This is a genomic window from Meiothermus luteus (genome assembly GCF_003574085.1).
Lineage (GTDB): Bacteria > Deinococcota > Deinococci > Deinococcales > Thermaceae > Meiothermus > Meiothermus luteus.
On sequence record NZ_QWKZ01000001.1, the window covers coordinates 1 to 94983 of the forward strand.

At 63.2% G+C, this 94983-nt stretch carries 114 protein-coding genes and 1 pseudogene; 95 read left to right on the forward strand and 20 right to left on the reverse strand.

What is annotated here, in order from left to right; translation table 11 throughout:
- The 4 genes from Mlute_RS15800 to Mlute_RS00020 all read right to left on the reverse strand — a co-directional run.
- Positions 1 to 308 (reverse strand): hypothetical protein (locus Mlute_RS15800; RefSeq protein ID WP_220452043.1); only part of this gene is annotated, 308 nt, incomplete at its 3' end.
- A 10-nt stretch (positions 309 to 318) separates the two neighbouring features.
- Positions 319 to 777, reverse strand: coding sequence for an RES family NAD+ phosphorylase (locus tag Mlute_RS00010; RefSeq protein ID WP_119358747.1), 459 nt, complete (start codon positions 775 to 777; stop codon positions 319 to 321).
- Positions 774 to 1172 carry a type II RES/Xre toxin-antitoxin system antitoxin gene (gene parS / locus Mlute_RS00015; RefSeq protein ID WP_182482433.1) on the reverse strand — a complete coding sequence of 133 codons (399 nt, stop codon included), beginning with the start codon at positions 1170 to 1172 and terminating at the stop codon, positions 774 to 776. Before parS ends, Mlute_RS00010 begins: the two co-directional genes overlap by 4 nt.
- Before the next feature lie 32 nt (positions 1173 to 1204).
- On the reverse strand, positions 1205 to 1387 hold the full coding sequence (locus Mlute_RS00020; RefSeq protein WP_015586364.1) for a hypothetical protein: 183 nt from the start codon (positions 1385 to 1387) through the stop codon (positions 1205 to 1207).
- Positions 1388 to 1721: 334 nt separating this feature from the next.
- On the opposite strand from Mlute_RS00020, the gene Mlute_RS16575 reads away from it, so the two are divergent.
- From Mlute_RS16575 to Mlute_RS00090, 15 genes are all read left to right on the forward strand, one after another.
- Complete coding sequence (locus Mlute_RS16575; RefSeq protein ID WP_081439936.1) at positions 1722 to 1958, forward strand: RRXRR domain-containing protein; 237 nt, start codon at positions 1722 to 1724, stop codon at positions 1956 to 1958.
- Positions 1862 to 3262, forward strand: a complete 1401-nt coding sequence (locus Mlute_RS00030; RefSeq protein WP_013012841.1) for an FAD-dependent oxidoreductase — start codon at positions 1862 to 1864, stop codon at positions 3260 to 3262. Before Mlute_RS16575 ends, Mlute_RS00030 begins: the two co-directional genes overlap by 97 nt.
- Positions 3259 to 3720: a hypothetical protein gene (locus Mlute_RS00035; RefSeq protein ID WP_013157068.1), complete on the forward strand. Its 462-nt coding sequence runs from the start codon at positions 3259 to 3261 to the stop codon at positions 3718 to 3720. The genes Mlute_RS00030 and Mlute_RS00035 overlap by 4 nt, the downstream gene beginning before the upstream one ends.
- A 46-nt stretch (positions 3721 to 3766) precedes the next feature.
- Positions 3767 to 4423, forward strand: a complete 657-nt coding sequence (locus Mlute_RS00040) for a DUF6423 family protein (protein ID WP_013012843.1) — start codon at positions 3767 to 3769, stop codon at positions 4421 to 4423.
- Between the two features lie 63 nt (positions 4424 to 4486).
- Positions 4487 to 5473, forward strand: a complete 987-nt coding sequence (locus Mlute_RS00045) for an ABC transporter ATP-binding protein (RefSeq protein ID WP_013012844.1) — start codon at positions 4487 to 4489, stop codon at positions 5471 to 5473.
- A 2-nt stretch (positions 5474 to 5475) separates the two neighbouring features.
- Positions 5476 to 6267, forward strand: coding sequence for an ABC transporter permease (locus Mlute_RS00050; protein WP_013012845.1), 792 nt, complete (start codon positions 5476 to 5478; stop codon positions 6265 to 6267).
- Positions 6268 to 7065 carry an ABC transporter permease gene (locus tag Mlute_RS00055; protein ID WP_013012846.1) on the forward strand — a complete coding sequence of 266 codons (798 nt, stop codon included), beginning with the start codon at positions 6268 to 6270 and terminating at the stop codon, positions 7063 to 7065.
- Between the two features lie 35 nt (positions 7066 to 7100).
- A complete protein-coding gene (locus tag Mlute_RS00060) occupies positions 7101 to 8075 on the forward strand; it encodes an aldo/keto reductase (protein WP_013012847.1) in 975 nt (324 codons plus the stop codon).
- Between the two features lie 147 nt (positions 8076 to 8222).
- Positions 8223 to 8936 (forward strand): kanamycin nucleotidyltransferase C-terminal domain-containing protein, encoded by a 714-nt coding sequence (locus Mlute_RS00065; RefSeq protein ID WP_245533680.1) that lies wholly within the window; start codon positions 8223 to 8225, stop codon positions 8934 to 8936.
- An 18-nt stretch (positions 8937 to 8954) separates the two neighbouring features.
- Positions 8955 to 9449, forward strand: a complete 495-nt coding sequence (locus Mlute_RS00070) for a hypothetical protein (protein WP_013012849.1) — start codon at positions 8955 to 8957, stop codon at positions 9447 to 9449.
- Between the two features lie 453 nt (positions 9450 to 9902).
- A complete protein-coding gene (locus tag Mlute_RS15510) occupies positions 9903 to 10700 on the forward strand; it encodes a cytochrome P450 (RefSeq protein ID WP_157413565.1) in 798 nt (265 codons plus the stop codon).
- Positions 10701 to 10825: 125 nt separating this feature from the next.
- Positions 10826 to 11251 (forward strand): IS5 family transposase, encoded by a 426-nt coding sequence (locus tag Mlute_RS00080; protein ID WP_015586368.1) that lies wholly within the window; start codon positions 10826 to 10828, stop codon positions 11249 to 11251.
- 217 nt (positions 11252 to 11468) lie between these two features.
- Positions 11469 to 11879 carry an IS5/IS1182 family transposase gene (locus Mlute_RS00085; RefSeq protein ID WP_018465403.1) on the forward strand — a complete coding sequence of 137 codons (411 nt, stop codon included), beginning with the start codon at positions 11469 to 11471 and terminating at the stop codon, positions 11877 to 11879.
- A gap of 52 nt (positions 11880 to 11931) precedes the next feature.
- A complete protein-coding gene (locus tag Mlute_RS15515) occupies positions 11932 to 12069 on the forward strand; it encodes a hypothetical protein (protein ID WP_156941926.1) in 138 nt (45 codons plus the stop codon).
- Positions 12070 to 12217: 148 nt separating this feature from the next.
- Complete coding sequence (locus tag Mlute_RS00090) at positions 12218 to 13033, forward strand: transposase (RefSeq protein WP_015586370.1); 816 nt, start codon at positions 12218 to 12220, stop codon at positions 13031 to 13033.
- Here Mlute_RS00090 and Mlute_RS16675 read toward each other — a convergent pair.
- A pseudogene (locus Mlute_RS16675) lies at positions 13001 to 13343 on the reverse strand (hypothetical protein); the annotation flags it as partial. The gene Mlute_RS00090 and the pseudogene Mlute_RS16675 sit on opposite strands and share 33 nt — an antisense overlap.
- An 8-nt stretch (positions 13344 to 13351) precedes the next feature.
- Between Mlute_RS16675 and Mlute_RS00100 the strand changes: the two are divergent.
- The 9 genes from Mlute_RS00100 (at position 13352) to Mlute_RS00140 (ending at position 18678) form a co-directional block, all read left to right on the forward strand.
- Entirely contained in the window at positions 13352 to 13879 is a 528-nt protein-coding gene (locus Mlute_RS00100) for an LOG family protein (protein ID WP_013012852.1), read from the forward strand.
- 37 nt (positions 13880 to 13916) lie between these two features.
- On the forward strand, positions 13917 to 14132 hold the full coding sequence (locus Mlute_RS00105; protein WP_119358749.1) for a hypothetical protein: 216 nt from the start codon (positions 13917 to 13919) through the stop codon (positions 14130 to 14132).
- A gap of 96 nt (positions 14133 to 14228) precedes the next feature.
- The gene (locus Mlute_RS00110; protein ID WP_119358750.1) at positions 14229 to 15401 is read left to right on the forward strand and encodes a hypothetical protein; all 1173 of its coding nucleotides are present in this window, start codon (positions 14229 to 14231) and stop codon (positions 15399 to 15401) included.
- 66 nt (positions 15402 to 15467) lie between these two features.
- Entirely contained in the window at positions 15468 to 15902 is a 435-nt protein-coding gene (locus Mlute_RS00115; protein WP_119358751.1) for a hypothetical protein, read from the forward strand.
- Between the two features lie 76 nt (positions 15903 to 15978).
- Positions 15979 to 16779 (forward strand): ArdC family protein, encoded by an 801-nt coding sequence (locus Mlute_RS00120; RefSeq protein ID WP_119358752.1) that lies wholly within the window; start codon positions 15979 to 15981, stop codon positions 16777 to 16779.
- 69 nt (positions 16780 to 16848) lie between these two features.
- Complete coding sequence (locus Mlute_RS00125; protein ID WP_119358753.1) at positions 16849 to 17067, forward strand: hypothetical protein; 219 nt, start codon at positions 16849 to 16851, stop codon at positions 17065 to 17067.
- Between the two features lie 313 nt (positions 17068 to 17380).
- Entirely contained in the window at positions 17381 to 17785 is a 405-nt protein-coding gene (locus Mlute_RS00130) for a hypothetical protein (protein ID WP_119358754.1), read from the forward strand.
- Positions 17786 to 18057: 272 nt separating this feature from the next.
- Positions 18058 to 18237, forward strand: a complete 180-nt coding sequence (locus tag Mlute_RS00135; RefSeq protein ID WP_119358755.1) for a peptidylprolyl isomerase — start codon at positions 18058 to 18060, stop codon at positions 18235 to 18237.
- A gap of 45 nt (positions 18238 to 18282) precedes the next feature.
- Entirely contained in the window at positions 18283 to 18678 is a 396-nt protein-coding gene (locus tag Mlute_RS00140; protein WP_119358756.1) for a DUF6788 family protein, read from the forward strand.
- Between the two features lie 177 nt (positions 18679 to 18855).
- Here the strand turns inward: Mlute_RS00140 and Mlute_RS00145 are convergent, their stop codons facing one another.
- Positions 18856 to 19248, reverse strand: a complete 393-nt coding sequence (locus Mlute_RS00145; protein ID WP_119358757.1) for a hypothetical protein — start codon at positions 19246 to 19248, stop codon at positions 18856 to 18858.
- A gap of 239 nt (positions 19249 to 19487) precedes the next feature.
- Here Mlute_RS00145 and Mlute_RS00150 point away from each other — a divergent pair, with 239 nt between their 5' ends.
- The 19 genes from Mlute_RS00150 (at position 19488) to Mlute_RS00245 (ending at position 36190) form a co-directional block, all read left to right on the forward strand.
- On the forward strand, positions 19488 to 19850 hold the full coding sequence (locus Mlute_RS00150) for a hypothetical protein (protein ID WP_119358758.1): 363 nt from the start codon (positions 19488 to 19490) through the stop codon (positions 19848 to 19850).
- Positions 19851 to 19963: 113 nt separating this feature from the next.
- Positions 19964 to 20233, forward strand: coding sequence for a hypothetical protein (locus Mlute_RS00155; protein WP_119358833.1), 270 nt, complete (start codon positions 19964 to 19966; stop codon positions 20231 to 20233).
- A gap of 76 nt (positions 20234 to 20309) precedes the next feature.
- Positions 20310 to 20489: a molecular chaperone DnaJ gene (locus Mlute_RS00160; protein ID WP_119358759.1), complete on the forward strand. Its 180-nt coding sequence runs from the start codon at positions 20310 to 20312 to the stop codon at positions 20487 to 20489.
- A 13-nt stretch (positions 20490 to 20502) separates the two neighbouring features.
- Positions 20503 to 21510 (forward strand): DNA polymerase III subunit beta, encoded by a 1008-nt coding sequence (locus Mlute_RS00165; protein ID WP_119358760.1) that lies wholly within the window; start codon positions 20503 to 20505, stop codon positions 21508 to 21510.
- A gap of 45 nt (positions 21511 to 21555) precedes the next feature.
- Complete coding sequence (locus Mlute_RS00170) at positions 21556 to 21783, forward strand: hypothetical protein (RefSeq protein ID WP_119358761.1); 228 nt, start codon at positions 21556 to 21558, stop codon at positions 21781 to 21783.
- Between the two features lie 250 nt (positions 21784 to 22033).
- Positions 22034 to 22438 (forward strand): hypothetical protein, encoded by a 405-nt coding sequence (locus tag Mlute_RS15880; RefSeq protein ID WP_245958775.1) that lies wholly within the window; start codon positions 22034 to 22036, stop codon positions 22436 to 22438.
- Entirely contained in the window at positions 22411 to 23202 is a 792-nt protein-coding gene (locus Mlute_RS00180) for an ATP-binding protein (protein WP_119358763.1), read from the forward strand. The genes Mlute_RS15880 and Mlute_RS00180 overlap by 28 nt, the downstream gene beginning before the upstream one ends.
- 97 nt (positions 23203 to 23299) lie before the next feature.
- Entirely contained in the window at positions 23300 to 23824 is a 525-nt protein-coding gene (locus tag Mlute_RS15885) for a hypothetical protein (RefSeq protein WP_245958776.1), read from the forward strand.
- Between the two features lie 35 nt (positions 23825 to 23859).
- Positions 23860 to 24468, forward strand: a complete 609-nt coding sequence (locus Mlute_RS00195) for an IS607 family transposase (protein WP_119358764.1) — start codon at positions 23860 to 23862, stop codon at positions 24466 to 24468.
- Entirely contained in the window at positions 24446 to 25999 is a 1554-nt protein-coding gene (locus tag Mlute_RS00200; protein ID WP_245958777.1) for an IS200/IS605 family accessory protein TnpB-related protein, read from the forward strand. Before Mlute_RS00195 ends, Mlute_RS00200 begins: the two co-directional genes overlap by 23 nt.
- Positions 25983 to 26189, forward strand: a complete 207-nt coding sequence (locus Mlute_RS15890) for an SWIM zinc finger family protein (protein ID WP_342770197.1) — start codon at positions 25983 to 25985, stop codon at positions 26187 to 26189. The genes Mlute_RS00200 and Mlute_RS15890 overlap by 17 nt, the downstream gene beginning before the upstream one ends.
- A gap of 13 nt (positions 26190 to 26202) precedes the next feature.
- Positions 26203 to 26514, forward strand: coding sequence for a DUF433 domain-containing protein (locus Mlute_RS00210; RefSeq protein ID WP_119358767.1), 312 nt, complete (start codon positions 26203 to 26205; stop codon positions 26512 to 26514).
- Positions 26511 to 26858: a DUF5615 family PIN-like protein gene (locus tag Mlute_RS00215; RefSeq protein WP_119358768.1), complete on the forward strand. Its 348-nt coding sequence runs from the start codon at positions 26511 to 26513 to the stop codon at positions 26856 to 26858. The genes Mlute_RS00210 and Mlute_RS00215 overlap by 4 nt, the downstream gene beginning before the upstream one ends.
- Positions 26859 to 26923: 65 nt before the next feature.
- The gene (locus tag Mlute_RS00220; RefSeq protein WP_119358769.1) at positions 26924 to 27457 is read left to right on the forward strand and encodes a Rad52/Rad22 family DNA repair protein; all 534 of its coding nucleotides are present in this window, start codon (positions 26924 to 26926) and stop codon (positions 27455 to 27457) included.
- 104 nt (positions 27458 to 27561) lie between these two features.
- Positions 27562 to 27795 (forward strand): hypothetical protein, encoded by a 234-nt coding sequence (locus Mlute_RS15810; protein WP_119358770.1) that lies wholly within the window; start codon positions 27562 to 27564, stop codon positions 27793 to 27795.
- A 79-nt stretch (positions 27796 to 27874) separates the two neighbouring features.
- Positions 27875 to 28990, forward strand: a complete 1116-nt coding sequence (locus Mlute_RS00230) for a helix-turn-helix domain-containing protein (RefSeq protein WP_220452044.1) — start codon at positions 27875 to 27877, stop codon at positions 28988 to 28990.
- An 8-nt stretch (positions 28991 to 28998) separates the two neighbouring features.
- Positions 28999 to 29487, forward strand: coding sequence for a hypothetical protein (locus Mlute_RS00235; protein WP_119358771.1), 489 nt, complete (start codon positions 28999 to 29001; stop codon positions 29485 to 29487).
- Positions 29488 to 29681: 194 nt separating this feature from the next.
- Positions 29682 to 33107 (forward strand): DNA methyltransferase, encoded by a 3426-nt coding sequence (locus Mlute_RS00240; RefSeq protein WP_119358772.1) that lies wholly within the window; start codon positions 29682 to 29684, stop codon positions 33105 to 33107.
- Positions 33104 to 36190: a DEAD/DEAH box helicase family protein gene (locus tag Mlute_RS00245; RefSeq protein ID WP_119358773.1), complete on the forward strand. Its 3087-nt coding sequence runs from the start codon at positions 33104 to 33106 to the stop codon at positions 36188 to 36190. The genes Mlute_RS00240 and Mlute_RS00245 overlap by 4 nt, the downstream gene beginning before the upstream one ends.
- Here the strand turns inward: Mlute_RS00245 and Mlute_RS00250 are convergent.
- Positions 36187 to 36936 carry a tyrosine-type recombinase/integrase gene (locus Mlute_RS00250; RefSeq protein ID WP_119358774.1) on the reverse strand — a complete coding sequence of 250 codons (750 nt, stop codon included), beginning with the start codon at positions 36934 to 36936 and terminating at the stop codon, positions 36187 to 36189. The genes Mlute_RS00245 and Mlute_RS00250 overlap by 4 nt on opposite strands.
- Before the next feature lie 231 nt (positions 36937 to 37167).
- On the opposite strand from Mlute_RS00250, the gene Mlute_RS00255 reads away from it, so the two are divergent.
- The 10 genes from Mlute_RS00255 (at position 37168) to Mlute_RS00305 (ending at position 46752) form a co-directional block, all read left to right on the forward strand.
- Positions 37168 to 37809, forward strand: a complete 642-nt coding sequence (locus Mlute_RS00255) for a LexA family protein (RefSeq protein WP_119358775.1) — start codon at positions 37168 to 37170, stop codon at positions 37807 to 37809.
- A 128-nt stretch (positions 37810 to 37937) separates the two neighbouring features.
- Positions 37938 to 39122: a DNA polymerase Y subunit UmuC family protein gene (locus Mlute_RS00260; protein ID WP_119358776.1), complete on the forward strand. Its 1185-nt coding sequence runs from the start codon at positions 37938 to 37940 to the stop codon at positions 39120 to 39122.
- Positions 39122 to 39364: a hypothetical protein gene (locus Mlute_RS00265; protein ID WP_119358777.1), complete on the forward strand. Its 243-nt coding sequence runs from the start codon at positions 39122 to 39124 to the stop codon at positions 39362 to 39364. Before Mlute_RS00260 ends, Mlute_RS00265 begins: the two co-directional genes overlap by 1 nt.
- Positions 39337 to 42507: a DNA polymerase III subunit alpha gene (gene dnaE, locus Mlute_RS00270; RefSeq protein ID WP_119358778.1), complete on the forward strand. Its 3171-nt coding sequence runs from the start codon at positions 39337 to 39339 to the stop codon at positions 42505 to 42507. The genes Mlute_RS00265 and dnaE overlap by 28 nt, the downstream gene beginning before the upstream one ends.
- 766 nt (positions 42508 to 43273) lie before the next feature.
- The gene (locus tag Mlute_RS00280) at positions 43274 to 43858 is read left to right on the forward strand and encodes an SOS response-associated peptidase (protein ID WP_119358780.1); all 585 of its coding nucleotides are present in this window, start codon (positions 43274 to 43276) and stop codon (positions 43856 to 43858) included.
- Between the two features lie 121 nt (positions 43859 to 43979).
- On the forward strand, positions 43980 to 44657 hold the full coding sequence (locus tag Mlute_RS00285) for a DUF1385 domain-containing protein (protein ID WP_119358781.1): 678 nt from the start codon (positions 43980 to 43982) through the stop codon (positions 44655 to 44657).
- A gap of 56 nt (positions 44658 to 44713) precedes the next feature.
- Positions 44714 to 44980 carry a hypothetical protein gene (locus Mlute_RS00290; RefSeq protein WP_119358782.1) on the forward strand — a complete coding sequence of 89 codons (267 nt, stop codon included), beginning with the start codon at positions 44714 to 44716 and terminating at the stop codon, positions 44978 to 44980.
- A gap of 22 nt (positions 44981 to 45002) precedes the next feature.
- Positions 45003 to 45374 (forward strand): hypothetical protein, encoded by a 372-nt coding sequence (locus Mlute_RS00295; RefSeq protein WP_119358783.1) that lies wholly within the window; start codon positions 45003 to 45005, stop codon positions 45372 to 45374.
- 218 nt (positions 45375 to 45592) lie between these two features.
- On the forward strand, positions 45593 to 45877 hold the full coding sequence (locus Mlute_RS00300; protein ID WP_147371011.1) for a hypothetical protein: 285 nt from the start codon (positions 45593 to 45595) through the stop codon (positions 45875 to 45877).
- Between the two features lie 71 nt (positions 45878 to 45948).
- Complete coding sequence (locus Mlute_RS00305; protein ID WP_119358785.1) at positions 45949 to 46752, forward strand: transposase; 804 nt, start codon at positions 45949 to 45951, stop codon at positions 46750 to 46752.
- A 131-nt stretch (positions 46753 to 46883) separates the two neighbouring features.
- On the opposite strand, the gene Mlute_RS00310 is transcribed toward Mlute_RS00305, so the two are convergent.
- Entirely contained in the window at positions 46884 to 47054 is a 171-nt protein-coding gene (locus Mlute_RS00310; RefSeq protein WP_281270810.1) for an NlpC/P60 family protein, read from the reverse strand.
- A 54-nt stretch (positions 47055 to 47108) separates the two neighbouring features.
- Positions 47109 to 47657 (reverse strand): hypothetical protein, encoded by a 549-nt coding sequence (locus Mlute_RS00315; RefSeq protein WP_147371012.1) that lies wholly within the window; start codon positions 47655 to 47657, stop codon positions 47109 to 47111.
- A 31-nt stretch (positions 47658 to 47688) separates the two neighbouring features.
- Between Mlute_RS00315 and Mlute_RS00320 the strand changes: the two genes are divergently transcribed.
- The 3 genes from Mlute_RS00320 (at position 47689) to Mlute_RS00330 (ending at position 50831) form a co-directional block, all read left to right on the forward strand.
- Complete coding sequence (locus Mlute_RS00320; protein WP_119358787.1) at positions 47689 to 47949, forward strand: hypothetical protein; 261 nt, start codon at positions 47689 to 47691, stop codon at positions 47947 to 47949.
- Between the two features lie 224 nt (positions 47950 to 48173).
- Positions 48174 to 50276 (forward strand): AAA family ATPase, encoded by a 2103-nt coding sequence (locus Mlute_RS00325; protein WP_119358788.1) that lies wholly within the window; start codon positions 48174 to 48176, stop codon positions 50274 to 50276.
- Positions 50277 to 50561: 285 nt separating this feature from the next.
- On the forward strand, positions 50562 to 50831 hold the full coding sequence (locus Mlute_RS00330; protein WP_119358789.1) for a hypothetical protein: 270 nt from the start codon (positions 50562 to 50564) through the stop codon (positions 50829 to 50831).
- Here the strand turns inward: Mlute_RS00330 and Mlute_RS00335 are convergent.
- Together Mlute_RS00335 and Mlute_RS00340 are read right to left on the reverse strand one after the other, a co-directional pair.
- Positions 50828 to 51247, reverse strand: a complete 420-nt coding sequence (locus Mlute_RS00335) for a hypothetical protein (RefSeq protein ID WP_119358790.1) — start codon at positions 51245 to 51247, stop codon at positions 50828 to 50830. The two genes, Mlute_RS00330 and Mlute_RS00335, sit on opposite strands and share 4 nt — an antisense overlap.
- Before the next feature lie 311 nt (positions 51248 to 51558).
- Positions 51559 to 52347 (reverse strand): CRISPR-associated protein Csx16, encoded by a 789-nt coding sequence (locus tag Mlute_RS00340; protein WP_119358791.1) that lies wholly within the window; start codon positions 52345 to 52347, stop codon positions 51559 to 51561.
- 693 nt (positions 52348 to 53040) lie between these two features.
- Here Mlute_RS00340 and Mlute_RS00345 point away from each other — a divergent pair.
- On the forward strand, positions 53041 to 53859 hold the full coding sequence (locus tag Mlute_RS00345; RefSeq protein WP_119358792.1) for a helix-turn-helix domain-containing protein: 819 nt from the start codon (positions 53041 to 53043) through the stop codon (positions 53857 to 53859).
- On the opposite strand, the gene Mlute_RS00350 is transcribed toward Mlute_RS00345, so the two are convergent.
- The gene (locus Mlute_RS00350; RefSeq protein WP_119358793.1) at positions 53845 to 55428 is read right to left on the reverse strand and encodes a UvrD-helicase domain-containing protein; all 1584 of its coding nucleotides are present in this window, start codon (positions 55426 to 55428) and stop codon (positions 53845 to 53847) included. The two genes, Mlute_RS00345 and Mlute_RS00350, sit on opposite strands and share 15 nt — an antisense overlap.
- Positions 55429 to 55446: 18 nt before the next feature.
- On the opposite strand from Mlute_RS00350, the gene Mlute_RS00355 reads away from it, so the two are divergent.
- Positions 55447 to 56085 carry an excalibur calcium-binding domain-containing protein gene (locus tag Mlute_RS00355; protein WP_119358794.1) on the forward strand — a complete coding sequence of 213 codons (639 nt, stop codon included), beginning with the start codon at positions 55447 to 55449 and terminating at the stop codon, positions 56083 to 56085.
- 16 nt (positions 56086 to 56101) lie between these two features.
- Here Mlute_RS00355 and Mlute_RS00360 read toward each other — a convergent pair whose 3' ends face one another.
- Genes Mlute_RS00360 through Mlute_RS00370 form a run of 3 tightly spaced genes read right to left on the reverse strand, consistent with a single transcriptional unit; the run spans position 56102 to position 59585 of the window.
- On the reverse strand, positions 56102 to 56854 hold the full coding sequence (locus tag Mlute_RS00360) for a hypothetical protein (RefSeq protein ID WP_119358795.1): 753 nt from the start codon (positions 56852 to 56854) through the stop codon (positions 56102 to 56104).
- A 26-nt stretch (positions 56855 to 56880) separates the two neighbouring features.
- The gene (locus Mlute_RS00365) at positions 56881 to 58884 is read right to left on the reverse strand and encodes a recombinase family protein (RefSeq protein WP_119358796.1); all 2004 of its coding nucleotides are present in this window, start codon (positions 58882 to 58884) and stop codon (positions 56881 to 56883) included.
- Complete coding sequence (locus Mlute_RS00370) at positions 58881 to 59585, reverse strand: helix-turn-helix domain-containing protein (protein ID WP_119358797.1); 705 nt, start codon at positions 59583 to 59585, stop codon at positions 58881 to 58883. The genes Mlute_RS00365 and Mlute_RS00370 overlap by 4 nt, the downstream gene beginning before the upstream one ends.
- A gap of 62 nt (positions 59586 to 59647) precedes the next feature.
- Between Mlute_RS00370 and Mlute_RS00375 the strand changes: the two genes are divergently transcribed.
- The 10 genes from Mlute_RS00375 (at position 59648) to Mlute_RS00420 (ending at position 67422) form a co-directional block, all read left to right on the forward strand.
- A complete protein-coding gene (locus Mlute_RS00375; protein WP_119358798.1) occupies positions 59648 to 59902 on the forward strand; it encodes a helix-turn-helix domain-containing protein in 255 nt (84 codons plus the stop codon).
- A 75-nt stretch (positions 59903 to 59977) separates the two neighbouring features.
- A complete protein-coding gene (locus Mlute_RS00380; protein WP_245958780.1) occupies positions 59978 to 60424 on the forward strand; it encodes a hypothetical protein in 447 nt (148 codons plus the stop codon).
- The gene (locus Mlute_RS00385) at positions 60387 to 61328 is read left to right on the forward strand and encodes a toprim domain-containing protein (protein WP_119358799.1); all 942 of its coding nucleotides are present in this window, start codon (positions 60387 to 60389) and stop codon (positions 61326 to 61328) included. The genes Mlute_RS00380 and Mlute_RS00385 overlap by 38 nt, the downstream gene beginning before the upstream one ends.
- Positions 61329 to 61376: 48 nt before the next feature.
- A complete protein-coding gene (locus tag Mlute_RS00390) occupies positions 61377 to 63305 on the forward strand; it encodes a DUF927 domain-containing protein (RefSeq protein WP_245958781.1) in 1929 nt (642 codons plus the stop codon).
- Positions 63306 to 63627: 322 nt separating this feature from the next.
- A complete protein-coding gene (locus tag Mlute_RS00395; RefSeq protein ID WP_245958782.1) occupies positions 63628 to 63942 on the forward strand; it encodes a hypothetical protein in 315 nt (104 codons plus the stop codon).
- A 20-nt stretch (positions 63943 to 63962) separates the two neighbouring features.
- The gene (locus Mlute_RS00400; RefSeq protein WP_245958783.1) at positions 63963 to 64280 is read left to right on the forward strand and encodes a hypothetical protein; all 318 of its coding nucleotides are present in this window, start codon (positions 63963 to 63965) and stop codon (positions 64278 to 64280) included.
- Positions 64264 to 64494, forward strand: coding sequence for a hypothetical protein (locus tag Mlute_RS00405; RefSeq protein WP_245958784.1), 231 nt, complete (start codon positions 64264 to 64266; stop codon positions 64492 to 64494). Before Mlute_RS00400 ends, Mlute_RS00405 begins: the two co-directional genes overlap by 17 nt.
- Positions 64495 to 64524: 30 nt before the next feature.
- A complete protein-coding gene (locus tag Mlute_RS00410; protein WP_119358803.1) occupies positions 64525 to 66003 on the forward strand; it encodes a hypothetical protein in 1479 nt (492 codons plus the stop codon).
- Between the two features lie 25 nt (positions 66004 to 66028).
- Positions 66029 to 66859: a RodZ family helix-turn-helix domain-containing protein gene (locus Mlute_RS00415; RefSeq protein WP_119358804.1), complete on the forward strand. Its 831-nt coding sequence runs from the start codon at positions 66029 to 66031 to the stop codon at positions 66857 to 66859.
- Positions 66856 to 67422: a hypothetical protein gene (locus Mlute_RS00420; RefSeq protein ID WP_245958785.1), complete on the forward strand. Its 567-nt coding sequence runs from the start codon at positions 66856 to 66858 to the stop codon at positions 67420 to 67422. The genes Mlute_RS00415 and Mlute_RS00420 overlap by 4 nt, the downstream gene beginning before the upstream one ends.
- Positions 67423 to 67508: 86 nt before the next feature.
- Here the strand turns inward: Mlute_RS00420 and Mlute_RS00425 are convergent, their stop codons facing one another.
- The gene (locus tag Mlute_RS00425) at positions 67509 to 67754 is read right to left on the reverse strand and encodes a hypothetical protein (RefSeq protein ID WP_119358806.1); all 246 of its coding nucleotides are present in this window, start codon (positions 67752 to 67754) and stop codon (positions 67509 to 67511) included.
- A gap of 137 nt (positions 67755 to 67891) precedes the next feature.
- Between Mlute_RS00425 and Mlute_RS00430 the strand changes: the two genes are divergently transcribed.
- Complete coding sequence (locus tag Mlute_RS00430) at positions 67892 to 68530, forward strand: hypothetical protein (RefSeq protein WP_119358807.1); 639 nt, start codon at positions 67892 to 67894, stop codon at positions 68528 to 68530.
- Between the two features lie 53 nt (positions 68531 to 68583).
- Here the strand turns inward: Mlute_RS00430 and Mlute_RS00435 are convergent, their stop codons facing one another.
- Positions 68584 to 69165 carry a hypothetical protein gene (locus tag Mlute_RS00435; RefSeq protein WP_119358808.1) on the reverse strand — a complete coding sequence of 194 codons (582 nt, stop codon included), beginning with the start codon at positions 69163 to 69165 and terminating at the stop codon, positions 68584 to 68586.
- Positions 69134 to 69673 carry a hypothetical protein gene (locus tag Mlute_RS15895; RefSeq protein ID WP_245958786.1) on the reverse strand — a complete coding sequence of 180 codons (540 nt, stop codon included), beginning with the start codon at positions 69671 to 69673 and terminating at the stop codon, positions 69134 to 69136. The genes Mlute_RS00435 and Mlute_RS15895 overlap by 32 nt, the downstream gene beginning before the upstream one ends.
- A gap of 1242 nt (positions 69674 to 70915) precedes the next feature.
- On the opposite strand from Mlute_RS15895, the gene Mlute_RS00445 reads away from it, so the two are divergent.
- The 24 genes from Mlute_RS00445 (at position 70916) to Mlute_RS15445 (ending at position 91230) form a co-directional block, all read left to right on the forward strand.
- Entirely contained in the window at positions 70916 to 71251 is a 336-nt protein-coding gene (locus Mlute_RS00445) for a TrbC/VirB2 family protein (protein ID WP_119358810.1), read from the forward strand.
- A gap of 7 nt (positions 71252 to 71258) precedes the next feature.
- The gene (locus Mlute_RS00450) at positions 71259 to 71570 is read left to right on the forward strand and encodes a hypothetical protein (RefSeq protein ID WP_119358811.1); all 312 of its coding nucleotides are present in this window, start codon (positions 71259 to 71261) and stop codon (positions 71568 to 71570) included.
- Entirely contained in the window at positions 71557 to 74094 is a 2538-nt protein-coding gene (locus Mlute_RS00455) for a TraG/VirB4 family ATPase (RefSeq protein WP_119358812.1), read from the forward strand. Before Mlute_RS00450 ends, Mlute_RS00455 begins: the two co-directional genes overlap by 14 nt.
- On the forward strand, positions 74091 to 75458 hold the full coding sequence (locus tag Mlute_RS00460) for a hypothetical protein (RefSeq protein WP_119358813.1): 1368 nt from the start codon (positions 74091 to 74093) through the stop codon (positions 75456 to 75458). The genes Mlute_RS00455 and Mlute_RS00460 overlap by 4 nt, the downstream gene beginning before the upstream one ends.
- Before the next feature lie 9 nt (positions 75459 to 75467).
- A complete protein-coding gene (locus Mlute_RS00465) occupies positions 75468 to 76859 on the forward strand; it encodes a hypothetical protein (protein WP_119358814.1) in 1392 nt (463 codons plus the stop codon).
- Between the two features lie 8 nt (positions 76860 to 76867).
- On the forward strand, positions 76868 to 77089 hold the full coding sequence (locus Mlute_RS00470; protein ID WP_119358815.1) for a hypothetical protein: 222 nt from the start codon (positions 76868 to 76870) through the stop codon (positions 77087 to 77089).
- A gap of 74 nt (positions 77090 to 77163) precedes the next feature.
- Positions 77164 to 79416 (forward strand): type IV secretory system conjugative DNA transfer family protein, encoded by a 2253-nt coding sequence (locus Mlute_RS00475; protein WP_245958787.1) that lies wholly within the window; start codon positions 77164 to 77166, stop codon positions 79414 to 79416.
- Positions 79406 to 79615: a hypothetical protein gene (locus tag Mlute_RS00480; protein ID WP_119358817.1), complete on the forward strand. Its 210-nt coding sequence runs from the start codon at positions 79406 to 79408 to the stop codon at positions 79613 to 79615. The genes Mlute_RS00475 and Mlute_RS00480 overlap by 11 nt, the downstream gene beginning before the upstream one ends.
- Entirely contained in the window at positions 79602 to 80093 is a 492-nt protein-coding gene (locus Mlute_RS00485; protein WP_245958788.1) for a phospholipase D-like domain-containing protein, read from the forward strand. The genes Mlute_RS00480 and Mlute_RS00485 overlap by 14 nt, the downstream gene beginning before the upstream one ends.
- A 1-nt stretch (position 80094) precedes the next feature.
- Positions 80095 to 80331 carry a hypothetical protein gene (locus Mlute_RS00490; RefSeq protein ID WP_119358818.1) on the forward strand — a complete coding sequence of 79 codons (237 nt, stop codon included), beginning with the start codon at positions 80095 to 80097 and terminating at the stop codon, positions 80329 to 80331.
- Positions 80328 to 80876: an HD-GYP domain-containing protein gene (locus Mlute_RS00495; protein WP_119358819.1), complete on the forward strand. Its 549-nt coding sequence runs from the start codon at positions 80328 to 80330 to the stop codon at positions 80874 to 80876. The genes Mlute_RS00490 and Mlute_RS00495 overlap by 4 nt, the downstream gene beginning before the upstream one ends.
- The gene (locus Mlute_RS00500; RefSeq protein WP_119358820.1) at positions 80864 to 81322 is read left to right on the forward strand and encodes a lytic transglycosylase domain-containing protein; all 459 of its coding nucleotides are present in this window, start codon (positions 80864 to 80866) and stop codon (positions 81320 to 81322) included. Before Mlute_RS00495 ends, Mlute_RS00500 begins: the two co-directional genes overlap by 13 nt.
- A complete protein-coding gene (locus tag Mlute_RS00505) occupies positions 81286 to 82263 on the forward strand; it encodes an AAA family ATPase (protein WP_119358821.1) in 978 nt (325 codons plus the stop codon). Before Mlute_RS00500 ends, Mlute_RS00505 begins: the two co-directional genes overlap by 37 nt.
- A complete protein-coding gene (locus Mlute_RS00510; protein WP_119358822.1) occupies positions 82263 to 83882 on the forward strand; it encodes a hypothetical protein in 1620 nt (539 codons plus the stop codon). The genes Mlute_RS00505 and Mlute_RS00510 overlap by 1 nt, the downstream gene beginning before the upstream one ends.
- A gap of 3 nt (positions 83883 to 83885) precedes the next feature.
- Positions 83886 to 84476 carry a hypothetical protein gene (locus tag Mlute_RS00515; RefSeq protein ID WP_119358823.1) on the forward strand — a complete coding sequence of 197 codons (591 nt, stop codon included), beginning with the start codon at positions 83886 to 83888 and terminating at the stop codon, positions 84474 to 84476.
- Positions 84473 to 84886 carry a hypothetical protein gene (locus Mlute_RS00520; RefSeq protein ID WP_119358824.1) on the forward strand — a complete coding sequence of 138 codons (414 nt, stop codon included), beginning with the start codon at positions 84473 to 84475 and terminating at the stop codon, positions 84884 to 84886. Before Mlute_RS00515 ends, Mlute_RS00520 begins: the two co-directional genes overlap by 4 nt.
- On the forward strand, positions 84883 to 85749 hold the full coding sequence (locus tag Mlute_RS00525) for a hypothetical protein (RefSeq protein ID WP_119358825.1): 867 nt from the start codon (positions 84883 to 84885) through the stop codon (positions 85747 to 85749). The genes Mlute_RS00520 and Mlute_RS00525 overlap by 4 nt, the downstream gene beginning before the upstream one ends.
- Positions 85746 to 86966: a hypothetical protein gene (locus tag Mlute_RS00530; RefSeq protein WP_119358826.1), complete on the forward strand. Its 1221-nt coding sequence runs from the start codon at positions 85746 to 85748 to the stop codon at positions 86964 to 86966. Before Mlute_RS00525 ends, Mlute_RS00530 begins: the two co-directional genes overlap by 4 nt.
- A gap of 114 nt (positions 86967 to 87080) precedes the next feature.
- Entirely contained in the window at positions 87081 to 88379 is a 1299-nt protein-coding gene (locus Mlute_RS00535; RefSeq protein WP_245958789.1) for an S-layer homology domain-containing protein, read from the forward strand.
- A gap of 9 nt (positions 88380 to 88388) precedes the next feature.
- Positions 88389 to 89015, forward strand: a complete 627-nt coding sequence (locus Mlute_RS00540; protein WP_119358828.1) for a hypothetical protein — start codon at positions 88389 to 88391, stop codon at positions 89013 to 89015.
- The gene (locus Mlute_RS00545) at positions 89012 to 89446 is read left to right on the forward strand and encodes a hypothetical protein (RefSeq protein WP_119358829.1); all 435 of its coding nucleotides are present in this window, start codon (positions 89012 to 89014) and stop codon (positions 89444 to 89446) included. Before Mlute_RS00540 ends, Mlute_RS00545 begins: the two co-directional genes overlap by 4 nt.
- Before the next feature lie 109 nt (positions 89447 to 89555).
- Complete coding sequence (locus Mlute_RS00550) at positions 89556 to 90926, forward strand: coiled-coil domain-containing protein (protein WP_119358830.1); 1371 nt, start codon at positions 89556 to 89558, stop codon at positions 90924 to 90926.
- The gene (locus Mlute_RS15520) at positions 90923 to 91075 is read left to right on the forward strand and encodes a hypothetical protein (protein ID WP_013012832.1); all 153 of its coding nucleotides are present in this window, start codon (positions 90923 to 90925) and stop codon (positions 91073 to 91075) included. Before Mlute_RS00550 ends, Mlute_RS15520 begins: the two co-directional genes overlap by 4 nt.
- Positions 91042 to 91230 (forward strand): hypothetical protein, encoded by a 189-nt coding sequence (locus Mlute_RS15445; protein WP_147371013.1) that lies wholly within the window; start codon positions 91042 to 91044, stop codon positions 91228 to 91230. Before Mlute_RS15520 ends, Mlute_RS15445 begins: the two co-directional genes overlap by 34 nt.
- A 46-nt stretch (positions 91231 to 91276) precedes the next feature.
- Here the strand turns inward: Mlute_RS15445 and Mlute_RS00555 are convergent, their stop codons facing one another.
- Positions 91277 to 91747: a hypothetical protein gene (locus tag Mlute_RS00555; protein ID WP_110528495.1), complete on the reverse strand. Its 471-nt coding sequence runs from the start codon at positions 91745 to 91747 to the stop codon at positions 91277 to 91279.
- Between the two features lie 494 nt (positions 91748 to 92241).
- On the opposite strand from Mlute_RS00555, the gene Mlute_RS00560 reads away from it, so the two are divergent.
- Positions 92242 to 93339 (forward strand): vWA domain-containing protein, encoded by a 1098-nt coding sequence (locus Mlute_RS00560; protein WP_244403987.1) that lies wholly within the window; start codon positions 92242 to 92244, stop codon positions 93337 to 93339.
- A gap of 351 nt (positions 93340 to 93690) precedes the next feature.
- Positions 93691 to 94410, forward strand: coding sequence for a sigma-70 domain-containing protein (locus tag Mlute_RS00570; RefSeq protein WP_119358832.1), 720 nt, complete (start codon positions 93691 to 93693; stop codon positions 94408 to 94410).
- 66 nt (positions 94411 to 94476) lie between these two features.
- Here Mlute_RS00570 and Mlute_RS00575 read toward each other — a convergent pair whose 3' ends face one another.
- Positions 94477 to 94737: a hypothetical protein gene (locus Mlute_RS00575; RefSeq protein ID WP_013012836.1), complete on the reverse strand. Its 261-nt coding sequence runs from the start codon at positions 94735 to 94737 to the stop codon at positions 94477 to 94479.
- Positions 94738 to 94983: the final 246 nt, after the last annotated feature.

The following is a 94983-nucleotide window of genomic DNA, read 5'->3' on the forward strand; positions in this document are numbered from 1 at the left end:
CAATACAATATTGTCGTCAGGAGGTAAAAATGGAAAAGGTTTTTGTCTGTCCAGATCTGCGCACCGGCGAGAAGCTTGCGGAGTTGCTCTACCTGGGCTTCAAAGCAGGTGGACTCGTCGAATGGGAAGGAGACCAGGGTTGGCTCAAGCCCGCCTATAGGATCACTTTCCGCAGTGAAGCCCTTCAACGGGGTTTTGTGGAGTTTGTGAGGGCTCTCTTCCCTTCGGTCGTCATCCTCGACTAACCCTTCCGTCCTTCTTTGCCTTCCGAGGATAATCCTTTTCCTTGGGAGGTTCTTTTTTTGCACAGAGTGTACCCTAGCGCAGCAGGCGCGGATCGAGGAAGAGCGGCTGGGGTTCGCCGGTGCGCACCTCCCTCATCGCGGGGTGGCGGGGGTTGAGCAGCAGGTTGAACTCCACCGGCACCACCGCCGAGGGAACCCGCAGGGCCAGCGAGCGCAGGCTCAGGGCCCACTCGAGACCCAGAGCCTGGGTGGACTCGGGGTAGGGCTCGGGCAACTGCCGCCAGTCGGGGGGCAGTTCGCTCAGCTCCTCGACGTGGGGATCGGGGATCTCCACCTCGATGGCTGCGAACGCGGTCAGGTGAGCCCGGTCGTCCACGTGAACCAGCACCTCCAGGATGCCGGTGGAGAGGTGTTCGGCCAGGTACACCACCGGGACCCCGAGGCGGTTCCAGCGTCCGGGGCTCTTGGCTGCCCCTTCCCCGGTGAAGGCGGTGTGGGCGTAGCTGCGCGAGGCGATGCGCCAGGCCCTCACGTCACCAGGCCGTCCTCCAGGCGGCCCAGGAGGTGCTCCACCGCCTGGGAGCCAGGTTCAGTGTCCAGGTACGCGAGGGGGCTCGAGCCGTGCAGGAACACCTTGGGGCTGTTCATCCAGGAGGCCGCCAGCTGGGGCGAGCCGAAGAGCTCCTCGGCACGGCGCAGCAGGTAGATCACCCGGTACAGGCGGTTGGACTGCTCCCGGTTCAGGCGTCCCAGGCCCTTGTAGCGGTGGAGGCTGCTCCTGGGGATGCCCGCTGCCTCCAGCACCTCCTGCTGATCCAGACCGTAGCGCCGGGCCACCTCGGGGATGAGTTCCACCGGCAGCCCCTCCCGGACGCTCGCCACGTCAGTGGGTGAGCCGTCGAAGCGGAGGGGGAGCACTGTTCCCATATGGGACATTATGGCGTTCCACCTTGAACAAGTCAACGCTCCAGCCCCAGCCTCCTCGCCGCCCGCAGGGTGCGGGGGGCCTGGGAGAGATCGGCCTCGAGGTAGTCCCGCCCCCGGCGGAAGCGGGCGTCTTCCCCGTAGCGCTTCGCCAGCACCCGGAAGTAGTCCGCGCTGAAGTGCAGGAAGGCGGTGGCCGCCTCCCCATCGAAAGACAACCAACCCGTAAGTCCTGACTGCGCGGCGCACAGGCAGGTCGTAGACCCCATGGCTGAAGCCAGGGGCTTGGAGCCCGTCTATGACGAGGCCAAGCGATGGAGCCCATGGACAAGGCGCTGATGTCGCTACGTTGCGAACAGGTTCAAGACCCACTCCGGGGTGCTTCCCCAGCCCCGGACCCTGGCAGTCCCGGTTGCAGACAAGCTTTGGGGTGTGCGCGAAACGGATCGGGACGTGCACCGGTTCGCAACATGGCCGAGGGGAGCGGTACGGGAGCGTCCGCCCATATCCGTCACCAGCCCCGTAAGGGGTCCCGAAAGGGAAGGAGAAAACATGGTTTTCGTGCTGGACAAAAGAAAAAAGCCGCTCATGCCTTGCAGCGAGAAGCGTGCTCGGTTCCTGCTCACCCGAGGCCGGGCGTTTGTAGTTCTACCTATATTGTTAAGAGTCCCGAGTCATCTAAATTCGAGGCTATGCTGGAAGTTAACCGCCGATGCAACAGCATCGAAGAGCTCAGGCATGACCCTGAGCTTCTTGATAGTCCAGTCGGTCGTGTTTTTCCGGGCGTGAATCATTCACTCCGGGCGGTTCGCCCCGACCTACCCCCAACTTCAGCAGATATCGTGATTATTGGAGGCGGGATTATTGGCAGCGGCATAGCCTGCCACCTCTGGCACGTACCCAGCCTGCGGCGCCGGATGATCCTGCTGGAGAAACACTCCTTCCTCGCTGGGCAGTTCTTCCAGGCCATGAACGCCACCGGGCAAAGGGTCATGCGCAGCCCCTACGAGCACCACATCGCCCCGGACGGCGACATGCAGATGCTAGACTTCGCTCGTCTTCACCTCGACCAGTTGACGTCGCTCGAGCGCGAGCAGGTCTGGCTGGGCCTCTCGGGCCAGCGCGCCGTAGTCCCGCTCGACGTGTTCATCGGCCACTCGACCCACATGATCGGGGTACATCAGCTCCGCAAGATCGCCTACCGCGCGCGGGTAATCTCGGTTAGACCTGACCCGGGGCGGGACGGATATCTGATCGCTACCGCCGAGGGGCCGGTCATCCGGGCCAAGACAGTCATCCTGGCAGCGGGCAACCGCGAGGCTGTGTGGCCGCAGGTTTTCTCGGAGGCTGCCCGCCGCTATCCCGCGCAGGTGTGTTCGGTATACGCGAAGCCAGCGCTCAACCCGGGCCAGACGATCGCCGTCGTCGGTAGTGGGCTCAGCGCGGCCCACACCATCCTCCGGGCGCTCGAGGCCGGAGCACGGCCCGTGTGGATCCTACGCCGCGAGGAGCGTTACCGGTGTGCCGATTTCGACACGGCTTATTTCCGAACGGAGGGTATTGCGCGGTTCCGGCGGCTGCCTAGCCTGGCCCGGAAGGTCGGTACGTTGCTGGAGGAATCCCGTGGCAGCATCATGCTGGAGTTCCTGCCGCGGCTGGGCAGCCTAGAAGAAGCGGGCGTCTTACGGGTTCACCGTCATGCCACGGTGTTGGCTGTCCGAGCATCAGCCAGCGGCCGCCTCGAACTCAACCTGTCATCGGGCGCCGATGAGCATGTGGACTTGGTGATTTTGGCGACCGGCCTATCCCCTGACACGCAGCTTCTGCCGGATGAGGTCGAGCTCCTCGCCGATCGTTACCCGGTCCTGGAGGACGGCACGCTTGAGGTCAGCGGCCACCCAGGCCTCTTCGCAGCCGGGCCACTGGCCTCTTTGACGCTTGGTCCCGCCGCCAAGAACGTGGATGGGGCTAGGCTGGCCGCACAAGTGATCATCCCGGCACTCATTGAAAAATTCAGTGGCAGCCGTCCAGCTTCCTTCACGGTTCGGGGGAATTTCGCCGTCAGTTTCCCGCTGAAGGCAGGTGTGCGATGACCCAGCACCGGTCAGGCGCTTACTACCTCCCCGAGGAAGAGTTGGAGCGCGCCATGGTACTCATGCGCTACGGAACGTCCGAGCTCCACGCGGTCTTCGGGCTCTGCCACGTCGCCCAGGATCTGACCGCACAGCTGTGCTGGATCGAACGCGCAAGCCATAGCGAGCGGGCTGCTGAGCTGTTGGAGGATCTGGAGGCAGAGGGGCAGCGCGAGGCCGACAGCCTGATCCAGCTCTTGAAGTCCGCAATCTGTGAGGAATGGGGCTACTGCAGGCGCCGTGTGACGGATGGGCTCGGCGATCCCCGCCGCCTGGTTCAAGAGCTTTCCCGCCTCATTTACAACTACTTATGCTTAGACGAAAAGGGGGTGAGAGCCGTAGATCGATCTTGGGTACTCCTGGCAGCGGTAGTGCTTGCGAGATCAGACTTGGGAAAACTCTGCCGCTGTGCGGGTTGAGAGGAGTTAGGGTCTAGGTTTCCTTGCAGACACGACGGAGGGAAAGATGCTGAGGTCGAAGGACTTGCACATGGCGGCTACCATCGACATGGAGAGCCGCACCATCATGGTCTCAGGGGCGATTGATGTCAACCGGGTCACTATCGTCATGCGGGTGCCGATCCCGGAGCCCGGGGAATACACGCTGGTCAAGGCGGAGACCAACCTGACCGATGAGCCCTGGCTGTGCTGGCAGATCACCCTCGGAGAAGGGGTTTCGCTCCCGCTGCAAAACCCTACGAATCTGCTGCTTTCGCGCCAATTCCGCAAGGCCAAGTACCTGGCGGACCGGGGCGCGATCCTTTTCTGGGATGGCGAGGTCCGTCCGGGCGACGCCATCTTCAAGATGGCGCGGCTGAACATCTCCGGCAACTACATGATCCTGTCGCATAACCGCGGGGGGTTAACCGACGGCATCTTTGACGAAGACGAGGACGAGTCCGACGATACCGGGCTTGAGCAGGACACCCCGCGGATCGACCTGCCCGGGGCCTTGGACCGCTACTACGAGCACATCACGAGGCACGGCTTCGGTGACGATCTGCCCAAGATTGAGGTCGAAACACCGGTAAGGATCGTGCAGCCTGGGGAAATCGACATCCTCTCCTTCACGAACCTCCCCCAAGCCCATTCGGGCGGCATCCGGCCGCGGGAGCGAGCCTGAAGGAGTGCTGGTGCCGTTCAGAGGAGGCCTTATGGCCTCCGCTTTTGTAGGATCAGCCGGCTTATGATTGTCCTGGAGGGGGTTTCCAAACGCTACCGGGTGCTCGAGCCCGGGCGTGGCCTCGGGGGCTTCGTGCGGAGCCTGGTGAAGCCGCGTTACCGGGAAATTACCGCCCTGGACAACATCAGCCTCACCGTCCCGCAGGGGCAGGTGGTCGGCTACATCGGACCCAACGGGGCAGGCAAGTCCACAACCATCAAGATCATCGCGGGGATCGTCCGCCCCTCGGCGGGTCGGGTTGTTGTGGCGGGCCGAGACCCGTTCCGCCAGCGCACCGCCCACCAGCTGGAACTCGGGGTGGTGATGGGCCACCGCACCCGGCTTTTCTGGGACCTGCCGGTGCTGGAGTCGCTCCGCTACCACGCCAAGGTGTATCGCCTCAGCCAGAGTGGATTGGATCAGCGCATCGGTGCCATGGCCCGGCAATTCGGCATCGAGGGGTTGCTCTCGCAGCCGGTACGCCAGCTGAGCCTTGGACAGCGCGTCCGGTGCGACTTGGCCCTCGCCTTCCTCCACCACCCCAGGGTGCTCCTGCTCGATGAGCCTACCATCGGCCTGGACTTCGACAGCAAGGCGTTGCTGCGGTCCGCTATCCGTCAGGTGGCCTCTGATCTACAGACGACCGTCATCCTGACGTCGCACGACTTGGACGATGTTGAAGCCTTGAGCGATCGTATCGTCCTGCTCGACGAGGGCCGAGTCCTCTACGACGGAACCCTCCGACAACTCCGAGCCCAGCACGGCGTACTCCCCGAGCTCCGGCTAAGGCTCGAAGCCGGGGCGGATCAGGTGCGCGCTTGGCTTGAGGGGCTGGGCGGAGTACGGGAGGTCTACACCCACGACGGCTGGGTGTGCGTCGCCCATGAGGGGGGAGGAGCCCCTGCGGCTGTGCTTGCGCGCCTTCTTCCACAAACCCCGGTCAGGGAGATGACCACCCACGAACCCTCGATCGAGGAGGTACTCCGGCGGGTCTACCGGGGAGCAAGGTAGAGATGATCCCTTATACCGCCAACCTCCGTGTCGGATTTCAGCTGGCCCTCGCATACCGTAGAGCGGCCGCGGTCTGGGTCGTCGGAGAGCTGGCGCTCCTGGTGGCATTTTACTTTTTGTGGCGCGCGGTTTTCCTTTCCGTACCCGCAGGGTCATTTGCGGATCGGGACTTCGCTGCTTTCTACTTGTACTTATTGACCGCGCGACTCGCAGCGCGATTCACCGGCGGGCCTGCCTGGGGGTTCTTTGCCCAGCGCGTCCGTGTGGGAACCGTTGTGTACGACTTGGTACAGCCGGTCGAACTGGAGTATGCCCTCCTAGCCCGGTGGTTAGGGCAGAAGGCCGGACAGTTGGTCATGGCGCTGCCGGCCTACGCCACCGCAGCGTTCGTCTCCGGGGCCTGGAGCGCTGGCGAGTGGCGGTTGGGGTGGTTCTTCCTGAGCCTGGTGGTGGGTTTTGCCTGTGCCTACTTTTTCGAGTTCTTGATGAGCCTCTCGGCTTTCTACACTAGCGCGCAGCAGGGGATCAACGAAGCCAAGGCCCTGGTCGTGGCGCTCCTGAGCGGGGCATTTTTCCCCATTGACCTGCTGCCGGATCGCTACGCCCTTCTAGCCAGTCTGCTGCCTTTCCAGGCCTTTATCTACCTTCCTGCGCGCATGCTGCAGCCGTCCATGCCGGAGAGCGAGATCTTCCGCGGACTGGCGGTGCAGCTGTTCTGGCTCCTGGTGCTTGCTGCAAGCTCCCGCTTCCTCCTCGGACGAGTACGCCAGCGGTTCAACGTGCAAGGAGGATAAATGACCCACTACCTCGCCCTCGCGCTGGCCGCCCTGAGGCTGCAATTCGCGACCTGGAAGCAGTACCGGGTGGACTATACCGCTGGCGTGCTCACCGTGCTCCTGGAGCAGGCCCTGACCCTGGTGCTTTTCTCCGTCATCTTCACACACGTGCCGCAAGTCCGCGGCTGGACCTTCCCCGAGATGCTCGTGCTTTACGGGTTGAACCGAATGGCGCTCGGCCTTGCCGACACTCTGGGGGAGAGCCTATGGTGGGTCGGCAGCTACGCCCAGGACGGCAGCCTGCTGCTCTACAAGCTCCGTCCGCTCGGGGTACTCTTCCAGCTCCTCACTGAGCGGATCCACTTCGAGCGGATTTCAGGATGCCTGACCGGGCTGATCCTGGTCCTCCATGGAGCGTCCGCGGCCGGGGTGGAATGGACTGCCGGTAAGGTTGCCACGGTCCTCTTATTTGTTCTCCTGGGCGCGTTCATCTATCTCGGGCTCATGATCCTGGGGGCTGCCGTAGCCATGCGGGTCATCGGCAGTTTGGACGCCATCACGACCTTGTGGAGCTTAACCGAGTTCGCCAAGTACCCGCTTCCCATCTTCGGTCGAACCGGGGCCTTTCTCCTGACGTTCGTCGTCCCGCTGGCGCTGACCGGCTATGTTCCTGCCGCTCTCCTGCTCGACGAGCACACACGCACAGCAGGCACCATCGCCCTTGCCGAGGCTTTGGTCGCTGCCGGCGCGTTCTTCGGCTTGTGCCTGCTGGCGTGGTCGTGGGCCCTCCGCGCTTATGAGGGGACTGGGAACTGAGAGCCAACCTGCGGCGATAGCGGTGGGGGTGCTTAATGGGCATGAGGTATCGCAAGGTCGGTAAGTGGGGCCTTCAGGTCTCCGAGATCGCCCTGGGTGCCTGGGCCAGCTTCGGAGATTGCGTGAAGGATGTGGGCGAGGTCAAGAAGATCGTGTGTCTGGCCTACGAGTCCGGCGTCAACTTCTTCGATAACGCGGACACCTATGCGAACGGATGCGCTGAAGAACTCATGGGCAGCGTGCTCGCCGAGTACCCACGCAGCACCCTCGTCCTCGCCTCGAAGGCGGGATGGCCTGTGTCCGGGTGTCCCAATAGCCAGGGCCTCTCCCGCAAGCACCTGCGCGCCTCTCTGCAGGCCAGCCTTCAAAGGCTACGAACGGATTATCTGGATATCTACTTTGCTCACCGCCACGACCCGGATGTACCCCTCGAGGAGATTGTCACGACCATGAGCGCGTTCGTTGATCAGGGGCTTATCCTCTACTGGGGAACCAGCGAGTGGCCTGTCGCACGGCTGGCGGGTGCATGCGAGTTTGCCAGGGCGAATGGGCTGCATCCACCTATCTGCGAGCAGGTTGACTACTCGATCCTTTACAGGAAGCGGTGGGAAAACACCCTGGCGCCGGAGGCGGAGCCGCTCGGATTGGGCTTGATGGCCACGAGCCCGTTGGCGATGGGGGTGCTCACCGGGAAGTACGACGACGGGATCCCCCCCGGTAGCCGGTTGGCCCGGCATAAGGTGCTGAAGGAAGCTCTGCTGACGCCTCACAACCTCGCTCGTGTGCGGGAATTGGCGGCGGTCGCTGCCGAGCACGGAATGACCCGGGCTCAGCTCGCGCTAGCTTGGGTTTTGCGACGCAAGGAGCTTTCATGCGCCATCGTGGGAGCCACCGGGATAGGGCAGCTTCAGGAAAACCTTGGTGCGGCCGGGGTAGTGCTCGCACCCGAGGCCGTGGCACAGATCGAGCGGATTATAGGTGGCAAAAGCTCAACCGCGAGCACCACTTGACCACCTACTGTCCTTATCGGAGTTGGCGACGGTATGCACGCACGGGACAAACCTCTCCCGATCCTCCGAGCAACTACCCGCCGGGAACGCCTCGAGAGGGCCCGGCACATCGCAGATTGGATCCTGGGCCATTACTCGGACGCGGTTGTGGCCATCGGAATCTATGGGTCCACCGCACGGGGCTCCGACGAGCCCTACTCCGACCTGGAGATGTCGGTCCTCATGCGAAGCTCACCCACCCCCGGCAGGGACGAGCGCTACGTGCAAGGGCTCAAAATCAGCGTCGAATTCCACACCGTGGGGTCGGTCTACCGGCGCCTGCAGCGGGTAGACCTGACCTGGCCCTTGTGCGTAGACCAGTTTGTCTCGGTCTTATCCCTGTACGACCCGGAGGGGCACTGGCCCAAGCTAAAGCTGCTCGTTGATCAGCTGCCGTCCGGATCGTTCGTGCAAGCCATTCGCGAGGGGATCGTGGGGGAATTGTTGGAGAACTTCGCCAAGCTGGAGAATGCCCGAAAACGCGACGACGCCCCTGCAATGCGATGGATCGCCTGGAACCTCGCGTGGGATGTGGCCATGATCTCCGCCCTCATGAACCGGGCATACTTCACCTCTTGGTCGCGCACACCCGACGAGATCCTCCGACTGCCGTCGCTGCTGCCCGCGGTTAAGAGCCTCGTGGAGAAGTTCCGCAACGGCGATCTGCGCAGCGCCAAGGGGCTCCATCGTTGTTGCGAAGCCGCAGTGAGGGGGGTTGTGCAACATGTGGCAACCCTTGGCGTCCACGTCCAAGTCGAACCGTCCCTGGCAGGACCTCCCCGGGAGCAGATCGGGGGAGGTGGGCCCGGATCGAAACGATAAGCGTTGTGGAGGAGGAGGATGGCTAATAAGGACACCCGAACACTCGAGGAAAGGATAGAGGAACTACAGGCGGTGGTGACGAAGCTCTTCGTCCAAATGGATGCCCAGCGTATTGGAGGTCCGGGGAATGCCGGTGCTGCTGATGGCGGCGAGTTGCCGGACTTTGGCCCTTGGATGGACACGACATGTTGCTACGCCAGGGTCATCGCCCTTCGGACCGACCTCCAGGGTCGCTTCCAGTTTGCCACACTTAAACTGCTGCACGACTGCTCTGATGAGCGCCGACCTGCCTGGAGAGAGGGCGCCATCTTCGACCTGCGCAACCCGGCCTGGGAGGCTGAACTGAAGCGAGCCCAGAACTATGACCTGCTGGTTGGTGTAAGGGTTCTTCCGGACGGACGAGTCGTCGGGATCGAACTGGCACGCCCTAACAAGAAACCCCGGGCCTCGACGCCCGGCGTTTCCCAGTTGCGAGCGGAAAGGGCACCAAAAGTGGACAAGGAGGCTCCGTAACTTTAGAAGGTGGTGAAGTCCAGAGCTATGCCCCCAACGGCCCCAGTCCCACCCTTTGACCCCCTGTCGCCGGAGGTCCTTGCCGACCCCTATCCAGCGTACGCGCGCCTGCGTATGTCGGACCCTGTGCACTGGGGGATTCCCCACACGCGCGCCGGAGCGTGGTATGTATTCCGCCACGCCGACATCGCGAGCCTCCTCAGGGATCCGCGGTTGTCGCGACGACGACCGGCTACTGGGAGGGGAGTCCCCTCTGGAAGACCCATTTCCGAGCCATACCGTGGCTTTTTGCGGATGATGGCTCAACAGGTGGGATTTCAGAATACTGTTGGTCACGCTCGTCTGCGGGCGGTGATGGGGCCGCTTTTGTCTCCGCGTGCAGTCGCTGGTGTAGTCCCGCGAGTCGAGTGGGTCGCCCGCAAGCTGCTACAGGACATCGAGGACCAGCATTCCATGGATGTACTCAACGAGTATGCTCTTCCGCTGGTACTCAGGGTGTTGGCGGAATTGCAGGGCGTTCCGGAGAGTTCGTTCGAGGAGTTGCGCGCCTGGATCGGGGTGATCTCCAGTGTGAGCTCTTCCTCTCCCAAGGAAGAGCTTCTAAGAGCCAACCGGGCGGTGGCCGAGTATGGCCAGCTGGTAGAAGGACTCGCGGGGGAGGCTGGGGGGAGCCCCCAGGGAACCGTGCTGGCTGGCATGTTAGCTGCGCGGGAATTAGGACAGGTCAGCCAAACAGAATTCGTCGCGAACCTGCTGGCCTTGCTCGACGCTGGTACCCAGACCACCGCTGACTTCATTACGAACAGCGTGTTGGTACTCTTGAGCCACCAGGACCAGCTCAAGCTTCTCAGGGAGGACCCGCAGTTGCTGGGCTACGCAGTCCAGGAACTCTTGCGCTTCGAAAGCCCAGTGCAGATCGTTGGCCGCTGGGCAACTGAGAGCTTCGTTTTTCAGGGTAAAGGGATCGAGCGGGGCCAAGTCGTGTACCTAGTCCTGGGCTCGGCTAACCGTGATCCCAGCTGGGTGAGCGATCCGGACCGGCTTGACTTAAAAAGGAAGCTGGACCGTACAGCAGCCTTTGGCGGAGGAACCCACTATTGCCTAGGTGCCCCGCTAGCCCGCCTGATAGGGGGAAAAGCTCTAGAGATTCTTCTACAGTGGAAAGGCAGCTTGTCTTTGCAGACCAGCAGGCTTATATGGCGGCCCGCGTTCGGGTTTCGTGGGCTTACTGAGCTGAGGGTATCATGGTAATGGCAGCATGCGTATTTCAGAAGATTCGAGCCACACTTTTCGTCGGAAGCCGAGCCGGTGATTCAGTAACTCACCTTACGCGGCAAAGCTGAGAGACTGTCGTAAAAGTCCGCTATACTTGAAGGGTGGCTTCTACACGGAGATCTTACCCCAGCGACCTGTCGGACGCGGAGTGGGCCATCCTGGAGCCGTTGATCCCCGCCCCCAAGCCCGGTGGCCGACCCGCAAAGGTGCCGAGGAGGGAGATCGTCAGCGCCATACTTTACGTCCTGGAAAACGGCATCAAGTGGCGGGCCATGCCCCATGACTTACCCCACTGGTCTACGGTCTACCACTACTTCCGCAAGTGGCAGAAGGAGGGGGTCTGGGAGCGGGTGGCCCAGGCCCTGGTCCGGTGGGATCGGGAGCGAGAAGGAAGGCAGGCTTGCCCCAGCGCTCTTGTCATGGATAGTCAGTCCGTCAAGACCACGGAAAAAGGGGGCCCCGGGGACACGACGGGGCGAAGAAGGTCAAAGGGAGAAAGCGGCAGAACACGGGGGGCCGTCTCTTGAACGGAAGGGGTGTGGGGCGGCAGTCCCCGACCAGACCGCAGTTCGGTTGGTCGGGGAAGGATAGCCCCGCCAGGACAAAGTCCTGTATACTGTTTTTGTAGGTCGTCCCCGGAACGGGGATGCGCGTAAAGGGAGCCGCAGGCGAGTGTCCTACACACGTTTGAGCCTGTGAGGATGGTCGCGCGAAACTCCAACCAAAGTTGGTTGCGAGTAGTTCATGGCCTTTGTCCACCCGGCCAATGAGCACGACAAGTGGGGTGGGCAGGCGTTGCTTTTGGGGATGGACCTCTCCTTGTGGCCCCGGGTGCGCAAGCTCTTTGTGGACTGGGGCTACCGGGGTTTGCGGGAGGTGGCTAGGGGGCTGGGACTGGAGCTGGAGGTGGTGGCCCGTCCTTACGCGGGGGTGCGGGGGGTCTGGGTGCGGGAGGGGGAGGAGGTGCCGGAGATCCCGCGGGAGGGTGGGTTCAAGCCCCTGCCCAAGCGGTGGGTGGTGGAGCGGACCTTTGCCTGGATGGGGCGAAACCGACGGCTGGGGAAAGATTACGAGTACCCCCCTGAGGTAACGGAAGCCTGGATGTATTTAGGCATGATACGCTTGCTGGTGAAGCGGCTGGCCAGGGCCGCTTAAGCTGGAGGAGGGGACTTTTACAACAGTTTCTGAAATGGCATAGATTGAAAAGGTGAATCCCCAGCCCCTGGATTTGTACACCGATTACTTGTTGAGCAGCTTTGGAGCGGCGACGGCCACAGGATTGTCGCGGATGGTGGATGGAGCCATAAGCCACGACCAGATCACCCGCATGCTGGGGGGAGATTGACAAGGCTCGGTGCAGTTGTGGCGCAAGGTCAAAGCCACGGTGCGAAAGATACAGCGTGAGGAAGGGGTGCTGATTCTGGATGATAGCATTTTGGAGAAACCCTACACGGACGAGAACGATATAGTGGCCTGGCAATAGCAAAGAGCGGATGGTCAAGGGGATCAACTTTGTGAGCCTGTTGTATCACAGCCAGGGGCTGACCTTGCCGGTAGGCTACGTGCTGGTGGAGAAGACGGAAGTCTATGTAGATCAGAAAAGTGGCCAGCGCAAACGCCGCAGCCAGGTGAGCAAGAATGAACACGCCCGCTACCTGCTGCAAACCGCAGTGCATAACCAGATTCCCTTCCAGCACGTGCTCAACGACGTCTGGCTTGCCTCGGCGGCGAACATGCGATTTATCGTGCTGGACATGAAGAAGCACTTTGTGATGCCGCTCAAAAGCAATCGCAAGGTAGCGCCAGGTTATCGGCACCGCCGGTATGCGCTGTGCGCACCCCCTATGAGCCAAGAACAACAGCAAAGGGGTCAATGGACAGGAGTGGAGGGTCTGGACTACCAAGACCCCACCCCCCGGCAGGTATATCTGGAAGGGGTTCCCTTCCCCCTGCTGCGGGTTCGGCAAGTCTTCACCCACGAAGATGGGAGCCAGGGGGTGTTGTATTTGTGTAGCAGCGATACCACCCTGGACTTTGAACGGATGATCGAGCTCTATCAAAAACGATGGGAGATCGAGCGCTTTCATCAATCCATCCGACAAAACGCTGCCCTGGCCAAGTCGCCTACCAAGACCCTGACCACCCAGGCCAACCATTTCTTTGCGGCTATGTGGGCCTTTGTCAAGCTGGAACTCCTCTCCCACCAGACCCAAATCAACTACTTCGCCCTCAAGGCCAAGCTCTATCTGGTTGCCAGTCGGGCTGCTTTTCAGGAACTACAGCAGATCAAAGCTCAACTGACCGCGTAAGGTATACCTTCGTTTGCTACCGCATAGCCCCACCCCAGCCATTCTGAGGAGGACATGACTGCGAACCAGATTGTGGGCTAGGATGAGGAGGTTTATCCGGGCTACGAGGCCCCCGAAGCTCTTGCTCTCTACTTGGCGAAGCCGGAAAGACCTGACCAGGACGCCAAAGCGCACCTCTATCCAGTTTCTCCCCATCCACTCCCTCCACCTAGCGGAACCCCCGGTCCCCCAGGACCGGGCCCAAGCCCGAATCTTCCACCCGGCCCCGGGCCCAGATCTCCCCGGTGTTGCCCGGCAGGACGCCCCAGCGCACGGGGTATGAAAACCTATGCTGGGGTAGGAAGCAGGCGTGCGCCCGAGGATGTGCTAAAGCTGATGGGGAAGATTGCCCGGCGGCTGGCGGAGCGGGGCTGGGCGCTGCGAACGGGTGGGGCAGAAGGGGCTGACCGGGCGTTTGAGCGGGGGGCCCGTGCGGGCGGTGGAGCAGTTGAGGTGTTTCTGCCGTGGCCGGGATACAACGGCTACCGGGAAGGGGCGCTGAAAGCCCCGAGCCCGGAGGCGGTGCGGCTGGCGGCAGCATTGCATCCGGCCTGGGGGCGTCTGTCACCGGCGGTACAGCGGTTGATGGCCCGGAACTCCCACCAGATCTTGGGGCTCGACCTGAACGACCCGGTGGCCTTCGTCCTCTGCTGGACACCGGACGGGGCCGAGTCGGAGCAAGAATGCGGGCCGGAAACTGGTGGCACGGGGCAGGCGATCCGGCTGGCCTCGAGGTGGGGCGTGCCCGTGGTCAACCTCAAAAGAGAGGACGCGTTGGAGAAGATAGCTCGGCTGGTCAAGGGTTGAACCAGGGGGCGGCAGGAGCCGCCCCCCTCCGGTGGGCATGAAAACGCTAGCGATCACCATCGGGGTCTTCAGGAATCAGGTCTATGCCTACCGGCTGCGCCAGGCCGAGGAGCGGGTGCGCCTCGAGCTCGGTCTCAAGGGGAGTGGGGGGTGGGACTGGCGGCCCTGGAAGGAAGGGGCGCTGGAAGAGATGCGGATGCTCTACCAGACGCTTCAAAGCTACGACCGGGGGCGGTGGCTGAAGACGGAGTAGGGTTCTTGCCCCCCTTGTTGCTTTTGAGTGGGTAGCGAGGGGGCAAGAACCACACTGTATTGCTCTGCCGTGGTATCCTGTTACCAGGAGGTAACTATGATCAGCACGGCAGTTTGGGCAAACCGTATACAGGCAGCTCTGGGGCGTGAGCCTCGGAGCGTTCAGGAGGCCCTCGAGGGTTTGAGGGTGGTTCTCAAGGAGGACGGGGTGAAGCGGGAGTTCTACCAGGCTGCGCGGGAAAATCAGCGCTTCGAGCGTTTCTCCCGTGACGACAGGGTTGCCCTCATTGTCTGGGCAGCCTTGAAGGAGGCTTTGGAGAAGACCCGACGCCTCGGCCAGAAGACCCCCTCCACGCTGGTCGTTCGTAAGGACGACTCGGTAAAGGAGGAGGTCAAAGGGGTCGTCAAGGCCATCGGCACCTGGAAAGGCCCGGACAAGGTGTACGAGGTGTTCCCGTGGGACACTAAAGTAACCTTGCGGAAGGGGGCGGAGATCAACCACCCCCAGTACGGTAAGGGCTATGTCCAGGAGGTGAGCGACCGCCACGCCCTGGTGCGCTTCAAAGCGGGCCCCAAGAAGCTCGCGTTGAAGGCCGCCAAAGGGATGCTGGTGGACAGGTACGCCCAGGCCCCCGACCGCCGGGTAGCCGACGCGAAGGGCTGGCTCGAGCGGTTCCTCTCTTCCGGGGAGGAGATTCGCAGCTTGAGCCGCCTGGAGCGGGAGGAGGAACTCGGGGGAAACCCCCACTTCTCCGAAGGCCTCATCTCGCAAGAGGTGGTGGAGCGGCTGGAACGCGCAGGCTACCGCATAGACCCCTACAGCCTTGAGGGAGTAGATTCCCTGGTGGACTCCCTCCCCGCCAGGGAAGAGAAGTTCAAGGAGGGTGTCCTGGGGATCACTATCCTCAGAACCCGTGACGGCAAGGCTATCGGCTTCCGCAAGCCCGGCTTGTGGGAGACGAAAGTCGCTCCTGACGCAGGGCAGGAGAGCTTTGCAGCGCTCGTCGAAGCGCAGATGGCCTACACGGCTCTGACGGAGATGCTCCAGGGAGAAGAGGGCTGGTCGGTGAGCGAGGTGCGTCCGCACCTGAGCAAGCTGGCTAAAGCCCTTCAAAAGGCAGATGCCCGGCGGCTCTTTGATCTCTTGCAAGAGGTCGCCGCCCTCCGCTTGCTCAAGGCGGAACTGCATCGCGCCGGATTTGCCCCCGTTAGAGCCGTCGCTTACCGCGACTCGAGCGGGGAAGTTGTGTACACCGCTCCGGTGTACTAAGGTAAGCGTCCTTTTTGCCTCTCAGGGAAAGTCCTTTTCTCTGAGGGGTTCCTTTTTGGAGGGAATATGAAGGTAGTCTGGCGTCGCAGGTTTCCCTGGCACGAGCAGGCCTGGTGTGATGTGGATGTGTACCGGCTGGGGTTGCACGTCCTGGTGGTTCTGCGGGATCAGAACGATCACGAGGGTACCAGCGTGACCAACGCCCTCGAGATCGTGGCCCGGCGGGTGCGCGAGCAGATACTGGCCCCCGAGGGGCTGGAGGGCCTCGAGGTGCACTGGGTGGAGTGGAGCCGCACCGACGGGGTAGCCAGCGTAGTCTCGTTCGCGGATGAGGAGTGCTTCGAGGGCCCCCAGTGGCAGTACCTCCACCCGGCAGAGTTCCAGAAGATCCTGGCCGCCTTCGAGGCCCCGGACCAGCTCGAGGCGTGGATCCGGGAGGGGGCGCTTGACCTGAAAGGGTGGGAGGAGTCCAGAGGAGAGCCCCGCAGCCGGGGCAACTGAGGCGTTTGTTCCGCTGTGAAGGGGCGAACCAGGGGGCGGCCAAAGCCGCCCCTTTTCTTTGAGCGAGGAGGTAGCTATGAAAGCCGACGCGCTTATGGAAAGCATCAAGGGCTGGGTGGAGCAGCTCGCCGCTGAACTCCAGGAGGGGCAGACCCAGGGGTTCCTGGCCTTCCTGGAAAAAGCGGGCCGCTTCCACCGCTACAGCGCGAGAAACGTCCTGCTCATCCACCAGCAGCGCCCGGAGGCCACCCTGGTGGCGGGAATGAAGCGCTGGAACGAACTGGGGCGGCGCGTGAGGAAGGGCGAGCGGGGCATCGCCATCCTCGCGCCGAGCCTGAAGCGGGTGGAGGTGGTGGACGAGGAAACCCAGGAGGTGCGGGAAGAGCGGAAGCTAGTGGGCTTCCACACCACCTACGTCTTCGACATCGCGCAAACCGAAGGCGAGCCGCTAAAGCCCCAGACAGAGGAGATCCCCCAGGGGCCCGCGCTGTACGCCCGGCTCAAGGTGGTCTGCCCGGTGGGGGTGCAGGAGGGATTGCTCCCCGGCGGGGCGCTGGGCAAGACCAACGGGAAGCGGATCGTGCTGGCGGCGGATCAGGGCTACACCAGCAAGGCCGAAACACTCCTGCACGAGTGGGCCCACACCCTGCTGCACTTTGGGGGAATGAACCTGCCCCGGGAGGTGGAAGAACTCGAGGCCGAGGCGGTGGCCTACGCCGTGGGGCGGGAGCTCGGGCTGCCGATGAGCACCAGCCGGGACTACATCCTGCACTGGCGAGGAACAGTTGAGGCGCTCGAGGCCTCCCTCGAGCGCCTCCAGGAGGTTGCTCGTCAGATTCTCTCTGCTATAAAGAGCAGACTAGAAGCAGCCGCCTAAAACCAGAACCAGGGGGCCTCCCGCCGCCGGAGGCGGCGGTGCCCCCTTCCTTCTTCTGAGGAGATAGTTATGAAAGAGATCGTTCTGTTGCTGTTGACCCGAAAAGGTCTAGCCCGCTGCAAAGTTGTGCTTGCGGAGGGGAAGACCATTATCCTGTCCACTCCAGCAGGCAGGGTGGGGTTCCCCCGCTGGGCGCTCATCCCGGAAGGGGCCCATTACCGGGTCTCGTGCCGCTATGAGATCGATCCCCAACAGGAAAGCCGCCTTGAGTCGGCTCTAGGACTATAAGCATGATGCCGACATTGAGCCTCGAGCGGTGGGCCCGGTTGGAGGGCCGGGTCTGCTGGGCCGAGGTGAGCGGGGTGATTCATAGAGGTCTGCGGAGCATTACCGGCAGGAAGCCCTCACCACTGAGCGGGAGTGCCGGGCCCTGGTGCAGATGGGGCTGATCAGGGAGCCCGGTGAGCCCAGCCTCGAGGATCGCCCAGGGTCACCCCGACAATGGGTCGGTGCAGGCGGCCCGGCGGGTGCTGGAAAAGCGCAGCCAAAGGATGAACCAGGGGGCGGTACCGCCCCCTTCCTTGTTTGTAAAGGAGGACATATGAACTGGGTAGCTTCAGCAACGGTACTGATAGGCAAAAGAGGGCTTGAACTGCTTAAGCAGCGGTCGGAGGCCCTGAACAAACTGGTGGGCTGGGAAGCCCAGGGTGAGGTGGTGCCCGGTGGCTACGTGCGGCTGCACCTGCCGGGCTGCCCGGAGGGGTCTGTGTGGTGGATCGCAGAGCTGCTCGAGGCCTTCGTGATGGAAGTGGGGCCGGACTCGGGCGGGCCCGGAGTGGGAGGGGCCTTCCTGGATGGATGGTATACCTACGAGGTGATGCCGTTCAACTTCACGCGGCTGGCCGAGGTCTATGACCGCTGGAAGGCCCAGCACCCGGCTTTCGACGACCCGGAAGAGGGCCTCGAGGCGGTAGAGGCGATTCTCGAGCAAGCCCAGCGGGACTAAACAGGCGGAGAACCAGGGGGCGGCTTCTGCCGCCCCTTTTTGCATGGGCGAGGTGATTGCAATGGGCAAACACAAGGCTTTGAAGCATCTAGCGCGGGGCCATGAGTTGGGCATGGGGCGCAGCACCCAAACCCACGGCGATAAGCGGCAGAAGCGTTTACGCACCCGTTCGGCTCGTCTGCGGGCGGCCTTACGGGACGAGTAAGAGCCAGGGGGCGGCCTCCCGCCGCCGGAGGCGGCGGCGCCGCCCCGCTTCTTTGGATGAGGTGATTATGCAGATCGAACTCAGCGAAAAAGAAGTCAAGGCCTTGCTGGAACTCCTCAAAGAGCACCTGCACTACGGATGGATAGAGCAGGACGGTGAGTTTGAGGTGATCTCGAGCGGGCAAGTCTCGGCCACGCTCAGGGAGCTTTACCGGCGCCTCAAAGGGGGTCAGGCCAAAGCGGCCTAGCACCAGGGGGCCATCCGGCCCCTTCCTTCTTCTGAGGAGGGCTTTATGCCGATTGACTTAGAGGGCGAACGCAAGCGGGCGGTGCGGGCGCTGGACAACCTGCTGTGGCGCATCCAGGAGGCGGAGCGCGACCTCGAGCGGGCCCAGGCGCGGGTGGAAGGCCTCTTCCCCATGCGAGTAGTGTGGAAGAAGAAAACCTGTGGGAAGAACGGTTGCCGCTGCACTCGAGGGGCGCTACACGGGCCGTACCCGTACCTGATCGAGCACCGCGATGGAAAGAAGGTGGAGCACTACCTGGGCAAGGGGTGGAGCCCACCCGAGGGGATGATCGCCCCTGAGCGCTACCACGCCCTGATGCGGGAGTTCAGGGAAAAGCGGGAGCGGGCGGAGCGGCTGATGGATCGGCTGTATCGGGTGGTGGAGATGATGCGGGGCTGGTAGCTTTCTTGCCCCCTTGTGCAGTATCCAGGTGTGTCGAGGGGCAAGAAACCTCCCTTCTGAAATCCGATAAGGTGAGTTATAGCAAGCATGGGTTGCCTAGAAAGCAGCGGAGCGTACCCACGCTAGCGTATCTGACCGCTGGCGTAGTTACCGCGAGGATAGAGAAGGGAGCTCTGCTCAGGGCTGCCTTACACGCTCAAAACGCTTGTCCAGTTCTTTGAAAACGAATTCGATCAGGTCAGTGTAACTACCGCTGCCGGTCACGTAAGTCACCCCTCCGGCGCTATACAGGGTGAACACGGCACGAAAGACAACCCGCCCGAATAAAAACGTGGAACCTACGTTCTGCGCGTTGTCAAGTTGATAGACGACCTCTCCAGGTCTGACAGAGAGAAGCCGCAGGACTGCCAGGTCGCGGTTATAAGGGTGATTGGGGGCGACCTCTAAAATCGCTCGCTGAACCTCGTCCTGTGCCGCCTTGTAGACAACCGGTTTACCAGCATCGGAAGGAGCAGGAGCACAAGCCGATAAGATCGCTACCAGGAAAACAATAAAAAAAGCCTTTTGCATAGTCTACCTCTACCCTGTTATCTTTCTATTATATCGGCAGCGAACGCAATAGAAAAAACCTGCCTGTTCTAACTGCCGAACACCCCACACCCCTACTGCCACACCGAGAGACAAAAACGGGGGTTCCAGGAGAACTACCCCCCTCCATAAGGGCTACCGACCCTGAACCGATCCTCATTCCGATAAAGGGCCATCCGGCCTTTTTGCTGCTGTAAGAACCTGATAGGAAAGGAGAAAACATGCTGTTGGTAAAGGTGCAAGTAGATGAGCCGCAGTACGTGCTGGTACAGCATGGTCGGGTGGTTGCAAGCTGGTTTGCCTTCACCATGTGGGGCAGCATGGTGAAGCGGCTGCTCGAGCAACTCGACTTCCGGGTGGAAGAGGTGGATGCCACAGCGATGGTAAGGTCTTTTGGTGAGTTGGGGGACGAGTACAACCCCGAGTGGGAAATCCCCGCGCTGATACAGAAAGTCCTGGAAGAGTTTGGCGTAGAAGCCCTTAGACGACCGCTCGAGCGCGACCAGGCCATGCACTTGTGGGAGAAGGCCAGGGTTCTGGGCGGGCTGTTTCTCCCTAAAAACGTACACCTAATCCCGGAATGAGAGAGTTCTGAAAAAACGTCCCACTTACCCCCTCCTGACCCTCGGGAGGGGGCGGTTTGTTGTTCAAGAAAAATGCGTACTTACCCTTCTAAGTGCGCTTTTTGGAGGTGAACATGCGTAGAATCAACGATCCCCTGGTACTCAGAGACTACCTCTCGCGGCTGTCCAGCGAGCCCATGACCCCGGCTCAGGCCCGGCTGCTGCTGGCCTCGAGGGGCGTTCGGGCTCAGCAGAAAGCGCTTGAGGCGGCTTTGCGGATGATGGCGGCCCCTGCTGTAGCGCCGGTAAAAACCCGGCGGGTACGGCTCAAGCCGCTGGACGACCTGCCTTTGACCCCGGAGGAGCGGGCGATCATGGAGCGGTTGAGGAGGGAGCGGGCCTGATCGGGGTGCTGTGGGGAGGGCAGAACCAGGGGGCGCCGCCTGGCGGCGCCCCACTTATTTGGATGAGGTGACTGAAATGCGTGAGGAACTCTGTCCTGAGTGCCAGGGGGATGGTTACGTGACGGTGGCCTGCGACTACTACAGCGCGAGCTACGGCTACTACCTGCAAGACGAGCGGCCCGTGCCCTGCCGGATGTGCGGCGGGAGCGGGTACGTGGAGGTGATGGAGGCGGAAGTAGCGGAGGAAGCGGCCTAGACAAGGGGGAGATATGGAAAAGCTAAAGCACTTTCTAACCCTGTTCGATAGACGCTCGACCCTGATGGTGCAGGCCGATGGACACCGCTACGCCCTGATGGGCGAGCGGGAGTTAGACAAAGGTCGCCTGCTCTACGCCCGCTGGAAGGCCGGAGAGGCCCAGGGGCCGGTGGTGGCGGTGGACGCTTCGCTTTTCAAAGCGGCCATCCAGCGCAGCGCCCAGGTCTCTCTGAACGGGAAGGTCTGGGTGGGCGAGGTGGGCCTCGAGTACCGCGAGGTGGAGTTTGCCATGCCCACCATTGAGCCCCAGGTCTGGGTCAGCCGCAAGGAGTTGCTGGCGAGCCTCGAGGCGGTCTACGAAGCCACCAGCACCGACCCCACGCGGGCCGTCTTTCAAGGGGCCCAGTTCGAGTTCAGCCCCACCCGCCTGAAGCTGGTAGCGAGCGACGGCTACGTGCTGGCCGAGCGCACCATCCCAGCGCGGGGGGTCTTAGAGGGCAGGGCGGTGATCCACCGCGAGGGGCTGGCATTGATGATGAAGGCTTTGAAGGGGGTGGAGGAGTTCGAGGTGGGCCTGGGCTTGAAGGAGGGCGAGCTGGGACTCAAAGCAGGGGGGCTCGAGATGAGCTTCACCCGCATAGAGGGCGAGTACCCCGATTACGAGCGGGTGATTCCCAAGCCCGAGGAGTGGCAGAGCACCATCGAGGTCTACGTACCGGCCCTGGTAGAGGCGCTGGAGGCGCTGCGCCCGCTGTTTTCGCGTTCAAGCAACCAGCGGGTGGACGTGCAAGCGGAAGAAGGGGTGATCCACCTCGAGGTGGACAACGAGCACGGCCAGGCGCACCGAAGGGTACCCTGTGTGGTACAGGGGGTGATGAGCTTCGCCATCAACGGGCAGTTGTTCCTCGAGCGCATCCAGCCCGTGAAGGGAACCGGAAAGCTACACTTCGTTGACCCTAAAAAGCCCGTGCTCATCGAGGGTGGAAGCTACCGGGGGGTCGTCGTGCCCTTGCGGGTATAGCACCAGGGGGCCATCCGGCCCCCTTTTTGACTGTGGGAGGTCTATATGAAAAAAACCCTGAAGTTTCCCCGCATAGAGCTTTCCTACCTGGACAAGGCCCCCGACCACGGGCAACCGGAGCTTGCGGTGGTTTTTCCCCAGCGCAAAAGGAACCGCATCGTCCCTGTAGCGGTAGGGGAACAGGCCACCCAGCTTTGGAAGCACCCCCTGAGCGAAGAGGAGTTCCTGGCCCTGGTGGATCATGCCACGGAAGAGAAGCTGGTATCGGCTTGAAGCCCATCGGTTGCGGGAGGTGCTCGAGCGGCTCTCGCTGAAAGACGGGCTTTTGCTCTGGGAGGCCCTGGGGGAAGACCCTGGGGCCTTTCCTTTAGGGAACCCCGAGGCCCGGCGGCAGGCGATGCACCGGATAAAGCGTGACAGAGTGTCACAGGGAATCGCAGGAAACCCCGTGACAAAATGTCACACGCCTTTGCGTGCTGGAGAGAGAAAACCCCTTGCGAAAAGAGAGAAACCACGTGACAAAGTGTCACAGGAAAACAAGCGAAACAAAGCAGGCTCTCGCTACCCCGACCCTGCCGGGTCGCTGGCCCAGGAGCTAGGGGGCTGGCGGGCGGGGCTTTTGTACCGGGCCCGCAAGGAGCAGAACGCGCTGATCCAGCGGTTAGCCCAGCAGCACAAGGAGAGCCTGCTGGAGCTGCTGAACCTGGTGGAGTCCCTGCCACTAGCCAAGCGCGTCCCCACCACCCTGGCCTGGTTGGAGGAGTTCGCCAGCGAGATCGAGCGGTTAGGGGACGAGGCCGTGCGGCAGGTGCTGCTCGAGGTGAGGAAGAAGGCCCCCGACCAGCCGCTCTTGTACGCCCGGCGGGTGCTGGCGGGGCGGGGAAAGAAGGAGGAGAAGACATGGACAGCGACCGGCGAGCAGTTCTGAACCTTGCCCCTGTGCTCGAGGCCCTACGCTCCAAAGGGGGGCAAGAAGTGGCCCACGACCCCAGCCTACCCCCCTGCCCTTTGTGCGGCGCGGCGGCCCTGGCCGGGTACACCTTCGAGCGGCCCAGCCAGATCGAGCACGACTGCGACTGTGGCTACCTCGAGCCCGCCCAGTACCAGACCGCCTTGCTCGCCTCATGGCGGCTGTGGAAGGCCCCGCAGTTTTTGCGGGCTGATCTTGCGGGCTACCCCCGCTACCGGGAGTATCTGGAGCGCCCCCTGGAGGCCCACAGCGGCAACAAGGCCGCCATCGAAGCGGCCCGGCGCTACCAGGGGGGCTTGCTGTACCTCTACGGCCCGCCGGGGGTGGGCAAAACCCATCTGGCCCTCAGAATCGCGGCCCGGCTGGTGGCCGAAGGACGGTTCGTGCGTTTCAGGAGCGAACTCGACTTCCTGGCCGAGGAGCGGCTGGCAGCGGCGGGAGAGGGAACCTTGCCCCAGTATGAGCGCCTGGTGCTCGACGACGGGGGCAAGACAAGGCTCACCCCCTTCACCTTAGAACGCCTCTACGCCCTGGTGGAGCGCTCGAGCGCGGGCGGGTGCGACCTCATCATCACCTCCAACCTGTCCCCCGAAGCCTACGCCGCCCGGTTAGGCGAGGTGGGTGAGGCGGTGCTGTCGCGCATCCAGGGCGGGGTGGTGGTGGAAGTGCAGGGGCCAGACAGAAGGGCCAGGGGGCCTTCGGCCCCACCTGGTGGGGTATGAATCTACAAGAAGTGGTCGCGTTGACGGCGGGCGGGGTCTTTATCATCTTTGGCGGCTTCGCCCTGCTGGTGGCGCTGGTGGAGGAGGTGATTTTTCGATGGAAGAGAAAGTGAACATCCTGCAAAAAGCCCAGGAACGGGTCAGCCCGGAAGCCGCCCGGCTGCTAGAGGAGCGGGCGCGGAAGGGCCTCGAGACCTACGGCATGACCCTGGACGAAAATCAGGCCCCTCTGGAGGAACGCCTGCAGCACGCGCTGGAAGAAGCCCTCGATCTACTCCAGTACCTGGAGTGGGCCAGGGAGGTCGCGCCGGAGGGGTTGGAGGCGCAGCTGGACGAGCTATGTGTGTTCGCCGCTGAGATAGCCAACGTCCTGGCCCGGATCAACGCGGATGAACCGCCCGACGACCCCGGCGAGTGGGTGGAGTGGCGCGACCTGGAGGGCCCGACCTGCCCACAGAGTTCTAGGCACCAGGGGGCGTCGCCGCCCCCTTTTCTTCTTCTGAGGAGGAACGCTATGAAAAACATCCGCGAACGGATCGAGGGTTTTCTGAGCCGCCTCGAGCGGGCTGAGGCCATCCTGTTAGACGGCCGGCTACACCGGGTGGAGGATCACAACAGTTGACGTTTAGCGTACATTACTTTACATTATAGCCTATTATGGATTTGCTTCTCCTCACCGCCCAGCAGGTGGGAGAGCGCTATGGCCTCCACCGCAACACCCTGTACGCCTGGGAGCAGCAGGGGCTCCTGCATCCCGTCCGCACCCCCGGGGGTCGCAGGCGGTACCGCAGGGACGAGATCGAGCGGCTTCTCACCCTGGAGTCCCTGCCGGTCCAGGCCGAGTCCAGGCCCCGCACCGTGCTGTACGCCCGGGTGAGCACCCGGAAACAGGAACCCTTCCTCCAGGCCCAGGTAGCCCGTCTGGAGGCCTTCGCCAGGGAGCAAGGCTGGGACTGCGAGGTGGTGGCCGAGGTGGCCAGCGGGGTCAACGAGAACCGCCGGGGACTTCTCAAGGTGCTGAACCGGGCCAGGAGGGGTGAGCTGGACCGGGTGGTGGTGGAGTACGAGGACCGCCTGGCCCGTTTCGGGCTCGGGTACCTGCGCGCTTTCCTGCAAGCTTTTGGCGTGGAGCTGGTAGTCCTCAACGGCAAAGAGAGGAAGGAGCTCGGAGAGGAGCTGGCCGAGGACCTGGTGGCTATCGTGGCCAGCTTCGCCGCCCGGATCTACGGGAAGGGGGATTCTGGTGAGGAGACGGGGCAAGGCTGAGGGTTACCAGGGCGTCCAGGCCCGGCTGGTCTTCCCTGAGCGGGAGGACGAGAAGGCGGTTCTGGATCTGATGCGCCGCTTCTCTGCGGCGAAGCGGTTCGCCTACAACCGGCTTTTAGAGGGCAGGACCCGGGAGGAGCTCAAGCGTCAGGACGGGCCCCTCTGCCCCCGCTTCCGCCTCAACACCCGCTACGCCGACGAGGCGATTGAGAAGGCCCAGGGCGTGCTGGACTCCGCCCGGGAGCTCGGAAAAGACCCCTGCAAGGTGGTCTTCGGAGGGAGGAAGCTTTTTGAGCAGCTAAAGCGCCAGCACCTCTCAGGCAAAGATTGGAAGCGCCTGAAAAGGGAGTGGAAGGAGAAGCGCCAGGGCCTGCTCTATGCCCGGGGCGACGGGAGCAAGGGGGGCAACCTCAACCTCCGGCTGCTGGTGAGGGCAGGAGCCCTCTGGCTCCGGGTGAACCTGGGGGACGGAACTTACGCCCAGGCCCTGGTGAGGACGGGCCACCCTAACTTGGATAAGCTCCTGGAGCGGGTTCACGTGGGGCTTCCCTACAACGTGGGGCTCTCCCTGAGGGAGGGACAGGTCCAGGCCCACTTCACCTGGCCCGAGGAGCTTCCCCCTCCCACCCACACCAAGGAGAACGGGATGCTGGGGATAGACGTGAACGCCGACCCCTACCACCTCGCTCTCGCCGTGGTCTCTCCTGAGGGGAACCTCGCCCGCTACCTGACCCTTCCCCTGGAAGAGGTGGACTTCGCCCCCAACAAGGGAGCTAAGGAACTCCTCCTCTGGAAGGTCGCCCACCAGGTGGTGGCCCTGGCGGAGGAGCACGGGGTAGCCGTCGCCACCGAGCGGCTCAAACACCTCCGCAAGACCCATAGGGGGGACGGCTCAGGCCGGGCCTTCCGCCGCAGGCAGCACCGCTTCGCTTACCGCTCCCTCTTGCAGAAGATTCACGCCCTGGCCCGAAAGCGGGGTGTAGAAGTCTTAGAGGTCAATCCGCAGGACACCTCCAGCATCGGGATGCTGAAGTACGCCCCCTTGCTCTCCCTCTCCAAAGACATCGCGGCGGCCTATGTGATCGGCCGGAGAGCCCTGGGCTTCACCGAAAAGCTCCCCAAGGGCTACGGGGCCCTTCTCCGGGACGAGGGCTTCCTCGCCCAGGCCGAGGGGTTCCACCAGACCCGCCTCCGGGAGCTCCAGAAGCTCAAAGAAACTGAGAGGAACCCCTACCTCAAGCGCAAGCTTTCCCGGGAGATGGGAAAAGCCAGGCGCTCCCTGAACCTCGTCCAAAGCCTTCGGGGCTCGCCAGGGAGCCGGAGTGGGTCAACCGAGGGAAGGAACCCTTCCGGCATCAATCCCTGGCGGGTCCTGAGGGTAGGCCTTTTCCTTCCGTTCCTCGGGCGCGAGGTGCCGCGAGACCTCTCGCCCCTCAAGCCCTTCCTCCATGGACTGTGGGAGCGGTGGAAAACGAGCCCAGGTCCTCATCCTGGTGGGGGGCCGGAGTGCGCTAATGTGCACTTTTGCTGACCAGGGGATGCCGCACACCTACGTGGTGCGGGGAAGCCAGAACTACCTGGTGGATTTGGAGAAGGAGACCTGCACCTGCCCCGACCACGCCAGGGGGCACACCTGCAAGCACCTGCTGGCGGCGGTGCTGCTGGAGCGGGGGGAGAAGAAGGCAGTTCAGAGAATGAATGAAGCCGTCAAAGCCGCGTGAGTATACTGGAGACATGGTACTGACCGAGCGGGTGCCCCTGGCCGAGAACGAGGCGGGCGACCTCTACGTAGAGGGTAGCCGGGTCTTCCTGGAAGACTTGGTAGACCTCTACCGCCAGGGGTACTCCCCGGAGGAGATGGCCCTGGCCTACCCGGGCCTGGCCCTGGCTGACCTCTACGCGGTGCTGGCTTACGTCCTGCGCCACCCGGCGGAGGTGGAAGCGTACCTAAAGCGGCAGGGGGTGCGGGCCAGGGAAGCGGAAGAGAAGACCCGGAGTTACCGCTCCAGCGACCTGCGTAAGCGCCTGGAGGAACGCAGGGAATGAAGCTCCTGCTGGACGAGAATCTGGAGGCCGCCATCCTGCGCGGCCTCCTTCGTCTCTCTCCTGGCCTCGACGTGGTGCGGGTGGTGGATGTGGGTCTTGCGGGCGCACCCGATCAGGCGGTGCTGGCCTGGGCCGCCGAGCAGGGTCGGGTGGTGGTCTCCAGGGACAGGGCCACCATGAGCCTGGAAGCGGCCCGGCGGATAGAGTCCGGGGAGCCCATGCCCGGACTGCTGCTCATCCGGCGCAGGGCGAGCGTTGGAGAAGTCCTTCGCGCGTTGGAGTTGATCCTGGCGTGTGCTCAGGAGGGCGAGCTCGAGGGGGTCATCGAATACATCCCCTTCTGAGAAGGGAAAAGAGCACCAGGGGGTGGCTTCGGCCACCCCCTCACTTTTTTTGAAAGGAGGCAAATATGCCAGATCATGTTACAAAGTTAGACCCTTTAGCCATCCTAACCAAACCCCTTACTGCTGACGAGATCGAGTGGAAGATCACCTCTCGCAAGGACGGGCAAACCAGTTTGGCTCCGTATACCGACGCTAGAGCAGTAATGACACGCCTTGATCTAGCCTTCGGGCCTTTTGGCTGGCAGGTGCGCTATACCCCGGCCCAGGTGGGCAACGAGTACGGGGTTATCGCTGCTATTGCAATCAAGCACCCCGAGACCGGCGAGTGGGTGGAGAAGCAAGATGGCGCGGGACCGACGGATATAGAGCCTTTCAAGGGAGGGGTTTCGGGTGCGCTCAAGAGGGCCGCTACCGTTTGGGGTATTGGCAGAGAGCTCTACGCCTACCCCCGGGTGGTTGTGGAGGGCGAGCACAAGTACATCCCCTTCAAAGTTTTGAATCGCCTTAAGGGGTTGCCTAAAGCCATCGCGGAGGGCAAGCCGCTGCCCGAGGTCATCCGACTCAACGCGGAGGGGGAGAGCGTGCGGAAGGGGGGATAGTCATCCTCCAGGCACCCGTGGTTAACATTTAAGGTCTAATTTTTAGTAAAAATTATTGACATAAATTAACATCCATCGTATCCTTTGAAAAGAGGTGAAGACCTATGGCAGGTAAGCGCACCAGCCCTTCAATGGCGACTAAGGCCGCAAAGGCATTGGATGATGGGCGGACTGGTCGGGTGACTAAATCTCTGGCCGCAAGCGTTCTGGCGCAAACTGGTGACAACAGCAAGACCAGCGCTAAGATCGCCTCCCTGGCCTCGGAGGTGCTAAGCAACCCGAAGTCCAGCGAAATCGCCAAGAGTCTGGCCGCATCGGCATTGTCCCAGTCCGAGTGAGACCCCCGCACGCCCTGCATCCTTACTGCGAGTAGGTCGGTGACTACCGACCGTCTCTTGGCGTTAGTAGGGGCAGGTCATGTCTATGGTGAACGTCAGCTACATTCAGCCACTCCGCGAACAGCAGGGGCTTAGCCAGACCGATCTGGGTAACAGGGTCGGGGTGACCCGGCAGACCATCGCGGTCTGGGAGAAGGGGGAGCGCATGCCTTCCATTGGGCAGTTGGCTGCCATCGCCCAGGCCCTGGGCGTGCCGCTCGAGGTTTTCTTTGAACAAAACGTGGAGGAGCCGAACCTGTTGTTCAGGGCCGATCAAGCAGGAGTTCTTACCCCCGCCATCCGGGCCCTGGTGCTCAAGCGGGCGCTGGCTTATGCCGAGATCGAGCGGGCGCTCGGTGAGGTAGCCGTGTCGCCACCCCAGATGCCGGTAGAGGTTTACGATCCGCATGCGGTGGAGCGCTACGCGGGTGAGGTGCGGGACTTCCTCGGGGTGGAACACGCCCCCTTGGGGGACGTGATCGCCCGGCTCGAGGATCGCGGGCTGAAGGTCCTCCTCACCCCACTGCCAGCCCACGTGAGCGGGTTCTCGGCCTACACCGAGTCGCTGGGGGCGGTCATCGTCATCAACGAAAAGCACCCGGTCGAGCGGCAGTTCTTCACCGCTCTGCACGAGTTAGCCCACCTCATCTGCCATCGCCAAGACTTCCTGCACCCCGAGAAGACGGTGGCTTCAGGACTGAGGGAGAAACTCGCTAACCACCTGGCCGGGGCGGTGCTGCTGCCGCGTGAGGTGATTGAGCGAGAACTCCACGCCTTCCGGAACCACTGGATTCCCGAGGCCATGCTGCTTGACCTCAAGCTGCGCTACAGCGTTAGCATGCGAACCGTCCTGATTCGTGCCGAACAGGTCGGCATCATTTCCCGTAAGCAATCTGGTCAACAAATTGGTATATTGAACAGGAGATTTGGAAAGGACAAGGAGCCGCTCGAACTACGGCGCGAGTTCTATAACCCAGACTGGAAGGATGAACAGAGCCAGGGGCTGCCCAAGTCCCGGCTCGAGCGGTTGGTGTTCCAGGCTCTAAGCCTCGGTGTCGTGAGCGCCTCTCGGGCTGCGGAAGTGCTGGGGGTTCCGATTGAATATATCCGCAAGCGGGCCGCCCTCTGGTCGTCGAACGGCGGAAGTGCCCTCTAGCAGCTCCGATGATCCTGCTCTCCGACGCCAACATCCTCATTGATTTCGCCAAGGTTGGAGGTCTGAACGCCTTGGTGAAGCTGGGAACCCTCGAGGTGCTTGATGTCGTGCTGGCCGAGGTAAATGACCTGTCTGAGCTCCAGGTAAGTGCGTTGGGCGTGCGGGTTGTACAGGTTCAGGAGACATGGCTTCCGGCGGCGAAGGCCCTGAAGAAGGCAGGGTTGTCGCTGGCCGATGCCCTGTGCCTCCATTACTCCCTCACCAACGGCCATACGCTCCTCTCCAACGATGGGCGGTTGCGCAGGGCTTGTGCGGAGAACCAAGTTGCCGTTCACGGCAGCCTCTGGGCGGTGCTCGAGCTCCATCGCCGAGCGATTTGCCCGCCTGATGTGCTGTGCGGCTGGCTGTCTCGCTGGGAGAATGAACTGGAAGCCCGCCTACCTGCCGGCGAACTGGCACGGGTGCGTCAGGATTTGGGGTGTACTGGGCTATGGTGATCCGCTTAGCCCCAAAGAGAGAGGAATTCCTCGATAGGCAGGAACCCCAAGCCTGCAGTGATGTTCTCGCCACCTGCACGGACTTGACTACATAAAAGGAGGCAAGAAATCCCGAAGAAGCGTCCAGGATTGCTGCTCTGCCAAATTCAGCTGCAGCAACCGTGGTCTTTTGCTCGTTATGATTGATGTGACATATGGCACATCCTTTGGAACACCTCGAGGGCTATCAGAAGTTCCGCGTGTTGCTGAGCGAGCTATTCCAGCTTGACCTGGCCGACCTTGATTTTGGCCTCTACCGGCTGCTGAAACAGCGCCGTAGAGCTATCGAGGACTACTTTGCCAAAGAACTACCTGAGCGCTTGTATAACCACATCCACGCCTTGAGCCAGCAGGCCAAAGCTGATCTCGAGGCTGAGCTCAAAGCAGCGACGGATAAGCTCAGGCAACTGACACCCAATGCCATCGAGCCTGACGGTACCCTGACCCCCATTGCCGATACCCTGGCCCAGGCCGGTGGGCAGATTGGTAACCTGATTGATCGGATTCGCCAGATTCGTAGCATCCTAGGCGAACAGGTACTCGCAGAGAACCAGGTCAACGACGTGCTCCTGCTCGTTCATGATTTTTTTCGCCGCTACTACGACGAGGGTGACTTCATCCCCCAGCCGCGCTTTTCTTACGGTGAGGGTTATGCCATTGAGTCATACGGGGATCGCGGCTTAGCGCCGCTACCCCAGGACTTCCCCGGTGCGGTCTACCGTGGTGAGGATGTGTACTTCCACTGGCCTACCCGTGGGATGCACTATGCCAAGAGCGACACCTACCTGAAAAACTACAGCTTCAGGGTAGAAACCCAGGGCCTCGAGCCCCAAACCTTTACGGTGCAGTTCGTCCTGGCCCATGTAGAAGCCGTCAGGGATAACAACCGGGCTTCCCGCTACTTCTTCCCCAAGCCTGAGGTAAAGCTCGAGGGCCATACCCTGACCATCCCCTTTGACTACCGAAGCAAGAGGGAAGGCGACCCCGCCAATCAGGAGAAGATCCTCGAGGCCGCCCTACCCGCCGTGCTGGCCACCATCCCCGATCCCGACCTTCGGGCGGCCTTGGAGAACACCGGCGACAACGGCAGGAACCTGCTTTACCGCCGGGCCCGCCACTATAGTGCCCTGGGCAGCAAGGACTTCTTCATCCACCCCCACCTCGAGGACTTCCTTCAGGCCGAGCTGGACTACTTTACCAAATCGCAGGCCCTGCGCCAGGCCGAGTTGGACGACGACCATGTGCTGCGTCGCCGCCTGGCCACCCTCAAAGCCTTCAGGGGGATCACCCAGGATCTGATCCGCTTCCTGGGCCAGCTCGAGCGCATCCAGACCCAGCTTTTCGAGAAAAAGCGTCTGGTCTACCGCACGGACTACATCGTGCCTATTCGCCACATCCCCCAGAGCCTGTGGCCGGAGATTCTGGCAAACGAGGCGCAAATCCGGTACTGGCGGGACGAGATGGGCCTCGCCGAGATCAACCAGCAAATCCTTGAGACCCACCCCTCCCTGCCGGTCTTTACCGGCAACTTCAACCCCGGCTTTGCCCGGAAGCTGCTGGCGGCCCTGAGCGAGCACTGGGATCTGGACGAGGCTACTGACGGGGTCCTGGTACACGCGGAAAACTATGGCGCCCTCCGCACCCTGGAAGCCCGCTGGCGTGAGCAGGTCAAGGTGGTCTACATTGATCCCCCTTACAATACGAAGTCCTCGGAAATCCCCTATAAGAATGGCTTCAAGCACGCCACCTTCGCTACTCTCATCGAAGGACGAGTGCGCCCCGCTCGCGACTTCCTGAGAAAAGACGGGGTGATGCTGGTAAGCATTGACCTCGAGGAGCGCACTGTCTTAGAGCACGTGCTACAGGACACCTTTGGTCGTTGGAACCAGGTGGAAGAACTCATCTGGGCAATGAACACTACCAACAGCCAGGTACCCACTTACTCCACCAACCACGAGTACATTCTGGTCTGGGCGAAGCATTTGCCCACTGTGGCCGCTGATCCTAAGATGTTCCGCGAGCCCAAGCCCGGCTACGAGGAGGTAATGGCCCTCATCGAGGAACTCAACCCCAGCTATCCATCCCTGACTGAGGTGGAAAGGGCCCTGAAAGAGCTTTATGAGCAACATAAGGCCGAGTACCGCAGGCAGGTGGAAGCCCAGGGCCTCTCCTGGAAGGAGGAGAAGAAAAACGACCCCTGGAAGGGGATATACCCCTATAACCGGGCCGAGTACCGGGACGCCCAAGGCCGCCTGGTTCCCGAGGCGGAGGCAAAGGCTCGGGGGGCTAAGTTGTGGGTGTGGCGGGAGGATAATATTTCCATGCCTGCAGGAAAACAGTCTCCCAACACAAGGGATCCCAACAGTCCTAACTACCGCTTCTACCAACCCCCTCATCCCATAACGGGCAAGCCCGTGCCCCACCCCAAGAGCGGCTGGAAATTCCCCTACGAGGCCAGGGATGAGGAGGAGGGCCGCTCCTTCAAAGAGCTGGACGCAGATGGGCGCATCGTCTGGGGCGAGGACGAGCGCAAGGTGCCCCAGATCAAGCGCTTTCTCCACGAGGTGGAGACCAACGTGGGCAAGAGCGTCATCGTGGACTACAGCGACGGCGAGAAGGAGACCTCGGCCCTCTTCGGGCGCTCAGGGGTCTTCTTCGCCCCCAAGCCCACCAGCCTGATGGTGCGCCTGCTCCAGCAGACCACCTGGGGGAGGGACTGGGTGCTGGACTACTTCGGAGGCTCCGGCACCACCGCCCACGCGGTCATCCGGCTCAACCGGGAGGACGGAGGCCGACGCAGGTTCATCCTGGTAGAGATGGGCGACCACTTCGACAGCGTGGTGCTGCGGCGGGTGCAGAAGGTGATGTACGCGCCGGTATGGAAGGACGGCAAACCCAAACCGGAGCCCGTGGTGGGCGGCAAACTCCACCAGCCGAGTTTGGAGAGCGAGGGTGGGATGAGCCCCCTACCCCAGTGGATGGAACGCTCACCCCGCCTGGTCAAGGTGCTGCGCTTGGAGAGCTACGAGGACGCCCTGTTCAACCTACAAACCGAGCCTTCCCCGCGCGAGACAGCCTATGCCGAAAACCTGAGCGCGGTGGAGCGGCCCCACGAGTTCTTGACCCGTGAGAATGCCTATCTCCTCTCCTACTTTGCCGAGGTCGTACAAGACGGGAATCCCACGCTGCTACGACCCATGCTGAATGGAGAGGCGCTTACCGAATGGCACTATCCTGCAGCCATCCGGATCAAGCGGCCCGAAAAGGGAGGCTACCGGGAAGAGGAAGTGGATTGGCTGGAAACAGCCGCGCTTTGGCTGGGGCTCAGAATCCGCAAGTATGCGGAGATGGAAGCGAACGGGCATCTCTACAGGGTCATGTACGCTACCTCGCTCGATGAGGCACAACCGGTTGCTCTGATCTTGCGCGAGCGCAAGCCCGACCTTGACTTACATGCGGAGCGGGTCTGGCTGGAACAGACTTTTCCCGGCCACCGGGTGATCCTCAATGCACCCCCGATAGCTGCCTTTGAAGCGCTAGAGGAGGTACTTCTGGACGCCATGATGGAGGGGTCGAAGTGAGCCTGGATGCTCATCTGGTGCTGGCTCGCTTTTTCCTGAGCAAGTTGCGGGTCAGCAACATCAACCAATTGCGGAGCTGGCAGGCCCTGGAGGACACCCAGGCCACCGGGGCGCAAACGGTGTTCTTCAACGCGGCCTTGGGCATGGCCACCCCGGATTTGGCCCAGCGGCTCCCCCTCTATGACGCCAACCTGCGCGAGTACGAGAGTCGCCTGGCCCGCCGTCGTAAAGAGTTCGCGGGGTTTAAGTATTTCCAGTACATTGCTCTTCTAGCCTCGGAGTACCACCTGGATCAGCTGACGGGCGATCCTGAGAAATACGTGGATGAGCTCAATGAATTTCAGGCTGCGGATCTACACCGCGCCCAGTTCACACTGCCCGACCTGCGCCGCCTGGCCTTTTACCTGGCCACAGGTGCAGGTAAAACCCTGCTCCTTCATGTGCATTACTGGCAGCTGTTGCACTACTTTAAAGCCGGAAGCAAAAAAGAGGCCCTGACCCCTGAGGCTGGGTTTGGGAACATCCTCTTGCTAACTCCTAACGCGGGTTTGGCCGAACAACACCGCCAAGACCTTGAAAGAAGCGGCATCCCGGCTCGCTACCTGACCGAGGTCAAGCACAACCCCAGCAGCGTGTTACCCGGTACGGTGCTGGTGGTGGATATGCCCAAGCTCCGCGACAAACGCGCTAAGGACGAGACAGAGACTGAAGGGCTCTACTACCCCATCCTGGGACAGGCCAACCTGGTCTTTGCCGATGAGGGTCATAAGGGCACCGCCTCCCTGGACAAGGGCTGGCGTCAAATCCGTGAGTGGTTGAGCGAAAAGGGAATGCTCCTGGAGTACAGCGCTACCTTTGCCCAGGTCTTGAAGAGTGGAGAGATGTTAAGGGAGTACGGCAAGCGGATTCTTGCCGACTACCAGTACCGCTACTTCTACCAGGATCAGTATGGCAAGGATTTTCAGTCTATAGAAGCCAACCCTGGTGACCTCAACCCCACCGCTGAGGAGGAAGCCGCGTTAATGGGGGGCTTGCTCCTCTACTACGTGCAGCTACGGCATTACCTGAGCCTGGGGAACCGGGCCCGCGAGTACAACTTGGAAAAGCCGCTTTGGACGTTCGTGGGCCACACCGTCATCAAGAGCAGCAAGGGCAAGGAGGGCGAGTTAGAGGAAGACGCCGAGACCTTAGCCGACGTGGCCAAGGTGGTGCGCTTCCTCAAGCGCTTGACGGACGATCCTCAGTGGGCCCAGGGCTTGATGGCGGGTGCAGTGACCAGCGTAGAGTTCATCGGCAACTCCAACCCTTTTGCAGCCCATCTGACCGAGCTACAAACGCAGGCTCCGCGCCAGCTCTACTACGAGGTGCTGGAGACGGTGATGCTAGGGCGCGGAGCCCTGGAGCTTCACCTGATGCCCGCTCAGGGCGAGATTGGCCTGAAGACCTCAGGAGCCAGAGAGTACTTCGGGGTCATCAACATCGGGGACACCGCGGGTTTCAAGAAGCAGCTTGAGCAGAATCTGAAGCTGGCCGTAGGGGAAAACCCGCTTTATGGTTACAGCCTCTTTCAGCAGATCAACCAGCCCAACAGCCCCATTCAAGTGCTCATAGGCTCCAGAAAGTTCGTAGAGGGCTGGAGTAGCTGGCGGGTCTCTACCATGACCCTGCTCAACATCGGGAAGAACCAGGGGCCCCTCATTATTCAGCTCTTTGGCCGGGGGGTGCGGCTGTTGGGGCAGAACCACTCGCTCAAGCGCTCAGGGAAGCATGAGGTTAAACGACTGGAGACCCTGTACGTGCTGGGTCTCAACGCCAATTACATAAAGCGTTTTCTGGAAACCATCCAATCTGAGGACATCAACCTGGAGCGGATACAGTTAGAACTCCAAATCAACCAATCGGCACTCGCCAAACCCCTACCCCTGCCCCGGCTGCCTGAGAATTTCGTCTTTGAGTCGCGCACCCTGGTTTTTGAACCTGATAACATCACTAAGCCCAGCGTCACTTTGGCAGCCAGGATCAGCGTGCTGGAAAACCAGGAGCTGGTAAGCCAGACCGCAGGCCAGCGCCAACCCTTGGAGCCCAAGCATTTAGCCATGCTGGACTGGGTGAGTTTGCGGCAGAAACTGCTGATCTACGCCAGGGCCGAGCGCATTGGCAATCTGAGCTTTTCCACTAAAAAGTTACAGCAGGTCTTGCAGCAGGGCTGGTACAGCCTGGTTGCTTCCGAGAGTGACTTAGCGAGTCCCAAGGCCCTCGAACAAGCCGTGCTGGCCATCCTTCGCAAATACCTGAGCGAATACTATAGGCGCGAGCTCAACGATGCCCAGGCCAGAGAAATTCTGCCTGGCAAACTACAACAGGAGGACCTCGAGACTCACTACGAGGTAACGGTCCCCGCAAGCTCGCCCATCATACTGGCCGAGATCAAAGCTCTGGCTGATAATCTGAAGCTTTGGCAGAGTGAGCAGGTCGCGCCTATACCGCGCCTGTATATTGACCCAAACATAAAGCTCGAGGCAGTGTATCAGCCGCTAGTCTACGAGACGAAAAATACCTCTTTGCCCAAAGGTGTGCAGGTCAAACCGGCCCCTCTGGAAGAAAGCGAACACAACTTTATTCAGTCCCTGCAACGCTTCTGGCAAGTCCACTATGCTGAGGCCGAGTTTGCATCACTCAAGCTCTACCTAATGCGAAATGCTTCAAAAAAGGGTTTGGGCTTCCACAATAAAACTGGCTTCTACCCTGACTTTATCCTCTGGATTGAGCATGAGCAGACTGGCGGCTGGCGTGTAGTGTTTGTAGAGCCCCACGGCATGGAGCGAGAGGACATCGAAAATCACCCCAAGCTCGAGGTATTTACCCGACTGCTGCCCCAGCTCAGCGCGCGGCGTGAGTTCCAAGAGGCCAGGATTAAGCTGGACGGTTATATGCTTACTCCGACCCCAGCTTCCAGAATACCTGGCAATGAAAGCTACAACCCCGATTGGGATCGCATGGCGAAGGAAACCCACTTATTGGTGGGAGAACGCGGGGATGAGGCCAATATTCGAACAATCATCCTTGGAAAGCGACAGAACTAATCCCCTCTGAACACCCGTCGGTAGCTTTCTCCCACCTGCTCCAGCGAACTCTCGGCGTAGATCTGGGTGGTCTTGAGGTCCCGGTGCCCCAAAAACTTCTGCAGCTGCTCCAGGGGCATCCCCCGGTCGAGGAGAATCTGCGCCACCGAGTGCCTGAGCAGGTGGGGGTAGACCCGCTTCTCGATGCCCGCCTCCTGCGCGGCCCGCCGGATGAGCTTCTGGATGGCCCGGGGGGAGTAGCGCTCATGGCGGTTGGACTCGAAGAGGTAGCCCCGGGTGCGCCCCGCCAGGTGAACCCGCAGCTCCTGGGCCAGGGCGGGCAGGATCGGGACATACCGCACCGAGTCCTTCTTGGCCTTGTGGACGTAGAGGTGGGGGGCCTCCCCGTCGAGGTGGACATCCTGGGCCCGCAAAAAGACGAACTCCGAGACCCGGACTCCGGTGTAGAAGAGGGTCTTGAGCATCAGGCCGTAGACCGGCTTCCTGGGGTGGAGGCGGTAGGCGGCCTCGAGCAGGCGCTCGACCTCCTCGCGGCTGAGCCGCTCCACCACCCGACGCCGGGCAGGGGGCGGCTCGAGCGCCAGCAGCCGGCGCACCCGCTCGACCACGTACCTGCTCTGGTCATAGCTCAGGTGGGCCTTGCGCCAGAGCCAGGCGGTCTCACGGATAACCCCCTCGAGTTCAGAGTTCGCTTTCGTTTTCTTACCGCGCACTTCGACCAGCTTGAGGGGGGTTGCGCTCTCCATGACCCCCTCAGTCTAGCCGGAAAAGTTCGCTGTATGAGTATTGTGCGAAATCTTGCTCGCTCGCCGATCTTGAAAAAGGCACATCTGGGTACAAGCTTTTGCTAGGCAGAGTTGCAGGATCACATCAGCGAGATTCAGCAAAGATTGGTCTAGCCACCACCCTTGACCCCAGGTGGTTCTTGCACGTATTCTCAGAGAAAATACTTGTAACCTTACAGGTATAGGGATGCCATGCAACTCTCCAGGGGCCAACAGAAGGTAGTCCAGCAGATGTCCGCGCTGAAGCGGAAACTCGGGCGCATGCCCAGTGTGCCCGAGCTCAGTGCCGCGCTGGGCTACTCCTACCAGGCCTTGCGGCAGCACCTAACTGCGCTGGAGCGCAAGGGGCTGCTGGAGGTCATCTCGCGCGGCCAGGGTCGCACTTCCGAGATCATCCTCACCCCGCAAGGAAAGTTGCTTTTGGGTCAGGGCATCCCTGTTCTGGGCTACATCGCAGCAGGGCCGATGGCCCCGGCTGTGCAGCAGCAACTGGGCCTGCTGGAGCTGCCGGGCAGCCCCGACACCTTCGCCCTGGTGGTGGATGGCGATTCGATGGCTGACTTCTTTCTGGCTGGGGATGTGGTGGTGGTGCACAGGGTGGCCCGCCCCCCCCGCCGCCGGGAGATCTGCGCGGTCATCGACAGCGAGACCGGCCGGGCCAGCCTCAAGTATGTAACCCTTCAGGGGGATATAGCTTTGCTCGAGCCCCACAACCCCGACTATCCCAGCCTGGAGCTACCGGCCCGCGAGCTACGCCTCCTGGGCGTGTTTGAATACATGTTGCGTGGCAAAAGCCCCGAGCAACTGCTCTCTACCCTGGGGGTGGTTATGTAACCCTTTCCTAGCCCACGACTCGAGGGCGCGTTCAGCCTGCCAGCCATTTCGCGCCCTCCCCCATAGCATCCAGGGCAATGCTCCGGAGCGGTCTTCTATTGGTCTTGTCAGTATAGCAGAAATCCCCCATGCCCCAAAGCCGTTCTCATCGTCCAGAGCTCGATCATCACCCCTATACCGAAGGGGTCGCGGCCCTGCTGTTCGACCCCTGGCCGCTGTATGTGGCCCGCTGCCTGAACCCTGGGCTGCCCGAAGAACCCGTAGCGGTCACACTAGGGGATCGGGTGGTTGCGGCCACCCCCGCGGTGCGCAAAGCGGGGGTAAACCTGGGGATGCGGGGTTCGGTCGCTTTGGCCAGGCTGGCCGGGCTACGCCTGATTCGACTGGAAACCCCAATGCTGCACGCTACCTGGGAGGTGCTGCTGGAGGAGATGCCAGCCTTCAGTCCCTGGGTCGAGCTCCTCAGTCCTGGACGGTTGCTGTTGCGGGTAGACATGGCAGCGGCCCGGGTGCTGGCAGAAGTGTACAGGGTAAGGGTTGGTTTCGCCCGGTACCGCGAGGTCGCCCTGCTGGCCGCACTGTCCGCCCGCCCAGGCCGGGTTCGGACAGTCCCACCGGGCGAAGAGAAAAGCCGGACGGATCGGCTGCCGCTCTACCTGCTCAAGGGGCTGGGCCTGGGGGCGCGCTCCCTGGAATGGCTCGCGCAGCTGGGGCAGCACACCCTGGGCGACCTGCGGCAATGGAGCAAAGCGCAGCTGGAGCGCACGCTGCCGGAGTACGGGGCCCTCGAGCGCTACCTGTTGGGCCCCTGGAGTTCCCAGGTAAACCGTGCCCGGCTTCCTGAAACCATGCGGGTAGAACACCCCTTTGCCGAGGCCGCCCTCGAGCCCAGGGAGTTCGAGCCGGTACTGAAGCACCTGGCCGCGCAGCTATCCCGTGCGCTCCAGGGCAAAGGCAAAGCTGCTTTCCGGCTAAAGGTGCTCGCAACGGCCTGCGGCAATCTGCATTCTGCGGCCCGCCAGAGCAAAGTTCCACTCCAGCAGGCCGACCCCATCTACCGCCTGGCCCGCCTGACCCTGGAAGACACCGGCGCCCTGGGGCTACCCCTCGAGCAGATCTCCCTCGAGCTCTCGAGCCTGCGCCGCCCTGGGGTTCAGGGGGCCCTGTGGGAAAGCCGCCCGCAAAGCCTGGCTATCCAGGCGGTGGCCGAGCAGTTCCCCTGGACGCTGGTACAGGCGCGGGAGCTCGACCCCTACGCCCTGGCCGCCGATCAGCGCGCGGTCTGGATTCGGCTGCTGGAAGGGGATCCCTGATGCGCCGGGTAGGTCTTGCGGTTACGGTGGAGGCCCACCCCGACGGGCGGCCAGGGGCGGTGGTCTACCGCTACCGGCGGCTAGTGCTGCGCTGGTTGAAGCGCTGGCGCAGCAAGGGACGCTGGTTTCTAGGAGAGGGGCCCCGCGCCTACTGGTGGGTCGAGGTCGAGGGCGGTCTGACCCTGGAGGTCTACCACCAGGAGGGAAGCGGTCTATGGGTGCTCACGCGGATTCTCGACTGAAGCCCGCGGCCCTGCACGTACACTCCTACTTTTCCGAGGGGGGTGGGGTGAGCAGCCCAGCCCGGCTAGCCCGACAGGCCGCCGAACTCGGATACGGGGCGCTGGCCCTGACCGACTGGCTTTCGCTGGCGAGCGTGGTGGAGCTGCACCAGGCCTGCCACAGCCTGGGCCTGCAGGCCCTCACCGGGGCCACCGTGCCGCTCCGGGTACATTCGCAGATCTATCCGGTGGTGCTGCTGGCGGCCTCGCGGCGGGGCTACGGCCACCTCGGCGAACTCATTACCCGAGCCCGGCAGCGGGACACCCCGTGTGTTGAACTCGAGGAACTGCTCGCCCACGCCGAGGACCTGCACCTGCTCAGCGGGGGTCGGGCCGGGCCGGTCAGCCGTCTGCTGGCTGCACGCAAATCGGAGGTTCTGCACCGCCTGCTTTCCACCCTGCGCTCGGCGTTCCCAGACCGGCTATGGGTTCAGCTTTTCCACGAGTTCTACCCCGAGGACGACCGGCGGGTGCGGGCCTTGTGGGCCTTCGCCCGTGAATGCTCCTTACCGGTGGTCGCGGCCCCCGAGGTGCGCTACGCGGTCCAGTCCCTCTACCCGCTGCACGAAGCCCTCACCGCAGCCCGTCTGGGCATCAGCGTCCACACCCCGCACCCCCAGGCAGTCAGAAACGATGCCCAGTACCTGCCCTCCCTGGCCGAGCTGCGCGACCGCTTTCCCTTTCCCGAGGCCCTGGCCAACACCGCCCGGCTGGCCCAGGCCTGTGCCTTCGAACTGCTGCCCGAGCGCCTGGAGACCGCAGTGCCCCTGCTACCGCCCGGGCTCTCGGCCCCGGCCTACCTGCGTCAGCGGTGCTATACCGGCCTGGAGCGGCTATATCCCTCGAGCACGCGGGAGGCTGCGAGGGCCCGACTGGAGTACGAGCTGGGAGTGGTGGAGGAGATGGAGATGGCGGGGTTTTTCCTCCTCGAGGCCGAGATCATGGATTACTGCCGCTCCCACGGCATCCTGGCGGCTGGTCGGGGCAGCGCCGCGGGCAGCCTGGTCTGCTACACCCTGGGCATCTCCCAGGTAGACCCCCTCCAGCACAACCTCCTTTTCGAGCGCTTCCTGCACGCCGGGCGGCGCTCCACCCCCGACGTGGACATTGACCTGGCCTCTCACCGCCGTGACGAGGTGCTGGCCTGGGTCGAGCAGCGCTTCGCTGGGGGGGAGCGCCGCGAGGCCATGACCGCCAACTACATCACCTACCGGTTGCCCTCTGCCTTGCAGGATCTGGGCCGGGCCCTGGATCTGCCCATGCACCAGCGCACCCTGCTCAGCAAACTGCTGGGCCGCGACCACCGCCACCGGCGGCCCCACCAGGCCCGTCGGGCCCAGGCCATCTTCGACGAGGTTCTGGGAAACAGCCCGCTGAAGGAGGTGCTGCTTTGGCTTTTAGAGCAGATCGAGCCGGGCCACGTGCGCCACCTGGCCCCCCATAGCGGCGGGGTGGTGCTCTCTGCCCATCCCCTGACCTATTACTCCCCACTGCAACGAAGCAGCGGGGGGATTTTGCACCTGCAACTCGATAAGGAAGGGGTCGAGCAGATGGGCCTGATCAAATGCGACCTGCTGGGTCTGCGGATGCTGGGCGTGCTGGAACGGGCCCGGGAGGAGGTATATCGCACCGAGGGGGTATGGCTTGATCTGGGTCGTCTGCCCGACGAGGCAGCAGTCTGGGATGCGCTGGAAGCGGGCGATACGCTGATGCTCTTTCAGCTCGAGAGCCCGGCCCAGATGCAGACTTCCCTGCGGGTAAAGCCCCGCAGCCGGGCCGAGCTGGCCCACCAGATTGCCCTCATCCGCCCCGGCCCCATCCAGTTGGGCACCGTGCATCCCTACCTGCGGCGGGCCCAGGGCCTCGAGGCCGAGACGGTGGTGCACCCGGCCTTAGCCCCCATCCTGGGGCCGACCCGGGGGGTTCTGCTGTACCAGGATCAGCAGCTTCGCATCCTGCACGACTGCGCTGGCTATAGCTGGCCCGAGGCCGAGCGACTGCGCAAGAAAATCGCCCGCGCCGAGGGGGAAGAAGAGCTTGAAGAAGAGGCTACCCGATTTGTTCAGGCCGTTGAGCGTACCCTGGGCGCTACCCGCGAACAGGCCCAGGCCATCTGGCAGATGGTGGCCGACTTCCGCGGCTACGGCTTTTGCGCCTCTCACGCCCACGCCTTTGCCCAGCACGCCTACGCCAGCGCCTGGTTGCGGCTGCATTTCCCGGCGGAATACTGGGCCGCCTTCATGACCGAGCGGCCCGGCTTCTGGCCTGCCGATACCCTGCGCCAGATGGCCCACAAGCTGGGGGTGGTGGTGCTGCCCCTGGACATCAACCAGAGCGGCAGGCACTATCGCTGTGAGAAGACCCCCCAGGGTAAAGGGGTGCGCCTCCCCCTCACTGCCGTCCACGGCCTGTCGGAAACCCTGGCGGAAGCGATTCTGTTGGAGCGGCTGGAGCGCCCCTTCGCCTCCCTCGAGGACTTCTATGCCCGGGTGGCCCTGGCGCGCGACGTGTTTATGAACCTGATACGGGCCGGGGCCTTCGAGGCCCTGCTGGATCGGCGCTCTGCGCTGTACCAGGCCCAGGTTCTGTTGCAGACCCACCCAGGAGGGGCACGGCCCTTGCTGGAAGCTCCCCTGCCCCCCACCCCAGCCCTGCCCCCCCTGGAACTCCCCGAGCGCATGGCCTGGGACTACCAGACCAAGGGTTTCTCCGAACTGGCCCTGCACCCGCTGGATCTGATGCGCTCGAGGCTGCTCGAGCTGGGCTGCAAGCCCCTGGTTTCGCTGCAACGCCTGGAAGGAGCCCAGGTGCGCACCGCTGGCCTCTTCAAGTTCTTGCAAAAACCTGAGTCGGCTCGAGGTTTTGCTTTCGTGGTTGTGGAGGACGGGACACAACTGGCCCAGCTCATCGTGACTCCCCAGCTCTGGGAGCGCTGCGGTCGAACGGTGCAAACCGCACAGGTGCTGGTGGTGGAGGGAGTGGTAGAGCGGGCCGGTACTTTGCTGGCCCTCAAGGTAGAGCGGCTCTGGGGCCTTCCCCTGGAGACTACCCCCGCCCCTATCCAGCAAGCCGCGCCCCTGCCTACACTGGAAGTAGGCTCCTGAGCACGGCAGGTATCCTGTATGAGCAAACCCTCCCTTCCTGCTACCTGGCGCTACGTTGAGCGCATCTCCCAGCCGGTGAGCCGGTCGCGTAACCCCTTCTGGCGCACGCTAGGCCCCCACGTCTATTGCCCTATTTGCGAAGAGCGTCTGCGAGCCGAATATGAACGTTTGGTAGAAACGCGAGGTGTCTACATTGACTACCTAACCCCGCTCGTACCAATGCGTCGGGCACCTGTAGAAGCACCGCCCCACTCGGATGAGCATGTGGAGGTGTGGATCGGGGCCTGCTCGTCCTGTGGCCAGGTTGTCTGGTCAGACTGTCCTCCCCTGACCCGAGCCGAGATCGCCGCAGCACGCGAGGAGGAGAGACAGGCACAGCTAGCGCGCCGTGAGGCGGATCGCCTCGAGCGTGCGGAGCAGCGCGCGGCACGCGCACGGGCCAAGGTCTGCAAACGTGAAGGCCACCGGCTGGGTTCACCTGTAATTCTCAGCTTTGCGGTTATGGGCGTTGAGCATGGCCCCGTGCGAGCCTGTGAGCGCTGCGGTCAAATGGTTGCTGCTTCCGAGTTGAGGGCTATCGATGTGCTGCTGGAGGAGCACGAGTAGTGTGGTACACTTGGCGCATAAACAACCGCGGTGGGCTTGGGTTCCCAATACCGCACGCGACTCCCTTGCGTCCAAGCGCAGAGGGATCCCTCTTTAAGCGAATCACTGCATCACCAGGGGAGCCCTCGAGTTCTTAGAACTGCATGTTGGGGGGTTAAGTATGTGCGGCAGGCTGGTCAACACGCTCACGCGGGATGACTACCGCACCTATTTCGACCTCGAGGCCCCCGATTTCGAGTCCACCTACAACGCAGCCCCCACCCACCAACTGCCGGTGGTGCGTATGCGGCAGGCGCAGCGCGAACTGGTTCTGATGCGCTGGGGATTTCCCGGTCGGGAGGCTGCGGTGCTGTTCAATGCACGCAGTGAAACGGTGGCGCAGAAGCCCAGCTTCCGGGCCGCCTGGCGCTCTCGGCGGGCTCTTCTGCCGGTGAGCGGCTGGTACGAGTGGAAGGACAAACAGCCCTATTTCATCCGCCGCTCGGATGGCCGACCTGTTGTACTGGCGGCACTATGGGAAGGGGAGGCCTTCACGGTACTGACCTGTGCAGCGGGGGAGGATCTGGCCTGGCTTCACCACCGGGTGCCGGTGGTACTCGAGCGCAAAAACTGGGATGCCTGGCTGGCTGGTGCACCAGCCGAAGCCTGGATGCGTCCCTTCCCACCTGGCCCACTGGTAGCGCAAAAGGCCAGCTTACGGGTGGGTAATGTGCGAAACAACGACCCATCCTTGCTTATGGGTTGAGTTCAGCGCCGGCTAAAGTGTATATCTCTGGACACATTAGGGAGAAACTCGAGAGATCCTCGGAAACAATGGCACACTCCCCATCGAGAAAAAGACCTTTTCTGGCGCTAAAATATGCTTGATGACTGGCTACACCGGCTTTGCCTCCACTGATGGCTTCACCCTGTATTTCGACAACGGGCTGGTCTGCACGGTCTCGGAGCGAGGCGTGCAGATAAGGGAGCGGAAGCGGGGCCTCCACCCCCTTTTGATCTTGGTGCTCAGCATTTCCCTGGCGGGCGGGCTGGCGACCCCCTTGCAGGGGGTTCTGCCCAGGATGTGGACGCTCAGCCCAGGCCTCTTGGTCGGGGTGGTAATTCTCCTGGCCCTGCTCTTGCTGTGGACACCCCCCGGGAGTCGGCTCCGCCGCTGGCACGGGGCTGAGCACCAGACCGCAAACGCCCTGGAACAGATGTTGAGCAACCCAGAGATCAGCCCCGAGGAGGCTTTTGACCGCTCCTCGTGGCTGCACCCCTACTGCGGGACGACGGCAACCGGGATGGCCCTGCCCCTGCTGCCCCTGGCCTTCCTCTGGCCCCCCCTGGCCTTCGTGGTCATAGCCCTGGTCGCCTACCTGCACACCCAGCTTCCACCCGACCACGCCCTGCGCGCCCCGGGGCTGCTGTTCCAGCGGCTGCTGGCCGCCCCTGTGGGGGTGCGTGAGCGGGCGGCCTCACTCGAGGCCCTCCGGGCGCTGAAGGAGCGGGGCCTCCTGGCCACACAGGGGCACCCGGCAATGGCGGAGGATGAGAGCCGCTGATCGCACAGGCAGAAGGGGCGCTGTAATCGGCGATATAACCTACAGAGGAGAGAATCTTGCGCAAGCTCTACATTCCCAGACTGACCATCCAGTTGGAGGGTAAAGCAGACAAGGAGAGGTTGCAGGAGAGCGAGGAGCTGTACGAGGAGTACGCCCGGGAGGCCGGGTATCAGATCGTCTGGTGTACCACCAGTGAGGCCGTGACCATTACCCTTTTCGAGGCTCGAGAGGGGGAGGGCTACGAGTTGGCCCAGCAGGCCTTTATGGATGGGCTGGCCCGCTACATGGAGGCCCGGGGAATCCCCCCAGTCCGGTTGCGCTAGACCCCTACCGGAGACGCCCTTTATGGACATCGATAAACAAGATCAGGCCGATCACCTGCAGGCTAAAAAGGCCCTGCGCTTTCGGGACGCCCTCAAGCGGGAGACCCTCCAGGCCATCAGCCAGAAGCTCTGGAAATACAAGCCCCACCTGGCAGGGCAGGAGGTGCTGGCGGTGCTCATCCTGATCCCCCCCGACCACCCCGCCTGGCCCCGGATGGAGCGGGAGATAAAGGAGGAGGCGGCCTTCTGGGAGGTCGACTTTATGGCGCTTTACGCCCGGGCCTTGGAGGAGGCGAAACCTGGAATCGAGGCCATTTCGGTCTTCTTTTTTCTGGAGACGGGCGACTACAGCATCCTGCACTTTGCTCCTGACGACAAAATGCCGAAAGCCTGAGCCGCCTCACCCGGCGCCTCCAAAAGGCGTACCGCCCCCACCTTGCGGCTGAAGGTAAAGGTGCGGTGCTGGCCGTGGTAGTGCATGGCAGATGGAACCCGCCCTCAGATAAGGGAGATTATGCGAAATCTTGCCCCCGGTTGTTACCTTTGACCATTCAGTGTAGGGCAAGAAGCGACCGGAAACCCCTATAACTTCCTCGGAAAAGGAAGGATTTGTTGGGACTGTTGGGAGTTTTAGGCGACGAGCTGACCCAGGTCACACGCGGGTTATACGGAAAGCGCAAGAACCTGCTGGCCTGGGCCTCCCTAACCGCTTTGAAGGAAGGGTTGGAGCGGGCAGTGCTGGAAGCCACGAACGAGGAGGCGGGCGACCGGAGGCTATACGCGACGGCCCGCGGCTTTGCCGACGAGCTTCTGCTAGAGAGGCCTAGCCGCCCGGAGGAACTGCTCCGGCTGCAGAGGGCGCTGGACAAAGCGATTGCGCGGGCTATGCGCCCCTGAAGCGCTTTTGGTAATATAACTCAAGTTGCCACCTAGACATTCCGAGCTAGAAAGCAAAAACTAAGGCCACTATGAACTGGACTGTTCTAGTGGCCTTCTGCATTATAGACGATCTGCTCAAGACCCTCGGACACAAGGACGACCCCCAGAGCAAGACCCCCGCCAGCGTCGTCCTCACCATCTGGATACTGGCCGCCCTCTTCTTCTCCGGCAAGCACAAACACGCCCTGGCCTATGCCAAAGAGCAGGGTCTCTTTAGCTTCATCCCCTCCCGCAGCCGCTTCTGCCGCCGACTGCACAGCTTGTCTGACTGGATACCGTTGCTGTTGCCCCTGTGCAAGACCTTATGGGAGCAACTGTCCTCGGTGGAGCACTACGTTCTGGATACCTTCCCCCTGCCAGTCTGTGAAAACGTCCGCGCACCCCGCTGCCGCCTGGCCCCCGGCCTCACCTACCGGGGTTACATTCCCAGTAAGCGGGCCTACTTCCACGGCCTGAAGCTGCACCTGGTCTGCAACAACCACCAGTTCATCACCGAGGTGCTGTGCACCCCGGGGTCTGTTGCCGCTGTGCAGGGGCTGTACCTGTTGCCGCTGGACTTGGCGCAAGGAAGTGAGCTGTACGTGGATCGAGGGTATACCGACTACCTGGCAGAGGACGACCTGGCGATGGCCGAGGGCATCCGGCTGCGAGCTATTCGCAAGGGGAACTCCAAGCGCTACCACCAACCCAGTCAGTTCATCGCCTCCTTGGGCAGGAAAATCATCGAGTCGGTGGGTTCCGCCCTGACCGAACTATTCCCCCAGGGCTTTGTGCTCAAGGTATGGGGCTTCATCTTTGTCCACAACTTCAGGCGGCTGGCCAGCGTTTTGTAGGTAGTAACTTGGGTTAGAGCTTAAGCGCATGGGTTTTGATGAGGTGGACGCCAACATCCCGGAACAGGTGTCTTACCCCCGCGCCTGTTGTCTGGTGTCCATGGAGGGGGCAAGAAGGGGCCGGTTCCCGCTCAAAAACCGCTCCCCAGCGGCCTGCGGGCCCCGATGTAGCGCGCGCGGTAGGCCGCGATGGGCTCGACCACCACCCGCCCGGCGCGGTAGCTGGCGTGGGCCATCAGCCCGTTCCACAGCACCAGCCCCACGTGATCCACGGCCCTCCCCGGCGCGGTGAAGAAGACCAGATCGCCAAGCCGGGAAACACAGCCCGGGCTCCCTCAAGCTGGTGGGGATAGGTACTAATCGACCTTGCTCAAAACGTCCAGGTGGTACTTTTTCTCCAGTACCGGGAAACGACTAAGGATCAGCTCGTACATCTCGAGGATCCTCTCCTGGTTGCCGCTTCGGTATTTATCCCAGATGGCTCGAGCCAGCAAAGCCTTATAAAAGGGGCTCATATGGGCCAGGGTGGTGACCTTCAAGAACAGCGGGGTATAGGTGGTACCCGTAACGCTGAGGTTCGCCATGGCTTCAGCGCGCAGCGTCTCCAGTATGCCCTGCATCACCGCCCAGCCCTGTGGGGGTGGGCGTAGGGGCGGGCGGTGCAAGGGCTGGGCCAGCACCAGGGTCTTGGCGGTGTTGGCGGACTCGGTAAATCCCAGCTGCTCGATCTGCCCCTCGATGATTTTGAGTTCCTCCAGTTTCAGTAAAGCAGCCGCCCACATCATGAAGAAGGCCGGTTCGTGGGTCTTCTCGTTGAGGGTCAGGTAGTCTGCGGTTAGCTGGGCCAGCTTCTTACGTAGAGCGTTGCGCTCCTCTTTCATCTGTCGTTTTTCCTCGAGTGTCATCTCTCCTCCTAAAGCCAATAATAATAAGGCTATGTACGGAACCCTCTGGACCCGACTGCCCCAGACCCTGGGACCTCTGCTACCGCTGGACGAGGCGGCCTGGGAGGCCGTGGCCCACCTGCCCCCGCAAGAGCAGCTGGTGCGGCTGGGCCTGGCCGAGCTGGTGATGGAGGTGCGGGACGCTCGAGGCCGGGTGCTCGGAATCGGGCCGCTCATACTGTCGCTGGTGCTCCTGGGCCACCTCGAGGAGGAGCGGGCCTACTTCCGCCACCCCGAGGCCCTGAGCGGGTAGAGCCGCCATCCGTGAGCGGAGGGTTGGTGCTGGCCTGGGCGGCGCTGGTGGGCCCGCTGGCCGTATGGGTGTACGCCTGGTGCTGGGGAACCTGTTTCGGGGGCATGGCGACTTTCGCGGCAGATGCCGCGCCTCAGCGTGGTTCTGCGCCTCGGTGGGGCAGCATCATGCCTGTGTGGGGCCTGCCTCAGCCGGGGTATTGGAATTTGGTACACTGACGGCATATGGCGTTGCTCCAATTTCGCGTGCGGCAGTTTCGCTCGATAGAGGACAGCGGCTGGATCACCTGCGACGACGTGACCACCCTGGTGGGGGTGAACGAGGCGGGCAAGTCCAATCTGCTGCTGGCGCTGTGGAAGCTCAACCCGGCCAAGGGCGGCGAAATCAACCTGCTGGCTGACCTGCCTCGCCGTCTGTACTCCACCGCACGCAGCGACCCAGGGGAGATCACCTTCATCGAGGCCGACTTCGAGCTCTCCGAGGAGGCCACCGAGGCGGTGGCCGAAAAATGTTTGATCGCGACCAACCAGCCTCTGCGGGTCAGGCTGTCGAAAACCTTCGCGGGCGACGTGGACGTCGAGTTCCTGAATGCTACGCCAGCCGATAAGATCATCTCGAAAAATTTCCACAAGGTGGTGACCGACAATTTGGCCAGGGTACGGGCTGAGTCCGCCGCCACCCCGGAGCTCGAGGAGGCCAAGGCGGCAGTGGAGGAAAGATTCGAGCAGATCCTCGAGAAGTATCCCACGCCCGAGACCTCCTTCTCGAGGGAGCAGCTGGCCGAGTTTCACACCCTCATGACCTTGAGCCTGCCCAAGCCGTCCGCCTTCCAGGCTGCGTTGGAGGCGGTGCAGTCTGAGATCAAGCGCCTGGAGCGCTACCTCGTCGCACCCCATCGGGTCCCAGGCGTGAAGGAGGTCGTGCTCAAGGCGATCCCCAAGTTCGTGTATTACTCCAACTACGGCAACCTCGACTCCGAGATCTACCTCCCCCACGCCGTGGAGAACATGCAGCGTACCGACCTCACCGGTGTCGCTGAGGCCAAGGCCCGCACATTGCGGGTGCTTTTCAAGTACGTGGGCCTTGACCCGAAGGAGATCATGGAGATGGGGAAGGAGCCTGTCCAAGTGGTTAACCAATACGGTTACGGTCAGGTGGTCCCGCAGGTCAGCGAGGAGCAGATCGCCGAGGCCGCCAGGAAGAAGACTGAGCGGCAGGCCCTGCTCCACTCGGCCCAGAGCCGACTCTCGCGCGAGTTCCGCGAGTGGTGGAAGCAGGGCGAGTACATCTTCGACTTCCGGGCCGACGGCAACTACTTCCGCATCTTTGCCTCCGAGCCCTCCCGCCCCGAGCCCATCGAGCTGGAGAACCGCAGCGCCGGGTTGCAGTGGTTCCTGAGCTTCTACCTGGTGTTCCTGGTGGAGAGCGAGGAGGCCCATGCGGGTGCTATCCTGCTCCTTGACGAGGCTGGGCACTCCCTCCACCCCCTCGCCCAGCGCGACCTAGCTCAGTTCTTCGCCAACCTCTCCAAGACCAACCAGGTCATCCACACCACCCAGTCCCCCTTCCTGGTGGACACCAACCATATCGACCGGGTTAGGGTGGTCTACGTGGACGATAACGGATTCACCGTGGCCTCAGAAAACCTGCGTGTTGCAGAGAGCCCGGGTAGCCACCAACGCTCAGTCTACGCCGTCCACGCCGCGCTCGGTCTCAGCGTCTCCGATACCCTGTTGCAGGGCTGTCTGCCGGTGATCGTCGAGGGGGTCTCCGACCAGATCTACCTTAACGCCATCAAAAACTGGCTGATCCGGGAGAAGCAGATCGCCCCCCCGCTGGAAATCGTCTTCGTCCCCTCGGGGGGGACCAAGGGGGTAAAGCCGCTCTCGAGCTTGCTGACCGGCCGCGAAGGGGAGCTGCCGCCGGTGGTGCTCGACAGCGACGACGCAGGCCGGGCCATGCAGGCCAGCCTCGCCGCCGAGCTGTACAAGCCCAGCCCCGGGCGGCTGATCGCAGTGGGCGACTTCGCCCAGGTGCAGGACGCCGAGCTGGAGGATCTGATCCCCTTCAGCGTGCTTGAGCCGCTGCTGGACAAGCTGTTCCGCGAAGTCGACGAGGTGTTCGCCGACCACTACGATCCAGGCCTTCCACTGGTCGCTCAGGTCCAGGGCTTGGCCGGGCGCAAGGGGATCGCGCTCGACCCCGGCTGGAAGGTCACCCTGGCCAAAGGATTTAAGAACCGGCTGCTTGCCCGGAACCCACCCTCCATCGACAAGTCCGTGCTCGCCAACTGGAAGAAGCTGTTCTCCCGCATCCTGAAAGGGTAGCGTTCGCGGCTGGGCGGCACCTGACGGGGCACTTCCTGGCCGCCCCATCCACCGCGCCAGGGGATGCTCATGGGCACGCGCAAGGGGTAGGGGAAGGCGGGGTGGGCGATCTCCTTCACGGTGGCCTCAGCGTAGCACTTCATCTGTGAAAGAAACCTTTCACGGATGAAGGCCGCCGCCCCTCCCCCGGCCTGCGGGGAGGCCCCTGCGCGGCTTGTTGCAATCTACTACTGAGTGGAATAGATTGATGTAGACATGCAAAGCGCACGCCGTGAAAGAGGTTCGATGAGCCAATCCAGAGCCAGCCGCCAGGGGCAGCGCAATCTGCCCTGGCACGACCACAGCTGGCTGCGGCGCGAGCTGCGGCGGCTGGGCACGGTGAAGGCGGTGGCCCGGCTCCACGACGTGCCCGAGAGCACGCTGTACAACTACATGTCCCGGCACGGGATCCGGGCCCCCCACCGACCCGCCGAGTTTGGCCGACCGCTGCGCAATCCGGCTTGTCCCAGCCGCGTCACGCTGTGGCGGCGAAGGAAGCGCACCGGGAAACCCTAGGCCTCCACCCCCGGCTTCGGCTGCAAGCAGGCCAGGACTTCGGCGGCGAGGAGGTTCTCGCCGTTTTGCAAAACCGCCAGCAACAAATCCGCTACCGGCTCGACCTCTTCCCGGGGGGCTCCTTGGGCCAGCAGCCGGTCTCCCTCCCGGCGCAACCGCACCCCCCGGTAGGGCCAGCGCACCGCCGCCGCTACGATGGTCTCGCTGACCTGAAAATCCCCCCAGGGGGGCTCGGCCTCCCCCAGGTAGTCCAGGTGCGCGAGCCACACCCGGGCCTCCCCCGGGCTTTTCTCCAGCATCCGCGCGATCTCTTCCAGGTCGCGCTGGAGTTCTCCCATGTCCTTTGCCCTACGTGCTCCCCGGCGGGTGACGAAGACCCGCCGGGCCCGAAGCTCCGCGTGGATGGTCGTTTCCATCGCTCTCTCCTCGCTGTGCAGGCGGGGCGCCCCACCCTCTGTGCAATCCTCAAGCGGCCCCCACCAGGGCCATCCCCCCGCTCACCCGGTGCCCCAGCCGCCGCAGGGCCCGGAAGCTCTCCGAGTCCATGCGCCCCTTGAGGGGCCGCCGGGTGAGCCCCTCCACCACCGCCAGGGCGATGGGGTAGGCCGCCAGCAGCCGCCCCCACCACCTCCACCACCCGGGCCGGTTGGCCCGGCGTGACGATGGCCAGGTAGCTTTTGTACAGCCCCAGATCCACCCCGAGGGTATGCGTGTGGCCGTGGTTCATCTACCGCCCCCGCTCGAGTTCGTACCCCTCTACCGCCTGGGAGCGCCCGTAGTCCCGTTCCGGGCCGCCCTTTTCCATGAAGCGCTGCACCTCTTCGCGGCTCACCCCAGCCTGCTCGGCCACCCGATCCAAAGCCCGCTCGAGCTGCTGCTCGGAGAAGACCCGGAAGGTCTCCACGCTGGGCTGACGTTCCATCATCATCTCGTAGTTGAGGCGCACCTTGGCAGCGCGCTCCTCCTCGGTCAGGTTGAACTGCACGCTCTGCACCCGCTCGGCCTCCGCGGCCAGGTAGAGCGGTACGGTACCGATGACTTCTTTGCCGCGCACGTCCTCGATGCGGGCCTGCTCCACCACCACCGCGTCCTGCGGTGCGTAACCGGCGTCCTTGAGATAGCGGGCGGTGTCCGGCTGGTTGGTCACCACCACCGGTTCGCCCTCACCCTTGCTGAAGTAACGCTCCGGCAGCGCCACCCCTAGGTCGCGCTCGATGCGTTCCATGCGGGCCTGGAAGTCCTCCTCCCGGTATACCCGGTAGACCTCCGTGCTGATCACCCGCTCACGCACCTCCTCCAGTGAGAGTTCGCGGCCAAAGTCCTCGCGGGAGAGGCGCAGGTTGACCGTGGTGACCGAGTTCGCTTCGGCGGCCAGATGGGGGGGGAGTACCCCCACCACGTCCCGCCCCTGAATCTCCTCGACGGAATGCACGTGCTTTTTTACCTCGTCCACCGCATATCCCTGCTCGCGCAGGTATTCCACCAGTCCTTGATGCTGAGTTACCACGGTAGCCATAGTTATTTGACGCTCCCACGAATAAAGCCGGTGGGATTCTTGGTTCAACGAGGACTGCCCACAGTGCGTAGGTTTTACACCCTCTCCCCAAGCGTGACTTCCCGTGTGCCCCACGGTAGTTTGGACGTTGATGCACGGCTTGGTTTTCGCCGCACACGTCCGAGGTCTACGCTACAGGTTTTACCCGCCCAGCGCTTCGTGGACGGAACCCCATACCCCCGCCCCGCCAAGGCGGGGCGGCAAGAACCCCGGAAACTTTTGTTTCCAGGCGCAATTTTAGCACATCTGCCGCTCACCATGCTATGTGCCCCTGTGGGGCACCTAGGAGAGTCCTCGCCTCGCCACGGCGAGGCGACCATCCCCGAAGGGGATGGGTTTTATAGCTCCCCCACGCCCCTCTTTTCCATAAGGGAGATGGTGCGAAATCTTGCCCCCGTTTGTCACCTTTGGTTATTCAGTGTAGGGCAAGAAGCGACCGGAAACCCCTATAACTTCCTCGGAAAAGGAAGGGTTTGTTGGGAATGTTGGGAATTAAGTTCAGCAAAAAATAAGAATTCCCAACAGGTTTATTGCGTCCTGGACAGCGCTGTTGGGACTGTTGGGACTGTTGGGAGTTTTAGCAATAGGCCCCTTGTGAGTTTCGGAAAGGCGTGAAAACGATAACGTGTTCCTCTTGCCATGTAATATGTTGCTATGCGTTGGAACACAGTTCTGCTCTCCCTAATCGCGGCGCTGGCCCTGCCGGTGGTTGGACTTGTTACGGGCCGGGTGGTGGGGGATTTCTTCCTCCGTGGAGATTTGATCGGTGTGGTGGGTGCTGGCTTCGGAGTTCTGGTGTACGCCCTGGCCCTGGCCTCCTCGTACTCGCACCTGCGCCACTACTACCAGGGCTATGAGGCCCGGGGGGTGCGGGCCTCGTGGGCGCTGGCCCTTGCGGTAGAGGTTGCGACCTTTTATATGAGCTTTGCCAATGTGGTCATTCACTCCCCCTGGGCTTTTTGGGGCAGCTTGATCGGGGCCTTCGTAGTCTTCTGGGGCAACTTCTCCAGCATGTATGAGGCCCGGACTGGGCGGCTTAGTGGAGAAACCACCGCACAGCCTGTTCGTGCGGAAGCAGCCCTGCACGGCGCATTCCCCGAGCAAACGCTGGCGTTTGTTTCCGCCGAGGCTGTGGAGACCCGGATTAGCCAGGTGAGGCAGGAAGTTCGGGCGGTGTCGAAACAGAGCTCTGGTGAGCCCTTACCGAGACAGACCGTTTACGAGGAACACCCTGAGGTCAGGCCGGTGACCTTACCCACCCAGGAAGGGCACGAGGCTACCTCAGGGCAGGATTTCCCCCTATCCGCGGTTGACCAGGAGGTGCTGCGCCTGGCGGCAGCAGGGCCGGTGGGCCCTTCGAGCGTCAGCCGGGCGCTTGGAATCGCCAAGAGTTCCGCCAGCGACAGGCTCCGGCGGCTGGAGCGGCTGGGGTTGCTGGTGAAGCAGGGCTCGAGTTATTTAGCCACCAAATAGCCTCTTCCAGAATCGACCCAAAAGACCTGGGGTACGTGGATCGGTCTTGCGCGCTTGCGCCTCAATCTCTGGTGTACAGAGCTGACGCTTGCCAGCTTTGAGCTCCCTGGCGAGATCTTTTTGTCGTTCAAGGGCCTCTGCGAAGGCCCCCTTGACCAGGGTATCGCGGGCGCGTGTGAAGGCCACATAGGTCAGGTTGGCCTCCTCTGGGTACAGCTTCACACACCGATGTGTGGGGTTCTCCTGGGCTAAGGTCACCCCCGTGAAGTCTTCTGCCAGAGTCACCCGATCCCACTCGCGGCCCTTGGAGCGGTGAGCGGTGGAGACCACCACCTCAGCATGTTCCTCGTCCACCAAACTGTTGCGCAAGGTACGGCACACCTTGGGAATGCTGTCTTTGTACTCCTCGACAAGGCGCTCGTAGGGCCGGTACTGTGCGGCAATGGTGGGAAAGCGCTCAATGAGGTGCTTCAGTTGTTTCCAGCTGCTAAAGAGCGAGAACTCAGGGTGGCGGGGTTTCTGCCCCTGGTAAAGGCGGTAGGCGGCTTCCAGGGCATCGGTGAGCTCCTCAATCTTGTTCACCAGAGCTACTTTTTTGCCCTGCTCCAGCAGCGCCAGCACCTCCCGGAGCGCCCCGGCGTTGGTGCGGCTGAGGATGGCAGTAGATCCGTCCTGTTTCGGCTTGGGGTTGCCGCGCACCTGGCGCTCCTCCCCTTTGAAGAGGCGGAGCAGTTCGCTGGCCTCATCTGCAATGTGTTCCTTGAAGCGAAAAGACTGGGAGAGGAGGAGCTCCTGCCCGTCGAGGCGTTCCATGGCGTTCACCGCACCGCGCCAGGCGTAGATCTGCTGGTGGGGGTCACCTACGAAGATGCGCTGTGCGGCCTGGGGCAGCAGGATGCCAAGCATCGCGGGGTTGGCATCCTGGGCCTCATCGAAGAGGATCACGTCGTAGGGGAGCTGGGGGCGGGTGAGCTGGTAGAGCTTGAGGTAGACATCGTGGCTGACCGGATAGCTGGCCTCTGTGTCTGATAAAAGCTCCCACGCCCGCTGGGCCAGGGGCACCAGGCAGGCCGCAAAGTCATCAAATCTCTTGCCTGCTGCCTCGATCTCCAGGCGTAGGATGTCAGGGATGTGTTCCGCTTTGACAGTTTCAGCCTCCGACTGGGTAAAGCGGTTCACGGTCTCAAGCACCGGGAACAGGGCCTCTTCCCGGTCGCGGAAGCCCCACTCCCGAAGGTCATCGAGGCCGGGCATGTCCTCAGCCAGCAGGCGGCGGGCCTGGAAGAGACTTCCCCTCAAGCGATTCTTCTCATCAAACGGCTTGCCCGTCTTCTGGTAGGCTAGGGCGTGGTTGGTCATCGCGTCGGCCAGGTCGCCGAACTTCTCCTTAGCCTCTTCTGCCAGAGCCTTGCTAAACGTCAGGTAGAGGATGCGCTTGCCTGCCAGCGCTTTGGCGACTTCTACCAGGGTGAAAGTCTTGCCCGCCCCGGCGAAGGCCACCACCTTGAGATGATTACCAGTCTTTGCGGCTTCCACGACCGCTTTTTGTTCATCCGTTAGCGTTGCCATTGATTAGGATTATCTATCATGTTACGACTTTTTGTTGCTCTTTTGACCCTGCTGAGCCTGGCCCAGGCTCAGCAGACCCTAACAGGTCGTGCCAGCGTGATAGACGGGGACACCCTGGAGGTGCAGGGTGTTCGCATCCGGCTGTGGGGCATAGACGCGGTGGAGTCCTCACAAACCTGCCTGGACGCTTCGGGGAAGGCCTGGCCGTGTGGACGCCGCGCCGCTTTCGCCCTGGCGGATTTCCTAGGGCAGCGCACCGTGCGTTGCGAGCGGCGGGACACCGACCGCTACGGACGGATGGTGGCGGTGTGCTACGTGGGTGGAATAGAGATCAACCGCTGGCTGGTGGAACAGGGCTGGGCCCTCGCTTACGTCAGGTACGGAGGGAGTGTCTACCTTGACGCCCAGCGCCAGGCCCAGGCTCTGAAACGGGGCATCTGGCAAGGGCGTTTCACACCGCCCTGGGAGTACCGCCGCAACCCGGCTAACCCGCCCAGCGCCGGAGCGCCAAGAAGTCCAGCTACCCCACCAAGCAGCGTTTACTATCGCAGCTGCGCCGAGGCCCGAGCTGCCGGAGCCGCGCCCCTCTACCGGGGCCAGCCGGGGTACCGCCCAGGACTGGATCGGGATGGGGACGGGGTGGCCTGTGAGCGCTGAGGCGCGGCCCCCGGCGTCAGAGGGCAACCCGGCAGTGCCGCACCAGCTCCCGCCGCAGCCTACCCACCAAGACCCCCAGCTCCCGCAGGGCTTCGAGCAACTCCTCGCGGGTGTCGGCTTCTGTCCAGTCCGTGCGCCAGCCCATTGCCTCGAGTTCCTCTTCCGAGGTTTCCAGCTGTACCCTCAGGTAGAACAGCCTTGAAAGTACCCTCTGGGTGCAGCGGGCGATGTCCTCGCTCACCGTAGCCGGCCACTCCCCCCGGCTGCTTTCCAGGAAGGTGCTCAGCGTCCCTAGCCACCTGGCTGCCTCGTCCAACTGCGCCGAGCCACCCCGAAGAAAGCGGTGGCACTCCCGCAGACGGTCTCTGGCTTCGATCAGCTGCTGGGCTATCTTCTGCCAGCGTCCGCTAAGGCGCTCCTCCAGGCTTTCCAGCAGGCTGGATGTTGGCGACAGACCGAAATCAAGTTCCTCCAGGGCTTCGTTGCGCAGGCTGGCCAGGACGGCTTTGGCATAGGCGGCCTCGAAGAGCTCGGGCGGGCGGTATCCAGCCCGGCTTAGCCCGGCCAACTCGGCCAGGCTGAAGCAGGCGTACAGGAACCACCGCAGCCCCTTCCAGGCCTCCAGCTGGGCTCCAGTGACAAGCTGGGGGTCGGCCTGCGGCCATCGCTTGACCAGCTCCAGGGAAACCCGCTCTACCGGCTCCCTCAGCAGCTCGGCAGCCTCGCTCAGGGTGAAGCGCTGTGCGCGCCTGGCCTCCAGCAGTTCCATAGATAAGCTCCTCGCACGTACCAAGGCTAGCAGGCTCCTGGACTGGAATCCAGCTCGCCTGCCGAAACCAGCGCCTCCACCTCCGCCCACACCCCCTGGCTGACCCAGTTCTGATAGTGCCAGTAGACCATCTTCCCCGGCGGGTAGCTGGACGGCAGGCTCTTCCAGGGCCGCCCCTCCCGCAGCACCAGGAAGATGGCCTCCACGAGGGAGCGCCTGGCGTAGCGGGGTGGGGCTCCTCTGGCTTGGGGTTCAAACAGCGGCTCCAACCGCTGCCACAGCGCATCGGGGAGGGGATACGGGTAGCGGGGGTCAGGCTCCCGTTTCGGACGAACACGCTTCCCATACACCCACCTCCAGGCTGTCCCGTTGCTCACCCCATACTTCCGGGCCAGGCTGCGGGCGCTGGCCCCTGTCCGGCGGTGCTCCTCAATCAGGGCAACCCGAACTTCTCCTTTCCCCGACGGCCCCGGCTTCTTGCGAGGAAGAAAGTAGGTCAAGTTACCTTGAATACCCCGATTGCCCTGCACACGCCTGCCCGTGTGAGGTGCAATCTGCCCAAACCTGTAACGCACCTCTATCTCAACCTCTCCCTCACCTGGCCTTACCGTCACCTTCTCCACCAGTTCCCTTGCTACCGCCTGCTTCTCTTCCGGGGTAAGGCGATCTATCCGGTCGCGTAGTCGGGCCGAGAGACTCTCCAGGGAGTGGAGGGCTTCCTTACGCTGACGCTCGGCGATGGAGCGCTCCCGCGCTGCCTCCAAGCTCGCCTGCACTTCTTGTATACGGGCTTCCAGATCCTCGATGCGGGCGTAGTAGGTCTGTTTATCTATACCTCCTTCAAGGAAGAGGTCTAGCAGACGTGCGCGGGCTTCGATGAGGGCCTGCAGGCGTTTTTCCAGCAAGGAGACCTCATTCCTTTCCGGGGATTCCTCATTCACAAAAGCCTGCAAAGCCTCACCAGGGTTCAGAAGGAAGGTGCGGATGTCCTGCCAGATGCTCTCCTCAAGCTCTGCCCGGCGCACATGAGGAGCGGTACAGCGCATGGAGGGGATGGGAGAAGCCTGGCGGTTCACACGCCCCACACAGGCGTAATAGTCGCTTGAGCCCACATATGCCCGCCCGCAGACTCCGCAGCGTATGAGCCCTTTGAGCAGGTACACGCTGCGGGCGTTACGCGCGGCGAACAGGGCGTTTCGGGCTAGCTGCTCCTGGGCAGCCTGGAAAAGCGCGGGTTCTACCAGGGGCGGTACCGCTACCGGCACCAGATCGGGCTGAGGCTTGCGGGTGCGCTTGCCGTAGGTGTACTCCCCGATATACGTGCGGTTCTTGAGGATGCGCAGCACCCCGCCTCCCCGCCAGACCCCGGCGGTGCGTCTGCCCCGCACCCCGCGCCCCTCACGCCGGTACTTGGGAGGTACGCCCAGGCGGTTGAGCTCCTGGGCAACCCGCTCGGTGCTCCAGCCCCGTTCAGCAACCCAGGTAAATATCTGCCGCACCACCGCTCCCTCCTCGGGCTGGGGCGTCAGGCGACCGTCCTCAACGGTGTAGCCGTAGGGCACGATACCTCCCAGATACCGACCGCTCTGTGCGGCTTTGCGAAGGCCCAGTCGGCTGCGTTCGGCGAAGGTGTCCCGCTCCCACTCGGCGAAGACCGCCATGATTCCCAGCACCGCCTTACCGATGGAGGTGGTGGTGTTGATATTCGGCTCGGAGTAGCTCATGAGGCCCACGCCACACTGCTCCAACCGCTCGATGAGGTCGTAGGCTAGACGCACCTTGCGGGCCAGCCGATCCAGCCGGTAGACCAGCACCACCGCAAAACGTCCCTCCTGTGCGTCCGCGAGCAGGCGGGTCAGGGCAGGGCGATCCTCCTGGGCTCCTGAGTAGCCAGGGTCGGTGTAGGTGGCCGCTACCTCATACCCCAGTACCTCAGCCCAGCGCGTGAGCACCTCCTTCTGAGCCTCGAGGGAGTAGCGCTCAACCTGCTCCTCGGTGGATACCCGGGTATATATAGCGCACTGCCTCATGGCCGGCGGAACTCCCCATGAACGATGCCCACCGGAACATACGCGGCCTTCCGGCCCGCAGGTGTCTGGAGTGAGCCGTCGGGCAGAAGCCAGAAGGTTGCCCCGGTGCCCCCGACCGGACGTACCAGACTGGCCTCGGAGGGGAGGCGGAAAATCAGGGGGCGGCGGATTTCCTCGACAAAGCCGAGCAGGGTAACGCCCCGTTCCAGAGCCGCTCTGCGTTCGACCACCAGTACAGAGCCCTCGCTAAGCTGCAACTCCTCTGAGCGCAGCGCCTCCCGCTCCAGCAAGGCCAGAAAGAAGCTGGTGTAGCCCGGGCGGGTTGGAAGCAGGCGGGTGTCCAGGTAGCTTCTGCTGGGCGCTTCCTCCCCCACGCAAGCGGGGGCCAGGGCAGGGTAGTAGGGTATGGCGACAACGCCAGGGGCAGAGGGTGCAAACTCTTCTGCTGCGCCCTCGCCGAGCAGCACTTCAATCGAGGGCAGGTGCAGGGTGCGCAGCAGAGCCTGTAAACGCCCCACGCTCATGTCGCGAATGTCGTGGGCTCCTCGCTCGAGCTTGGCAACAAGGGAAGGGGAAACTCCGGCGGCCAGGGCCAGGCCTTCGCGGGAATAACCCAGTTTCTCACGCCGGGCCTGCAGAAGTCGGGCCCACTGGGGTGTGTGGATTTCTGTGGGGGCTGTACGGAAACTTTTCTTAGGCATATACAGTAGTTTATTACATGTAATATATTGCTAGCAGGTTAGTAATATGTTACCATGCTGGCATGGGCCAACCCAACATCATCCGTCGGCTGCGGCTGCGTGCTGGTTTGAGCCAGGAGTCGCTGGCAATGGGAGCTGGTATTACGTTGTCGCTACTGACCAAGTACGAGCAAGGCAGGATACGGCGGCCCTCGCTGGTTTGCAGTCACAAGCTGGCGAGGGTGCTGGCGTCGCGGCTGGGCGTTAGCGAGGAGAGGCTGCTGTTACAGATCGCGGAGGGGTTCGAGTGCCACCTAGACCACGACGTGTCCGATTAGTGCGTCAGTACAGCGAAAACGAAGATTTCTCATCATTCGTCCGGCGAGCGCTGGAAATCGTGCTAGCGTCAGTAGATGACCAGGGTGCGCAGGGCGCACCACGACTTGATGCAAATGGAGAGAGATTTGTTCTTGCTGACACCCCGCCACAAGCGCCTGGCGGTGAGCCTCCCGGCGGGCAGAATCGCAGAGCTGCTGCGCTCTGCCCAGGAGATGCGGACGTTACTGCCGAACACGAAGCCCCTGCCGGAGATCGCCTTCGATCTGGAAGGGATGGGGATCACGGTACACCCGCTGTCCCTGCTCCCTGATGCACTCCAGGAAGTGCTGGAGATGGCCGGCAGGGCCCGCTTTGCCTGTCAGGCTTTGGGCATGGAAATGGGCGGGCGGCTCCTGGTGTCTGTGGGGCTGGCCTGGCTCGAGGTGCAGGTCTGGCGCGGAGAAAGCCTGGAGGTGCTCGTCCACGAGCTGGAGGAGGTGGAAGATGAGGGACATCCTGACGTGCTCTATCGAAAAGATTGACCTGCCTGCACTGGTGTGCGAACTCTGGCCGGAGGCCGGGGCCAGGCCGGGGCGAGCCGGGGTATGCCGGGCGGTGTGGCGAGGGGATACCCACCCCTCGCTTTCTTTGTTCAGGGCTCGTGGTATCTGGTTCTGGAAGGACCACGCCACCGGGGAGGGCGGCAACGCCTTCCACCTGTTGCTCCGGGCTGGAATGAGCAAGGAGGCGGCAGCAGAAATCATCAAAAGCAGGGCCGAAGTGTCCCCGCCAGAGGCTCGATATTTCCGCCAGCGAAGCATATCCACAGCGCCTTCCCCTTCCGTGGGCCTGACCCCGTGTGAGCAGCGGGCCCTGGCAGCAGCCCAGCAGCGTCTTGACGAGGCGGCCATAGCGGGGCGGGGGATCACCCTCGAGCAGGCCCGGCGGGTGGGGTTGGGGAAGAGCCGCCAGGGTGACCTGGTGATTCCCATTTTGGGGCCCACGGGCGAGGTGCAGGCCATCAAGGCCCGGCTCAAAAATCCCCAGGACTTCCGCTACCGCTACCTCACCCCAGGCCGGGGTGCACCGGCCTGGTTCTCTCCTGGTTTCGCCCGGTGGCCTGAGCGGCCTGTCATTGTCATGGAGGGCGAACTCAACGCCATCACGAGCTGGTTTGCCCTCAAAGGACAGGCCGACCTGGTGGGGCTGCCCGGGGTGGAGGGGGCCGTACCCTGGAACTACCTCAAAGGGCGGCGGGTCTACCTCTACGCCGATGAGGATGAGGGTGGACGCAACGCTGTGCGGCGCTGGTGTGAGGAGGGCGGGGGTGAGAAAGTTGCGATTTTTGTCTTAGCGTCGCTTGGAGGTGGTATGGACGCTTGCGAGTACGCCGCACGGTGGGGGCAGCCTGCCCTGGCCGAGCGGCTGATGGAGTTGACGGGCTAAAAAAATCACCCCACCTGGCGGGGTGGGATGAAAAAAAGGAGGTTCTCCTTGCAACAAACAATATATCAAGAACTGACCAGTGAGGAAATCCTACCGGGCTACCCCCGCTACCGCGTGCATCAGGGCCGTATCGAGATGGCGCGGCTGGAGGGCCGGGGGGAGCACCAGACCGTCAGGTACGTGCCGCTGTCTAATTTCGCCTGCCTCATCCGCCGCGAGGTGCGGCGCACGGACGGGGTGCAGGACGAGCTGCTGTTTGAGATTGAGGGCCAGGGCGCAGACGGCCCCCTCCCACGGGTGCGGGTGCGCTCGAGTGAGTTTGCGGCCATGAACTGGCCCATCCGGGAGTGGGGAGCCCGAGCTATCGTGGCCCCCGGCCAGAGCAACCGCGACCACCTGCGGGCGGCCATCCAGCACTTGAGCGATCCAGAGCAGACCACGGTCTACGCCCATACCGGCTGGATACGGAGGGGGACGGAGTGGGTCTATCTGCACGCCGGTGGCGGGATAGGGCCGGGCGGGAGCGTGGGGGGCCTCGAGGTTGACCTGCCCCCGGAGCTCGCGGGCTTTGCCCTGCCCCAGCCCCCTGAGGGGAAGGCGGAGCTTGCGGCCCTGCAAACCCTGGTGGGTCTGCTCGAGGTGGCCCCCCGTCGGGTTACCTGGCCGCTGCTGCTGTATGCCCTGGGTGCGGTGATTGAGCACCCGATGGGTAGCCTCTACCTGGCCGGACACACCGGGGCCCGGAAGACTAGCGTCTCCATGCTGGTGCAGGCCTTGTGGGGGCACACCCAGCCCCACCCGCCCACCAACTGGGAGGGGACGGCCAACGCGCTGGAAGCCTTGGCGTTTGCAGCCAAGGACGCGCTCTTGCTGGTGGACGACTACGCCCCTACCGGGCATGAGGGCAAGCAGAAAGAGTTGCAGGCCAAGGCCTCGCGAATCCTCCGCAACCAGGGCAACGGGGTGGGGCGGGCCCGGATGCGCTCCGATGGCACCATGCAGCCGGAGCGGGCCCCCAGGGGCAGCCTGCTCATCACCGGGGAGGATTTACCCCCAGGCCACAGCGTCAGGGCACGCTGTTTGGTGCTGGAACTGATCCCCGGAGAAGTAAATCTTGAGGCGCTCAGCCGGATGCAGCGGGAGGTGCATCGCCTGTCCCTGGCCTTGAGCGCCTGGGTGCGCTGGCTGGCGGGGCGGCTGGAGGGGGTACGCAAACAGGTGCGGCTACGCGCTGCCGAGCGTCGTTCCGCTTACCCTGCCGAGCACGGGCGCACCACCGATGCGGTGGCCCGGCTTCATGCGGTGTGGGAGGTGGTGCGGGCGTACTGGACGGAGATCGGTCTCATAGATGAGGCCCAGGCTGCCGCCCTGGAGAGCGAGATAACCGGGGTGTTGCAGGCCGTGGCCGGGATGCAGGCGGGCTACCAGCAGGACGCTGACCCGACCCAGCGGTTCATCCCGCTGTTGTTGGGGCTGTTCAGCAGCCGCCGGGCCCACCTGGGCAACCGGCTATACGCCGAGGAGCCCCCACTGGACGCCGAGCGGTGGGGCTGGTTGTGGCAGCCCACCGCAAACGTGTGGGCTCCACAAGGGCCGCAGGTGGGATGGGTGGACGAGCAGGGGATTTACCTCGAGCCCACCACCGCCTACGCCGCCCTCAACCGCCTAGCGATGGAGAGCGGGGAGCCCCTGCCCACGCCCCGCACCCTGTGGAAGCGATTGGGCGAGCGCGGCCTGATCCGCTCGCAGGAGCGGGGTGGCCGGGTGCGCTATGGGGTGGGGGTGCGGATACAGGGCGTGACCCGCGACGTGTTGCACATCCCAGGGGGTATCCTCGCTAACAGTCCCAACAGTCCCAACACGGCGAATAACAACGTCCCTGACGAGGAAAAACCCGTTGGGAAAAATCAGCCTGTTGGGAGTAATTTTTCTCCCAACAGTCCCTCGGAAGAAGCGGGCTATGAGGTACAGGTCTGATATATGAGCCCCCTATTGCTAGGACTCCCAACAGTCCCAACAAATTGCGTTTCTTGTGTGCAGGACAGCACAATAAGCGTTGGGAAAAGCGGCTTTTGGAGGGGTCAAAACGGCAATTTTGTCCCAACGGGCAGAAATGCCGTTCAAAACGAGGCAAACTGCTTTTGCTGTGATTCCCTTCACAAGTGTTGGGAGTTTGGGGGGATAATGAAAACGTGTGTCCAGGACGGGAAAGATGAGGTTAGGGAACCCGGCTGTTGGGAATGTTGGGACTAATTTGGGGGTAGGTATGGGGAGTCCTTGGGGTGCGTTATTAGGAGCGGTGCCCGCCATTGCCAGGAAGGTGCAGCGGTTGGGATGCCGGAGGCTACGGCTGATCGTGGATGGGGAGGTGGTGTACTGGGCGCTGCTGGTGCCGAGCGAGGCTGAACTGGAAGCCCATGCGCGGTTTCCTGGGATGCCAAGATGGACGCTTGAGAGCTGGTTGAGGGGGTTGCTGGAGCGGTTTGAGGCGGGCTGGCCCCAGGCGAGGACGGTGGAGCTGCTCGGGGTGTGGCCCGACCGGGTGGAGCCGGTGGCTCGAGCCTTCCCCAAAGCGCCAGAGGGTTATTCCTCTTCCGAGGAAACTTTATGCTGATCCGGCCTCGAGCTAAGATCGTGCCTCTCTCGTTACGGATGCCGCCGGGAGCCATTGTGGTGCAGGCCCACCACGACAGGGAGCTTTTCCTCTCGAGGCCCGTGGAGGCCGGTGGAGAGGTTTGGCGCGAGGTACGGGTGCGGGAGCAGGAGGGTTTTCGCACGCTCTGGGAGCTGGTGGCGGAGAGCCGTTTCGAGGAGCGGTTGCTGAGAAGCCGGGTACAGTTCGAGAGCCAGGATAGCGGCTCGAGGGTCTGTTACACCTGGCGGCTGGGACAGCCGCGTGGGGTGAGCGATAAGGAGGTAGACATTGATTATCAAGATGAACGGGATGTTTGAGCGAGAGGTCTTCCAGTCGTACCGAGGCAAGGGGGTGTGGTTCGTGCGCCAGCCGAATATCCACACCTTCCAGGCGGTACACCGGGACGAGGAAGGGGTGGAGACGGTGATAGGAAGCTACGATACTTTCGACGAGGCTTTCTGGGCGGCGGATCGGGCAGCAGAAGAAGCTCATGCAGAGTTCATAGAAGAGGAAGATGACCTGCCTTTCTAGGTAGGGCAACCATCAAATAAACGTAGCAACATGCGCGAACTCTATGCCATTACGGTTGAGTACGGCCACCAGGTGGAGCAATTGATCGAGCGCCTGGGGGCTACCCGCCCGGCCAGGGGTGCAGGCGAGCTGCTGGTGCAGGTGGAGCACCGCCTTTCACCGGAGGCGGTGCGGGCGGTGCAGAGCTTCTTGAGGCTGAGGAACCGGGTCATCCACAACCGGCCCGCCTGGATGTCCATGCCTACCCGGGAGCAGATCGAGCAGGCTGGACGCAAGGCGGTGGGTGCGCTCGAGTATGCGCTGGGCTCGCGGGCATATTCAGGCCCAGCCTACCGCCGGATGGCCGCTACCGCGCCGGAGGCTCCAGGCCCGGTTTACCGCCTTGTGCCCCGTGGGGAAGACTATGAGTTCTGGGTAGGCCCGGCAGGGGTGTGGGTGGTGGCGGCAGAGGCGCGAAAGCGGAGGGAGGTGCGCCTCGAGCTGGAAGAGCGCTTGCGCCCGTGTTTCTCCCGGCTCAGGGTGCGGGCTGTTCGAGACGGACAGGCCCTCGAGCGCAAAGCCTGCTACGGCAAGGCGGTTATGTCAGCGGACGAGGTGAAAGAGGTGGTGCGGCTGCTGATCAAGCCCGATCCGGCCCCGACCAGGCCTTCCCGGTCTGCTACGGCCAGGCCTGAGCACCACGTGCGCCGGGTTGTTCTGGACGACACGCCAGCCACCTTCTATGTGGGGCCAGCGGGGGTACTGGTGGTGGCGGAGTTCCCCCTTATCGCTGATACCGAGGCCAAGCGGGTCTGGGAAGACTCAGGGAGGGCGATCTCCGCCCTGCCGGTGGTGCTGAACCCCAACCTGAAGGAACCCCAGGGGCGGGTGGGCAGTGTTCTGGCCTTGCGGGACGAGGGGGCCATCAAGGAGTACCTGCGGGGAAAGCGCCTGCTGGACGACGACGAGGTGAAGGAGGTGGCGGGTTGGTTACGAAACCGTACCTCCCCGGTGCCCTCCATCCGCCCCAAGGGTGGGCGGTACCGCCTGCGGGGCGAGGAGGTGATCGGAGGGCGTGAGAAGGCTCCACCTGCTTTTGTGGTGGAGCTGGTGCCGCCAGGGGCTCCGCCCAGGCCCCACTTCGGGCAGGTTGTTTGGAGGGCCTTGGGCTGGCGGCTGGTGTTCCTGCTCGAGATGGTGATGTTTGCAGGGGCCGGGTTCTCCCAGCCGGGCGGGGTGGGCGCTGCCTATATCGCCTTCATGGGGGCGCTGGTTCTACGTTTCATGGCGCTTTTTGGCAGCTTCTCCCCGTGGAAGTTCTGGACGCTGCTAGCAGTGGGGGGGCTAGAACTGTTCCTTGCCTGGGAAATGGCAAAGGGGCCGAAGCAGGCGTTCTTCGCATTCCTGATGCTAATCTTGGCAACTGGCCTGGCCTCCTTCTTCCGGGGAATCTGGCTCTTCTGGTCGAGCAGTAAACCCTTCAGGATGTACTTCCCTCTCCGTAGCCGAGTACGCCAGCATTTTCGATAACGGGTTATTGTCATATAATGCCTGTATGAAGGCAATAAGTTATTACAAAAAACTAACCCTGCTGTTCATGCTGCTGGTTGCACTGATGGCCCTGGGGCAGTCGGTGCTCAAGACCTACTATGCCGACGACCTGGTGCGGGTGCCGGGGCTCATCGAGGTCTCGCCGGGCTTTACCACGGTGATGGACTTCTGGGACACCGTGAGCACCCTGGCCTCGGCCAAGGGTGAGCTTTTGCGGGTGGAGAGCGCCGGGCCGCGCATCCTCATCTCGGCCACCCAGAAGGCCGGGCAGACCGACCTGGTGGTGGAGGTGGCGGGGCGCACGCTGCTGTTTACGCTGAAGATCGGGCCGGGGGTGGGGCCACGGCGGTACGTGATTGAGCTTAGCCGGGCCAGAACCCAGACCCCGGCTTCCACCTACGTCCCGCCGGTGAGCAGCACCCCAACCACAAGCCCGCAGCCCCAGGCGAGCAGTCCTGCTCCGCAAACGCAAACAACTCCGGTGAGTCCCGACCAGGTACGCTTTACCACCACCGCCCAGGTGCCCTCGGATGGAAAGGGCACCATCACCCTCTTCTTTACCCTGGAGAACCGGGGCGCACGTACCCTCGCGGCAGACCCCGGGCGGCTGGTGATCACCCAGGGGGGCAACCGACTTTCCTACAGCCTCAAGCGAGAGCCCTTGAAGACCCTGATCAACCCTGGTGAGGCCCTCTCGGGCCTCATCACGCTGGAGGGGGCCCGGGCCGGGGAGATTGCGCTGGAGTGGGGGCTGGTGGAGATCGGCAGCGGGCGGCAGCTTGTGTTGAAGCGCTCGGTGATGGCCGGGACGCGGATTGAGCTTGAGGGGCGATGAGTCTTGCGGAGCGGTATCAGCGTTTCATTCGCAGCCTTCATCTGAGAGGGCCGATGCTGGTAGAGGAGGCCCTGGTGCGGATGCCCAGGGCCACGTTTTATGACCTGGTGCGACGCCGCTACCTGGGCATCATCCCCACTGTCCTGGGCAAGGCGGTGGTGGTGGGCCCCAAGGGGCGGGTAGAGGTGCTGGCGATGACCCGCTTCTACAGCCCCAGGGCCACCGCAGTGGCCGATGCGGTGCTTTTGCGCCGGGCGATCCGCATCGCGGAGCGGGAAGGGTGGCGCTTTTTGGAGCGAAACCCCAGGGGAAGGATCGCCTTTATGAGCCGCAATGGGGAGCGGCTGATGGTGATCGCCAGCCTGCGGGCGTACAGCACCCGGAGCCTCAGGAACACCCTGCGGCGGATGGGCTGGTATGAGCGCAAGAAGCTGGGGACAGCAGAAGAGGTGCGGGTCTACCACCCCTACCCCAAGCGGTTTGACCAGATGGTGCGGGAGGGGGGATTGGAGGTGAGGGCAGTGCGTGAAATCTTGCCCCTGGAGCAGGATGGCGAGGAGTGAGCGGGGGCAAGAAGGGGGGCAAAATGGAACCCCTCAGAGAAAAGGATAGTCTCTGAGAGGCAAAAAGGACTGAGGGCCTTAGGGTCTTAGCGCACTCGAGCGAGCAACCAGCCGCGAGGAAGGGGAACGAGTACCTCATCCCCGGATTCGAGGAGGTGCTGGCGAACCTGCTCGCACTCGACGTAGGACGGGAGTTCTTCCATGAGGTCGGCGGTGGTGGCGTCAAACAGTGCCCCCCTGACCTGGATGATCTCCCAGCCTTCACGTTCTGCAATACGCCTGACCACCATCTCGACTTTACCGTAGCCTTTGAGTGTGCTAACCTTAACCATAGTTTCCTTTCCGACGAGAGGCGCAGGCCGCGAACCCAGCCTCTCGTCTTTTCGACTTGAGACTGAGCGCCTGCCTGACCCTTCCGAAAAGGAACCAGGTAGCCCTCAGTAAGATATTACCAAAAAGGAGGAACATAGTGCGCGTTGCGGTGTTTCCGAATACCCTCACCAGCGATCAGATCGAGGGGTGGTTGGCTCGAGGTCTTACGGTGGAACTCGACCGGGCCACCGTGGAAGCGAGCCTGCTCACCCCCAGGCCGGTGCGGCTGCCCGTCTATGAAGGCGAGCGGCCCCAGGGCGTTCTGGAAGGACGAGCGAAGACGGAGGAAAACGCCCTGGTCATCGAGGGTGTCTTCCAGGAAGAAGCGGTGCGGGCGGGTGTTTCCTGGGAGGAGGTGGCCCGCCAGTTCGACCTGGCGGACACCCCGCTCTACCTGTGGCGGGCCCGGCGGCTCCCCGAGGAAAAGTGGGAGGCGTGGCGGGCCGATCTGGATCAGCTCGGTCTGGCGGACAAAGCCGTGCTGCTCGGAGACCCGGAGGGTGGCCCGCTCTGCCGGGCAGAACCCACCCAGGAGAACGCCTGGGCCTTCTGGCTGGCGGCCTGGCGGTTCGGAAGCCGGGTAGCCCTCGACCTGGGAATGCGGCGGGCGAGCCTCGAGCGGGCCTTCAGCGCGCTCAAAGAACGCCTGCCGCAGCTACCCGACAGCCTGCTAAAGCGCAGCCGGGAGGCTGAGGGCTGGGGGAAGGAAGAGCTGAAAGCACTCCGGGCAAAATAGGGGGCATCTTGCCCCTGTTTTCTATCTACATCTGTCCCGCAGGGGCAAGAAAGCTACCACCAGGGCGCGGCCAGCACAAAACGCGGCTCCAGCCCGAACCCTGCCAGCTTTACCCGTAGCTGCTCTGCCTTCTTCTCGGTGGGAGCCCCCCAGTATTGCCCCACGAAGCGCAGGGCGAAGGTTTCGGCTTTGCGCTTGAGCAGTGCCGGGGAGTAGCTTCCCGCGTCGTACTCGATGGCGATGGGGCCCAGCTTGCTGTACCAGTAGGCATCGGGCTGTTCGCGGTAGTGGATGCGGTGGGTATCGGTACGCCACACATCGGGCCTGGCCCCCAGGATATGCCGCATCTCCCCCACCCCGGCCAGATGCCGCAGCAGGGGCGGCCCCAGGCGGCTGACCCAGAGAAAGGGGGTGTAGAAACGCACCTCCATCAGCCGGTTGGCGTGATGCGAGGGGTTCAGCACTGCCCGCACGATGAAGATGCCCACACGGTGGGCTTCCTTTTCCGAGGGAACCATCCCGTAATGGCGCATGAGTTGGCCCTCGGAGAGGGCCAGATCACAGCGCAGGGCTTCATGGATACGCTCCAGTACTGCTTGTCGCTCACCTCGTGGCAGGTTCCTGGCTTGGGACAACAAGGATCACCACCTCCGTTCCTTTCTCAGCCTGGGCCACCCGTACCACCGCTTTCTTGTCCTGTTGCAGGGCAAACAGGTTCGCCAGGCTTCCGGCCATGAATAGCTCCAAAGGCGGGGTTTGCGAGGACTGGGCCACCCCGCCCCCCGGCAGCACGGTCACGCTCTTGGCCTGTGAGGCCGCAGTGACGTAATCGCTCACCCCGCGCAGGCTGCCCCGGATAAGGTCAGCGGCGATGGAGGGCGCTTCCTCGCGCACTCTGGCCGCCACCCCCAGCGTCCCCTCGGCGTCCAGCAGGGTGGCGCTGACCGTGTACTCCCTGCCGTCCTTGATGGCCTTGGTGAGCTTCCCTTTGAGGCGGCGGGTCTCGTCCAGAGTAACCTCGCCTACCCAGGTGGAGCCGTCCTCAGCGTCTACCGCTACCGGGCCGGGGACACCTTCCGCGATGAGTACCCCGATACCCAGCCGCCCTTTGAGGCGGGTGCCCAGGGGGTAGGGAGAGGCCATCGCTGGCGCGGGCGCTGGGCCGGTAGCTGCTGGTGCTACCGGAGCCGAGGGGAAGGTTGGCAACGCCGCGCCGGGTGCAGGTGGTTGTGTGGGTGTAGAAGCGGGCGTTGAGGTCTGGGCCTGCCCGCCCACCAGGTAGAAGCTCCCGCCCTTTCCGCCCTGGCCCTCAACTGCCCGTACCGTGAAGGTGGACTGGGTTTCCTTCTTGAGGCTCAGAGCCCCATCAGTTGAGCCTGAAGCGGAAGAGCGGCTGGAGGAAACCGGCTGGTTCTGGAGTGCTGCCGCCACGTCTTCAGCCACAGAGCCGGTAATCGGGCGGCCTGAAGAAGAGGGTGCAGAGGGGGCCTGGGGCCGCGTTAGGGTCAGCGGCCCGCCCTGGCTCTGGGTGGTGGTAGCCGTAGCGATGGTCAGCGGGGCCGGTGGAGTTGCGCCTGGGCCAGTAGCATCGCTGGAGGTCTGCTGACCGCTGCTGGCAGCCTGTGCAGTCGCGCTTCCAGCGTTCGCCACGTACAGGGTCATGGGTTGGGGCGGTGGTGTCTGTGCCGCGCCAGTTGTGGTCGAATAACCCGAGGGCGGCGGGGTGGTTGGATACCCTGAAGGTGGGGGCGGCACTTCAGAGTAGCCACTAGGAGGGGGTGGAGTTGCACCCGTATCTTGTGGACTCTGGCTCTGGCCTGTGGCAGCGGCGGTCTCACCGTTTGCGCTTGCGGCTGTCCCTCCAGTAGCGGCTGCTTCTGAGTTAGCTGAAGCAGGGGGTGCCGGTTCGGGTTTAGGTGCGGTCGTAGTCGTAGCGGTTGGAACCGGCACAGGCAGGCCCCCTTTGGCGGGCTCTGTATTGCGGGTGGAAAGGGCGAACCACAGGGTAGTGGCCGCTATCAGACCGGCAAACCCCACCGCGATCTGTTTGGGACGGGAGGGCACCCACTCCCCGGTGAGCTCGTCGTAGCGGTCAAGCAGGCGGTGCTTGAGGGTGAGTAGCCAGCTTCGCCGCGCCACCGCCCGCTGGGTCTCCTCCTCCGGGGTGGGCAGGTCGTCAAAGAGGATGCCGGACTCGAGAAGATCGGCCAGTTCGGGATTCTCCTTGCGTAGGCGCAGCAGCAGCTCATCAAACTCAGGGTCGGTGGGTGAAGGGACTGGACTTTTCAGGACAGCCTCAACCTGTTGTTTAATCTCTGGGTCAAGTCGCATATGGTAGTATCATATTACCCGTAATGGGTAACAAAAAATCGTAGAGGTGACAGCATGAGTAAAATCGGCCTTTTAGCTAAAAAGATCGCAGGTTCGGAGATTCGTGGGTTGCTGATGGGGTTGGCGCTGGTGGGGCTGGGTGGCGTGGCCCACGCCCAGGCGGATCAGGCCTTCACCAACCTGACCACCGCCATCTGCAACATCTACAACGCCATGAAGGGCCCGTTTGGGCTGGCCCTGGTCATCATCATGTTCGCCATCGGTGGCATTAGTCTGATGATTGGTGGGAAAAAGGCCGTTCCGCTCATGATCGGGGCAGCCGTGGGTGGTGTGATTCTGGCTGCTGCGCCCTCGTTTGCAAAAATATTCGTAAGCGGGACAGCCTGCTAGAGGTTGTATGCGTCGCCGGGTGTACCGTCTCTATCAACCCATAACGATTGTCGGCCTGGAGGTGTGGCAGCTTCCAGTCATTGGTATGGGCTTCGTCATCGGCTTGCGGCTGATGGAGGGGATGCACCCGGCGATGGGCCTGCTCGCCGGAGCAGTAACGGGCTATCTGGCGTTGGTGGCGGCGGATCGGCTCCGTGAACGTTACCCAGGTGCGTCGCTGCTGCATGAGATGCTATGGCTGACCCAGAGCGACCGCTATGTGCCGGGGAAGGATAAGGAGACAGTTCCACTTTTGTTGAGGGAGAATGGCGGAGACTAGCGGGCTAACGATACTCAACCGCCCTCGGGAGCACTCGCTTACCGAGGAGTTTGCTTATTGGGAGATACATGAGGGGCTGATGGTGCTTGAGGATGGGCGGGCCGAGGTGGGGGTGGAGCTGCTGCTCAAGCCCACCCTGCTGCTCAGCCAGAGCGACCTCGAGGGCCTGCTCTACATGGTGCGGAGCGTCCTCCGAAACGGCGTGCCTCAGGGCACACGAGCCCGGCTATATGTGGAGGCGGCCCCCGCGCCGGAAGAGGTGGTGGACGCATACCGGACGGCCTACACACCCAGCCATCCGGTAGCTCGTGAACTGGCAGAGGAACGGTATCGCCACTGGCGCACCCTGTGGGAACGGGGCGAGGTCATGGAGCGGCGGGCCTTCCTCACTGTGAGCTTTGGACGCAAGCGGCCCAAGCGATTGCCGTTCGGGAAGGCAGAACTGGAAGGGCTGATCAAAGAAGGGGCCAAAATCCGCGAACGTATCCGCATGATTGCTCGGGGGCGGGGCGTGGAAGTGCGGGAGATGGACTCCCAGGCGGTCTTTGGCCTGGCCTACCGCTACCTGAACCCTGGTTTGCGTCTCTCGGGGGTGCCCGCTTACCGGCCCACCTGGCAGCGTTACCCACGGGTGGCGGTGGAGAAAATGCCGGGGCTCAGGCCGCCCACCTTGCGGGCGCAGTTGTTGCGGAGCGAGGTGGACAACTCCTACCGCGAGGCGCTATACGTAGGCGGGCGCTGGCTGAGCATGTTCAGCCTGTACACCATCCCCGACGAGACCTACACCGAGATGGGGGACGTGCTGGCTTTAGCCGGTGGGGGGGAATACTACCTGGTGGTGGATTTCTACCACGAGCCTTACGAGAAGGCCCTCAAAGCCCTCAAAGCGCGGGCGCGGAGATTCTATGCGGCCAGCGCCAACACCGAAACCTATGTAGACCCTAACGTTATCATCGGACAACAGGAGACTGAGGGGGCGATTGCCCACATTTCACAGACCGGCGACCACGTATATCGCGTGGGCGTTTCACTCATTCTGATTGAGCGGGAGCGGGAGGCCCTCGAGCGGCGGGCCAACCAGGTGGTGGGTAAACTGTCGGAGATTCCCGGCAGCCCCTTCCGGCAGCTCAAGAACGGCCTTTTTGAGCCCTGGAAAAACCGCGCCCCTTTTAGCGGGGGGATCAGCGACGAGGTGGTGAGCCTCTTGGAGTCCAACGCCGCCGACCTGGTGCCCCTCACGGGGGCCTGGAAGGGGCACGAGCAGCCGGTGGTGCTGTTTCATAACCGCTTCCGCTCGCTGACCCGCTTCGATCCCTTTACACCCCGCACGGCCAACTGGAACGGCATCGTGGCAGGCGGTTCGGGATCGGGGAAGACCTTTTTCACTCAGTACGTACTCGCAGATTTGCTACGCCGGGACGAGGTGGACGTGGTGATCCTCGACCGGGGGCGGAACTACGAGGCCCTGGTGGAGGCGTTTGGCGGAGCGTTTATTGACATCCGCCCCGGCGGGGAGACGGCGGTTAACATGTTCGACCTCGAGGAGGGCGAGGCCGAGCCCAGCCCCGAGAAACTTCAGGACGTGCTGCGCTTCTTGCGGGCGATGCTGCCACCGGGCGAGGACAAAACCGAGGAGGCGGTGGAGAACGCCATCCTCGAGGCGGCCATCGAGCAGACCTACAAGCGAGCCAGCCCTGACGTGCCCCAGCCGGACGGGAGCTATAAGAAGGTCTACGGGGGAGCGAGGCTTTCCGACCTGGTGCAGACCTTGGTGCTTATGGACGAGATAGGTAGCCGTCCGGCCTCACCCTCGGAGAAGGAGGTGGCGCGGAAGCTGGCGCTCAGGCTTCAGTCCTGGGTGGGGGATAGCCCCAAGGGGCAGTTCCTCGACCGGCCCACCAGCGTGCCCCTCTCGCAGGCGCGGGTGGTGTGCTACGAGCTCGAGGGCCTCAAGGACGACCTGGAGATCATCGGCACCCTGCTCATCGCCGACCTGGTGTGGAAGCGGGCTAAGCAAGGCCAGGGGCGGCGGGTGCTGGTGGTGCTCGATGAAGCCTGGAAGGTCTTTCAGAGCCCCTACGCCAGCCGCCTCATCGAGGAGCTGTACAGGCGCTTTCGCTTCCTGGGCGGGGGCATCTGGAGCATTACCCAGAGCTTGGCCGACTTCGCCGGGGAGGGGCCCAGGGCGCTGTTGCAGAACACCACCTTCCACTTTTTGCTACGTCTCTCACGCAGCGAGGCCGAGCTTGCCGTGATGCGGGAGGTGCTGGGGATGCCCGACCGGGCCATCGCGGTACATGGGGGTCTGACCGGGGTCAAGGGGGTTTACTCCGAGGCGTTAGCCTGGATTCGCACCGGGGAAGGCCGGGAGGGAGAGGTCATCGTGGTACGGCCCAGCCCCGTGGACTACTGGCTGTTTACATCCACCAAGGACGAGGTAGCGAAGCGACGTGAGATGGTGAAGCGCTACGGCGGGGATGTGATGCGGGCGGTGCGAGCGCTGGCCTATGGAGGTGAGAAATGAGGCGGATATTTGCGCTGTTTCTTCTTCTGGGGATGGGTTTGGCCCAGAGCTACACCATCAGCCTGTCCCCGGTGCCGGTCTCGTTAGCGCCAGGCCAGTCGGTTAAAAGCACGTTAGCGGTGCTGCCGGACGGATTTACCGGGACTCTACCCATCAACATCACCGGGCTGCCCACAGGGGTGACGTACGCTCCCAACGCTATTACGGTAAGTGATCCACAGAAAAACACCACGGTGGAGATTGTCTTTACAGCGGCGGCCAGTGCGCCGAAAGCATCCTCGTTAACCACCATCAACGTGGGAGCCAAACGCCAGTTTTTCAGCGTGGTGGTAGACCCCGCGGCCCAGCCCCCCTCGGAGAACCCGGCGAACCTTGAGGCCATCTGGCAGCAGGTGCAGCAGTGGGGAGGTACGGCCTGCCGCACCATCAATACCTTCAGCCTGGAGAGCGTGCGCTGGGTATGCACGGTTTACCGCACGCTGGATCGGGCAGTGGGGATGTGGGATGAGGTTCGGCAAGACTTCGACATGCTTAAGCGGGAAGGGTTCATCACTGGTGTGAGCTACCTGGTCAACGGTTTAGGCGGGGAGTTGGGCTTGGCTGAGGGTAACGTCGAGGCCGACCAGCTAGAGAGCGACTTTCTGGCCTTCCGGCGCAACTACCGCAAGGCAGTGGCCCAGCTCAGCAACTGGATGACCCGCCAGCGGGAAAAGCAGGTGGAAGCCCTACGCAACAACCCCTATCCCAACGGCAGCCCGTCGTGGTGGGCCTTGGAAGCGCTGAAGCTGAACCCTAACCTGATCCTGACCTCGGTGGTCAGCAACCAGCAGCGGGAGAGCCTCGTGCTCCAGAAGGGGCGAGTAGAGGCTATCAAGGGGGCCGCAGAGAAGCAGGTGGAGCGCTCGAGCACCGGGCGCACCCAGGAGGAACTGGAGAAGGCCCTGCAGGTCACCAATCCCCTGCCCGGTCAGGAAGGCGAGGCGGAGCAGGTGGTACGGCGGGCCCGGGAAGCCAACTCTACCCGTGAGGTGCTGGAGGTGTTGGTAGATGCCCAGGCCAAAATAATGCGGCAAAACCTGGGTAACACCCAGGACATCGTGCAGGCTATGCGGGAATCGGCGGTGCAGCAGGCCTACACCACACAGCAGATTTCCAACCTGTTAGAGGTTGAACTCCAGCGCAGAAGCGATGAGATAAACGCCTGGCAGGGCGAGGTGGAGCGCACGATGGCCCAGGTAGCGGAGGAGGCCGAAAGCCAGACCGCCAACCTGCGGATGCTGGCGGCGCTGGCCCGCACGGTGGCCTGTCCCGATGGGGTGCTCGGGGTTGGCAACGACGGCAGTACGGTGTGCATCCGTCCATAGGGGGAGAATATGTTGCGGGTTCTTGTATTGCTTGTACTGCTTCTGGCGGGGATGGGGCTGGCCGACCAGCCGCAGATTCCACCGGCTAATACCGCCCAGCAGGAAAGCCTGTTCCGGACGTTTTTCGACATCAACCGCTGGTTGCAGAGCATCAGCCGCGACGTGGCCCGCCTGGAGGCAGGCATCTCCAGTCTGGCCCTGGCCCTGGTGATGCTGGGCTTCGTCTACGGCATCGTGCAGGGCATCGTAGGAGGCGGGCTGGAGGCCATCAAGGGCACTTTTGTCCGACTGGCGGTGGTAGGTTTGCTGCTTTCCCTGTGGAGTAGCGGGTTCGTGGGGAACACCCTGGATCGGGCCATGATGGCCGCACGGGAATGGGGGGTGGACTCCTCAGCCAATACACTGGCGGATGCCGGAGACAGCCTGGACGCGCTGGCTATGCGGGTAGTGCCCTTTATGGGTGCGGTAGGGGCGATTAAGATAATGACCGCTAAAACCGCTGAAAACGTAGCCAAGAACGCCACGACCCGCACGGTGGCCTCGGGGACAAGTGCGGGGGCCAGCAAGGTCATGCAGTACCTCAACTGGGCCACCCTGTTGCTGATTCCCTTCATGCTCTTCTTCTTCATCCTGATCGTGGTGGCCTCGTTCACGGTGGAGATTGGGGTGGCCTTGTTCCCCCTGGCCGTTGCCCTGTTGATGTTCCCCAAAGGCTCAGCAGCAGACTGGTTTGGAAAATGGATCGCGGCGGTGGTAGGGGCACTGCTCATCGTGTTGCTGCTGCCCATCGGCTTCAAAGCGGCAGTCGAGATGGGGATCAACCGCCCGGTGAACCAGGTCAACGCCTATGTGGAGCAGGCCCTCGAGCGGATCGAGGCCCAGAAAGAGGCGGGCCTGGCAGTGGTGGTAGACGCGATGGGCGATTGTCGCATGCTGGATGTGGGGTGTACCCTCGGCAACAACCTGAAGGCCCTCGGCACCCAGCTAAATGCGGTGTGGCAGCAGATCACCACAGCGGTACAGGCGTGGCTGCTCGGCGTCATTCTGCTGCTGGCAGGGATGGCCGCAGCTGCCTACGTGCTGTTCAACGTGGAGCGGGTGGCGATGAGCTTTGTGGGCGGGTTCGTTGCCACAGGGGTTCGCCAGATGCTAGGGGCGTCCTCGCTGGGCGGGCGGGTGTACAGCGGGCCCAGTGCCGCGAACACCAGTACGGTGCGGGATGAGCCCAGCTTCCGTATGCCCGCAGGCCAGTTACCCCCTCCGGCCTACGCGATGCAGCCCTATTACGGCGGGAGGAGCTACGGGGACGACGACATCATCGAGGGCGAGTGGAGGCCTGCTCCACGTGAACTACCGGCAGCGGGGAATCCACGCGGTCTGCCGGGGCCATCAAGTGATTAGGAGGAACTATGAACGCATCCGATTTGATCGAAAACAACGAACTGCTGGGGCGCTGGTTTTATTACCAGGGCCGCGACTGTGTGGTACGGGCGGTGAGCGCGGTGCGGGCCGAGCACGGCAGGGCCGGGTATGAAGTCGGCACCTGGGCGCTTGAGGTAGATGGGGTCATGGTGGAGCGGGTCTACGGCACCCTGGAGGCGGCCACCCGGAGGTTGATCGAAAAGATATGAGCGCGGCACGTCCGGGTTCGCTGCTTGAGGTGCCCACCTCCCAGAAGCTAGCCCGCCTGGGAGGCGGCTTACTAATGATTGGGACGCTAGTAGCGGTGGGCTGGATCGGCTGGCAGACCGCTATAGAGGTAGCCGAGGGGATGATGCGGGAGGGGTGGGGTAAAGCGCTCAAAGCAGCCACCCCCAGCGAGCTCGTCCTCCGCTGTGCGGGGGATTTCCTGGGCAACTGCTCCAGCACCTTCAACGGGTTGTGGCAGAAGGCCTTACCCCTGGATACCCTGCGGCTGGTGGTGGCCGGCGGTTTCGTCGTGGGGATGCTGCCCTTCCTGATCCGCCCCCACCGCCCGCGCAAGCTGCCTGGTCAAGGGCGCTGGGCCACCGCCAAAGACCTGGCGGGCTACCTGGGCGAGAAGGGTAGCGGCTGGTACGGCCTGTTCGAGGGCAAGCCCTTGCGGGTTCCCCACATGGAGCGGCGTACCGGGACGCTGGTGGTGGGCAAGCCTGGCGGGGGCAAGACCACCGGATATTTCCAGCCCAACATCCTGCTGGATGCCAGGGACGGCTGGAGCGCTGTCGTATTTGATCTAAAGTGGCCCGACGAGGGCGGGCTGATGGAGGCGGTGCGCTACTACCGCTACTTCGGGCGGAACGTGTACAGCTACACCCCCTTTGTGGCGGGTTCGGCCCGCATCGCCCTCCTGGAGGGGGCGGAGAACCCCCAGGAGGCCAGCAACATCGCGGACATCATCGTGCCACGCCTGGCCGACGGGGGGGCTGAGTTTTACGCCAACCTCGAGCGGATGCTGCTGGCCGGGCTGGTCTGGATTGAGGGCCAGGAAGGGCGTTACTCGTTGCGCCACATCCTCAACCTGTTGCGCCAGGGCAAGGAGGAGATCAAAGCCTACGCCGAGGTGCGGCCCCACCTCAAGGAGCGGATCGGGGCAGTCTTGCAGACCCGCGAGGACATCCTGGCCGGGGTGGTGGCGGGGCTGGCAGGGAAGCTCTCGCTGTTTGAGAACGACCACCTGGACGCCTCGAGCCTGCCTGGTACGGGGGCTATCCCCTGGGAGAAGTTCTTTAGCGAACCCAGCCTGCTTTACATCGGCATCCCCCAGGAGCACCTGGAGGGGGGCAAGGCGACGGCTTTGCTGTGGCTCGTGAAGCGCATCATGGACAGGGAAATCCACCGGGCCGCTGCCCGGAACGGGGGGACGCTGAAGACGCTGACCTCGGTCTACCTCGACGAGTTCACCGCGTTTGGGAAGCTCCCCGGCATCGAGGACAACCTCAAGACCATGCGCTCGAAGGGGGCCGCCTTCCACGTGAGCGTGCAGAACCTGGCGAACGGGCGCTCGGTCTACGGGCGGGACGTGTGGGAGAGCATCCAGGGGACGTTCGGGCAGCAGGTGTATCTGCTCGAGCGGCTCTCGGAGGAGGATCGCAAGTGGCTCGCGCGCACCCTGGGCTATGAGACGGTGGTGGGCTACTCCCGGAGCTCTTCCAGGAGCGGCTTCCTCTCGGGCAGCGAGGGCGAGGGGGAACGAGAAGAGGCCCGCTTCCTCTTATCCGCTGAGGAGATGCGGGAGGTGAAGAAGGGCGAGACCGTGGTCATCCTCGACGGCAAGCCGCCGGTGCGTACCCACCTCGGAGGGATGTGGGAGAAGCGGCATCCCCTGCACGGGCTGTACGAGAAGGCCCGGAAATCGGGCGAGCGCCCGGCCACCGCAAGCCCAGCCGTAACCGCAACGGTTTCCTCTTCCGAGGCTTCTCCTCCAGCGGCCACGGACGATCCCCTGGTGGGACGGGCTGTGCCCGTACATCGAACGGACGATGCCCTATCGGGACGGCCTCCGGCCGTACACCGGACGGTAAAACCGCAGCCCGCCGCAATCGAGGCCAGTGACCCGCGCAGCCTGGAGGGCTACATCCGCCGACTGACTTCGGTCATGCCGGTATTCCAGCGTTACTACCACAAGAAGACCACCACGGGCCTCCGCTTCGTCCTGCCGGAGGGCTTCCCCCCACCCGAGACCGCCTGGGTGCGGGAGGGATGGGTGGAGGTCAAGGGGGCCAGGGAGCTCTCGGTGAACCTCACCAGCAAGGGGCTGGAGGCGCTGGATAAAGGCTTTGTGGTAGCCCTGGTGCGCTGGTGCCGGGTGCGGGAGTGGGCCCGCAACCACGGGCAGGACGGAGCCAGGGTGGTGGAGATGAGCCAGGAGGAGGCCGAGACCGTGCTCAGGGAGTACGCCAAACACTTCCCCTCGGAAGAAGGAAAGGTGCGGGTGGAGGTGGCGCTGGAGCGGATGGAGGGCGGCCATGCGGGTTGAACTGTTCTGGCAGATACTCGAGAACGCCACGGTGGTGCGGTGGGATGGCAAGCGGAAATACTGTCTGGTCTATCTGCCGGGTCTGGGCTACCGCCTGTACCGCAGGGAAGGGCATTGGGTGCTGCTGCTGGTGGTAGGCCCGGAGGCCCGGCGATGGGCAGCGACCTTTGGCGTGGAGGTGGACGGTGCGGCTGCTTAGCGTGCTACTTTTTGCAGGGATAGGGCTGGCCCAGGCCCCTGCTACGCCCACGCTCTCCGAAGCGGAGGTGAGCCGGTTAGTAGCGTCGGCGCGGAGCGAGGTGCTGCTGGAGATGGCGCTCTTCGACGACCGCCCAGTAGCCGAGGGGTACCGGGTGGCGGTGGTGGAGCGGGGGGCCAGGGGGTACATCCTCACGCGGGCGGACACAGTGGAGTCGGGCCCTTCTTACACCCCGTGGGCCTCGTTGCTGCCGAACACGGGGGCAAGATTGCTAGCTTTTACGAGAGGGGATTATCTCGTGGTGGACAGGCGCGTGGCGGTCATCCGCGAGGAACGCATGGGCCTGCCGGTGTACCGCCTCGAGGAGTCCCCGGCGAAAGTAGCGGCATTGGTGCGGCAGTTCGTAGAGGCCTTCGCAGTGGCCCGTCCATACCGGATTGACGGGCTGGTAGAGCGGCGGGTGGCCCGGTGGAGGTAGTGTGGAGAAGTTCTTGCGAATCATCGGCTGGGTAGGGGTGGTAGTAGGGCTTTCGGGCGTGCTGCCGGGGATTTTTCTTCTCCGGGGCAGCATGATCGAGTTTGGCGTAATCAACCTGCTGCTGGGGGGGCTGGTGCTCTACCAGGGGGCGCTACTGGACGAGCTGCGCCACATCCGGCGGGGGATCGCGCGGATGGCGGTGCAGGCTGAGCGTTCGTTGGAGGAGGTGGAGCGATGACTACCCTCAACGAGCTGCTAGAGGAGCACGAGATATGGTTGGTGGGCCTGCTCGGGCACACCCCCAACCTGCGGCGCTGGTCTGTTCAGGCCGCGCAGGATTTTGGCCTGGGCCTGGACTTTGAGCTCGCGGCGTTGTACCACGACTACGGGCGGCTGTTCGTGCCGGGCCGCCCCTACCTGCTCCCGCGCCCCCTCACCCAGGAGGAGCAGGAGGCGATGAAAACACACGTGGTCATCGGCTACCGCAAACTGAAGAAGAGGCTGGGCAAGGTCGGGCTGGATGCGGTGCTCTACCATCACGAGCGCTGGGACGGGCAGGGGTATTTGTACGGACTTTCGGGTCAGGAAATCCCCCTGGCGGGGCGGGTGTGCGCGGTGCTGGATGCGCTGGATGCGATGCTGGCCGAGCGGCCCTACCGCCCCGCTCGTTCGTGGGTAGAGGCGCTGGGGGAGCTAGAGGCGGGCAGCGGCAGCCAGTTTGATCCGGCGGTGGTGCAGTGGGCCTTGGAGTCGTTGCGCCCGGAGGGGGTATGTCGCGGCTGATCGCCGTGCTGGTGGCCCTCTCTCTGGGCCTGGCCTGCGGGCGGGTGCCTGCTGACCTGGCAGGGGTGGCGGCTTATTACGCCCGTGGCTACGGCCTCGACCCCGACCTGCTCATTGCGCTGGTTTGGGTGGAGAGCCGCTTCTGTGTGAACGCGGTCTCTCCCAAGGGGGCTACAGGTCTGGGGCAGATTATGCCGGGGACGGGCCGGGCGATGGGCATTGCAGAGCAGCGTTTGCGTGACCCGCAGTGGAACCTGTGGGGCACCGCCCGCTACCTGCGGCAGCAGTGGGACACCTTCCAGGACTGGCGGCTGGCCCTGGCCGCCTACAACGCCGGGCCGGGGGCGGTGCGAAAGTACCGGGGTGTCCCCCCCTACGTCGAAACGCAGAAATACGTGAGGGACGTGCTATGGGTGTACCAGTGGTTGAAGAAAAACAAGACGTAAACGTAACACGGGTCTGGGTACACGAGCGCTTCCCGGAGGAGTTCGCCCGGCTGATGGAGCGGCTGCCCCCCTGGGTGCGGGTGGAGGTGGAGGCGCACCGGGACAGCCTGGACGAGATAGTGCTCGACCTGGGCAAGCCCCTGATCTACACCGCAGCTGATCAGGTCTACATCCTGGAGAGCCGCACTGTCAACAAAGATGACCTTTCCTACCTGACCCACCGGCTGGGGGGGTTCAAGGAGAACAACCGGGCCGGGCTGGAGGGCACCCTGCACCGTGTCAGCCGCATCCAGGACGCTTACGGGGAGACGGTAGGGGTCACCATCCGCATCGGACGCTTCGTAATGGGGGTGGCCGAACCCTTGCGGCCCTGGCTCGAGCAGAGTGGTTCGATGCTGGTGGTGGGGCCGCCCAGGACGGGGAAGACCACCCTCTTGCGGGACATCGTGCGGATTCTGGCCGGGCGCTACGGGCCACGGGTGGCGGTGGTGGACACCAGCAACGAGATCGGCGGGGATGGGAAGCTCACCCATCCCGGCATCTCCCCAGCGAGGCGCTTGCAGGTGCCAGACCCGCCCTCGAAGAACCAGGGTTGGGTGATCTACCAGGCCATCGCCAACCATAGCCCCGAGGTGGTGGTGGCCGACGAGATCGGCTACAACGAGGACGTTTTCCAGTGTTTGACCGCCTCGAGGCGGGGGGTGCGGGTGGTAGCGACCGCGCACGGGGAGACCATCCTCGACCTGCTGGAGAACCCGGTGCTGCTGCCCATCCTGGGCGACCCGAACGAGGGCAGGCGCAGAAGCCGCCCGTCCTTCGCCATGTGCCTGGAGGTGCGGGGCAAGGGGAAGTTCGTGCTCTACCCTGACTTTGCCGAGGCCCTGGACACCCTGCTCTCAGGGGGTGAACCCGAGGGATTGCAATTAGGGAGGTGGGATTGATGCGATGGATTGGACTGGCTTTGCTGCTCGGGGTAGCGCTGGCGCAAGACCCCCGCTACCCTGACACGACGCGCTACCTGGTGAGCGCCCCAGACTACCGGCTGGAACGGCTCACCCTGCTCAAATGGCCCTTCGTGGAAGTCCTGCGGGCCGACCGCTGGAAGGAGAACCAGCAGGCCCGGCTCGAGGGGCGGGCGGCGGTGGCCCACGAGTGGCGGCTACCCATGAGCGACCTGCTGACCACCCAGGAGGTGGCCCGCGACCTGAGAAAAGCCTGGCAGCGCTTCGAGGAGCGCTACTACTGGCACGTCATCACCCGGCTCAACAACCCCGCGCTCTATGCGGTGTACTGCTGGGCCGGGCTCAAGGGGCCTGACCTCAACCCGCCCCTGCCGGAGGTACAGGTGGACGTGCCCTCGGGGAGCGTACCCCAGGGGTTCGACCCAGGGCTTGGCTGGCCCAGTCCAGCCGCCCAGGGCCAGCACATGCTGGACGCCTACTGGCCGGTGCCGCAGGTGAACAGCGAGGACTTTTGCGACGGGTTAGGGCTTGAGATTCTGCCCCTGATGTACGTGCCGGGGTTCTGCCTGGACATTGACGCTATCGGCTTTTCCTGGTGTACGCCGGGGTACAACGACGGGCAGCCGCTATGGTTCAACGACAGCGCAGCCCAGACACGGGTCTCGGACGGAATCGCCCACGCGGTGGCGACTTACTACCCGGACTATCAACTCGACGTACTGAGTGCGCTCAGGCCCAGGGTGCCCACCGACCTCTCTGACCCCACAAGGCTCAGGGTCTTCGCCCCCATGCCCTGGCAGGCGCATGTGCTCGAGGGGGGCGCGGTGGTGACGCCGGTGATGCGGACGCTGGACGGCCTCACCCCGCAGAACCTGGTGAGCGAGGCCCAGGGGATTCTGCAAACCTTGCAGCGGGCATTGCCCCGGCTGCCCGAGGCTGAGCGGCTGGCCGGGACGGCCTACTACTACCAGGCGCTCAATAGCCTGTCCAAGCTGTCTTTTTTGCAGCCAGTCAGCGCCCAGTTGACCGGGCTTATCGCTGGGCTGGACGAGAAGGCTATGCGACTGGCGCTGAACACCCTGGCCGCTACCGACGAGGGGAGCAAGCTGGCCGGGCGCGACCTCTTCATCAACCACAAGAACGCGCCGGGGGCCTGGCGGCTGGAGGAGCTAAAGCGCTGGTTCCCCCCGTCCAATCCCTACATATACGAGCGGTTTGGCTATCTGAGCTTCTTCCAGGTCTGGAACCGGGCTGAGGTCACCACCGTGCCCGACTTCCGCGCTGACCGCAACCCCTTGGGGGTGGCAGCCTCATTAGGGATGCGGGCTTTGTTCTACTGGTGGGTGCCGGTGCGGATCAAAGTGAGCCTGATCCCCAGCCCGCCCTTCATCAGTCTGACGGGAAGCCTGGACTTCCCCCGGCCCATCCCCGTAGCGCCCTATGTGCTCCCCTTCGCGGGTGAGCGCACCTACTGGGGGTGGGTGAGCGTGCCGGAAGGGTACGAGATTCCCAGGGTCAAGGGCCAGCCGGGGCTGGGGGTGAGCGGGGTGAGCATCCCGGGCTTCTCGGGTAACGTGTACGACCTGCTGTTGAGGTGAAGGATGCGCTGGATTTATGTGCTGTTTCTGACGGTTTTCCTCGGAGGAGGAAGCCTGGCGATTGATGCGCGGGACTACAAGACCGCCTACGACCTCTTGCGGAACGGGCTGTGCGCCCTGCGGATTACCTGCCTGCTACCGGCGGACATGATCTATCCGGCTGACTGGCAGCGGGATGTGCAAAGCCGCCTCGAGCGCTCCCGTGAGGTGCTGATCATCGGGGACGTGCAGTCCTTCCAGCCGGTGATCCAGTACCTCGACGGCTGGTTACGCACCACCGACCCCCAGCGCCAGCAGCAGCGGCCCCAGATTTTCGCGGTAGTCCCGCAGGAACAGGTGGTGTGGTTTAGAGGCTGGACGGAGAATCGTGAGCTGTCCAGCTTCGTGAAGGTGGCGGCCAGCAGCAACGAGAACGAGCCGCTAGGAGTGGTGGGGCGCACGGGCCTGCCCCTGCTCATCCTGGACAACCAGGTGGTCTACATGCCGAGCTGGTGGCAGCTCGACGGCCCCACCCTGCGACAGGTGCTCACCTGGGGACGTTTGCTAGTGGATCAGATCAGGAACGCCCAGCAGCGCAAGCAGGAGGTCAAATGAGATTCCTGGCCTTCCTTCTTCTGGGGATGGGTTTGGGCCTCGCTCAGGGTCAGCAGGGTCAGCAAATCCTGTTCCAGACCCCCAGCCTTGCCCAGGCGGTGGGATGGGTGAGCAGCGTAGGGGGGCAAGATGCCCTGGTGATTGGCGACCTTCCTGACCCCGCTTTCGCCCGTGTCCTACCCGCACGCACCCGCGTGCTGGTGGGGGGCGCACTGCCCGGCTGGGTGCGAACCGGGATGGAGGTGCGCTACCTCAAGGGTTTGAGGGGTAAAGGCATGTTGCTCATTGACCGGAGGTACTTCGTGGTGCGGGATAACAAAGGGCTGTGGACGGTACTGGCAAGCCCGGAGATCGGGATGCAGGTGGCCTACTACCTCGAGCAGCTCTGGCAGATAGGAGGACGCTCATGAGATGGATTGGCGCTTTGCTGCTCAGCGGCCTGGCCTGGGCCTGCCCGTTGACCTTACAGGTAAGTCCCGAGGGCGGGGTGGTGAGCCCTGGCAACCTGACGGTATCGGTGCGTGCGGGGGCGGTGGTGGAGCGGCTGGAGCTCTCCCTTCGCATTGAGGGACGCTGGGATACCTACTCGCAGGTCTGGGCGTGGCAAAACACCAACGCTGGTAGCCTGAGCCTGTCTGTAAACGCTTCGCTCAACGGGCAGTACATCTTCAGCGCCAGCAGCCCCAACTGTGCGGCGGTGGCCCAGGCCAGGGTGATGGTGCTGATCCCCTGGACGGTGGAGGGGGGGCAGCTGCCTTGGCTGCTATGGCGGGAGGCGGAGGCAACGAACTACATCGAAATGTTTGGAAACCTCCGAGGCGGACAGCCCATGTTCATCGAGGGCCTGGTCACCGGCCTGGCCGAGCCGGTGCGGGTGGTCTTGCGGGACTACCTGGTGCGGGGCTATTTGAACCGGGACGGCAACTTTCTCCCCCGCTGCACAGGCATCTGTTACTCGATAGCGCCGGTGCAGAGCCGGTTGTATGCCGTGCAGGGACAGGCGGTGAGCGGCCTGTTTCAGCAGGGAGGGGTGGGCTTGGGAGCCTTTGGTGGCATCCGCGACAGCCGCTCGTATGAGATCGGCGGACGGGGGGTCTCCGGGGTGCTGGTGGTGCGGGGCTACCGGCACGACTACATCCTGCTGTCGGCAGTGGGGGACTTCAGCGACCCCCAGGTGCAGGTGGTGGAGCTACCCAAAGGGGGCGCTGAACTCTTCCGCAAGGCGCTCTCCCTGGCCGCGCTGCAACAGAGCGCTCGGGAGGTGATCCCATGAGAAGTATCTGGATGATTCTGGCCTCAATGGGCCTGGGCCTGGCCCAGACCACCGGCGGTAGCCTGAACGACCTGGCGGGGCTCAAGAGTGTGCTGAACACGCCGGGCGAGCTGCATCTGGTAGTGCCCAGCATCACCCCGTGGGCTATTCAGCTTTCCCAGTGGCGCACGGTGGGGCCCACGACCTTTTACCTGCCCCAGACGGAGGCCAGGCGGTATTGCGGCAGCGCCAACGCCGCTATTCGGGTGCTGCCGGGCAGTATCCGGGAGCCCATCGGCCTCATTGTGGGTAAGGGCAGTACCCTCGACGGCATCGTGCTCAGGGGTCAGGGGCTCATCCACGACCCTGGATGGGCCGAGAACGACCGCATCGCCCTGTGGATGGGGCTTTCAGGGGCTCCCCGCGAGGGCCGCACCTGGGTGGAGGGTAGCTGGACGGGCGCACTGACCGCACGGGTGGAGTTGCTGACCACCGAGCGCTACCTGGGCGACCCCCAGAGCAGCAGCTACCTGTTTACGCATGTGTGGAACGGCAGGGTGCTGGACGTACAGGTGCAGGGCTATGACCCCTACCGCATCTACAGCGGCCAGACCCTACCCCTGGTAGAAGCAGGCGGGACGGTACGGGGGGACTGCACGCTGACTTCACGGACGGCGGTGGTGGAGGTGGGGGTAGATACCAGCCGGACGAGCCGTTATACGGGGGCGCTCGGGAACAACACGACCTTCACCTTTGACCCTGGTACGGGGTTGGAGACCTTCCGCTCGGTGGAATACGCCGCCAGTTGCGGCTGGTTTGGTTGTGGATGGCGCGGATACTACATCTATGACCTCCAGGGACGCTACCGGGGTAGTGGTGAAGGCTCCCAGTGCGGGTGGAACTGGTGTACAGCGGCTAACATCTATCCCCGGCTCTTCGAGACCCGCAAGACCCACGAGGAAGTCACCGCCCGCATCCGACCCTGGCTCGAGCGCACCTACTGGCAGGTACAGGGCACCTTCCCCGTAGAGGCAGGGGGAATCGTGCGGGTGAACGGTCAGGTCTGGCAGATTCCGGGGCTGGAAGGCTACGGCAGAAGACCGCAAGGCGTGGGTATCGAGTGGTTGCGGGGGGAACCTTTTGTCAGCAACCTGGCAATGGCGACCGGGCTGATGGGAGGCGAGGCTTACCGGGGCCAGGTGGTGAGCTTGCAGGATTATTGTGCAAATATGCGGTAATATAGTATTGCTATGACTTTGCAAAATAATCTTAGGAAACTAGTAAAAGTCGGTTTTTCGGTCTGGAGTACCAGTCTAGGGTTAGCCCTCGCGCAACAGGCCCCCTTCTCGGATGTGCCTGCCAACCTGGAGAGCATCCGGTTTCTCTATGAGAAGGGCATCGTGCAGGGCTACCCGGACGGCACCTTCAGGGGAAGGGAATATATGACCCGCTATCAGGTGGCCGCCATGCTGTACCGCACCTATCTGGTTTTTGCGGATGACGTGGCGAAGCGGGTGCGGGAGGCGTTAGCCCAGGACTCCCAGGCCCGGCTCGAGGAGGCGCTGGCCGCCATCAGCGATCTCCAGGAGGCGTTGAAGATCGTGCAGGAGGCGCTGGAGGACTACCCCGAGGTCAAGGCGGGCCTGGAGGAGACCCGCAAGAACGTGGAGGGGCTGGCCGAGGAACTGGCCCAGGTGTCCAGCCAGATGGTAACGCGGGAGGAAATCGGGGAACTGCTCGGTTCGGTAGGTGCGCTGGAGAACCTGATCAAGCGCGGCGAGGCCGACTTACGCACGCTTCAGGCCCGGGTGAACGCCCTCGAGCAGGTCATCCGCGACCTCGAGGGGCGTACCCAGGCCGCCCAGGGGGAACTGAACAAAAAGGTCTTTGACCTGGGCGGACGGGTGGACACCCTGGAGAAGAAAGGCAAGAACGCCCCAAGGCTCACCATAGGGGGTTCGGTCGGCCTCTCGGACGGGCAGCCGGACGGTGAGGTGTTCGTCCAGGGAGAGGCGAACGGCGTTCGGCTCACCGGACGGCTATCCCAGGCGGGCGTACAGGTGCGGGCCGAACAGGACGGACTGGCTCTCGAACACCGCTCCCAGAACGGAGTGCAAGAGAGCCGGGGCGATCTCAAGGCGTTCGAGGGGGTGGCCCTGAAACTGAGCGCAGGCTACGGGGATTCGGCTTTTGGGGTGGCCTCGGTGGTGCATGAGCCGGACGGCGGTCTGGTTCCCGGCCTGGTGGCCGAGGGCGGGGTGGGGGCCGGATTCCATGAGGGCAACCTGTCCCGCAACCTGCTGTTTGCTCGCGTGGGCTACCGCTTCGGCAACCTGACCCCCACGGTGGGTTACTGGAGATACCAGGGCGAGGAGCCCTACAGCTTGCTGGAAGGGCGGCTCGACTGGAAAGCCGACTTTGGCAGCCTCGGGGGGTACTACCGGCTGGTGGCGTTCCCCGGAAGCGGAACCCAGGGCAGCGAGTGGGGGGTGCAGTTCCAGTCCAACAGCAACCCCTTTTTGGAGCTTGGCTTCAAGGGCGTGGATGGGCTGGTGGCAGGTGAGCCGGGCAGCTTCAGCTTCCGCTATCAGAACGCCACGGCCAGCCGGACGGACTTCACGGTACGGGTAGGGTACAAGCTGGGGTTCTAGGAGGCAGCGTTGAAAAGGTTGGTTATTCTCGGGGGGGCCGCGCTGGCCCTCCTGGTCTCTGGATGCGACACCTTGTCCGGGATTGCGGGTGAGTTTCAGCCCACGCCGGAGGTGGAGGTGGTGGGGGCGCTCGAGGGGGCTTGCGTTCGGCTCGAGGCCATCAAGGAAACTCGGACGGTCGGGAGCTGGACGGGGTGTACAGCCCCGTACACCTTCCGGGTCAGCTTGCCGAACGGGGCGTACACCCTGGTCGGACGGGCCGAACGGGATGGGCTGGTCTATCAGGAGGGCCGGACGGAGGCCACGCTGGAACGCGGACGCCGAACGCTGGTGGGGTTGTCCCGTAAACGGGTGAACGTTCAGGTGACAGCGGCCTGGGTTGACCCTGGACAGGGAGGACTTGCTGAGGCCTGGATGCTCCCCCAGGAGGCGGCGGGCGTGCCCACCTACGCCGACACCCCACCGGCCACCCTGAACGGGCGGGTGCTGGTGGCTCGTGAGGTGGTGGCCCAGGGTAAGGCCACCCTGTCCACCCCGACCGGGAAGGACGTGGCCTTCCGGCTGGTGCAGGGTGAGACCGAGGGGGTGGTGCGGGTCAGCCGGTTGGAGGCGGACGGGAGGGTGGTGGTGCCATGAACGAGCCCGAACGCCGGACGAACAAGGACGGAACGCGGGTGGTGTTCTGGGCGCTGGCGGCCCTGGTGTACGCAGCCTATATCGGGTTGGCGGTAATGTACTCACCCAACCTGCTCGCAGTGGCAGTCCTGGCTGTAATCCCGGCTTTGCGGCTTGCCTCGCACGAGGCGACGGCGGGGCTGGGTATAGGACTGGGTTCGGGCTGGACGGTGGGGGTGCTGTCTATGGGCCCCCGGCTGGACGAGCAGGGGTTCGTGCAGGCGATGATGGTGGCAGTAGCGGCAGCCTACACCGCACAGATGCTCGTGCTGGCAAGCAGGCAGGAGCGGCGGAGCTGGTGGTGGGAGATCGGTATGGTGGTTGGCTTCGGGATATGGCTTGCCTGGGTCAAGTACACGATGGGCCCCCTGCCCTTCCCAGTCAAACCCTGAAACTGGGCATGTTTGTAGCGCCTTATTTACCACCTTCCCCCTCCCCCGGACACCCCCTGTCCTTTTGCGTGTGGGCGAGAGGAAAACGCTAAAAAGACAGAGGTTGAAAATGTCTAACGAGGATGAAGAAAAAAACGTGCAGGCGAGAGAAAAGGTGGTTGAACCCCCTCTGGTGGACAGGGTGGAGGGACAGGATGGACACCCCCTGGACACCCCCCCTGTCCTGGCTGTGGACAACCCGGATGGACAGGGTGGACAGGGTGATGGACAACCCCGGACAACCTCAAAGGACAGGATGGACAACCCAGTGGACACCTCTGGACAACCCCCGGACAGGGTAGGGACAACCCCGGACAACCTGGATGGACAGGATGGACAACCCCCCCTGTCCAGGGTGGACAACCCCCTGCCGGTCGCTGAAGCGAGACCTCTGCCGGTCGCTGAAGCGAGACCTCTGACCGGCAAGAACCGCACCCGCTGGCGGGAGGACTACCGGGCGGTGTTCGGGGAGGTGGACGAGCTGTTCGAGGCGCGGGTGAGCCGGGCCATGCGCTTGATGGAGAACGGAGCGGTGCGGAGTCGGAAGGAGGCCCTTGAACAGATCAGGGACTTGCCTCCCGAACCGAACAGCCAGGAGGAGCCAGGGGGCAAGACTGCCCCAGTTGGGTCGGACGTACAACCAAACGTGGACACCGAAACGAGCCCTGCTTCCTCTTCCGAGGAAAACCGCAGCCGCCTCAAGTGGATCGAGGCTTACCGGACGGTGTTCGGGGAGGAGCCGAACGGACAGCTAGCCGAGGCCCGGATGCGGGCGGCCATGAACTTCTACAGCCCCGAACGTTCGGTCGGACGGCGGCAGGCTTTAGAGGCCGTGCGAGCGTCCGAGGAGGAGGCGGCCAGCCGGACGCGGGAGGCCGAACGGGTGTTCAAGGTGGACGAACCGGACGATCCCCTGTTGGGACGGGCAGGGCCCGTACACCGAACGGACGAGGAGCCAGAGGGGGAGTGGCTCCCCCTGCCCAGCGAGGACGCCCTGACCCTGGGGGCGGCGCTGATGAAGATAGGCCGCCTCGAGGCCGAGGTGGAGGAGCTACGCCGGACGGTAACCCGGCTGGAGGAGCGCCTGCACCGCACCGAGACCCGGCTGGGGGGGATGGCCCCAGGGCTTCGGGCCTTGCGGGAGGCGGTACGGGAGGCCAGAGACCTGGTGCTGAAACTGAGCGCTCGGGTAGACACCCTCGCGCCTGCTTCCTCTTCCGAGGAGAAGTCCGCGCCTCCGGGCAAGAAGGAGATACGGGAGCTCCGGGCACGGATGGACGAGGAGCGCGGGCGGATACTGCTGGAGGTGGAGAACCGGCTGGAGGAGGCCGAGGAGCTCATGCGGCGCTCGACGGAGAGCCGCATCGCGGCGCTGGAGTCGTGGGTGCGGCGGGTGAGCCGGTATCTTGGAATGGGTAAGAAAGGAGGACTGTTCAGATGACCCTCGAGCACGTCGCTTTAGTCTGGCAGAACGGGGTGGGCTTCGGCTTCAAGGCCGGGGTGGGGGTGGGAATTGCGGTGGGTCTGCTGCTGGCCTGGCTGTGGCTGGCCTGGCTGTGGCGGTGGGTGCGTTCGCAGGCCGGGCGCTGAACGACGCGGGCCTCCTCGGGGACAGGGATGCCCAGCCAGACCTTGGGGTGGACGAACTGAGCCCCGGGCACGGCCAGCCGGGTGGTGAAGGAGGGGTGGACCCAGGCAAGCCCCTCGAGCAGTTCCCCGAAGCCAGCCTGGATGGGGCTCACTGACCACCCCGGGTGACAGACGCCTTTCCTCCCGCCCGCCGTAGGAGTGTCAACGCGGCTTGAACCTCACTCGGGTGAAGCCTAGAGTCTCGCTGTCGAAGGAGTAGCCCCGGCTCAGGTCAGCCTCCGGCTGGCTAGGATCAGCGAACGTCATCAGATCAATCAACGGCTCTAAAGTTCGGTCTAGCAAGACCGTCAAGCCCAGCCACTCCTCCCGCGCTCGCTCGAAGGCTGCACGATCGAGCAGGAGTTGCTCGAGTTCCATCACCCCTGCCCGCAGTCGGACCAGGTCCTTTAGGTAGCGCAGGTAGGCCTCATCCATGGGTTCCACTGGTCGAGCGGCAAGACCCAACAGCAGGGCATTGACTTGTCCGTTCAGCTCCGAGACAGCCTGGGTTACTGCGGCCGCGAGCTCGAGGCCTCCTGGGCCAGGCTCCCGAGCCAGACGGCTCAGCGCTTCGGCTGCCTCGAGTAGGCTCCCCCGCAGCAACTCTAGATCAGGATCAGACATGGGCTGCATGTTGCCAGTATAGACCTGGGACCTTTGCATACCGCCCAGCAGGTCATCCAAACATCCTTGGTCTAGTTCTTACTGTTAGACTTAAGTCCATGAACAAGGTTCGTTTTTTGTTAGCGTTAACTGCATTGCTATCAGCTTGTTCTGTCAGTCCCAGCAAGGTGAATCTTGGTCAGGAACGACCCGACCCTGATGCTGTCACTGTTCAGTTCGATCCCATAGGAGGTACGGCTGGGGGTGTAAGCGCACAGGGGATCGACATCAGCCTATGCGTCTTCACCCTGAATTATCCGCACCAGTCGGGGTACAATCCTACCGAAGTCAAAGCCGATGCCATCGGTCGATGCCCGCCCAGCAGTGAGCCCTTCCTCCTCACAGCGTTCCTGGAGCTAGAACGCAACCAGGGCGGGGTCTGGACCAAGGTTGCCACCGGCCCCCGGGTCCGTAAGGAGGTGGGAGCGGCAGGTGCGACCTGGAGGCAGTACGAGCTGGTCGTTGTGGCCACTTGCCGTGACGGAGTCTACCGAAGCAAGCTCAACATCGAGGCGGTCAACCCTGATGGCGGGGTGATCGCGATTCCGCTAGCACGGCGGTACTCCAACGAGCGCAATGTTCAGTGCAGACCCCGCGCAGTATCGTTGGTGGTCGATGATACCGGCTCAATGGGCAGCGTCATCGGAGCGGTCAAGGCTTCCCTCGCCGGGTATATAAATAGCATCCCTGAGGACGAGTACACCCTGTGGAACCTGATCACCTTCAAAGACGACGTCAGGGTCCTGGGCACCACCACCGACCGCAACGCCATCCTTGGTTGGGTAAATGGCCTCTACGCCTGGGGTGGCGATGACTGTCCCGAGAACGTGCTAGGCGGAATCAGCTCGGGGATCTTGGCCCTTTGGCCTTATGTGGACCACACTCGAGATCTGGTGGTAATCACCGACGCCTCAGCCCAGCCCGGCGACGTGAGCGGGATCCTCGCGGTGGCCAAGCTCAACAATGTCCGGGTGAACGTGCTGCTCTCAGGGGATTGTGGTCTCCCGCCCGCTTCGGTATCCAGCCGGGCAGGCATTGGCGTTCAGAGCGTGAGCACAACGGCGCTTTCTAGCCAGGTCGTGCTCAAGCGCATCGCCGAGGAAACCGGGGGCAAGTACTTCTACCTCCCCGGCGGAAGCCAGTCCGATTTCGAGTATGCCCTGGGTGAAATCTTCAACAACATCCGGGACACCGACCCTTCCACGGTAGACCGTGAGCCCCCCAGTGTTACCGTGAGCGTTACCCCATCTACCCTCTGGCCACCCAACCACAAGCTGGTCGAGGTCAAGCCTGCTGTAAGTGCCAGCGACAACCTCGACCCTACCCCAAGGGTGGAGCTGGTCGGGGTGAAGGTAAGCGAGCCCGACGACGGCCAGGGCGACGGGAACACCGCTGATGACGTGCAGATCACCACTAACGGCCGGATCTTCGTGCGGGCCGAGCGCAGCGCCCAGGGCAACCGCCGCGTCTACACAGTCACGTACCGGGCCACCGACGCCAGCGGGAACACTGGCTACGGCTCGGCCGACGTGGTGGTACCCCATGACCGCTCCGGAAAGTAGGCTACTGAAGGTTCGCAACGCCGGGCGGGTCCGCCCGGCGTTGCCGGCTGCGGAGAACTCGACGCTTCTCCAAGGGCCAGGGCGCCCGTATGAGGATGCGCCTGCCGTCGTATATCTGTTGGCGGTAGACGTCGGACCCTGCGTAAGCGCGCTGACCGGAACGGAGGTATGCGGGCCTTAAAAACACGACCGCGGCCATACATAACACCTAGACACCTAACCCCCCTTGCGGGGGGCTTCGGTGCAGGAAGTAAAACCATCAGCACTCGGCTGTGGCAGCCTTCGCAGGCGTCCTCAGTATGTCACTTCTTATTGCCGTTATCAAGTATTATATTCCCAGGAGGTAAAGCCATGTACGACAGCATCCGGCTGATGGTCGGCGGCCTCGGGCTTTTGTCGCGGGAGATGGTCATGCGGAACTACATCGCTTACAAGCACGGGGATGGCCAGGCTTTCGAGGCCCTGGTGGCGCACTACGGCTACCTGGCGTTCGAGAAGGCTTTCCGGCTGTTCCACCGCCTCGGCGACGAGGCCCGTGACCTGGCCCAGGAGCTTTTGTGTGAAGTGGTGGAGGTGCTCTCGAAACCGCTTCCCTCCGGCTCCAAGAACCTCACCTTCTGGGTGAACGTGGCCCTCGACCGCAAGGTCCGGGAGCGGCTGACCCAGGACGGCGTGGGCACGTACCGCGAGAACCGGCTTCTCAAGAAGCTGGTGGCGGTGCGGCTGGAGCTGGAAGGGGAAAAGGGACGCGCCCCCACCCACCCCGAGCTGGCGCAGGCCCTCGGGGTCGATGAGGAGACCCTCGAGCGCCTGCTCTACCTGGAGGAGGCAAACCGCATTCTCAGCCTATCGGCTCCACACCCGGAGACCGGCACACGGCTGGAGGAGATGGTTGCGTCAACCGAAGAGGAAGACGTGCTCGAGGAGCTTGAGGAAGCCCTGGAGAAAGCCCGACTGGGGCTGAAGGCTGAGGAACTCTCTACACTCGACCGCTTCCTGGCGGGAGAGGAAGTCTCCCAGGCCAATCTGGACGCCCTGGCGGCGACGCTCAAGGCCCGCATGGTCGCATAGCAGGCAAGCCTTTTTGCCTTCCGAGGATCATCCCTGTCCTTGGAAGGTTCTTTTTTGGGCCGGTGGCTAGTTCATCGGGCCGCGCTCGCGGAAGTAAGCCCCGTTGCTGTCCCATACCGGCACCAGACGCCCGTTGAGACACCCCTCGAGGAACTCGAGCATCCGTGGGGCAGTCTGGCATTCGATAACCACCGTATCGCCTGAAACATCAAGCAGAGGCTCTTCCCCGAGTGACGCAGCCATGTGGCGCAGAAAGCAGGCCAGGTCCTCCGGGTGATCGGTGTCAACGAAGCGAACTCGGGTTCCTTCGTGAATTGCTTTAGGCATAGCTCCATCTTAACGCAAGATGGCCGGGAAAGCCCGGCGCATCTGCGGTCAGGAGGGGAAAAGGCTTCCCCTTCCACTTTTTATGGTACTCGAGGGGGATTGAAGCGGTCAAGATTGAACAATACAATATTGTCGTCAGGAGGTAAAAATGGAAAAGGTTTTTGTCTGTCCAGATCTGCGCACCGGCGAGAAGCTTGCGGAGTTGCTCTACCTGGGCTTCAAAGCAGGTGGACTCGTCGAATGGGA

What these genes read in the sequence shown, in the direction of transcription:
- Mlute_RS00130 (WP_119358754.1), top strand. Translation starts at nt 17,381, where the DNA reads ATGAACTGGGTAGCTTCAGCAACGGTACTGATAGGCAAAAGAGGGCTT.
- Mlute_RS00250 (WP_119358774.1), bottom strand. Translation starts at nt 36,936, where the DNA reads ATGGAGAGCGCAACCCCCCTCAAGCTGGTCGAAGTGCGCGGTAAGAAA.
- Mlute_RS00195 (WP_119358764.1), top strand. Translation starts at nt 23,860, where the DNA reads ATGGATTTGCTTCTCCTCACCGCCCAGCAGGTGGGAGAGCGCTATGGC.
- Mlute_RS00115 (WP_119358751.1), top strand. Translation starts at nt 15,468, where the DNA reads ATGAAGGTAGTCTGGCGTCGCAGGTTTCCCTGGCACGAGCAGGCCTGG.
- Mlute_RS00085 (WP_018465403.1), top strand. Translation starts at nt 11,469, where the DNA reads ATGGCCTTTGTCCACCCGGCCAATGAGCACGACAAGTGGGGTGGGCAG.
- Mlute_RS00370 (WP_119358797.1), bottom strand. Translation starts at nt 59,585, where the DNA reads ATGCCTAAGAAAAGTTTCCGTACAGCCCCCACAGAAATCCACACACCC.
- Mlute_RS00165 (WP_119358760.1), top strand. Translation starts at nt 20,503, where the DNA reads ATGGAAAAGCTAAAGCACTTTCTAACCCTGTTCGATAGACGCTCGACC.
- Mlute_RS00315 (WP_147371012.1), bottom strand. Translation starts at nt 47,657, where the DNA reads ATGACACTCGAGGAAAAACGACAGATGAAAGAGGAGCGCAACGCTCTA.
- Mlute_RS00230 (WP_220452044.1), top strand. Translation starts at nt 27,875, where the DNA reads ATGTCTATGGTGAACGTCAGCTACATTCAGCCACTCCGCGAACAGCAG.
- Mlute_RS00325 (WP_119358788.1), top strand. Translation starts at nt 48,174, where the DNA reads ATGGCGTTGCTCCAATTTCGCGTGCGGCAGTTTCGCTCGATAGAGGAC.
- Mlute_RS00455 (WP_119358812.1), top strand. Translation starts at nt 71,557, where the DNA reads ATGGCGGAGACTAGCGGGCTAACGATACTCAACCGCCCTCGGGAGCAC.
- Mlute_RS00120 (WP_119358752.1), top strand. Translation starts at nt 15,979, where the DNA reads ATGAAAGCCGACGCGCTTATGGAAAGCATCAAGGGCTGGGTGGAGCAG.
- Mlute_RS00345 (WP_119358792.1), top strand. Translation starts at nt 53,041, where the DNA reads ATGCGTTGGAACACAGTTCTGCTCTCCCTAATCGCGGCGCTGGCCCTG.
- Mlute_RS00360 (WP_119358795.1), bottom strand. Translation starts at nt 56,854, where the DNA reads ATGGAACTGCTGGAGGCCAGGCGCGCACAGCGCTTCACCCTGAGCGAG.
- Mlute_RS00045 (WP_013012844.1), top strand. Translation starts at nt 4,487, where the DNA reads ATGATTGTCCTGGAGGGGGTTTCCAAACGCTACCGGGTGCTCGAGCCC.
- Mlute_RS00375 (WP_119358798.1), top strand. Translation starts at nt 59,648, where the DNA reads ATGGGCCAACCCAACATCATCCGTCGGCTGCGGCTGCGTGCTGGTTTG.
- Mlute_RS00415 (WP_119358804.1), top strand. Translation starts at nt 66,029, where the DNA reads ATGAAGGCAATAAGTTATTACAAAAAACTAACCCTGCTGTTCATGCTG.
- Mlute_RS00220 (WP_119358769.1), top strand. Translation starts at nt 26,924, where the DNA reads ATGCCAGATCATGTTACAAAGTTAGACCCTTTAGCCATCCTAACCAAA.
- Mlute_RS00105 (WP_119358749.1), top strand. Translation starts at nt 13,917, where the DNA reads ATGAAAACGCTAGCGATCACCATCGGGGTCTTCAGGAATCAGGTCTAT.
- Mlute_RS00050 (WP_013012845.1), top strand. Translation starts at nt 5,476, where the DNA reads ATGATCCCTTATACCGCCAACCTCCGTGTCGGATTTCAGCTGGCCCTC.
- Mlute_RS00240 (WP_119358772.1), top strand. Translation starts at nt 29,682, where the DNA reads ATGGCACATCCTTTGGAACACCTCGAGGGCTATCAGAAGTTCCGCGTG.
- Mlute_RS00265 (WP_119358777.1), top strand. Translation starts at nt 39,122, where the DNA reads ATGCGCCGGGTAGGTCTTGCGGTTACGGTGGAGGCCCACCCCGACGGG.
- Mlute_RS00365 (WP_119358796.1), bottom strand. Translation starts at nt 58,884, where the DNA reads ATGAGGCAGTGCGCTATATATACCCGGGTATCCACCGAGGAGCAGGTT.
- Mlute_RS00030 (WP_013012841.1), top strand. Translation starts at nt 1,862, where the DNA reads ATGCTGGAAGTTAACCGCCGATGCAACAGCATCGAAGAGCTCAGGCAT.
- Mlute_RS00470 (WP_119358815.1), top strand. Translation starts at nt 76,868, where the DNA reads ATGAACGCATCCGATTTGATCGAAAACAACGAACTGCTGGGGCGCTGG.
- Mlute_RS15895 (WP_245958786.1), bottom strand. Translation starts at nt 69,673, where the DNA reads ATGGCCTCTCCCTACCCCCTGGGCACCCGCCTCAAAGGGCGGCTGGGT.
- Mlute_RS00555 (WP_110528495.1), bottom strand. Translation starts at nt 91,747, where the DNA reads ATGCAGCCCATGTCTGATCCTGATCTAGAGTTGCTGCGGGGGAGCCTA.
- Mlute_RS00550 (WP_119358830.1), top strand. Translation starts at nt 89,556, where the DNA reads ATGTCTAACGAGGATGAAGAAAAAAACGTGCAGGCGAGAGAAAAGGTG.
- Mlute_RS16575 (WP_081439936.1), top strand. Translation starts at nt 1,722, where the DNA reads ATGGTTTTCGTGCTGGACAAAAGAAAAAAGCCGCTCATGCCTTGCAGC.
- Mlute_RS00335 (WP_119358790.1), bottom strand. Translation starts at nt 51,247, where the DNA reads ATGGAAACGACCATCCACGCGGAGCTTCGGGCCCGGCGGGTCTTCGTC.
- Mlute_RS15890 (WP_342770197.1), top strand. Translation starts at nt 25,983, where the DNA reads ATGTGCACTTTTGCTGACCAGGGGATGCCGCACACCTACGTGGTGCGG.
- Mlute_RS00410 (WP_119358803.1), top strand. Translation starts at nt 64,525, where the DNA reads ATGCGCGAACTCTATGCCATTACGGTTGAGTACGGCCACCAGGTGGAG.
- Mlute_RS00280 (WP_119358780.1), top strand. Translation starts at nt 43,274, where the DNA reads ATGTGCGGCAGGCTGGTCAACACGCTCACGCGGGATGACTACCGCACC.
- Mlute_RS00500 (WP_119358820.1), top strand. Translation starts at nt 80,864, where the DNA reads ATGTCGCGGCTGATCGCCGTGCTGGTGGCCCTCTCTCTGGGCCTGGCC.
- Mlute_RS00405 (WP_245958784.1), top strand. Translation starts at nt 64,264, where the DNA reads ATGAACGGGATGTTTGAGCGAGAGGTCTTCCAGTCGTACCGAGGCAAG.
- Mlute_RS00135 (WP_119358755.1), top strand. Translation starts at nt 18,058, where the DNA reads ATGCAGATCGAACTCAGCGAAAAAGAAGTCAAGGCCTTGCTGGAACTC.
- Mlute_RS00385 (WP_119358799.1), top strand. Translation starts at nt 60,387, where the DNA reads ATGAGGGACATCCTGACGTGCTCTATCGAAAAGATTGACCTGCCTGCA.
- Mlute_RS15810 (WP_119358770.1), top strand. Translation starts at nt 27,562, where the DNA reads ATGGCAGGTAAGCGCACCAGCCCTTCAATGGCGACTAAGGCCGCAAAG.
- Mlute_RS00520 (WP_119358824.1), top strand. Translation starts at nt 84,473, where the DNA reads ATGAGATTCCTGGCCTTCCTTCTTCTGGGGATGGGTTTGGGCCTCGCT.
- Mlute_RS00420 (WP_245958785.1), top strand. Translation starts at nt 66,856, where the DNA reads ATGAGTCTTGCGGAGCGGTATCAGCGTTTCATTCGCAGCCTTCATCTG.
- Mlute_RS00530 (WP_119358826.1), top strand. Translation starts at nt 85,746, where the DNA reads ATGAGAAGTATCTGGATGATTCTGGCCTCAATGGGCCTGGGCCTGGCC.
- Mlute_RS15520 (WP_013012832.1), top strand. Translation starts at nt 90,923, where the DNA reads ATGACCCTCGAGCACGTCGCTTTAGTCTGGCAGAACGGGGTGGGCTTC.
- Mlute_RS00570 (WP_119358832.1), top strand. Translation starts at nt 93,691, where the DNA reads ATGTACGACAGCATCCGGCTGATGGTCGGCGGCCTCGGGCTTTTGTCG.
- Mlute_RS00125 (WP_119358753.1), top strand. Translation starts at nt 16,849, where the DNA reads ATGAAAGAGATCGTTCTGTTGCTGTTGACCCGAAAAGGTCTAGCCCGC.
- Mlute_RS00055 (WP_013012846.1), top strand. Translation starts at nt 6,268, where the DNA reads ATGACCCACTACCTCGCCCTCGCGCTGGCCGCCCTGAGGCTGCAATTC.
- Mlute_RS00150 (WP_119358758.1), top strand. Translation starts at nt 19,488, where the DNA reads ATGCTGTTGGTAAAGGTGCAAGTAGATGAGCCGCAGTACGTGCTGGTA.
- Mlute_RS00170 (WP_119358761.1), top strand. Translation starts at nt 21,556, where the DNA reads ATGAAAAAAACCCTGAAGTTTCCCCGCATAGAGCTTTCCTACCTGGAC.
- Mlute_RS00060 (WP_013012847.1), top strand. Translation starts at nt 7,101, where the DNA reads ATGGGCATGAGGTATCGCAAGGTCGGTAAGTGGGGCCTTCAGGTCTCC.
- Mlute_RS00330 (WP_119358789.1), top strand. Translation starts at nt 50,562, where the DNA reads ATGAGCCAATCCAGAGCCAGCCGCCAGGGGCAGCGCAATCTGCCCTGG.
- Mlute_RS00480 (WP_119358817.1), top strand. Translation starts at nt 79,406, where the DNA reads ATGCGGGTTGAACTGTTCTGGCAGATACTCGAGAACGCCACGGTGGTG.
- Mlute_RS00355 (WP_119358794.1), top strand. Translation starts at nt 55,447, where the DNA reads ATGTTACGACTTTTTGTTGCTCTTTTGACCCTGCTGAGCCTGGCCCAG.
- Mlute_RS00260 (WP_119358776.1), top strand. Translation starts at nt 37,938, where the DNA reads ATGCCCCAAAGCCGTTCTCATCGTCCAGAGCTCGATCATCACCCCTAT.
- Mlute_RS00350 (WP_119358793.1), bottom strand. Translation starts at nt 55,428, where the DNA reads ATGGCAACGCTAACGGATGAACAAAAAGCGGTCGTGGAAGCCGCAAAG.
- Mlute_RS00575 (WP_013012836.1), bottom strand. Translation starts at nt 94,737, where the DNA reads ATGCCTAAAGCAATTCACGAAGGAACCCGAGTTCGCTTCGTTGACACC.
- Mlute_RS00525 (WP_119358825.1), top strand. Translation starts at nt 84,883, where the DNA reads ATGAGATGGATTGGCGCTTTGCTGCTCAGCGGCCTGGCCTGGGCCTGC.
- Mlute_RS00110 (WP_119358750.1), top strand. Translation starts at nt 14,229, where the DNA reads ATGATCAGCACGGCAGTTTGGGCAAACCGTATACAGGCAGCTCTGGGG.
- Mlute_RS00090 (WP_015586370.1), top strand. Translation starts at nt 12,218, where the DNA reads ATGGTCAAGGGGATCAACTTTGTGAGCCTGTTGTATCACAGCCAGGGG.
- Mlute_RS00450 (WP_119358811.1), top strand. Translation starts at nt 71,259, where the DNA reads ATGCGTCGCCGGGTGTACCGTCTCTATCAACCCATAACGATTGTCGGC.
- Mlute_RS00235 (WP_119358771.1), top strand. Translation starts at nt 28,999, where the DNA reads ATGATCCTGCTCTCCGACGCCAACATCCTCATTGATTTCGCCAAGGTT.
- Mlute_RS00285 (WP_119358781.1), top strand. Translation starts at nt 43,980, where the DNA reads ATGACTGGCTACACCGGCTTTGCCTCCACTGATGGCTTCACCCTGTAT.
- Mlute_RS00340 (WP_119358791.1), bottom strand. Translation starts at nt 52,347, where the DNA reads ATGGCTACCGTGGTAACTCAGCATCAAGGACTGGTGGAATACCTGCGC.
- Mlute_RS00145 (WP_119358757.1), bottom strand. Translation starts at nt 19,248, where the DNA reads ATGCAAAAGGCTTTTTTTATTGTTTTCCTGGTAGCGATCTTATCGGCT.
- Mlute_RS00425 (WP_119358806.1), bottom strand. Translation starts at nt 67,754, where the DNA reads ATGGTTAAGGTTAGCACACTCAAAGGCTACGGTAAAGTCGAGATGGTG.
- Mlute_RS00510 (WP_119358822.1), top strand. Translation starts at nt 82,263, where the DNA reads ATGCGATGGATTGGACTGGCTTTGCTGCTCGGGGTAGCGCTGGCGCAA.
- Mlute_RS00160 (WP_119358759.1), top strand. Translation starts at nt 20,310, where the DNA reads ATGCGTGAGGAACTCTGTCCTGAGTGCCAGGGGGATGGTTACGTGACG.
- Mlute_RS00100 (WP_013012852.1), top strand. Translation starts at nt 13,352, where the DNA reads ATGAAAACCTATGCTGGGGTAGGAAGCAGGCGTGCGCCCGAGGATGTG.
- Mlute_RS00040 (WP_013012843.1), top strand. Translation starts at nt 3,767, where the DNA reads ATGCTGAGGTCGAAGGACTTGCACATGGCGGCTACCATCGACATGGAG.
- Mlute_RS00445 (WP_119358810.1), top strand. Translation starts at nt 70,916, where the DNA reads ATGAGTAAAATCGGCCTTTTAGCTAAAAAGATCGCAGGTTCGGAGATT.
- Mlute_RS00545 (WP_119358829.1), top strand. Translation starts at nt 89,012, where the DNA reads ATGAACGAGCCCGAACGCCGGACGAACAAGGACGGAACGCGGGTGGTG.
- Mlute_RS00295 (WP_119358783.1), top strand. Translation starts at nt 45,003, where the DNA reads ATGGACATCGATAAACAAGATCAGGCCGATCACCTGCAGGCTAAAAAG.
- Mlute_RS00180 (WP_119358763.1), top strand. Translation starts at nt 22,411, where the DNA reads ATGGACAGCGACCGGCGAGCAGTTCTGAACCTTGCCCCTGTGCTCGAG.
- Mlute_RS00505 (WP_119358821.1), top strand. Translation starts at nt 81,286, where the DNA reads ATGGGTGTACCAGTGGTTGAAGAAAAACAAGACGTAAACGTAACACGG.
- Mlute_RS00155 (WP_119358833.1), top strand. Translation starts at nt 19,964, where the DNA reads ATGCGTAGAATCAACGATCCCCTGGTACTCAGAGACTACCTCTCGCGG.
- Mlute_RS00215 (WP_119358768.1), top strand. Translation starts at nt 26,511, where the DNA reads ATGAAGCTCCTGCTGGACGAGAATCTGGAGGCCGCCATCCTGCGCGGC.
- Mlute_RS00460 (WP_119358813.1), top strand. Translation starts at nt 74,091, where the DNA reads ATGAGGCGGATATTTGCGCTGTTTCTTCTTCTGGGGATGGGTTTGGCC.
- Mlute_RS00495 (WP_119358819.1), top strand. Translation starts at nt 80,328, where the DNA reads ATGACTACCCTCAACGAGCTGCTAGAGGAGCACGAGATATGGTTGGTG.
- dnaE (WP_119358778.1), top strand. Translation starts at nt 39,337, where the DNA reads ATGGGTGCTCACGCGGATTCTCGACTGAAGCCCGCGGCCCTGCACGTA.
- Mlute_RS00475 (WP_245958787.1), top strand. Translation starts at nt 77,164, where the DNA reads ATGATTGGGACGCTAGTAGCGGTGGGCTGGATCGGCTGGCAGACCGCT.
- parS (WP_182482433.1), bottom strand. Translation starts at nt 1,172, where the DNA reads ATGGGAACAGTGCTCCCCCTCCGCTTCGACGGCTCACCCACTGACGTG.
- Mlute_RS00305 (WP_119358785.1), top strand. Translation starts at nt 45,949, where the DNA reads ATGAACTGGACTGTTCTAGTGGCCTTCTGCATTATAGACGATCTGCTC.
- Mlute_RS15885 (WP_245958776.1), top strand. Translation starts at nt 23,300, where the DNA reads ATGGAAGAGAAAGTGAACATCCTGCAAAAAGCCCAGGAACGGGTCAGC.
- Mlute_RS00140 (WP_119358756.1), top strand. Translation starts at nt 18,283, where the DNA reads ATGCCGATTGACTTAGAGGGCGAACGCAAGCGGGCGGTGCGGGCGCTG.
- Mlute_RS15510 (WP_157413565.1), top strand. Translation starts at nt 9,903, where the DNA reads ATGGATGTACTCAACGAGTATGCTCTTCCGCTGGTACTCAGGGTGTTG.
- Mlute_RS00465 (WP_119358814.1), top strand. Translation starts at nt 75,468, where the DNA reads ATGTTGCGGGTTCTTGTATTGCTTGTACTGCTTCTGGCGGGGATGGGG.
- Mlute_RS00320 (WP_119358787.1), top strand. Translation starts at nt 47,689, where the DNA reads ATGTACGGAACCCTCTGGACCCGACTGCCCCAGACCCTGGGACCTCTG.
- Mlute_RS00070 (WP_013012849.1), top strand. Translation starts at nt 8,955, where the DNA reads ATGGCTAATAAGGACACCCGAACACTCGAGGAAAGGATAGAGGAACTA.
- Mlute_RS00380 (WP_245958780.1), top strand. Translation starts at nt 59,978, where the DNA reads ATGACCAGGGTGCGCAGGGCGCACCACGACTTGATGCAAATGGAGAGA.
- Mlute_RS00515 (WP_119358823.1), top strand. Translation starts at nt 83,886, where the DNA reads ATGCGCTGGATTTATGTGCTGTTTCTGACGGTTTTCCTCGGAGGAGGA.
- Mlute_RS00255 (WP_119358775.1), top strand. Translation starts at nt 37,168, where the DNA reads ATGCAACTCTCCAGGGGCCAACAGAAGGTAGTCCAGCAGATGTCCGCG.
- Mlute_RS00035 (WP_013157068.1), top strand. Translation starts at nt 3,259, where the DNA reads ATGACCCAGCACCGGTCAGGCGCTTACTACCTCCCCGAGGAAGAGTTG.
- Mlute_RS00210 (WP_119358767.1), top strand. Translation starts at nt 26,203, where the DNA reads ATGGTACTGACCGAGCGGGTGCCCCTGGCCGAGAACGAGGCGGGCGAC.